Below are 82470 nucleotides of genomic sequence, written 5' to 3'. Positions count from 1 at the left end.
ACGCCCCCCCCCCCCCCCCCCCCCCCCCACCCCCCCCCCCCCCCCCCCCCCCCCCCCCACCCCCCCCCCCCCCCCCCGACCCGTGGTTCGGCGGGGTTTCAGTACTGCGAGTCTCGTATGATCGGCGCATGCGGGCTCGCAACCAGGAACGGAAACAAGGCGGTCGACCGCGGGACGGGCGGGTGGACGACGCCATCCGGACGGCGGTCCAGGAGCTGTTGGCCGAGGTCGGATACGCGCGGCTGTCGGTGGATCAGGTGGCGGCGAGGGCCGGGGTTGGGAAGGCCGCGATCTACCGGCGGCATGCCAGCAAACAGGAGATGATCTTCGACGTCCTGCTGCCGAACCAGTTCCTCGCCGAGGCACCGGACCACGGGTCACTACGGGCCGATCTGGCCGCGGTACTGAGCGAAGTCGTCGCCGGTATGACCGCTCCGCCGCCTGGCGCCATCGCCGGGCTACTGGCCGATATCCATGCCGACGCGGCCCTCCTGGAGCGGTTCGACGGCAACTACCTCCCGTCTCAGCGCCAGACCCTCGACGAGATCCTGGACCGCGCCGAGGCCCGCGGCGAACTCGCCGTCCGCCCCGACACCGCCGCCCTCAACGCCGTCCTCGTCGGCCCCATCTTCGCCTGGCTCTTCCTGCTCTCCGAAGCCCCCGACCAGCTCCCCACCCTCACCTCAACCCTCCTGGAAACAGCCCTAACTCTCACCCGCCCCCCAAGCTGAAAGCGCCGGCTTTATCCGAGGTAGTCCGCGAAGGTGGTTGATCCCCAGGGCGGGCCGTCGACCAGCGCCGCGCCGCCCCGGTAGGCGTTGAAGCTGCGCCCAGCCAGGCGCAGCCGCAGAACCGGACGCCGCGATCCCCGGGCGGCCGCCCATTCCCGCGCGAGGTCCGCGACGGCCTTCTGCTCCGGACCGCCGACGTCCGGCACCCGCCCGTCGACCGGATGGGCAGCAAGCTCGGTCAGGCGCCGGGCAACGTCCTGGACGGCGATCGGCTGCAAGGTGACCGCGGGCGCGAGGATCGCCGGGAACTTCAGGCCGAAGATCCGGTCGAGCAGAGTGTGGAACTGCGTCGCCCGCAGGATCGTGGACGGCGCCTCGCGCGCGGCGAGCAGCCGCTCGACCTCGAGCTTCGTCCGGTAGTACGACAACGGGATCCGGTCAATGCCGACGATCGACATGAAGACGATGTGCGTCGCCGGCGCGGCGTCCAGCAAGGTCCGCGCCTGCTGGAGGTCTCGGCGTCCGAGGCCGGTCGCAAGGTGGAAGATCAGCTCGGCGCCGGCGACGGCCTTTCTGACACCCGCACCGGTCATCAGATCGCCGGTGACCACTCCGGCGCCGGTCGTGCGGCTGAGGACGCGGACCGAGTGACCGGCGGCGCGCAGGTGCTCGACGGTGGGCCGCCCGAGTGCACCGGTACCGCCGGTCACGAGAATGTTTGTCACTCGATGTCCTCTCGGGCTGGACGTCGTCCGCGGTGCAGCGCGACGATCCCGCTGCTGAGGTTGCGGTACTGCACATCGGACCAGCCGCTTCGCGTGATCAACTGCGCGAGGCGGACTTGGTCCGGCCAGTCGAGGACCGACTCCGCCAGGTAACCGTATGCCGCCGGGTCGGAGGAGGCGACCCGCCCTAGGAGCGGGAGTGCGAAGCGGACGACGCCTTGGTGGCCGGCGCGCAGTACGCGCGAGGTCGGGGTCGAGAACTCGGCGACCACCAGGCGACCTCCCGGGCGGCAGACTCGGCGCAGCTCGGTGAGGGCTAGTTCGGTGGCGCCGATGTTGCGTAGGCCGAAGGTGATCGTCACGGCGTCGAAGTGCGCGTCCGGGAATGGCAGGTCGTGGGCGCCGGCCTCGACGAACGTCAGGCCCGGATGACGGCGTCTGCCCTCGGCGACCATCCCGGACGACGGGTCCACGGCCACCACCTCTGCGCCAGCGACCAGTAGTGGTGCTGCGGACGCGCCGGTGCCGGCGGCGACGTCCAGGATGCGCTCGCCTGGTCGGGGCGCGATCGCTCTGGTCGTCGCCTGGCGCCACCGGGCCACATAGCCACCGGTCATCAGCAGGTTGAGCAGGTCGTAGCGCCGCGCCACTCGGTCGAACATCGCGGTGACGTCACCGGGCTGCTTGTCCAGCCCCGGTCGCTCACCGGGCCGGCTCATCCGCGCACCTCGGCCAACGGCCGGCCGATGTCCCGGTGCCGACGCCAGTAGTCAACCGTCACCACCAGCAGCAACGGCCCCCAGAGCACATGCGTCAGCAGACCCACCGCCGCCAGACCCTCCCACCACGGAGAGGTGAACTGCACGTGGTCCCCGCGCAGCCAACGGACGCCGTCGCTGATCCAGAGCACCGACAACGCCGTACCGCCTGCCGCGGCGACGGCGGACACCACCCGCGGCCGAACCGGGCGTCCGCCGACCAACGGCACCCACCGCGGCAACCGCTCCCCCCAGGGCTCGACCAGCCCGACAGTGAGGAACGCGAGCACCTCGACCAGGACGATCAGACCCAGCGTGTACGGCACCGCCCACCACACCCACGGCGGCGCATGCGGATCGACCATGCCCATCCCGAACCCGAAAGCGAACGGCAACCGCCACAACGCCGTCGGCAGGATCATCCACGGCACCGCCCACGCGCACCGCGTCACCCACACCCCCGCCGCCCGCGGCGGCTCCGTCCCGATCACCATACCAAACAGTATAGTCTGGACGCCGCTTCCCCACTCGTCACGGCCGGCTGCCGACAGCTCCGAGCCAGGCTTGTTCCCACTGGCGAGTCAACGACGGATAGATGATCAAGTACCGGAACGGCGCGATGGCGGCCATGTAGACGCGACCGAAAACACCGTTCGGCCTGACAAGGGCTGCCATCCGCAGCTCGTATCCGCCATCGTCCGTCGCAACCCAGCCCAGATGCATGATGTCGTGAACCGTCTTGTTGGCCAGCTCGCGAGCAGCTTCGGTTTCGAGCTGGTAGACCTCGGCGAACGGGTCGGAGCAGGGCGTGGCCCTGGCGACCGTCCGCGCCAGGTCGGACGGGAGGCGGTCACGCAGCGAGCCGACTCGCTGATCGAGCCCGGCCTCGGCGTCATCCCAGCCGAGCAGCGCCCCGAGCTTCCAGCGGACGGCGAACAGGAACCTGACCGCCATGGGATCCGTCCGGTTGTCGTACGCCGCCTTCAGCGCGTCGATCATCACGGGAAAGTCGCCGGGCCCGGCGCCTGGAGCGCGAAACGACCACACATCCTCGATCCGGAAGTCGCCCGCGAATTCGTGGATCCGCCACGGCTGCTCGGTATGAGCGGACTTCGGGATACGCATCGTCGTCCACCTCGCTCTGGGGTCACACTCTGTTTCGGAACTTCTAGTTTCAGTACCACTAGTTCCGCATCATGCCCGCTCCCCCGGCCCGACCACAAGCCCCTCGCCCGCGTGACACCGGCCACTCCGTACCACGCGGTATGGTCTGTCGTGCGGCCGCAACGGCCGGCCTACCCTGTGGTCCCGTCCGTGACGGGCCCTGATCGATCGAGGAGCGATGGCGAGCAAGCGGGACTGGCTGGACGCGGGATTGACGATCCTCGCCGAGGAGGGCGCGCCGGCGCTGACGATCGAGCGTCTCGTCGGCATGCTCGGCCTGAGCAAGGGGTCCTTCTACCATCACTTCGGCAGCATGCCGGGCTACAAGACGGCGCTGCTGGATCTGTACGAGCAGGAGTTCACCAGCCGTTTCGTCGAGGCGGTGGACGACGCCCAGGCCACCCCGCGGGCCCGGCTGGACGCCCTGGTGGCCCTGGTCCTGAACGATCGCAGAACCGATCCCGAGGTCGCCGTCCGCGCCTGGGCCATGCAGGACGCCGAGGCCGGCGAGGTCCAGCGCCGGATCGACAACACCCGCATGAAGTACCTGCGGGATCAATGGCAGCAGCACACCGGAGACGCGGCCGAGGCCAAGCTGATGAGCCAGCTGCTCTACCTGTCCCTCATCGGCGCCTTCCACGTGGTGCCGCCGATCAAGGGACGGGCCCTGCGCCAGCTGTTCGAGTTCGCGATGAACGAGATCCCCGCCCGGTCGCCGAAGACTCCCTGACCGGCTCGACCGGCAAGGCGAACAGGATCAGGCCGCCGAGAAGGATCTGGGCGTAGCCGCCGCCGTCGGGCTCCAGCAGGGTGTCGAAGACACCGAGCGCCAGCATCCACCAGCCAACGTGCGCGGGAATGCGTCCGATGTGCCGGACGAACCAGCGCATGACCGATCCGATCATCAGCAGCACCAGACCGCCGATGAAGAACCAGGTCGCGAAGTCGCGCGAGTCGGTGTTCGACGCGCCGACGACGCCGTCCTCGAGCATCCCGACGACCTCATCAGGCAGATCAGCGACCACCCAGATCAGGTGGACGACGCCCAGCGCCGTGGTGAGCATCGGCAACCAGCGCGTGAGGCGGCGCCTCATGAGGACAGGCTCCGAGGGTCGGCGAGTTCGGCAAGCACGGCGGCGTGATCGGACGCCCAGACGCCGTTCACCGGATCGTCGGCCAGTACACGCACTGCTTGGACTGCGCCCGCTCCAGTTGCCGTCGGCAACCCGACATGCACGTAGTCAATCCGGGCGTCCGGCTCCAGACTCGCCGCCACATGGGGGTTCTTCCGCTGCCACGTGATTCCAGTCTGAGTATCGTCGGCGTACCGCCAGGCATCGACCAGCACGAGCCCTGGGACGGTCGGCGCCGTGTGATGCCCACCCAGCAAGCGGATCTCATCGGACTGCGGCTCGGCGTTCAGATCACCCGTGAGGACCGCCGGGAAGTCGTAGCCGGCCGAACGATCGGCGATCAGCCGGCACAACTCCGCGACCTGACCGCAGCGTGCCGCCGACGCTCCCACCGTCGAGGTGAGCTGGGTGGTGAAGAAGGGAATGTCACCGCGCGGAGATCTGACCCGCGCCAGCAGCGCCGTCCGTCCATCGTCGCCCGGGAGCCCGACAGCCGCACTCTCGACAAGCGGCCACCGGCTGAGGATCGCGTTGCCGATACCGATCGTCCGGTCGCCGATCCGCCGCTGCCACGCCTCCGGCGCCGGGCATGGCGCATAAGTCCAGTGGTACCCAAGCTCCCCCGCCAGCCACGCGGCCAGATTCTCGGCACCGTCGTCCCACACCTCCTGCAAGCCGCAAACATCCGGATCGGCCTGTTCAACCACCTCCCGAATCGCCTCCCGGCGCCTCCCCCACGCACCGAACCGCCACCAGACATTCCACGTCAGCACCCGAACCACGACCGCTCCCCTCTCCAGGCTCCAGACCATACCGCATGGTCTGGAGCCTGGGAGTGCGGAGCCGGCTAGTCGACGGCGAACGAGCGGGAGACTGCGCGACGGATCCGCGCCGGGCGGTCCGGGACGAACAGATCGGTGACTGCGAGCAGCGGGCCCTGCGTTACCAGCGTCCAATCCTGCGGGTCGTCGAATCCGCCGTTGCGCAGGGCGAGACCGATTGTCTCCACGTTGTCCACGCCGACGTCGACGTACGACAGCGAGGTGTCGCGCAGCGCGCGGAGCCGGAAGCTGACCTGCACCCGGTCTCGTCCGCGCGTTGCGCGGGTGACGTCGACCGGGCCCATCAGGCCGTCGCCTTGCGTCCACACCGCCCACGGTTGTTCGGCGATGTCGATCCCCCAGAACACCTCATCGTCGATCAACAGCTCGAGCCTGTAAGTGTCCGGCTGAACACCTCGGGCGTGGAACCAGCGGTGGTACCAAAAGGAAATCTCCTGGCGCGCTGTGGCCGGATCGACAGCGACCACTTGGCTCGCCGTTGCCGTCGCGCCGGCGGGGACCGGCACGCGCGGCGCGATCAGGGCCAGTCGCCCGGTCCCGTACATGGCCTTGTTGTCGGACGCCGGTGTCGGTGCGTCGTCCAGCTGAGTTCCGTACGCGATGGTGCCGCCCGTCCGCCCATCAGCTGCGTACTGCGCCGCGACGTCCAGCGTCGCTGCGACGTAGTCCTCGGTGGGTGCGAGTGGAGCATCGAGGAAGCGACCGGCGTAGATGAGCGGAATCAACTCCAGGTTTCGCGGCCGGGTGTATTCGAGGACGGTATCGAGACACTGGGCGAGCGATCCGGCGACCGTCGTGTTCTCGTGGTGACCGTCGAGGAACGGATAGATGAGCCCGTCGACGTACGGGCCGTACTTGTCGAGGAAGCGCTCACTCGTGGCCGCGCCGTAGTACGCACAGGTGTAGAAGCGGAGCTCGGGATTCACCGCGGCCGCGGCGTCCACGATGGCCTGCATGTACTGCGGGGTGAACAGCTCGGCGTTGAGCTCGAACTCGAAGTCGTCGATGGCCCAGGCGACCAGGTTCTTGTACTGGGTGGAGAGCTCGGCGAGCTCCTTCGCCCAGGTGACGAAATCGAGGAGGAAGGGGCGGGACGCACGGCCGTTCTCGCTGGTCTCGCTGGGGGGCACGAGATACGGGACGACGGCGATCCCGGCCGCTTCGGCCGCCGGCAGGAACTCCAGCCGCAGATCGTCGAAATCGGTCGGCGAGTCCCAGATCCCGTACAGGTAGGTATTGACCGACAGCTCACGCAGCTTGCGGATCAGCGCCGGCGTGTCGAGGTGCCGGTAGTCGTCCGGGCGCGGCTCGCGTTCGCGCACCGCCGCGCCGACGGTGTTGCCGCCGACCAGGACGGCCTTGAGACCGCCGGGCGGGAAGGGTGACGGACCACGGGAAGCCATTCAGAACCAACTCCTAGAAGATTCGGTACACGAAGACACAACACTCATCACGCTTTCAGTGCGCCGGCGAGAACTCCCCGGATGAAGTACCGCTGGAAGGCCAGGAACAACACCGCCATCGGCAGCAGACTCAGGACGGCGACCGCCGTCGTCCCGCCGATGTTCTGGGTGAACTGGGTGTTCGTCGTCGCGATCCCCACCGTGATCGTGCGCATCTCGGGCGACTGGGCGATCAGCAGCGGCCACAGGAACCCGTTCCAGCTCCCCACGAAGGTGAAGATCGCGAGGACCGCCATCGGCTGCCGGCACAGCGGCAGGATGACGTTCGCGAAGATCCGCAGCTCCGACGCGCCGTCGATCCGGGCCGATTCGAGCAGCGAGTCCGGGATGCCGCGTATGAACTGCCGTAACAAGAAGACCCCGAACGGCGCCGCCAGCGCCGGAACGACCATGCCCTGATAGGTGTCGACCATGCCGAGTTTCGCCACGATCAGATAGACGGGGACGAGCGTGGCCGAGAACGGCAGCATCATCGTCGCGAGCAGCAGTGCGAAGATTTTGTCCCGGCCGGCGAAGCGCAACTTCGCGAACGCGTAAGCAGCCAGCAGGTCGACCAGCACCGTCAGCGCCGTCACCGCACCGCCGACGATGAAGCTGTTGGCGACGTACCGCGGGAACAAGGGGTCGCCGAGGACCTCGCGGTAGTTGCGCAGCGTCCAGTCCTGTGGCGCCCAGGAGAAGTCGAGGAAGGTCGAGGACTTCAGGGACGCCACGACGACGACGATCACCGGCGCCGCGAACAGCAGGCTGGTGATCACCGCAGTGGCGTGCATGGCCACACTCACGGGCCATCGACGGCTAGGCATCGGCATCCGCTCCCGTCCGGCGTGCCAGGAACAGCGCGGAGATAAGCGCCGTCAGAATCAGGAGCATGACGCTCATGGTCGCGGCGTAAGCCACCGAACCGCCGTTGAACGCGTTCTGGTAGACGTACCACATCGCTGTGTACGTAGCGGTTCCCGGACCGCCGTTGGTGAGCACGAAGACGAGGTCGAAGACCTGGACGCAGTTGATGGTCAGCAGCGCCAGAACGACCTGCGCCACCGGCTGGATCAGCGGCAGCTTGATCCGGGTCAGGATCTGCCACGGCCCGGCGCCGTCGATCCGCGCGGCTTCGAGCAGTTCGCCGTCGATCCCGTTGAACGCGGCCATGAAGACCAGGCCGTAGAAGCCGCAGGTGCTCCAGGCGGTGATGAAGGCGAGCAGGACGATGGCGACGGTCCCGTTGGTGAGCCAGGGGATGTCGAGCCCGAAGCCGCGCAACATCAACAGGTGCAGCGGCCCCTGTTCGGGATCCAGGAGCACCTTCCAGATCAGCCCTGTCGCCACGACGGACAGCAGCGACGGCAGATAGATCAACGCACGATGCACGGCCATGCCACGCAGACTCGACGACAGCAACAGGCCGACTGCCGCCGAGACGACCAGCGTCACCGGAGTGCAGACGAGCATGAACAGCAGCGTGTTCTTCAGTGCGTCCCGGAACAGCGTGTCGGTGACGACCGTTCGGTAGTTGCTCAGGCCGCCCCAGCGCATCCCCGTGAGCAGGCTGCCGCGCTGGAAGGTCAGGACGAACGTGTAGACGAAGGGAACCAGGATGAACAGGCCGAAGACCAGGCCCTTCGCGGTCAGGAAGGGCCCGGCGACAGCTGTCTCCCGGAGACGGCGACTGATCATGCGGCCGCGGCGGCCATCTGCTTGATCTGCTTGCTGGCGTCCTTGATCATCGCGTCCAGCGACTGGCGCCCGGTCAGGAAGTCGTTGATCTTGCCCAGCAGGTACTCGTTGGGCTGGTACTTCAACGCCGGCGGGATGCGCTGGAACTGCGTCGACTTGGCGGCCTCGTTCATGAACTCGTTCATCCGCGGATCCGGCAGATCGGTGTAGAACGCCCCCTTGCTGCCCTGGATCGGCACCCCGAGGATCATCCGGGTGTACTGCTCCTTGGGCGCCGCCGACAAGATGTACTTCGCGAGCTGGTACGCGTTGTCGACGTTCTTGCTCTTCGCCGAGACGGCGATGAAACCGCACCCGCCGACCAGGAACTGGTCGCCTTGCGGGCCCTTCGGCGGCTGCAGGACCAGCAGCCGGGCCTTCGGGAACGCCTTGGCCTGATCCGCCGTCAGGGCGTGCGTCCACTGCATCGCCGACTTCCCCGACACCAGCGCGTTGGTCCACTTCGACTCGTCGGTGTACAGGCCCGCGGGGGTGGCGGCCCCGGAGTCGACCATCGCCTTCATGTTCTCCAGCGCCGCGCGGCCCGGCTCGTTGTCGAAACCGACGTCCTTGCCGTCGGCCGAGATGTACTCCGTCCCGAACGACCAGAAGTAGTGCCAGATGTAGTTCTCCTGGATGGAGGGCACCAGCGGCCAGGTCATCCCGTAGTGGGCGACCTTGCTCTTGTCGAACCCGGCTTCGCCGAGCCGCCGGCCGCTGGTGTCCATCGTGGTCGCTTTCGCGAACTCGAGCATCTCGGCGTACGTCGTGGGCAGTTTCGGCTTACCGGCCTTCTCCCAGATCTCGGCGTTCACCGTGAGGTTGTGGCCGGTGTCGGTGACGTACGGGACCGCGAACAGCTCGCCGTTCGGGCCCTTGGCGACGTCGACGTGCCGCGGATTCACCCCCGCGAGCATCGCGTCAAGATCCTCTTTCGGCGCGATTTTGTTGAAGTCGGCAAGGACGTTCGTCTGCCGCCACTTGTTCATCCAGGGAATGATCTGGTAGGTCACGTCCGGCGGGTTGCCGCCGGAGAAGGCCGCCGTGTACTTCGTCAGCGAGTCCTCCCACGGCACCAGGAGCGTCTTGGCCGTCCGGTCCGGATTGGCCTTCGCGAAACCCTTCTCGATGTCGCTCAGGAACGCCGCCATCGCCTTCTGCTCGGCGTTCGGCTGCGTCCAGTACGTCGGCACCGTCGAAGCTCCGGACTTCGAACCGCTGTCACTGCAGCCGGCCAGAGCGAGGGCGCTGGTCGCGGCCGTCAGCCGGAGCAGCGTCCGGCGGCTGATCGGACCGGTGCTCGAGGTGGTGCTGGTCATGTCGATCTCCTTCAGGGGTGGAGCCGTAGCCATCCGGTACGGAAGTGCCAGGGCCGGCCGGATTCGATGTGGTCGGCGACGGCGCGTTGGAGGGTCGTCGACCGAGGCAGGTCCCGCAGTTGCGCCAAGGGGCGTTTGAAGAGGAACTCGACGACGGTCGCGGCATCGTCGGTCGAACCGGCCGGGCGCAGCGTGAAGCGGCGCTGGAAGCGCATGATGTTCGTGTCGGCGCCGAGATAGCCGTCGAGTTGCGGATCGAGCACCCAGGAGGTGCAGACGGCGTACCGGTACGCCTCCTCGGGGAAATGCGTGCCGAAGAAGCTCGTTGCCGCCGACAACGCGGCGTCCACCGACTCCGGCGTGAGGCGGCCCTCCGGAATGTGGAGCCCCAGCACCGCGTCACCGGTGTTGGGGCCGCCATCGCCGGCGACCGATCCAGGTGGGATCACCAGACGCTCGAAGTGCAAGCGCCCGAGCGAGTAGATGGCGCCCCGGAAATGGTGCGTCACCCAGTTCTGGGTGTGCAGGCCGCCGGCGCCGAAGAGGGCACGGCGGTTGGCCATCTGATCGGCGATGACGCGGAGGATCTCCCGCGAGGCCTCCGGGGAGATCCCGCGTTCCTCGTGGTAGGCCCGTACTGCGGGTAGAGCCGTGAGGAACACCCACACGTAGGCGAATCGGCCGACCGGACCGTACCCGGACAGGTCAGGCCAGTCGCTGAGCGGACCCGTACTGCCCATCGTCTCCCGCAGTTGCCGGCTGCACCGTTCGACGATCGACCAGACCGCTTCGTCGTCCGGGCTCGGCCGTGCGCTCAGGACGTCGGCGCGGTCAGCGGGATCGATATCCAGCCACCGCATCGCACGCATTGCCTCGGCGTCCTCAGGCAGCTCGAACGAGTCACTCATCGCCTCTCTCCTGGCCTGTCCGAGGTCAGCTGACCGGCACGTTGTCGAACTGGGCGGACTCGTCGAAGGTGCGGACGCCGGCCAGACCGGTGGCGAAGGTCGCATCGGTGACGGTCAGCGTCGCCAGTGCCGCACCGCCGCCAGGTGGCGTGACCGTTGCCGTGAGCGACGAACCCGAACCGCCGAGGGAGACCCGATAGAAGGTGTTGGCGGTGACCCCGCCGGAGATGGGCGTGATGCCCAGCGTGGTGTAGTTGTGGTTCTGCCTGCCGATGAACAGATTTCCGCCGGCGGAGATCCCGGCGTAGTACCCGCGGACGGCGTCCGTTCCGACCCCGAGATCCGAGGCCCGGAAGAGCACTCCGGCGTCACCGGTGGCGCCGCCGACCGAGACGTCGGCGCGGGTGGTGTAGTTCGACCAGGTGGTCCGGCCGATCACCGACTTCGCTTCGCCGGTGGCGCTCGACTGCCGGTAGGTGCCGCCGGAGACCTGCCAGCTCCCGCCGTACGGGATCCAGCCGGCCTCGTCAGTACCGAAGGTGGCACTCGCGGGCAGGTTCGGCGCGGCGATCGCATCGACCGTGAAGTTGTCGAACGCGGCCGCGGTGTCGAGGTTGCGGATCCCCACCTGGCCGGTGAGGAAGGACGAGTCGTTGACGGTCAGCGTGGTGACCGGAGTCGCCGCCCCGGCCGGGCGGACCGTCGCCGTGAGCTGCGAGCCCTTCGCGGTCACCGTGACCCGGTACGGCGTACCGGTCGTCACGCCGCCGGTCACGGGCGTCGTGCCCAACGTCGTGTAGTTGTAGTCCTGCTTGCCGATGAAGAGCGTGCCGCCGACCCCGATCCCGGCGTAGTACCCGCGGTGCGCGTCGGTACCGATGTTCGGGTTCGTGACCCGGAACAGGACGCCCGCATCCCCACCTGAGCTGGACTGCGTGACGTCGGCCGCGACCGTGTAGTTAGTCCACCCGGTGGATCCGGTCAGCGACTTGGTCCCGCTGCCGCCACCCGAGGTCTCCCGGTAGGCACCGGACGAGACACCCCACGTCCCGCCGTAGTTGATCCAGCCGGGCCCGTTACCGGATCCGAACGTGTCCGAGCGCGGGATGGTCCCGACATTCGCGGCCTGCGTCCAGGCGTTGCACTGCATACTTCCGGCACGCGGCCCCGACGTCATCCAGCGGATCGAGGAACCGTCGGCCGAGGGCAGCAGTGTTCCGCTCCAGTTCGTCCCGTCCGGTTCGGCGCAGGGGCCCTTGATGGGATAGGTGCCCGCCGGCCGGAACGGCGTCGGCATCCGGTGCCAGGTCGCGCCGAGGTCGTAGCTGACGAACAAGGTCTGGTAGTTCTCCGGCCCGAAGATCTGGTTGTCCACCGTGCGCCAGGTACCGGCTCCGGACACGATGAGCTGGCCCTGCGGTGTGTCACCGGGCGCCCAGGTGACGTACGGACCACTCGTCAGAAAGCGGCCGTCGGCCTCGGGCCGGGTCCCGTAGTCGGTGGGTGATCCCCAGTTCACGCCATCGGCTGACGACTTGATGCGCACCTGGCACCCCGGCGTACCGACCCCACACACCTCGAAGACCATGCGATAGCTGTTGTCGGGAAGCTTGGTGACGACCGCCATCCCCGGCCGGTCGACGCCGTTGCCGTTGGCCAGGACGTTCTGCGCCGCGGACCAGGTCGTACCGCCGTCCGCGCTGGTGATCCGGACGACCTTCTGGTTGAAGGTCGGATGCTGACGCTCGTCCGCGAAGACGACCACGACCTTGCCGGTGCCGTCGATGTAGAGGAACGGCTCGTAGAACTTGCCGCCGTTCTGGATCACGCCGCCGTACGTCCAGTTCACGCCCTGGTTCGTGCTGCGCCACAGCTGCAACTCGGCCTGCCCGGTGAAGGGGTTCCAGACCAGCCCAACCATCAGCAGCGTTCCGGCGGGATAGCCGCCGGCGGCCGCGGGCAGCTCCAGCAACGTCGGCGTCCATTTCACCGGCCATGGCCGCCCGGCGCCGGTCTCGCCGTCCTCGAGGGTCGCGATCGTCGACCAGGTCGCACCGTCGTCGGTACTGCGTTTGATCAGGTAGGGAACCGTCGGGAAGCCGTTCGGGATCCAGTGCTCGAAGGTGGAGATCAGCGTGCCGTTCTGCGCACCGGCGTGCTGGAGCCGGATCACGCGCGCCGCGAGACCGCGTTCGTCCGGATTGGCGAACGTGTGCAGCTGGTAGCCGGGATCGTTGGCCTGCGCGACCACCGAGGTCGACAGCGAAAGGACGATGGCGAGGACGCCGACGAGTAATCGGCGCGACCACTGGGGCAGACGCATGGCTGGTTCTCCTCCTGCGAGCGCGGGCATGGCGGACACATTTATTCGATATTTCGAAGGTGAACCCCGTAAGCCGAAGCGTAGGAGAATCCCCCTGGAGGCGGCAAGGGATTGTCATCGAGATTTCGGGTTCATATTCTGAATAAGGATTCTATTTCCGATAATTCGAAGATTGAGGTGAACGGTGACCATGTCATCGAGACGCGGCCAACGGCGACGGGCGGCCCACCCACGAGTTCGCCGGCCCGGACGAGAAGGGGCTGGCGATCCGCACGATCCGGCTCCAGCACGCCGGCCGCGAAAATGGAACCCTGATCAGCACCTTCGAACATTGGAAGCCCGATTCCGCTGAATCGGTGCCCTACCTGATCAAGCGGAGCACGAATGACGGCCGCAGCTGGAAGACCATCGCAACGGTCGAGGACGGCGAGACCGGCGAGGGCCGTCCGTCACCGGTGAAGTGGACGCCATCCCTGCTCGAACTCCCCCAGCGAATCGGCAAGTACCCGGCCGGCACCATCCTGCTGGCCGGGCTGGTCTGGAACCCTGCCAAGGCGCTGGCCGAGGTTCAGGTCTGGCGCAGCCTCGATCACGGCCGGACCTGGAAGTACGCAGGCGTGGCACAGCAGAGCAGCGCGGACAAGCGGCCGATCTGGGAGCCGTTCCTGTACGTCGCGGCCAACGGCAAGGTGGTGATGCAATTCTCCGACGAGCGGGATCCCGCGCACTCCCAGAAGCTCAGCCAGATCGTCTCGCCGAATGGCGGCGACAGCTGGGGCCCGGTGACCGAGGTCGTCGCAGCGCCGCCGCAGCACCTGCGACCAGGGATGCCGATCGTGACCAGGCTGCCCAACGGTCACTTCGTGCTCAGCTACGAACTCGTCGGCGCGCCGATCGCCGCCGACGCGATGATCAAGGAATCCACCGACGGCATCAACTGGGGCGACCCGGCCGACCTCGGCCGACGACCGCAGACGGCCGATCACCGCTACCTGGCGAGCTACCCGTACATCGTCTGGTCCCCCGGCGGCGGGCCGCGCGGACAGCTGATCCTCAGCGCCGGATACAGCATCGACGGCCGCGAACCGAAGCAGACTCCCGAGCAGCTGCAGTCCGCCCTGGTGAGCTACGACCTCGGCAAGACCTGGTTCCGGATGCACCTACCCTTCAAACCGAAGGCATGCGACGGCACGCTCTGGGGTGCGTCACTCCTACCTTCGAAAGACGGCCGCCAGCTCCGTCTCGACTCACCCGCCGGTCGCCCGGGAAGCACCCACTGCGGCGTGTTCGCCGGCCAGGCCAACGTAGGAACGCTGCCATACCGTGCCGACTTCAGCGCCGGCGACGATCCCGGATGGGCCCGCTACAGCGGAACCTGGTCGGTGAACGCCGGAAAGACGTACGTCCAATCATCCGATGAAGGCGGCAAGAGCCTCGTCGGCTCGACCGGCTGGCGTGACTACCGCGCGACCACCGACGTCACAGTAAACGCCGCGACGACGTCCGCAGGCTTGCTGTTCCGCGTCACCGACCCAGACCTCGCTCCGACCTCGCACGACGGCTACTTCGCCGCCATCGGTGCCGACGGCAAGCTCACCCTCGGACGCAACACCCACCAAGGCTCCCCCGTCACACTCGCCACCGCCGCCGTCCGCGGCGGAGTAAGCGTCGGCACCAAGTACCGCCTGACAATCACCGCCCGCGGCCCCCACCTCACCGCAGACCTCCGCCCGGCCACCTCAGAGCGAGTCCTGGCCTCCGTCCGCGCCCACGACTCCTCCTTCCCCAACGGCAACACCGGTCTCATCGCAACCGCCCCCGCCACCTTCAGCAACCTCACCATCCAGCGCTAACCCAGCGAGGGCGCAGGCCCGGCGCGCGAGGGGTGTGTCGCGCGCCGGACCGGCGGTCAGTTGGCGCGGCTGGTGTTGATCTCGCCGTTCACGCCGGCGGGGAAGAAGCCGCCCTTGGTGGCCTTCTTCGGCGTCAGGTAGACGACGTTGAGGACCTGGTCGGCGCCGCGGCTGTACGCGATGCCGTTGGGGTCGGCCGGGACGATGTTGGTCCGGCCGCGGTACTTCGTGCCCTGGTCGAGGTCGGTCTTGCCGTCCAGGCTGTCCCGGGCGTCGGAGATCGCGACCGACGGCGCCTCGAGCCCGCGCGAGACGAGCGTCGTCCGGATGTTCGCCGCGTGGTACGCCTCGACCGCGAGGATGCCCGCGGCCGCCTCCAGGTAGGTCTTGTTGGAGACCAGCGGCGCGGCGCCCTTGTAGGCCGTGACGCCGACGTCCTCGAAGACGTAGGCGGCGAGCAGGAAGTTGTTCTCGTTGGCGTAGGCGTCGAACTTCTGGCCCGGCTTGATCAGCCCGGCCGCGATCGCCGCCGCGGTGAACGCCGCGTCGATGTCGATCGCCGGGCGCGCGACCGCCGCCTTGCCCAGCGCCTTGCGCAGGAACTTCACGTGCGCCAGCTCGTCGGCCGCGATCTCCTCGGCGTACGCCCGCACCACCTTCGACTGGAACTTCACCTTGCGCCCGCCGCGCACCCCGCCCGGCTTGCCCTTGCCCAGGACATCGGTCACCGGCAGGCCGTGGCCGCGCACCGCGCGCAGGTAGAACTCCGCCTCCAGGTACTCCAGGTTGAGCGCGAAGTTCAGCACCGCGCCGTCACTCGGCTTGCCCTGCTCCTTGCCGTGACCGCCCAGCTCGAGGTCCAGCCCGATCCCGTTGCTGTCGGCAGCGGCCGGACTGAGAGCACCACCGGCCAGCACTCCCGCACCGGCCAGGCCCGCCCCGGCGCCGACCGCGCCGGCCGCCCGCAAGAACTTGCGCCGGTCAACGTTGTTCTCGGCACTGCGATCGATCGCGTTCCGGATGAACAATTTGTCGAACATGCTTACCTACTCCATCAATGAGAGGTCCGGCGCGACCGTCCGGCCACGCCGGTTGCTGCCGGCCACGCCGTCACGCGCACTCGGGCATGGCCATCCGTGAACCACCGACCGGCGGGCCGGCCCATGCCAGCGGTTCTCGGATCGTTCGGCGCGAACCTCCGGGCGGATGGGTCACACCCGTCAGTAATCTCGAAGTCGTCAACTAACCGCCGGAGCGTCCGGACCGATCCATGCCGGACGCCGTCGGCGCGGCGACCGCGGGCTCGTGTCGAACCCGCGGCCGCCGCCGGACACGAGACCACCGGAGCGTCTTGCACCTGGCCCGTCCGGTGTTCTCGCTCCAGCCCTACCTTCGGAGCAGCTCGCCCTCCGGATGGCGTCCGGCTCAGTTGAAGATGTTCAGCAGGCTGTGGCCCCAGTGCCCGTGGCCGCTCCAGCGCGAGCTGACCTCGACGTACAGACCGATGACGATGTTCAGGCCCGAGTGGTAGTCCATGATGGTTCTCCTTCAAGGAAGTGAATCGCCATCGGGTCCGCTTGGCGGGTCTGGACTCGAGAGTCGTGATCGGCGACGAGAGCAACCGTTGCCCTCAGCCACCACTTCGGCACCGCCCGCCATCCGGATGGGTCTTCGCCCAACGCCTGCCGTTCGCCGTCCCCCAAGTTTCGGCCGGACGCGCGCGGGCACCGGTCGGCATTGCCGACGAGAGGAGTGATCGCCATGTCCGTACTCGAGCGGTTCAAGCGCTGGCGCGAGTCGCACAAGCTGAACGAAGCCGACGCTCCCGCCGACCCGACGACCGCAATGACCCGAGCCGAAGGCGGCGATCCCGCAGGCAACACCCCAGCCACCACCGGAACCGGCGAGAGCGGCGAGTTCGTCGGACGAGTCGCCGGCGACGAATCCGACACCGGCATCACCGGCGCCGAAAAGCGCTCCGGCGTCCCAGACACCCCGGACACCGACTCCACGCGGCCATGAGCCAACTCCCACCCGAGCTCCAGCGCCCAGACGGTGTCGGCGCCTAGGTGCCGTACGGCGGGCGGTTGCGGGGTAGCAGGGTGATGCGGGCGGCTGCCGCCTTCGCCTCGATCGCGGCTTCGGGGCGGCCGAGCCGCAGGCCGATCACACAGATCGGGAGGTTGTCGGCGGCCAGCTTCTGGAGCTTGGCGACCTCGGCGTCGGCCCAGGGCTCGTTCGCGTTCCGGACGGACTGCTGCACTGCCATCGATCCCACTTCTTCCTTCCATCTTTTCGGCCCGGTGCCCAGGCCCGCCCCGATGATGCACAGGTGACCACCGGGGTACCGCAGGGGTATGACGAAGTCTGTGTGGCTGATGACCGCAGAAATGCCGTCCTACGAGCGGCTCGGTTCGGACGTCCGGGCCGAGGTCGCCGTCGTGGGCGGTGGGGTGATCGGGTTGACGACGGCTCTGGAGCTGCAACTGGCCGGCGCGGACGTCGTCCTCCTGGAGGCCGGTCGCATCGGCGGCCGGACCAGCGGCAACACGACCGGCAAGGTGACCTCGCAGCACGGCGCGATCTACGCCGACCTGGTCGACAGGCATGGCACTGAGACCGCGAGCCGGTACGCCGCCGCGAACCAGGCTGGGGTGGAACGCGTCGCGGAGCTGATCGATCGGTTCGCCATCGATTGCGAGTTCATCCGGACGCCGGCGTTCCTGTACACGACCGACGACACCGATCTGCGGCGTGAGGCGGAGGTCGCGGCTGCGCTTGGCCTGCCTTCGTCGTACGCCGATCCTGCTGAGCTGGGGCTGCCGGTCGGGGCCACTGGTGTGGTGCGGTTCGACGATCAGGTGCAGCTGCATCCGGCGCGCTATCTGGCGGGGCTAGCACAGGCCTTCACCGCGGCCGGCGGGCGAATCTTCGAGCGATCCCGCGTCACCGCGCTGACGGCCGATGGGTCGGGCGCGGAGACCGAGCCAGGCCACGTCGTCAGCGCCGGGCAGATCGTCGTGGCGACGCTGCTGCCGTTCGGCGTACTGGGCGGGTATTTCGCCCGGACGCGGCCCGTACAGTCCCACGGCATCGCCGTCCGTCTGCCCTGCTCGGCACCGGCTGGGATGGCGATCTCGGCCGGCGGTCCGACCAGATCCACGCGGCCCTGGCCAGGTGGCGGTCCGAACGGGCTGATCGTCGTGGGCAGTGACCACGAGGTCGGCGAGCCGGACGACGCGGCATACGACAAGCTGGCCGACTGGGTCGGCTCGCTGTGGAACCATCGCCTCGAACCCGAGTACCGCTGGTCTGCCCACGACTACAGCACGCCCGACCAGCTTCCCTATGTCGGCAAGGCGCCCGGCTCTCCCGCATTGGTTGCCACCGGCATGCACAAATGGGGGCTCAGCAACGGAACAGTTGCCGCAGGCATCTTGCGTGACCTGACACTCGACGTCGCCAATCCGCACAGCACCCTGTACGACGCCGGCCGGATCGGCGACGCACGGGCCGTGGCCGGCCTGGTGAAAGACAACCTGAAGGTCGGCAAGGAGTTCGCCACCGGCCACCTCCGCCGCCTGCTCGGCAGCGGCCTGGACCACCTCGAACCAGGTGAGGGCGGCCGGTACGACGTCCACGGAAAAACCGTCGGCGCCTACCGGGACCAGGACGGCCACCTCCACACCGTCGTCCCGATCTGCACCCACCTCGGTTGCCCACTTCGCTGGAACCAGAGCGACACCACCTGGGACTGCAACTGCCATGGCTCCCGCTTCACCCCCGACGGCACGGTCCTCGACGGCCCCGCCACCGCTCCCCTGCCCGACCCCGAAGGCTGACCCGGTCGTCAACACCCCGCTGGTGTCTCAGGCTGTGGCAGCAGTTCGAGAATGCGGCGATCTCCGTGGCGAGTTGGAGAAGGGCACGGTCGACTTCGACAAGGTCGATCACGACGAGGGCGAGCGCGGCCCCGGCCCGGTGCCGCACGAGGGACGCCGTCCGCCGCGGGACGAGGACGTCACCTCGGGCAGCGAGGGCCGTCCGGTGGAGCCGCCGGACTGACTAGGGGTGCGGGGTCGCCAGGTCTTTGAGGCCTGCGGCCATGAGCAGTGCGACCGTGGGCACCGGCAGACGGAACAGGTCGGCGACGTCGCCCAGTGTGTGGTCGCCGCATCGAACCAGCGCGATCGCGGATCGCTGACGGCGCGCCGACGCGAACAGGTCGGCCATGCGCGCAGTCGCCGTACCGGCTGTCGCCGGTTCAGCCACGTCGAACCGGCGCATGGCGGTCAGGTAGGTGAGTCGGGCCAGCTCGCGGCGAAGGCTTCCGGGCGCGGCCGCCGTACCGGTGGAGTCCTGACAGGCTCGTGCAACGACTTCGACCACCACCTCCTCCGCGGCCGCTGGGTGGCCGAGGACAGCACGGGCCAGCTCGACCAAGGCCGCACCGTGCCGGTCACACAACTGACCGACGGCCGCCGGATCGCCGCTCCCGGCGGCCGCAAGCAACGCGGCTCGGTCCGCCGGCTGACGATTGAGCTTCTCCAGGGCAGATGTTCGAGCCACTGGGACCTCCTGGCGAGAAACCGGACTACCGCGCGGTACCCGGGCCGAACCGCTGGAAACCACGATCGACGGGTTCGGGTTTGGGTACCGCGCGGGTATGAGTCGGGCGGACGGCGGGTTGAAGCGGGATGTGACGACTGGGCTGTTGTATTTGTTCATCCTCGGCGACACGCTGGGCGCCGGTGTGTACGTACTGGTTGGGCAGGTGGCTGCGGAGTCGGGTGGCGCGGTTTGGCTGCCATTGGTCGTTGCGTTGTGCTTGGCTGTGTTGACGGCGACGTCGTACGCCGAGCTTGCGACGAAGTACCCGCGGGCCGGCGGGTCGGCGCATTACGTGCATCAGGCGTTCGGCCCGTTCGCCGGGTTCGTGATCGGGTTCTGCATGCTGGCGGCTGGGATCGTGTCGGTCGGCGCGCTGGCCCGCGCCTTCGGCGGTGAGTATCTGACCGAGTTCGTCACCGCGCCGGTCGTGCTCGTGGCGTTCGTCTTCCTGGCGGCGCTGGCCGCACTCAACGCCTACGGCATCAAGGACTCGCTCCGCGCGAATGTCGTCGCGACGCTGATCGAGGTCTCCGGCCTGCTGCTCATCGTCGGTCTCGGCATCTGGGTGGTGTCCCGCGGCGACGGCGACCTGTCACGGCTGTCGGACGTCGGCCGCCCGGACACCGGAGCCGTCTCCGCAGCACTCGGCGGCGCAGTCCTGGCCTTCTACTCGTTCGTCGGCTTCGAGACCTCGGTCAACATCGCCGAAGAGACGAAGAACCCCCGCCGTTCGTATCCGCGCGCACTGTTCGGCGCCCTCGCCACCGCGGCCGTGGTCTACCTGCTGGTCGGGCTGGTTGCGAGCGCCGTCGTACCGACCGATCAGCTCGCGGCCTCCTCCGGCCCCCTACTCGAAGTGGTACGCGCGGCCGGCGGCGTACCGGAATGGATCTTCAGCCTGGTCGCCCTGGTCGCGGTCGCCAACGGCGCCCTGCTGACCGGCATCATGTCCTCACGCCTCACCTACGGCATGGCACGCGACGGCCTACTCCCCTCCGTCTTCACCCGCCTACTGCCGAACCGCGGCACCCCCTGGGTCGCGATCGCCGTCACCAGCGCCCTATCGCTCATCCTGGCCCTGACCGGCGAAACCGCCGAACTCGCCGCAACCCTCGTCCTCCTGCTCCTCATCGTCTTCACCGCCGTCAACCTCGCCGTCCTCGTCCTGCGCCGCGACCACACCCCCAAAGACCACTTCCGCGCACCAACCGCCGTCCCGATCCTCGGCATCGCCTCCTGCCTACTCCTCTTCACCCAAATCGACCCGCAAGTCTGGACACGCGGCCTCCTCCTCCTCCTGGCCGTCGCCCTCCTCCTCGGCACCCTCGCCGCCCACCGCCGCAGCTGAACGACGGGGGCGGCTGGGCCGGCTTGGTGGGATGATGAGGGACTGACGAATCGGCTGGGGGCGGATCGTGGTTGTGGAGACGCGCGTTCAGGGTGTGGGGGCGTTGACGGTCGAGGTTCTGGGACCGGTGATGGTGAGAGTGGACGGGCGGTCGGTCGCGTTGTCGGGGCGGCTGCGGACGGTCGCGGCGGTGCTGGCGATCTCGGGCGGACGGCCGGTCGGCGTCGAGCGGCTGGGGCTGGCGATCTGGGGTGACGATCCGCCGGAGAACACTCGCGGCGCCGTCCAGGTCCTTCTGACCCGGTTGCGCCGCGCGCTGGGCGCCGACCTGGTGCGGACCGAGGTTGCCGGTTACGGGCTGAACATCTCGCTGGACGCCGTCGACTCGCTCCGGTTCGAGCGGCTGCTCGACGAGGCCGCCGCCATACCTGAGGAGTCTGCACGTCGAAAGCAGCTCGCGGCGGCGCTGGCGCTGTGGCGGGGTTCGCCGTTCGAGGGCATTTCGTCGACCTGGCTGGACGAGGTGGAGGCGCCGCGGTTGGTCGAGCGTCGGCTGAGTGCCATCGAGGACCGGATAGAGCTGGATCTTCGGGCTGGGTTGGGCAACGAGCTGGTCGGGGAGCTCCGGCAGCTCACGACGCAGCACGGATTGCGCGAGGCGTTCTGGTGCCAGCTGATGCTCGCCCTGTACTGGTCGGATCGCCAGGCAGACGCTCTCGATACCTATCGGCAGTTACGTCGATTGCTCGCTGACGAGCTCGGGATCGAGCCGGGATCCGCCGCCAGGACGCTGCACCAGCGCATCCTCGAATCCGATCCGGCGCTCCGCCCGGATACGGCGTCCGTTGTCGTGCAGGTACCCCGGCAGCTTCCGGGCGCCGTCGGCGGGTTCGTTGGACGAGCTTCGGAGCTCGCCCGTCTCGATGCCTTGACACCAACCGGCGCAGCCGAAGCGCCAACGGTTGTGGCGGTCGTCGGCTCCGCCGGTATTGGCAAGACCACATTGGCTCTGCACTGGGCACACCGCACGGCCGACCGGTTTCCGGACGGCCAGTTGTACGTCAACCTCCGTGGCTTCGATCCGAACGAACAGGTGCTGGAACCGACGGAAGCGCTCCGGAGTTTCCTCGATGCCCTGGACGTACCACCCCAGCGCATCCCTGCCGGCGTGGAGGCCCAGGCGGGGATGTATCGCAGTCTGCTTGCCGGCAAGCGAATGCTGGTACTACTGGACAACGCTCGCGACGCCGAGCAGGTTCGTCCGTTGCTTCCTGGCGCACCTGGATGCATGGTGCTCGTCACGAGCCGCAAACAGCTCTCCGGCCTCATTGCCGCCCACGCTGCGCAGGCGATCTCCGTCGACCTGATGAGCTCGGCGGAGGCGCGGCAGTTGCTAGCGAGCCGCCTCGGTACGGAGCGGGTCGCGGCCGAACCCGTCGCCGCGGCAAGCATCATCGCGAGGTGCGCCCGGCTCCCGCTCGCGCTGAGCATCGTCGCGGCTCGCGCCGCCATCTACCCGGACTTCGCACTGGAAGATCTGGCCGGGGAACTGCACGGAGCTCACGGGCGCCTGGAGGCGCTGTCAGGTGAGGATGCGGTAACGGATCTGCAGGCGGCATTCTCGTGGTCATATCGAGGCCTGCCGCCGCGGATCGGTCGTCTGTTCCGGCTACTCGGCCTGCATCCTGGCCCTGATATTTCAGCGCCGGCCGCGGCCAGCCTCGCCGGTGATTCGCTGCCCGATGTCCAGGCCATGCTGCGCGAGCTGACCCGCGCCAACCTGATCAGCGAGCACCGACCTGGCCGATATCTGCTCCACGACCTGCTTCGCGCGTACGCCGCCGAGCTCGCACAGCAGCTCGACACACCGGACGATCGTCGCGCGGCTCTCACCAGGACGCTCGACCACTATCTCCACACTGCCTTCAGCTGCGCGCGATTGGTGTATCCCCTGCAGATGCCTGTGATCGCGATCGGCACGATGCAGCCAGGCGTCGTACCAGAAACCGTCCCCGATCTTGAGCAAGCGCTGAGCTGGTTCGACGCCGAGTACGCCGTCCTCATGTCAGCTGTCTCGGCAGCCCACACGGCGGGGCAACACGCTCATACCTGGCAACTCGCCTGGACTCTTCTCGGTTACCAGGATCGCCGGTGCTACTGGCAGGACTGGGTCGGCGTTTCGCGCGCCGCCGTGGCTGCCGGCCAAGAGCTGGCGGACGCGTCCGTACAAGCCGCTAGCCACCGGTCGCTGTCACGCGCGCTCTTCCTCAGCGATCAGCCAACGGAGGCGGAGCGGCAGCTCTTACACGCTCTCGAACTATGTCGCAGTGTCGGCGACACCGCCGGTCAGGCCCACACCCACTACGTTCTCGCCAGTTTCGCCGGGCGCCTCGGTCAGGACGCCGAAGCGCTGCAGCACGCGCGGAACGCGCTCGCGGCCTACCGAGCAGCCGGTCAGCCCGATGGCGAGGCAGCCGCGCTCAACGCGCTGGGCTGGTACCACACCAAGCTCGGCGAGTACGTGGAAGCCCGCAGCTACTGCGAAGAATCGCTGGCCATGTTCGAGAAGATCGGCGACCGGCAAGGACAGTCATTCACCTGGGACAGCCTCGGCGTCGTCCACCACCAGCTCGGCGACTACCCCCAGGCTCTCGAGTGCTTCCAGCGCTCCATCGAGCTGTGCGCGGCCGGCGGCCTGCGGTTCGAGGCCGAGACCAGGCTGAACCTGGGCGACACCCACCACGCGCTCGGAGCCGACGAGTCCGCTGAAGCCGAGTGGCGGGCGGCCCTCGCCATCTTCGAGCGCCTTCAGCACCCGGACGCCGCGCAGGCTCGCTCCCGACTCGATCAACTCCGTCCGACCGCCTGAACGCACGGCCGGCTCGTCGAGTAGCGGCCGGAAGGTGGCCGCTATTGGTCGGAGGATGGTCGTATCGGCTCTCGAGGAAGGGAACGGCCATGTTGCGAGGGGTTTGCACTGTCGGGTTCTTCGCTGACGATCTGAAGGGCGCTGCGAGCTGGTACGGCGAGTTGCTGGGTGTCGCGCCGTACTTCCGTGCGTACTTGTGCGAGGTCTGCCAGCAGCGTGGTTTCGGCGACGACCGCTGCCCGACCTGCGGTGTTGCCATGGAGCTGGCTTACATCGAGTTCCATGTCGGCGACGATCAGGTGGAGCTCGGCTTCCTGGACCGGCGTTACGCGCCGACCCCATACGCGAGCACCAGTGCCGTCGCCTGGCATGTTGACGATGTGAGTACTGCGATGACGCGGCTGGTCGCGATGGGTGCGACTGAGCACGAGCCGATCACCGAGCAAGGCGGCGCCGGCTCGGGCTATCTCACCGCCTCGGTCGTCGACCCGTTCGGCAACGTCCTCGGCATCTACCAGAACCCGCACTACCTCGAGATGCTCGCCGCCCGATCCGCGCCAGTGCACTGAGGACGGAGTGAGCGGAATTTGGCAAGAGATTGAGTTTTCAACTAGCACGTCTCGCTGTCGAGACTGGGGGTGCAGTTCAGGAAGCCGCCTAGACAGTGAGGTACTTGATGATGAAGAAGGCTTTGATGGCAGCTGTTGCGATTGTCGGTGCGTTTGGGGCCGTGGTGGCGCCTGCGGCGCAGGCACAGCCGCCGGGATTGGCGCCGGCGGTTGCGGAGCAGGGGCAGGAGTTGACCGCGGCGCAGCAGAAGAGTGCTGTCGTGCGGTTGCTGGCGGCTTACGGGTCGAACGATCCGGCGGCGTTCAATGCCATCAATCCGCAGCGGTTCGTGCAGCATCATCCTGAGATCGCCGATGGAGTGAGTGGGCTCAAGGCGTGGCTCGCTGCGATTCCGGCGGGGAAGATCTCGGTGACGCCGGTGCGGGTTCTGAGCGACGGGCCGTATGTGATGGTGCATTCGCTGACCAAGCTGCCCGACGGCGACTACGCGGCGTGGGATGTGTTCCGGTTCGAGAATCGACAGATCGTCGAGCAGTGGCACGCGCAGCAGCGTGACACTCCGCCGAACGGGGCCGGCCACACGCAGTTCGACGGACCGACCACCGTCGAGGATCGACACCTGACCCAACAGAACAAAGCACAAGCTTGGACGGTCCTCACGAAGGTCTTCCGGGACGGCGACTTCACACTGCTCGACGAGCCACTGTGGAACGCCCGCGAATACGTGCAGCACAGCCACCTCGTCGACGAGGACGGCGCAGCCGCCAGCCGGGAAGCTTTCCGGCAGGCATTCGAGTCAGGAGCGATGAACTACACGAAGGTGGTGAAGATCCTCGGCGAAGGGAACTTCGTCCTGACGATCGGCGAGCTCGAGCTCAACGGACAGCCGGCGTCCGCGTTCAACCTGATCCGATTCAAAGCGGGCAAGGTCATCGAACACTGGGAGATCCTCCCGCTGGCCGGACCGGCGTCCGCGGCGAAGAACCGCAACGGCCTCTACAACTTCCCGCAGGATTCCCTGGTCCCGGGCACCTTCTGACACGAACGACGGGGCCCGGCCGATCAGCCGGGCCCCGTTCCATAGCTGGACGCCGAGTCAGCGCACGGCGAGCACCTTCGGACCGGAGGCGCTCGCCGGAGGCTTGCGGGCGCCGGTGGAGTCGATCCGGTACCAGTCCCCCGGCTGGGACGTCGGCACGTTGGCGCCCTTGACCGCAATCGCCTTCAGATCGGCGCCGGCGAAGAAGACATCGACGCCGCCCTTGTACCAGATGTCGCGACTGGGCCGGCCGCACCAGAAGAGTCCGAAATCCTGCTGCCGGACCGAGAAGGAGCCCGTGCGGACGTAACGACCTTGATGGTTGTAACCCATGACCTCCGCGTTGAGGTATTTGACGCCTTCGGAGTCCTTGATGACGCAGACCTCGACGTGCTGGCCGTTCTTACCGGCCGAGGCGGTGTTCATCCCGGCCAGGGCCGGGACCAGCAACGCGGCAAGGACGAGCGCGCTACGGCTGACGAGCTTCCGCATAGGGGTGTCCGTTCTCTCGATGCACTGTGGGCAGGCCCGGCCGGGGCACTCGGGGTCCACTACAGCTACCCCGGCCGGGCTCGTGACACCCGCTACCTCTCCCCGCCCGGGCTTCGGCAGCGGGTTGACGTGTCACGCCGAGAAGAGTGCGGGACGACGATGTTCAGGCTCCAGGCCAATCAGTGCTCACCGGGTGCTCAGGGGGTGGTCGCGCCGTAGAGCTCGCGGCTCCAGAGGATCTCGGTGATCTCGTCGATACCGCGGGAGAGGTGGCGGCGGTAGGTGCTCATGGGCAGGTGCAACCGTTGCGCCGCGAGCTCCTGGCTGGGGACGCCGCGCAGGTAGGTGGTGGCGACGGCGCGGTGCAGGTGTTCGGTTCGCGCGTCGCGCTCGAGGGTCTTCACCGCTTCGCTGACGGCCTGCCGGACGGCGGCAACGGGGTCGGTTCCGGCCTGGTCGGCGGCGAGGCGGCTGCGGGTGAGTGGGTTGGCTGCGAGGTGGTCGGTCCGGCGCCACGCTCGCAGTACCTTGCGGACCGACTTGTCGAACTCGTCGCGGGACAAGACAGCCAACGCGCCCACCTCCTTGGTTTCGGACTCCGCACCGAGGAGCTCCCGGCTGACGAACTGGTCGAGCCAGCTCTCGACCGGCGCGGATCGCCAGTCGTGCGCGAACAGCCCGAACGACATTTCCGCCGACCGTGCGCACTCGCTGACCCGGATGTGGTCGAAGTACTCCATCTGCGGGCTCCAGAAGGCCGAGTCGTCCGCGACGAAGTAGGACCAGGCCAGCTGGCTCGCCTGCACCCACTCCAGCAGCACGCGCAGCTGAAGCAGGTCGTACGCCGGTGACGGCGGCCGCCCGCCGGCGCTGACGACGAACCGGGCGATCGCCAGATGCTCTCCCCCACGGACCGGGCCGACGGCACGACTGTGCTGCCAGACCGCATCGACGACGGGATCGGTCGCGATCTCGTCGGCGCGCGGCTCAGTCAGCTGGAGCCAGGTCGTGAATCCAATCGGCTCAGCGCTACCGGGCACCCTGTACACGCGGAAAGCGCCCGGCTGCCGCTCCAGCCAGAAGTCGACCAGCCGGCCGGATTCGTCGCCCAGCTCGCGCGCGGCCAGGTCGCGGATCACTTGCCGATCCGCGGGCGTGACCCGCTCCTCGACGATCGCGCCGCCCCTTTCCCAGCTGAAGAACCGCGGCGAGGCCGAGGAGCGCCGGTGCAAGAAGGTCAGCGCCCGGAGGCTCTCGAGCGCGGCCGTCCCATGAAGCGCGCGGGTCTTTCCGAGCAAGTAATCGTTGACGCGGCGGTGGACCGACTCATACCCCTTCGGGTCACGCCAGCGCAGATCGGCCTCCAAGGCATCACGGACGACGTCGTGCGGGAAGACGCCGCCCGGCCCGGAGGCGATGTAGGGCTGCCGCCGCAACCAGTCGAAGGCGGCCTCGGCGTCCGCACCGGGATCGAGGACGGCGCGCAACAGCTCCTCGGTCGTGTCGTACGCATGCGCCGCGATCTGCAGGGTCAGCCGGTGCGTTGCCGAGCTGATCGTGCCGACGATCGCGCTCAGCAGTGTCTGGACGACGTCCTGCCCCGGGGACCAGGCGCCGACCTGCTCCGAATCGCCGACGACATCGACGGCCAGGGCGAGCGCGAGCGGGTGGCCGCTGGCGAATTCGAGCACCTGTGGGACGACGCCGTCCCGCAGACCGCGCGCCTTCAGCAGCGTCGCGGCCTCGTCGGACGACAAGTTGCTCACGGCAATGACCTTGAGGAGGTCCACCCAGGCCGGATCGGCGCGCCAGGCGGCATCCGGCGCGCGCTGCCCGGTCGCGACGACCAGGACGTCGTCCGGTAGGCCGGGCAGGAACTCCTGCCGGAGCCAGCTCTCCAGTCCCCCGGTCCACTCGACGTTGTCGATCAGCAGCACCGACCGCCCCTGGGCGTTGACTTCCCGCCCGGCGCGATCGAACAGGGACGGCATCGGCGCCTGCCCACGGCCGTCCACGGTGATCACCGCACGGGCCTCGCCGCGCGCCAGATCAGCGAACTGTTCGAGCAGCGCGGTCTTGCCGATACCTGGCGGGCCGTGCAGCCATACCAGCGCGAGCCCGTGCCCGGGCGCGGCCCGAAGGGCTCCGGTGAACAGCTCCAGCTCGGCCGCCCGACCGGCGAAATGCCGGCGCCGGGAGGTTTCGAGGCGGCTCTGCAGCGATACTCGCGTGCGGTCGTTCGATGTGTTCATGAGGTCCTTTGCTGGCAGCGACGGCGGCGTCACCATCAGATACATGATATGTCACGCATCAAGATCACTCGGTGAGCGGCGATCGAGCGGCGAATGACCTGGCGGCCGGACGGCGGCGTCCTCAGCATCGTCGCTATGACGAGTCGCTCCCTTGCCCAGCTCGCCGAAGAGGCTCAGGCCGGCCTGACGGCGTCGGTCCTGTCCGTGCCGCCGTCGTTACGGCAGGCGCTCGGCATCACCGGTCGCCGCATCGATCGCGGCGTCGCGCTGTCGATCGCCGAGGATCCCGTCGGCATGGGTTCGGCCGTCATCGGGATCGGCTTCGATCGGCCGGTCGACGCCGGGCTCATCGCGGACCTTCTGGACTTCTACCGCGCGGCCGGCAGCCCCGGCGCCAGCTTCACTTTCGCGCCACAAGCCCTGCCGGACGACTGGGACGAGATCGCTACGAAGTTCGCGCTGGTCCGCAAGCCGACGTACACCGCCCTCGTCCGCGAGACCGCCCGGCCACTGACCTCCACCGCGACCCATCGGGCCCGCCGGCTGAATTCCGAGCACCTGAGCAGCTGGTCGACGCTCGTCCAGCAGTCCTTCGGCCTGAAACCCGCCATCAGCGACCTGCTCGCGGCAACGTTGGCAGCCCCCGGAATGGCCGCGTACGGCGTTTTCGCGGACGACGCCCTCGTGGGGACCGGGATCATCCGGCTCGACGGAGAATCCGCCCAACTCGCCGTCGACGCCGTCCACCCGGACTACCGCGACCAAGGCATTCACCGCGCGCTGATCGCCGCCCGCATCGAGCACGCGCGGGACGCCGGCGTCCGCTGGCTCTTCACCGCCGTGAGTACGCCGCAGTCCGGCATCCCGGGCACGTCGCACCGCAACTTCCACAGCGCCGGTTTCGTGGACCTCTACCCCCGATCGACCTGGATGAAGGACCTCACCGTCGGTGAGCGGGGATTGGGCCGCGATTGACCTGGGCTCTGGGCGGAGATCTTGGCGACCGTGGAAGGAATGACCACAAGGGCAGGTCATAGGGCCCCGGCTCGGATAGCCGGGGCCCGATGCCCGTTCAGGTCAGAGCTGCTCGCGACCCGGGGCGTAGCTGCCGTCGGGGTGCCCCAGCAGGACGCGCACGTGATAGCGAACCTGGGTGGAGTTACGCACCGGGCCGATCCCGCGGACGTTCACCGCCGCCGGTCGCCGGCCAGCCTCGTAGGCGTGGAAGAAGCTCGACAGGCGGCCCCAGCTGTTCTCCAGCTCCTCCAGATCCCGCGGCAATCCGGTGCGGACGACGTGGTCCGGGCCGAGCGCGTCGCGGTAGACGCCCTCGACTCCGTTGAACCGCGCGGCCTCGGCGAGCATCTGGATCATTGTCATCATCGACCGCGCGGTGTTGCGGTTCTCCGCGCCCGGAAGCGGACGGTGCCCGTTGATGCGGCTCAGCTGAACGATGGCGCCGATCACGGCGTCATGCGAGATCGGCGTCTCCCCGCGGCCACGGCCGGCCAGACGCGACAGCGAGTCGTAGTTGCCGCCGAACGGCAACGTGCGCTGGGGCAGCGCCCGGCCCGCGCTGTCCGTCGGCAGCCGGGGGAAGTTCACGTCGTTGAAGTGGAACACCGCCGACGAGTCCTCGGGCGAGAACCCGATGATGTAGAGATTCCGCGGCTCGATCCACACCCGGACACCGATTCCGCCGCCCTCACCCGCCCCCGACGGATCGAACACCAGCCGGGCCTCGATCAGCCCGTTGTCGTCGTCCGTCTGAGTCTGCTGGCCGCCGTCCCGCGATCGGACCGAGGCCGCCTCCCGCAACTGCGCCAGGAATGTCGAGTACGCGATCCGATTCTGGCCGTGCTGGCCGTCCGACAGATTCAGCGTCACGACGCGCGTCCGATGCGACGTGCTCGCCCCGGCGGACGTCCCCTGCAACAGGATGACGAAGCTCAGCAGAATCAACCCGAACATCAACAGCAGCCGTTGGATCTTCCGTACCACCATCTCTTTCCTCCAGTGTCAGCCAGGGCAGGCCGTACGTCGAGGATAGCCGCCCGGCCCCCTCCGCAGCCGGTGGGAATTCTCACCGCCCGCAATGCCAACTAATTTGCCGTCGGCAACGTCCCCACCGTGTTCGGCAGCCGCACTGCGCTGACCAGCTGGGGCCGTCTAGGATCGGGTCATGAACCGCGATGCGAAGGCCACCCGCGCCGCCTTGCTGACGGCGGCCACCGACGAGTTCGCGCAGCACGGGATCGCCGGCGCGCGAGTGGACCGGATCGCGGCCGCGGCGGGCTACAACAAGAACATGCTGTACGTGTACTTCGGCAACAAGGACGCCTTGTTCGACACGGTGTTCGAGGCCGCGGTGGCCGAGATCGTCGACGCGGTCCCGTTCACCGCCGACGACCTCCCGGGCTACGCGGGCGCGCTCTTCGACTTCCACCACCGGCACCCGCAGCTGATGCGGCTCGCCCGCTGGCACAGTCTCGAACGCGGCGTCGCCAACGCGGATATCGCCGCGATCGCCAAAGCCAACACGGCGAAGGTCAAAGCGCTGACCCCGCTCTTGCCCGCGAACGCCGTACCACCCGGCCTGCTGATCACTTTGGTTGTCTCGATGGCGACCGCCTGGTCCGAAGGCACGCCCGAGCCCGCGACCACCGCAAGCCGCTCGGCCGTCGCCGCGCGCCGGCGAGCGGTCGTCCAGGCCGTCGAGCAGCTGACGCACGCAGGCGCACCGGCCTGAGCGGGCCGGCCCTCAGATCCGGACCAGCGCGGCGTACCCCTTCCCGGCGATTAACCAGTTAGTTAGACCTTGGCGTGTCACATTTCTGGCCTGTGCGTGGACGTAGGGGGTGAGGCGGTCGGCAGGCGGCTGACCGTCCACCGCACAGAAGTGGGTAGATCGATGAGGATTTGGCTGGACAGAGAAGGGCGCCGGCGTCCGGGGCGGGTACTCGCGCTGCTGGTGACCGGCGCGGCGCTGGCGCTGGCTGCGTTCAACCCGGCACAGAGTGTGGCGGGCCAGCAGCGGACGCCGAAGCCGACCATCGTGCTCGTGCACGGGGCCTGGGCGGATGCGTCGAGCTGGAACCGGGTCACCGAGCGACTGCAGGACGACGGCTACACGGTGCGTGCGATTCCGAACAACCTGCGATCGGTTGCCGGTGACGCGGCGTCGGTGCGGGCCTTCGTGCAGTCGGTGCCGGGGCCGGTGGTACTGGTCGGGCATTCGTACGGCGGTTTCGTGATCACCAACGCGGCGACCGGGCTGACCAACGTCAAGGCGCTCGTCTACATCAACGCGTTCGCCCCGGACGCCGGGGAGACGCCGTTCCAGCTCGTCGGGCCGGACTCGGCGCTGGCGGTCGATCCCGCGACCGTGTTCGACCTGGTGCCACCGACACTGCCGCCGTCCCCGGCGACGGATGTGTTCCTGAAGCGCTCGACGGTCTTCAACTCGTTCGCGACCGGGCTGAACGGGCACGACAAGGATCTCGTGTTCGCGACCCAGCGGCCGGGCACGCTGGGCGCGCTCAACGAGCCGTCTGCGGCGCCGGCCTGGAAGACGATCAAGTCGTGGAGCGCGATCGGCACCACCGACAAGATCATCCCGGCCGCCGCGCAGCGGGCTATGTCGAAGCGGGCCGGCGCCGTCGTCACGGAGTACGGCGCGGGTCACCTCGGCCTGCTGTCCGACCCGAGGACCGTCAGCCGCGTGATCGAGCGCGCCGCCCGCGGCTGAGCTGGAAGGACAAGCACCATGAGCAAGCACGTTCTGGAACAGGCCGCACAGGGCATCGCGGACGCGACCGCACAGCCGCCGTACCTCTACCAGCTGTCGAAGGAGGACGCCCGCAAGGTCCTGGACGACATCCAGGCGGCGCCGATCCTGGGCAAGCAGCGCGGGGACGTCGCCTTCGTGCACCAGTCGCTGTACTACCCGGTCACCGACGCCGCGCAGAACACCGACAGCTACCGCGAGTTCGCCGACGGCCCGTTCCTGACCGCCAACGGAATGGCCTGGTTCTGGGACGCCTACCTGCCCGACCACACCCGCCGGGGCGACGTCTAGTAGTCAGACGGCAGCGTCGATCAGGCTCGTACCGGGCTGCCTGCGCGGCGTGAACAGCTGGCTGCCGATCTCGTGGTCCATGGACCCGTCGGCGGCCAGCTGCGCGGCTAGCGCTTCTTGCGCGGTTGGAGGGTCGAGGCCGAGGGCCTTCAGGATGTAGGCGCCTTCGGCGAGCTGCTGGCGCGCTCGTTTGTGATCGCCGAGCGCACGGGCGGCAAGCCCCAGAGCGAGATGGCAATAGCCCTGCGACAGCCAGTCGCCGCGCCGCAGCGCGGAGGCCAGCATCAGCTCCTCCGCGGCTCGGACAGCAGCCCAGTCGACGACCGCGGGCACACCCAGGTCGTTGTCGGCGACAACGACCTCCAGAACACTGAATGACACGCTCCAGGATAGGCCGCTCGATGTCCCGGCAAGATCACAGCCACGCCCCGAAATCCGCCCCCGCCGGCTGCTTCGTGGGAGAATGAGGGTGCTTCGACGCAGGCTGGGGAGGCTGAGGCGATGCCAGGTCATCGGGACGCCGGCGTCCGCCGATTCATCGCGAACCGGGAGCGCGTCCGCGACTGGACGGCGCGCTGGCACTGCCCCGAAGTCAGCTGGCCCGCGTTTCGGGAGATTCCGCTGCCGTGGGTCGTCCACCCTCGCGAGCAGCAGCGATGGATCGACCGCCAGGCCCCGAGCCTGGTGAACTACGAATGGCTTCTGGAGGCCGTTCCGACAGCGGGGACCGGCGTGAGCCGCGTCGGCGGCCACTGGCAGTTCGGTCCCGGCCACGCCTTCCGGCAACTCGACATCGAGATCCAGTGCTGGGCGGATCCGCCGTACCTGGCCGAGCGACTCACCCAGGGCGTGCAGGCTGCCGCCCTGGACGACTGGCGTGACAGCGACGTCCAGGGGCTGTTCGGCTGGCTTCTCGAAGGGCTGGACACCAGGCCGATCGGCGACCTGGTGCAGGGCCGGCGCCGGGTCGGGCCGACCCTTTTCGAGCTCAGACGTTCACCGGCGCCGCGGGCGACCGACACGATCACCGGACGGCTGTCACTCCGGCCCACCGGCACCAGGCTCGACGGGCGCCCGCTCACCGCTGACGACAGGTAGCGGCGTTGGGCGGTGACCGGCCAGGAGGTTGGTGCCTCCTGGCCGGAGGGACGCCGTCCTTACTGCTGGTAGAAGCAGCAGGTGCCGGTGGCGCCGGTGTTGAGGTTGATGACGGCGCCGTCGGGGTTCTCGGTGCCGCGGACGTAGTAGCCGCCGAGGCCGTCGTGGGCCAGGAAGGCGCCCCAGGTGAGTAGCCAGTTCTCGGTGCCGTCGTCGGTGGGGAAGGTTTCCGGGAGGGGTTGGATGCGGCGTTGCAGGACCCAGGGCTGGTCCACGGCCGCGGTGAGCTGAGTGGTCCAGGTTTCGGGGTCGGTCTGCCAGCCCAGGAGGACGCCTTCGCCGCCGTGGAGCGCGGCCGGTTTGAGGACCAGCTCGGACTGGTTCTCGGTGGCGTAGCCGACCAGGTCGGCGCGGACCATCCGGGTCCACGGCACCAGGCGGTCGATCGCCGCTTGTTCCTCGGGACGGAAGTGGGAGCGGTTGGCGTCGTCCGACAAGATCGCGAGCGCGCTCTTGCTGCCGTAGAGCTCGGCGTCCAGCGGGGTGAAGATCGCCACGTGCCCGCGCTCGCTGGCCCGCAGGACCGGCTCCAGCAGCTCGACCGCGCCGGGTTTCAGCAGGTCTTCGATCATGAACAGCCGGAACACGATGTCGATCGCGCGATCGCCGTGCCAGATCCGGTCGTCGCGGTACTCGAGCTCGTCGACCGGGCAGGCCAGCGCATCGATGCCGAGCGGGGCCAGCGCGGCCGCGCTGCGATGCAGCTGCGGAGCGAGGTCCGGATAGCTGTCCGGGAAGTCGGCGATCGCCATCACCGGCCGGACGCCGGTCGGGATCTTGGCCTCGATCAGGATGGTCCGCACCACCTGGGCCATCGTCTCGGTGTAGGTCAGCTCGTTGTCCCGGACGAAGTCCGCGATGAACGGGTGCTCGAGCATCGCCTCGTTCAGGACGGCGTTGTCGACGCCGCCGGCGGTGCTGCCGAGGTTGAGCTCGAGCAGCCAGAAGCCGTGTTCGTCGCGGTACAGGTCGGCGCGCCCGAAGCGGCTCGGCGCCGGGCCGCGCCCCCGGCTGACCGCGACCGCCTGGGCCTCGGCCAGGCCGGCGGCCTGGGCGAACCGGACGATGTCGCCGTCGAAGAGACGGTCCGGGATGCTGGTCAGCGCCTGGTGGACCAGCCCCAGGTCCTCGGTGAGCCGCCGGTGTTCGGCGGCTTCCAGGAAGACGGGCCGGGTCAGGCAGCGCCCGCCGTACCCGGTGGCGTCCAGGCGGGGCTCGGCGGCCGCGCGCAGTTCACTCGGTTTGGGCCCGTGGCCGGCTGCGGCCGCGAGATAACTATCGGTCAACGACATAGGAGTACTCCTCCCCAACGGCCGCCTTGGACGTCCCGCGCCGCGAAGTAGTCAACGGGATCTGGGCAACCGTGGCCCGCAGGGTAAGCAGGTTCCGGTGGTGGCCGGAAGAGCACAGCCGTTTATCGGCAGGCGAACGACGGGCTCGGGCGGTAGCTTGTGCTCGTGGACGTGGATCCGGTGGGACACAACCGTGCGGCGTGGGATCGGATGGTCGAGAGGGGGAACGAGTGGTCGCGACCGGTGGACGCCGAGGCCGTTGCCCGGGCGCGGGCCGGTGACTGGTCCGTCGTCCTGATCGGGTACGAGCCGGTCGACCGGGCCTGGTTCCCCGCGGAGCTGACCGGCGTGGACATTCTCTGCCTCGCCTCGGGTGGTGGGCAGCAAGGGCCGACACTCGCCGCGGCCGGGGCCCGGGTCACGGTCTTCGACAACTCGCCGGGGCAGCTCGCGCAGGACCGGATGGTCGCGGAGCGCGACGGTCTGGAGCTGCGGACGGAGCTCGGCGACATGCGGGACCTCTCGGTGTTCGGCGACGCCTCGTTCGACGTCGTCCTCAATCCGGTCTCGAACTTGTTCGTCCCCGAGCTCGCGCCCGTCTGGCGCGAGTGCTTCCGCGTCCTGCGGCCGGGCGGCTCACTGCTGTGCGGCTTCCTCAACCCGGACGTGTACCTGTTCGACGCCGAGGCCATGGAGTCGCGCGGCGAGCTCGTCGTCCGGCATCGCCTGCCGTACAGCGATCTGACGCACGTCCCGGCCGAGGAGCGCGAGCGGCTCTGGGGAGCCGACGCGCCGCTGGAGTACAGCCACTCGATGGCCGAGCAGCTCGGCGGCCAGCTCGCCGCCGGCTTCGTCATCACCGGCTTCGACGAGGCCCCGCACCACGCCGACGCCACCGCGGGCTGGCTACCCGGCTACTACGCCACCCGCGCCCGCAAACCCTGACCCCGAGCTGACGTGCGCCGCGATGTCGTCGGCGGTGGTCAGCCAGACGTCGGGCTGAGCGGCGAGGTACTCCAGCGCCAGGTCGAGATACTTGGCGCGGAACGCCTGGCCGATCACGAACGGGTGCAGGGCCAGCGGCAGGACCCGTCCGCCTTCGGCGCGGAGTACCTCGTACTGGTCCTTGACGATCTGGAGGAACTCGGGGCCGGTGATGCCGCGCGGGAACAGGATGAGGTCGTTGAGCTCGACCGAGTAAGGCACGCTGAGCATGCCGGGGACGTTCAGCGGGTAAGGCTGGTCGTCGTTGGTCCAGTCGAGGACGTAGCTCACTCCCAGCTCGGCCAGGAGCGCCGGAGTGCTGGCGGTCTCGGTGAGGCCGGGGCCCATCCAGCCGCGCGGACGCCGTCCGGTCGCACGCTCGATGGCGCCGACGATCTCGGCGAGCTCACGGCGTTCGTCGTCCGGAGCGAGGTTCGTGTGCAGGGCGGAGTTCGTGCGGCCGTGGGCCAGCCAGGCCCAGTCGCGCTCGACGCCGGCGGCGATGATCTGCGGGTTGTGCTCGGCGACCAGTGAGTTGACCAGCGCGCTGGCCCGGACGCCGTGCCGGTCGAGGATGTCGATCACGCGCCAGATGCCGACCCGGGCGCCGTAGTCCCGCCAGCCGTGGTTCAGCGGGTCAGGGTCCAGGTCGAGCGGCCAGATGCTCGTCGACGGCACGCCGGGCAGAAAGGTCTCGACATTCAGGCCGACATAGCAGGCGACGCGTTTACCGCCGGGCCAGACGAGCGGCGGGCGTTCGGTGATCGGGCTGTAGCTGAACAGGTCCATACCTGGAGGGTAAAATCTGACATCAGTGTCAGAATCAAGCCCGGAGGTCGCAATGCGCATCGGCGAGCTCGCCCGGCGAACGAGCGTCAGCGAGCGCTCCCTGCGCTACTACGAACAACAAGGCCTCCTCGCCTCCGACCGCACCCCCGGCGGTCACCGCGAGTACCCCGACACCGCCGTCGACCGCGTCATCCTCATCCAGGAGCTCCTCGCCGCCGGCCTGCACACCAAGAAGATCGCCGAACTCCTCCCCTGCATGCGCGCCCCCGACGGCACCCCCAACGAACTCGCCACCCCCACCCTCACCCGCGAACTGATCGCCGAACGCGCCCGCATCAACCAACTCATCACCGACCTCACCACCTCCCGCACCATCCTCGACGAAGTCATCACAGCCGCCCTCCACGCATCCCAACCCCGCTGACTCACCTGGTGCGGCCGTTGCCGAGGAAGTTCTCGCGCCAGGCGAAGGTGAGCCAGTGCAAGCCGGTCACCGGCTGCTCGTCCAGCCGGGCCCGCCAGGCCGTCTCGACGTTGACGCACAAGCGCGTCGCGTCGTACTCGATCGCGTTGCCCTCCGGGATCAGGCTCACCGGGACCGTCAGCTTGCCCTTGACCATGTAGGTGCTGCCGTCGAGGCGGCGGCAGACCATGTACTCGAAGTTCGCGCGATCGAGCGGCGTCGGCGCGGATTCGCTCCACAGGCCGCAGTCCTCGAGCGCGCCCTGGAGCGCCTCGAAGGGCAGGAGCCATCCCCCGTCGGGGCTCGACTGCCGCCAGGAGAACCAGAGCGGCCGCCGGTTCCGGCCGCCGCTCGTCGCGATCTCCATGACAGGCCCGGCGAACACCTGATAGTCCCCGGCCCGCTCGATGAGCCGGCTGTGCGGCGTCGTGGCCGGGTTCGCCGGATCGCCGTCCGGACTGTCGGCCGCACGCAGGTCGTCGCCCATCGCGCGGACGACGCGCTGCAGCCGATCGAAGATGCCGCCGTCGTACCGATCCGGGTCACCCAGCGCCTCGGTCGGATCGGAGACCTTGTCGGAGGTCAGCTGCAGATGCACGAACGCCATGTCGTCCAGCGCGGTGATCGCGCAGCCGGCGATGCCGAGCTGCGGGCAGCCGCGGAGCACCGACAAGATCGCGTCGGTGGACCCGACTCTGGCCGGACCGACCAGAGTCACCGGCATGACGTGCCCGATCGCACTGCCGGACCGGCGCAACTCCGGCTGCCGGTCGACGAACTGCCGGGCGGCCCGCGCGTCGTGGGCCAGGACGCGAAACCAGTTCCCCTGGGCATGCCCCGGTCTGAGGTCGCCGAGCCACAAGCCGTAGCCACGCTCACCGCAGAAGTCGGACAGCCGGTTCGCCATCTTCGTCCGGCGCCGGCTGGTCGGGTTCTGCAAGGCGAACGCCACCCGCACCGCGATCGCGGTCGGGGGCTTCCAGATGTCCTTCCGGTCCTCGACCCTCGTCCCGTTCGAGCGATCCGTCGGTAGCTGGACCGGGCACTGCAACGACATGATCGGCGCCGAGCCCTCGTCCGCGGCACAGCGCGCGACCTCGGCGACGAGCCGCAGCAGCGCCCGGGCATGCGACTGCCGCAGCGCGCACTCGTCGACTTCCAGCGCGATCAGCGCCTCGAAACGCGCCGCCGCCTCGTAGATGAAGCTCGGATTGGGCATCGCCGCGCCGACGACCTGCAACCGGTCGGGTTCCGCGTCGATTTTCGCGCGGACCGGCGTCGAACTGCCCTGCTGACGAACGCGCATGTCCTGGGCCAGTGCGCCGCGATTCGAACCGACCGCCAGGATCACGCCGTTCAGGTTCGAGATCAGCACCTCGGTGGAATTCCGCAACAATGTCGGCGCGCCGCCGAGTTGCGACTTGATGTAGCCCGGCCGGTCCGGGACGTGGTGCACATGGAAATTCACCTGGACGCCGGGCTGATCGGCGATGACACCTGCTCCCCTGGCCAGATCCGCCAGCGAGCGCACGGAACGGTCGCTGAAATCCTCAGAATTCATGTTCGGCCCCGGAAACAGTCAGCGACGCGTCGACCGGAGCGAGCCCGATGTCCGCACGCGCCCGGGCCCGGACCGCCCAGCGCGGGATGTGCCGGTGCCCGAACTCGTGGTCGCCGGACCGGATCCCGAAGAGCCACAAGAAGGCGAGCAGCGTGAGCAGGAGCGCCTGCCCCACGCCGAACCCCAGGCTCAGAACGGCGTCCGAGGAGGCGGCGGCGACCACGACGGCCTGGACGACGATCACCGCCATCGTGACATGGGCGGCCCAGCGGACGCTCCTCCGGACGCGGGCAGCCACCGAGTTCCGCGGCGGTAGATCCAGCCGGGCATAGAGAAACCCCGGAACGAGCAGCAGCACGACGACGACCGCGTCGCTGCGTCCGCCGAGCCCGAACGACGACGTCGCCCCGAACGGCAACGGCGACCCGGCGAGCAGCGCGGCCGCCAGGTAGGAGATGACGAGCACCGCGGCGACGTACAGCATCACGGTGCGGATCCCGGTCCGGGTGGCATCGCTGATCGAGATCGCCGCGCGGACGACGATCCGCGGCGACGGGGACTGCGTCGGCGCGTACCGCCGCCAGTACACGTGGGCCCGGTGCGTGGGCGCGTCCTCGGCGCGCTTACGGAAGAAGTCCCGGCCGAGATCGAGCGCGCGCACCTCGCGCGCGGCGGTCTCCAGACTCGCGCCGCTGACACTCGGATGATTCAGCAAGGTGGTCGCGGACAGCTGCTGCTCGGCCGGGACCTCGCCGGACAGACTGGCTCTGGTCAGGGTGCCGACGGCGGTCTCGTCCCCGCCCATCCAGATCGCGCCGGCCTCCTCCGCCTCCCACTGCCGCCGCAGGACGAGCTCGCTCAGATCGCCGATGACGGTGCGCAGCTCGAGCTCGACGATCTTTCCCATCGCCCGGTCCCGCGCGGAGCCCAGCTCGTCGGAGACGAAGCGGGCCAGGAAGCCGAGGTCCTCGGCCACCGAGTCGCTCAAGCGCGCGTCGGCGTCCGAGGTGATGTGCATGCTGTCGATCTTGAGCGTCGGGTCGGTCTCGGCGACCAGGTGATACGACCGCAGACTCGACGGCACGTGCGTCTCGTACTCGACCTCGTACCGTCCGCGGACCCGCTGCCGGAACGCCTGCGCCACTCTCCCGCGATGTTTCGGCGCCTCGGCGAGCAGCGGCATCTCGTAGGTGAGGAGATGGTGCTCGCGCGGCTGCGACAGGCCGACGATCAGCAGATAGTCGTTCAGGGCGACGTCCAGGAGGTTGTAGAACGGGACGAGCGCGTCGTCGTAGGCGTCCAGCACCTCGGCGAGGAATTCGCGGTAGCGGTAGCTGCTGCCGTGCCTCGTCCCCGGAGTGCTCGGCGCGGAGGCGAACTCCGAGGGCTCGGATCGGCTGATGAACAAGGCCTGTAACGCGGACTGCAGCAGCCAGCGCGAGTTGTCGACGCGGTGCAGGAACTTCCCCAGACGGTTCGTGCTCTGCGCGTCCGGGATGCTGCCGAGCGTCCCGCGGAGCAGATGGTAGAGACCGCTCGCCAGCGGCATCGCCACCTCGAGCTGGGTGAGCCGCGGCAGCCGCGCACCGGTCGAGTCGCGTACGTCGATCGGCGCGACGGCCCGCCGCGGAAGCCTGGCCACCGGTGTCCAGATGACATTGTCCGGACCGAGGTCCGCGCCCTGCGGAGCAGCCGCGCCGATGACGCTGCGCTGCCGGGTCTGCTCGAAATCCCGGCAGACCTTGCGCTGCTCCTGATTCAGGAGATTCAGGCTGATCTCGATCTCCGCGGTGCAGACCGGGGCGAGATGTTCGGTGAGCTGGAGCCGCTCGGTGATCCGCCGGACATGATTCTGCCGGAGCGCCATATCCAGGAACCCCAGCCCGATGGCGGCTTCGTCCGAAGACATTCGCGGTGGTGAACCCGGAATCGGCGTCGACTCTATTGCAACCTCGAGTGCCTTTCTGGAATCCATTCAACCTCCAGGCCGGTAGCCGAGCAGACTATCGAGGTTAGCCGACCGTGGATGAAGTTGACAGGTTTGAGAACGTCCCCGGGCAATCGCTGAAACAAACGCAGGAATCGGCGACTTCGGTGTTCGGAAATCCTTGGCTGCCGGGGATTTCGGCGCGGCCGGCTAGCCGGGGAGGTAGGTGGTGCGGGATTGCCAGGTGCCGTGTTCGGCGAGGGGGCGGAAGCGGAGGGTGGCGAATTCGTGGTGGAAGTCGCGGCGGCGGCGCTCGGTCATGGCGGTGGCGTGGCGGGTGGGGTCGGGGACGGGGCTGTGGCCGTGGACCATGGCTTCCATTTGTTGGACGGAGGTCCAGATGGAGAAGGTCGAGATGGTTCGGGGTGGGCGCATCGCGGCGAGGGCGAGGGTGGTGGCGGGGTGGTCGCGGACGAGGCGTTCGACGGGTTTGCCCCATTTGAGGAAGCGGGGGACTTCGGGGAGGCGCATGCGGGCGAGGGTGACGGCGACGACGGGTTCGGTGGGGTCCCAGTCGTCGGCTCGGGCGGGGAGGGCGGCTAGGCGGGACCAGCGGCGGAGGAATTGCATGCGGACGTGCCAGCCGGTGGCGAGGCCGGCGCCGAGGGGGTGATCGGCCAGGAAGGTGTCGAGGGCCGTTTCGTCGTCCCAGCGCGCGAACATCGCCATTCGGCGCAGCTGCATCCGGGACGGCGAGATGGTCGGGGCGCCGAGTTGCATCAGCGCCAGGCACTCGGCGTACCGCAGCCCGGGGCTGGACGGCGCCTTCCACAAGGCCCGGGCCGTGGTGGCCGGAGGCAGCTCGGCGAGGTGGAACGTGAAGATGGTCATCGTCGGGCAACTGTGCCACGAAGAGCGGGTTCAGCCGTCGTACGGCGTGGTGGCGCGGGCGGTCCGCAGGGCGCTCCCCCACCAGGTGAGTTGCCGCAGGAGGGTCGCGGCGGCGGAGTTCGGGCGGGCCGGCTCGCGGAGGTTGCCGTCGTCGTCGAACTGGTCCCAGACGTACTGCAGGCTGACCTGCGCCTGCATCGTGACCGCGTGCAGCTCGGCGAAGACGCTGCGGAGCTGTTCGACGGCGCGTAGACCGCCGGACAGGCCGCCGTACGACACGAAGCCGACCGGCGTCGCGCGCCACTCCCGCTTGGCCGTGTCGATCGCGGTCTTCAGCGCGCCCGGGTAGCCGCGGTTGTATTCGGGTGTCACGACGCAGACGGCGTCCGCCCAGTCGAGGCGCTTCGTGAACAGCTCGGTGTCACCGCCGCCGCCGAGGTCGTCGGGCAGGTCGAGCTCCGTGAGGTCGATGACGTCGACCTCGCCGAACGCGCTGCCCTGGACGGCGCCCAGGAACCAGTCGGCGACCTGCGGGCCGATCCGGTCCTTGCGAACACTCGCGACCACGACGGCGAGACGCAAGGCGCTCATCGGTCCGCTCCCGCAGTTGCCAGGGCCGGCAGCGCGCCCGCGAGCGTGCTGAGCTCGTCCGGCGTCAGCGCCAGCCCGAACTCACCGACGAGGACGTCGGCCAGCTCGGCGTCGGCGATCAGCCGCTCCTGCTTCGGCTCGCCGGGCCGCTCGACGCTGTAGGTGCGGCCGATCAGGCTGCGGATGTCGGTCTCGCTCTTCTGGACGACGATCAATCGCTGCGTGAACGGCGACTTCGGATTGGTCGCGGTGTTGTAGTTCGCGGCCTCGACGTCCACGAAGAACTGCGGCTCGTCGGTGAACGCCATCCGGGTCGACCAGTCCGCGCCGTCCTGCTCCTGCAGCCGCCACATCTCCATACCGCCCTTGACGACCCGATACACCCACGCGCCCTGCGGGTGCGGCTCGGCGCCGCCGAACGGCAGCGGTGCCAGCAGACCGGAGCCGAAGCCGACGTCGGCCAGCCAGCGATCCGCACCGACGCCGACGCTGAGCACCATGTGCGAGCGCGGCCGCGGGTGCTCGTCCGGGTCACCGACCCGGGCCAGCAGCCGGTCGACCTGGAAGCCGATCCGATCGAGGACGGCGCCGAACAGCGTGCCGTGCTCGTAGCAGTAGCCACCCCGCCCGCGCGTCACGAGCTTGGCCTGGACGTCGGTCAGCTCCACCGAGATCCCCCGACCGAGGATCACGTCCAGGTTCTCGAATGGGATCGCAGCCACATGAGCGCGGTGCAAGGCCTGTAGCGTCGCGAGGTCGGGCGCGACCGGAGCGGTGTGCCCGATCCGGCGCAGGTAGGCGTCGAGGTCGAGCCGGTCGAGCTGCCATTGGTCGTCAAGCATCAGAGTTCCTCCCAGAGGTTCGAATCAGCGGACGGACGCCGGGCCCGTGCTCGACCGCAGGACCAACTCGGTCGGCAGGATCACCTGGCGTTCGGTGAAGTCAGGGTCGATCAACATGCGCGCCATCAGCCGCCCGCGCTCGCGCACGGGCTGCCGGACAGTGGTCAGACCAGCGGACTCCGCGAACGGCGCGTCGTCGAAACCGGTGACGGAGATGCCGGCGCCCGGTTCGAGGCCGCGCTCGCGCAGTGCCTCCAGTACACCGCCCGCGAGGACGTCGCTGTCGGCAGCGATCGCCGTCGGACGCCGATCCCCGGCGAGCACCCGGGCGACGGCGACCCGCCCCGACTCGTGGGCGTTCCGGCCGCCGGTGACCACCCGGACCCTGGCGCCGCGGCCGAGCCCTTCGCGGATCCCGGCCAGCCGCTGCCTGGAGTACGAGTACAGCGTCGCCTCGTCGACAGACGCAGCGAGCACTCCGATCGGCTGCGGCGTCGCGACCACGACAGCGACCTCTCGGTGGCCGAGGCCGGCCAGATGCGCACCCACCGCCACCCCAGCCGCATGGTCGTCGACGCGAACACTCAGCCCCGAGGAGTCCGGAGTCGAGCGCACCAGCGGGATGTTGCGGGCGGCAAGCGCCTGGACGGCGGGGTGGTCGTCGGCCAGACCATCCGCGATCGCTCCGTCGATCACCGCCTGATGCACAGCCGCCAGCCCCTCGCGGAGGGCGTCCTCGTCGAGCCCGTCGCCGAGATCGAACGGGATCAGCACCAGACTCGTCCGGGCCGGCTCGGCCACCTCGGTGACGCCGCCGAGCATCGCCAACGCGTACGGATCCGAGAAGGCATACCGCAGGCCGACCGTGAAGATCACCCCGATCGCGCCCGCCCGCCGGGTGCGCAACGTCCGGCCGGCGGCGTCCGGCCCGGCGTAGCCCAGCTCCAGCGCCACGCCGAGGATGTGCTCACGCAGCGAGTCGGATAGGCGACCAGGCCGGTTGAACGCGTACGACACCGCCGCGGTCGAAACCCCGGCTGCCGCCGCAACGGATTTCAAGGTGGGCCGCCCTGCCATCACGCCTCCTTCTGTTAATCGATTAACAGAAGGCTAGCGCCTACTTCCCACCGAGTCCAGCCGTCCGTCAGGGGTAGCGATACCGGGCGAGTTCGCCTTCCAGGCGGCGGTAGCGCTCTTCCAGATCGGCACGCTTCGACTGGGACCGCGCCGGCTGCTTGGCGATCGGCCGGATCGACCGCTCGGCCAGCCGGGCGAGCTCAGGCAGATCACCGAAGCGCGGGATCTGTTGCGAGGTCGCGAACATCGCCAGCGCCCGGCGCTCCCACCCGCCGTTCGACGGTGGGAAGCGGATGAGGTGATGCAGCACGTCCTCCCACGCCAGCCGGCGATCGGTCTTCGGTACGGCGACCTGCTCGAGCAGGATCGTGAAGACAGCGGACGACGCCACACTGGCCAGCACCCGCGCGTCGTCGAAGAACGGCACCGACGTGAGGGTGTCCTTCGACATCAGCGAGTGCGATCCGACGATCTCGCTGAAGGCGCCGTTGTCGGAGTCGACCTTGAACACCGATCCGGCGTCCTGATCCAGCGCGGCCGATTTCGCTGTGCCCTCGTTGAGCAGCTTCTGCAGATCCGCGACCGCGAACTGCATCAGGAAGCCGCCCGCTCCGGGCGCCTCGGTCGGAAGCTGCTCGGCCTTGCGATCGATCGCGAAGGCGGCCAGCAGCGCAACGCGGCCCTTGTCGTTCAGACGGCCGCTGTCGGCCAGGTAGCGAACGAAATGGTCATAGTTGCTTTCGGTCCGGCCGTCGCGTTGCAATCGCGGTTCGAGCGCCGCGGCATGCCGTTTGAGTTGTAGGTCGAGTTCGGTCGCCTCGGTCGTGCGCTTCGGCACCGTCGCACCAGGTTGCAGCGGCCAATGCTCCGGTGCGACATTCGCCGCCAGGCGCTGGCGTTCGTCCGCGCTCAGCAGCGTGAGCACGAGCGGAATCGACTCCCGCAGCTTCGGCGTCGCGGCCGCGGCGGCGATCGGTCCGGCCAATGGGCCAAGGGCTTCCAGGTTGTACTGCGCGAGCGCGTCCGCCGCCCAGGGCGGCACTCCCCCGGGCTCGCCGGTCAGTTTGTGCTCGAGATTCTCCAGCGCGTGCAGCAGCGTGTGCGCGGTGTCTTGAGCCGAGGGGAACGCCGGATAGGCATGTCGCAGACTCGGCGTCGACATCCGGCTCTTACTCAGTACGCCGGCGCTCTGCGTCTTGCCACCCGCGTCGTACGCCGGGTACCGCAACCGCCGGAACAGCTTACGTTTAAGGCGATTCAGCTCAGCCGGCTGCGCCGCGACGAATTCCGGACGCCGTTTCGCGACGTCGTTCACGAACCGCTGCAGGAACGCGTCGTCACTCTCCCCCTCGACCTGCGCCGGCCGGAAGCCGCGCAGCTCCAGCAACTCGACCACGTTCGAGTGGAAGAACCAGTCCTCGACGCCGTGCAGCAGCTTGCCGGCCCGGACCAGCAGCCGTTGCCGACCGGCCCGGTCCTCGCGTTTCAGCGCCCACCACTCGTCCTCGATCCCGGCGAGCCCCTCGGCCAGGTAGGAGATGTAGTGCGCGTCCACCGCGTTCATCACGCCGACTTCGCCGTCCGCCAGGCTCGTCTGCCGCCGGCTGGGCTGGTACAGCTTGTTCGCGGGCCGCTTGCTCGCGTCCCACACGTACGGCGGCTGGTCGGTGTGCTCATGCGGGAAGTACTGCGTGAAGAAGTCGCCGTACAGCTCCTCGACCCGGTTCGCGGGGATCGGGGTCAGCGATCCCCACGGGCCGTCAAGCCGCTTCGGCACGTCCTGCGCGAACAGCAGGTGGGTGGTTCCTTCGATGAACAGCCGGAAGAACTCCCCCAGGTGGCCGTAGTGCAGCAGATCGTTGCGGGCCGCGCCGGGCGTGCGCTCGATCGGCGTCCCGAGCAGCGCGTCGATCCAGTTGTCGGCGCCGCTCAGATCGGCGTACGTGTCCGACGGCAGGACGGCGAGGATGCCGCCGATCGCGGCCAGCCCGGCGCCGGAGCCTTCGATGACGTCGGCCGCCGTCCCCGAGGTCAAGGTCTTCAGGTACTGCGACGCCGCCAGGGCAGCGCCCGCTCCGAGCGCGGACAGGCCGCGCAACAGCTGCGTCTTGTCCTGCACCTTCGGGATGACGAACTCCCGCCAGATCCGTTGTTTGGCGAAGATGTAGGTGACCGGGTCGCGGAACTGCGAGACGTCGGTCAAGTAGTTGCCGAGCTCGAGGTAGGTCAGATCGCCGGCCGTCAGCTTGGCGTTGTCGAGGAAGGCGACCGGGACGGTCTCCCTGGTGAACAGGAAGATGTCCCGGTGCCTGGAGATGTCGCCCATCAGCTCACGCCTCGACCCACTCGCCGTCCTCGTTCTGCGCCCAGACCGGCAGCGCGTCGTCGGCGCGCAGTTTCACCAGGCTGGTCGGAACGCGGACGGTCCACGGCTCCCCCTGCGGTACTTCGGCGCCCGGACGATCGAGCCGCTCAGCCAGCTCGTCCGCGATCGGCAGGTAGAGCGGGCTGGCGATGGTCGGCAGCGGCCCGCCGTTCCAGATCTCGCCGAAGGTCAGGAAGTGGTCGACCGCGCCCTCGAACCCCGGCCGGACCGGCACCGTCGTCCGGCAGTAGCCGGCCTGCAGGAAGTCCACGAACGCCGGGTCCGGATCGTCGTACCCGAGGCGCTCGTCCCACTGGTCCTTACTGCCCCAGAAGTACGGATAGGTGACCCAGGACATGTGCTCCCACTCGAAGGCCTGCTCGAAGAAGCGGACGTACGCGCCCTCCGCGGCCGCCTCCCGGACGTCGATCTGCGGCAGCCCGTTGGCGGGCGACGTGACGACGGCGTCGAACAGGTCGAAGTGCTGATCGGTCAGGATGCTCAGGCAGTTCTTCTGCAGCTCCCGGCGGATCGTGATCTGGTTCGCGCCCGGGTTGCGGCCGCGGATCGCGACACCGGCCTGCAGTTTGAGCTGGGCCAGCTTCTCCTCGTAGTCGGCGACCTGCGCCTTGTGCGCGGCCAGCAGCTTGGCGTGGGTCTCGAGCCGCCACTTGTCCAGCGCGCGGTCGGTCCGCTGGCATTTCACCTCGATCGCGATCGCGACCTGGGAGGCGTGCCAGGTGTCGAGCGCGAACGGGATCGAGTCGCGCTCGTCGTCCAGCGTCGTCGTCCACAACCACTGGCTGCCCGTCATCCGCTGTGTGCGGCGGCCGAGGACGACGTCCACGCTCGCGTCGGTCTCCCAGACGTTCCAGACCCGGCCGACGCTGCCGAACACCGCGCGGTAGCCGTCGTCGATGGTGATCTGCGCGGAGTGGTTGTAGTTGGTCTTGCTGTCCCCGCCGCCGCCTTTGAAGTCGGCAGACTTGGTCCGGAACAGCTCGGGCGGCGGCGCGACGTCCGTGGCCCCGCAGATCTTCACCCAGTAGGCGTAGTTGCTCTCGCTGAGCTGCGCGGGCGTCAGTGTGAAGTCCGGCGGCTTGGTCAGCGTGAGCGCGCTGTTGCGGGCCTGGTTCATGGCGGCCACCAGGAACGCCGCGGGCTCGGGGATCATGAAGTCGAACATCATCCGCAGGCCGTAGTTGTACATCTGGGCCCGGTAGACCTTGTTCACCCACTGGTACACGCCGGAGATGTGCCCGGAGCCGGTGGTGTTGTCGAGCGCGTGGACGTTCTTCTCGATCGTCTCGGTCAGCACGCGGGTCGTCGTCCGCTGCAGCACCCGCTCGGAGATCTTGCGCGACGTCCGTTCGGTGACATCCTGGGAGAACGTCGACGCGGACTTGGTCGCCTCGGTCTTCGAGCGGCTGAACGATCCTTCGGCGCTCGCCGCGAACTCGACCGTCGGGCCGTAGCTGCCGGAGATCGTCAGGCCGGCCTTCAGCGCGACGTCCTCCTTGATCGTCTCGCTCGCCTCCCGGCTCATCTCGAACCGGTCGGTCGACTCCAGCTCGTGCTCCTCCGACGAGCTGGTCTCGGTCTCGACGAAGGTGATCGTCTCGCTCTCCTCGCGCCGCGTGTGCTCGCGCGACTTCAGCTCCCCCTTGAGCACGTTCTCGATATGCGCGACGTCGACGGCCTCGTAGCCGGTCAGCTGCTGCTTGACCAGCAGCAGGTCGGCGATCCCGGCCGGCGCGACGCTCCCCTTCGTCTCCGGCACGCTGCCCGGCATCGGGATGTACGGGACGCCGAGGAGACCGCCGGTCCCCAGAGCGCCCCAACCGGTGGTCAGCGGCGTCTTCACCGAGATCAGCGCGTCGCCGAACCGGACGAACGAGTGCTTCTCCGGATGCCCCGCGACGACCTCCAGCTGCTCGACCGTCGTGGCCAGATCGGTTTGGAGCCGTTGGGTCACCTTGTCGAGCGGCGTAGTCCCGAGATCGATACCGCGTTGTTTCAGGACGGTTTGCGTCTTCTGGGACAGCCGATCGGTGATGCCGGCCTTCAGGACGAACCCGACCTCGGCCAAGGCGACCGGCGTGAACCCGGCGCGGACCGGCAGCACCACATCGGGCGCCTGGACGAGCGTCTGCGCGAGTTCGGCGTACGGCGAGCTGAGCTGGAGCGCCTCGGCGCGTTCTTCGTCCTCACGACGCGGCACGCCCTTGATGTGCTGCTCGCGGAGGATCTCGGTGTAACTGGCCGCGCTGCTGATCGCATGCGTCAGCACTGTCACGTCGGGCGCTCTGGTCGGCTCGCTGGCGACCAGCTCGGTGGCGCGGAAATGGATGGACTCGACCCCGGCCAGCTCGGTGATCGCGCTGCGCAGGACGTCGTGCTCGGCCAGCAACGCGTCGACGCGCTTCCGGCGTTCGTCGAGCAGCTTCTGCCGCTGCGCCTCCAGCTCCGCGCGCGCGTCCCGGGTGGACAGCCGGGACTTCAGTTCGAGCTCGACCGGCAATTCGAGCGAGCGGCGGCGCCGGCGTCCGGTGTCGCCCGCGGAGTGGCCGGCGGCGACGTCCGCGATCAGCTCGGCGGTGCGGAGCTGGCGGGTCAAGCGTTCGATCGGCAAGCTGTGCAGCTGTTGCAGGACCTTGATCGCGATCAGGCTGTCGCGCAGCCGCCGTACCGTCTCCTGATAGGCGTCACCGCCGACGACATCGCCCGCGGGACTACCGAACACCTCCTCGACCGCGTTGGCCACCTCCGACCACGGCACCTCCCCGGCCGCCTCGAGGGTGTCAACGCTGTCCGCCACTTCGTCCAGCTCAGCTCCCAGCGGAGTGTCCAGCACTCCGGACACGAACTCCGCGGACGCCGCGTACTCGGCCGACGCCGCCTCGATCCCCGGCCGGCCGCCACCCGAAACCACGGCGGCCCGCAAGGCATCTTGATACCCGGACTCCTGCTCGAGCCCGATCGACAGTTGCTCCGGAGCCTGCTCGATCGCAGGCCGCAGGAGCATCAAGCGAAACAGATTCTCCATAGCTGTCGGAGTCCGGCGAGCCACCGGTAATACAGCCGGGCCGATCAGCCGCGGGGTTTGACGCGCTTGGTCGGGGTCGCGGTCAGAGGGTCTTCGGGCCAGGGGTGGCGGGGGTAGCGGGCCCGGAGGTCCGAGCGGACTTGGGGATATCCCTGGCGCCAGAAGGAGGTCAGATCGCTGGTGATGGCTACTGGACGCCGGGCCGGCGAGAGGAGATGCAGGACGACGGGAACCCGGCCGTCGGCGACGGTCGGAGTCGTCGTCCAGCCGAAGGTCTCCTGGAGCTTCACGGCGAGGATTGGCGGTTCGGTGCCGTTGTAGGTGAGGCGGACTTCGGAGCCGGAGGGGACCTGGAGCCGCTCGGGGGCGAGCTCGTTGAAGCGGGTCGCGGCGGGCCAGGGCAGGAGGCGGCGGAGCGCTGAGGTCAGGTCGAGGCGGGCCAGGTCGCGGCTGGCGCGGATCGAGGTGAGGTCGGGGCCGAGCCAGTCGTCGAGAGCGGCCAGGAGGGCGTCGTCGTCCATGGCGGGCCAGGGATCGCCGAGGTGGGCGTGGCAGAAGGCGAGCCGTTCGCGGAGCGCGCGGGCGGACTCCGACCAGTGCAGTACGGCGAGGCCGCTGCGCCGGATCCCGTCGCGGACGGCGGCCTGGACGCGGATCGGGTCGGGGTTGGCCAACGGGCTGTCGTTGAGGACGATCGCGCCGAGCGTCTCGACGCGGCGGGTGACGATCCGGCCGTCGTCCCAGCGGATCTGGTCGGTGGTCGCGAGGAGGTCGCCTGCGAGATCGCGGGCGGTGGGCTCGTCGATCGGGGCCGCGGAGCGGATCCGGGCGTCGGCGCGGCCGGGGGCCCGGTCGGCGACGGCGATCGCCAGCCAGGGCGTCGTCCGCAGTGGTGATTGCGGCTCCAGCGCGGCGCCGGTGCCGCCGGACATCTGGTACGTCGTCGAGTCGGCGGCCCGGGCGCGCGCGATCCGGTCCGGATAGGCGAGGCCGACGACGATGCCGGCGGCCAGGTCGTCCGGGACGTGATCGGCCCGACCGGACCCGCGGCCGAGCCGCTTGGTCTCCTCGCGCCAGCGGGCGGTCGCGGCGCGGTCAGTCCCTCGGCGGAGGGCTCGCCAGCGAGCCGGGAGGTCATCGCCGAAGTCGCGCCCGGCGTCGTCCGAGAGCATGGCGACGATCTCCCGGGCTCGCTCGGCGCCGACCCGCGGTGTGCCGTCGAGCAGCGCCCGAGCCAGCCGGGGGTGCGCGCCGATCGCGGCCATCCGGCGTCCGCGCTCGGTGATCCGGCCGTCGCCGTCCAGCGCGTCGAGGCGGTGCAGCAGCTCGGTCGCCGCGGTCATCGCGACCGCCGGCGGCGGATCGAGCAGGGTCAGGCCGTCGCCGGACGGCGCGCCCCAGGCCGCGAGGTCGAGCGCGAAGCCGGCCAGGTCGGCGATCGCGATCTCCGGCGCCGGGTGGTCTTCGAGGTGGGCGTGGTCGGTCGCCGACCAGCATCGGTAGACGCGGCCCGGGGCCTCGCGGCCGGCCCGGCCGGCGCGCTGCTCGGCCGACGACTTCGAGACCCGGCAGGTGACCAGCGCGCCGAGGCCGCGGGACTGATCGGTCCGCGGCTCCCGGGCCAGCCCCGAGTCGACCACGACGCGGACGCCGGGCACGGTCAACGAGCTCTCCGCGACCGACGTCGTGACGACGATCCGGCGCGTACCGGACGCCGTCAGCGCGCGATCCTGCTCAGCCCTGGACTGCCGGCCGAACAGCGCCAGCACGTTCTGCCCGGCCAGCCGGCGGGTGACGCCGTTGATCTCGGCCTCCCCCGGAACGAACACAAGGATGTCGCCCTCGTTCTCGGCGAGCGCCCGCCGGACGACGTCCGCGACATGATCGAGCAGCCGCGGATCGACCCGGCCGCCGGGCAGCAGCGGCACCGGGACCGGCGGCGGCGCCCACTCGACGCCGACGTCGAACAGCGCCGCCGACGCGGTGATCACCTCGGCCTCCAGAGCGCGGCTCAGCCGGGCCGTGTCCGGGGTCGCCGAAGTCGCGACGAGCGCCAGCTCCGGGCGCAGATTCGCCCGGACGTCGATGCCGAAGGCGAGCAGCAGATCGGCGTCCAGATGCCGCTCGTGGCACTCGTCGATCACGATCGCGGCAACACCCGGCAGCTCCGGATCCTGCTGCAGACGCCGGACCAGGAGCCCGGTCGTCACCACCTCGACGCGAACGCCCTCGCCGCCGCTGCGCTCGCCACGCATCGCGTACCCGATCCGCTGACCGAGCGGCTCGCCGACGAGCGTCGCCAGCCGGGCCGCAGCCGCGCGGGTCGCCATCCGGCGCGGCTCAGCGACGACGATCGTGCCCTCGAGCGCGTCGGCCAGGGCCAGCGGCAGCAGCGACGTCTTCCCCGAGCCGGGCGGCGCGACGAGCACCGCCGTACCGCTGGAACGCACCGCGTCGACGGTGGCGGGCAGCACCGCGCGAACCGGCAGATCCGCGCCCGGCGCCGATGAATCAGGCAGCAACACACCCCGACGCTAACGGACCGCTCCGACAACCATGCAACCAACCAAACGCCCGCAGGCGTGTCTAACCCGGTACCAAGGATCGGGGAGGACAGATGAGTTCAGAGGACGCCGCGTTCGAGGCGTACTTCGCAGCGCGTTCCGATGCCATGCGCGGGACGGCGTACTTACTGTGCGGCGACTGGCATCGCGCTGAGGATCTGGTGCAGCAGACGTTCACGAAGATCTTTCTGGCGTGGCACCGGATCCAGCGGCACGAGTCTATGGACAGCTACACCCGGCAGACGCTCGTACGGACGTTCCTGTCCGAACGGCGGCGGGGGTGGTTCCGGTTCGAGTCGGTCGGCGCCTCGCCGTCGGATCGGCCGGCTCCGGCGTCCGGGCTCGCCGAAGACCGGCTGGTCCTGCTCGACGCGCTCCAGCAGGTTCCACCGCGGCAACGCGCCGTACTGGTCCTGCGGTACTGGGAGGACGCGTCCGTCGAGCAGACGGCCGAGGTCCTCGATTGTTCGACCGGAAATATCAAAAGCCAGGCCGCGCGTGGGCTCCAGACGCTGCGCGGTCTGCTCCAGGAGGAGAAGGTTCGATGACCGAAGACGATCTCAACCGCGCACTGCGCGAAACGATGGCTCGCAGCACGCCACCGCCGTCGATGGACTCTTCGCACGCGCTCGGGCTCGCCCGCGCGGCGCGGCGGCGACGTCGGCTGACCTGGTCCGCGTTCGCCGTCGTACCGGCGGTGGCCGGTATCGCCGCCGCTCCCCTGGTGATCTCGAACCTGACCGGCGGCGGCCCGGCCGGCGAGCTGCCCGCGGCCGGGAGCGTCTCGACCCCGACGGCCAGCCCGTCGACGGCGACGTCCAAGGGTCCGGCGTCCGTCAAGCCCTCGACGCCGCCGGGTGCGCGGAAGTCGCAGGATCCGTGGCCGGAAGGGCAGACGGATCGGACGGCGTCCGCCGGGCCGCGGGTGGTTCGGGTGACGAAGCTGATGGACGACCTGAGCGCGTCGGTGCCCGCGGGTTTCAGCACGCCTGACCTGAAGGGCTCGGACGGCGATCCGCTGCGCCACCCGCAAGCGCAGTACGCATCCCAGGACGGCGAGCCGCACTACTGGGAGTACGCCGCGACCATCCCGGTCGAGCGCGACGGCAAGGTGGGCGAGCTCCGCGCACAGTCGACGACGCCCAACGGCAAGGCAGCGATCGAGCCGTGCAAGCTGGCCAAGCAGTTCTGGGGCGGCGCCGGCAGCTGTGCCGTGGTGGATGTCGGCGGCAAGAAGGTCGGTGTGGTGACGACGAAGGGTCAGGGCTCCTACGATCAGTGGGCGAGCTACCGCCACGACGACGGCACGGTCGTGATTCTGGCGCAGGCCAAGAAGTTCGACCGGCAGCCGAAGCCGCCGCTGACGCAACCGGTCTTCACCAGCAAGCAGCTGGCCGAGCTGGTCACGTCAGCGACGCTCAAGGTCAGCGAGTGATCAACCGGTGTAACCGGCGAAGATCTTGCTGAACTCGTACGGCGCCTGCGGAACGTTGGTGCAGTTGACGAGCGTTCCGTTACAGGCATTGCGATCCCGGGTCATCTCCCAGAACGACAACATGCCGAGATGCTTGCCGCGGGCAAAGTTCACCAGCTGGGCGGAGTGCGCCTGGCTGAAGGTCCCGCCGTCGTCGTTGCGCCCGAGCATCGGCGTCACACCGACCTTGAGCCAGGCCTGGGCGTCGGTGAGGGCCGGCCACAGCGACTTGATCTGGCCGAAGGTGCTCTGCGCGGCCTGGACGGCGAAGTCGCCGTAGTTGCCGGCGGCCCGGTTGTAGTCCATCGCCATGACGTTCACGACATCGAGGGCGATCCCGTGGTCGCGCGCGGACTTCAGGACGGCGAACCCGTTCGGGTCCAGGCCTTCGGGCAGCACCGGCAGCGTCAGCGAGATCCTCAGCGCGGGCCGGTTGCGCTGCAGGATCGACAACGCCTCGGAGCGGCGGGCGATCGAGACCGGATCCGCCACCGCTCCGCCCTCGATGTCCAGGTCGAGGTAGCGCAGCTGGTACGCGTCGACGACCGCCTGGTACTCCGCCGCGGTCGCCTGCGCCGACGGGCAGACCTGTGCCAGCTCGCTACCGGCCGCGCCGCCGAAGGAGATCTTGACGTCGCCGCCGCGGGCCCGGATCGCGTCGATCTGGTCCTTGCCCCACGCCGTCCGCGGATCGTAGGCGCCGAACCAGCTCGCCTTGCAGCCGCCGGAGCCGGTGATGAAACCGAGGGTGAACGACCGCAGATTGCCGGCGCTCGCCATCGCGGTCAGCGACGGCGTCGGCCACGCGCCCATGTCGACGTACGGCGCCACTGGGACCAGTGAGCCGGCCGGACCGGAGACGGTCGTCGCCGTGACGGCGTTGCCGGCCGGCGACGAGTTGCCGGCGGCGTCCCGCGCGCGAACCGTGAAGGAGTAGGTGGTTCCAGGGGTCAGACCGCCGACCGTTCCGGTGGTCGCGTCCGTCGTGATCACTTGGGTTCCGCCGGAGTACACGTCGTACCCGGTGACGCCGATGTTGTCGGACGACGCGTTCCAGGCCAGCGAAACCGTGCTCGTACTGGTCGCGGTGACGCGTAGATTGCCGGGCGCGGTCGGCGCGCTGGTGTCGCCCGCTCCCCCTTCGCACAGCCCGCCGTTGACGCGGCAGTTCGCCGGCCTCGCCGGGCCGCGCGCGATGAACCCGAACGTCACCGACTGCCCGGCGGCCAGCGGCGCGTTCCAGCTCGCGTTCGCCGCGACGACACGATTCCCGGTCCGGGTGACGACGGCGTCCCAGGAGCTGGTCAGGTTCGTCCCGGCCGCGAGATCGAATTCGACTCGCCAGCTGCTGATGGTCGCCGACGTCCCGTTGGTGACGGTGTAGGCGGCCTGGAAGTTGCCGTCCCATTCGCCGACCAGGGCGTAGGTCGCGGTCACCGATCCGGCCGCGGACGCCGGGGACGCGAACGGGACCAGCAGGGTGAGGAGGGCGAGAACGGCGAGCAGAACACGTGATCTGGGGCGGATCATGGATGCCTCCGAGCAGCTGTTCAGATATTAGAAAGCAAGTTTCTGTAAATATCCCCACCAGTCAAGGGCTCAACCGGAGTTCCCCGCACCCCGCTCCCAGGCATCAGTCACTGCTCACCGCAGCGCACTGCCGACCGGTGGTTCCGAGCTCTTGCCGGGGCGCGAAGTGCGGTCTAACCTCGCTGTCCATCCGTTAAGAAACTTTACTAACAGTTCGCTCTGATGTTCGGGAAAGCGCTTCTCTCCCCCCGCCCCAACCTCAGGAGGCCCCTGTAATGGTGTTCATCGACTATCGACGGCGGCTCGCCGCGATCGGCGCGGTCGCGCTGGTCGGCGGGCTGCTGACCAGCGTGACAGCGGCCGGTCCGGCGCAGGCCCTACCGGCCGGTCCGGAGGCCGCGGCCGCGATCCCGGATCTGACGAGTGCGAATCGGCGAGCGCCGGTCGCGGGCCTGCCGGACTGGAGCAAGGCGGGTTACCGGGGCGGCGCGGCGCTGCCCGGGCCGGCCGACATCAATCCCGACGCGACCTGTCAGGTGACCGCGGCCGAGCTGGCGTCGCAGTACGGCGTCCGTGCGGACGGCAGCGACGCGACGAATGGGTTGCAGGCGGCGATCGACGCGATCCGGACGCAGTGCACGCCGTCCGCCGGGTACAACAAGCTGTCCCAGATCACCTTGCCCGAAGGCCGGATCACGGTCACCCGGCAGCTCGGGCTCGACGCCAGCTACCTGCTGATCAAGGGCGCCGGGCAGGGCCGGACGACGCTGGTCTTCCGGCCGGACGTCAACACCCGGTACGACAAGCTGACCCCGGACGGCAGCGACTGGGACGAGGACGGGATGACGCACGGCGCGTCCGGCAAGGGCGGCTGGACGTGGCCCGGGCGCGGGTTGCTCCGGGTGCAGACCCGTGAGGTCGCGCCGCGGTACGCCGCCGACTACGCCTCGGCGCCCGCGAACCGCAAGGACATCTTCGAGGGCAGCATCAACCAGCACTGGGCCAGCGGCGTCCCGCTGCGCGAGGCATCGGCGATCGGGACGACGCAGATCAAGCTGGCCGCCAACGCGAACATGGCGCTGTTCAAGGCCGGCAACTACCTGTGGGTCGGCGCGGCGAACACGGCGAAGTTCTACCAGCAGCAGACCGTCAACGACGCGACGAAGTACCAGAACCTGCACATGCGCCAGCAGATCTTCCAGATCAGCGCGGTCGACACCGCCGGGCGCAACCTGACCATCGACAAACCGCTCGAGTACGACCTGCCGCTGAACTCCACGTCGGACGGTTCGGCCGCGATCGGCGGCACCGTGTACCCGAGCCGGGTGACACCGCTGAAGCCGGTCGTCGGCGTCGGCATCGAGGACCTGAGCATCACCCAGGACATGACCGGGATGCCGAAGCTGGCCGGCGGCACCTACAACCTGAACAAGGCCGACGCCGTCCACAACTACGGCAACATGGCGCCGGAGTACGAGATGCACGGCATCGTGCTGAAGTGGGCCGTGAACAGCTGGGTCCGCCGGGTCGGCACAGAGATGACCGGCTCGCACCCGATCGTCACCGAGAGCGCCAAGAACATCCAGGTCCAGGAGTCGTCCCTGGACGGCTCCTGGAACAAGGGCAAGGGCGGCAACGGCTACCTGCGCGGCTCCCGGGTCTGGGACTCGCTCTACGCCTACAACACGACCCGGAACCTGCGGCACTTCACCTTCCAGTGGTCGGCCTCGAACAACGTGGCCATCGGCAACGACTTCGACTCCGACCTGAACGTGCACGGCGGCTGGGAGCGGCGCAACCTGTTCGAGAACAACACCGTCCGGATCCCGTTCGAGCACGCGTCGAAGAACTGCCAGAGCAACTGCGGCGACGAGGGCGGCGGCGGCCCGGACGACTCGACCTGGTGGCCGATCTGGTGGGCCGCCGGACCGAAGGCGGTCAAGTGGTCCGGATCCAGCGGACCGCAGAACGTCGTCTACAACAACGCGCTCAGCAAGCAGACCACCGAGAACGGCGCGTACCAGAGCTACTACCCGGACCGGCAGCGCGTCTACCAGTTCGGCAGCAGCTCGGCCGACGCGACGAAGTTCCAGCACCTCGCGGCGAACGGTGCGCCGATCCCGGACTGGGCCAGCCGCGAGACCGTCGACTACACCGTGCCGAACGGCGGCGTGAACGCGTCGCGGACGGACGCCTCGGGCTCGTTGTTCCTCCGCAGCACCGGCGGCGGCACCGAGGACGGCACCGCACCTAGCACGCCGGGAAACCTGCGCGCGACCGCGACGACGTCCAGCAGCGCGACACTGGCCTGGAACGCGTCGACGGACAACGTCGGCGTGACCGGGTACGACGTCCTCCGGAATGGGACCGTGGTCGGCAGCAGCTCCGGCGCGAGTTATACCGACAACGGGCTGAGTGCGGCGACGACGTACAGCTACACCGTTCGGGCGAAGGATGCCGCTGGCAACCAGTCGGCCGCGAGCAACGCGGCGACCGCCACGACTCAGCCCGGCGGCGGTACGTCGGAGACGCTGCTGTCCCGCGGCAAGCCGGCGACGGCGTCGTCCACCGAGGGCGCCGGTTTCGAGGCCGGGCTCGCCGTCGACGCGAGCGCGACGACGCGCTGGGCCTCGCGGGAGGGCACCGACCCGGAGTGGATCCAGGTCGACCTCGGCTCGGCCGCGAACCTGACTCGGGTGAAGCTGAACTGGGAGGCGGCGTACGGGAAGTCGTACCAGGTCCAGCTCTCGACCAACGGGACGTCGTGGACCAACGCCTACTCGACGACTTCTGGGGACGGCGGCACTGACGAGATCCCGGTGACCGGGACGGCGCGGTACGTCCGGATCAACGGGACAGCGCGCGGGACGGCGTACGGGTACTCGCTGTTCGACTTCGAGGTCTGGGGGACGAGCGGCGGTGGTGGTGACACCAGTGCGCCGAGCGTGCCGGGTGGGTTGCGCAGCACTGGGACGACGTCGTCCAGCGCGTCTCTTGCCTGGAACGCGTCTACGGACAACGTCGGGGTTACCGGCTACGTGATCCATCGGAATGGAGAGCCGGTCAGTACTGTCACCGGCACGAGCCACACCGACAGCGGACTCTCGCCGTCGACGAGCTACTCGTACGCCGTCCACGCTCGTGATGCCGCTGGCAACCAGTCGGGGCCGAGCGGCACGCTCAACGTGACCACCTCTAGCGGTGGCGGCGGGACGACGGTCGACGTGTCAACGGCTGCGCAGCTGCAGACGGCGCTGGCCAACGCGCAGCCTGGGCAGACCATCCGGCTCGCGGCCGGGCAGTACCGCGGCGCCTTCCTGACCCAGCGGGCCGGCACGGCGTCCGCGCCAATCACGCTGACCGGGCCGCGGTCCGCCGTCCTGATCAACGATGGCCCGACCGGGACGGCGCCGTCCTGCCCGGCGCCGACGTCCGGCTGGGACTCCGGGTACGGGTTGTGGCTGTTCGGTGCGCCGTACTGGAAGCTGACCGGGTTCACAGTGCAGGACTCCAAGAAGGGCATCGTGCTGGACAACTCCCACCACGTGACCATCGACGGCGTCTCGGTCCATCACACCGATGAGGAGGGTGTGCACTTCCGCCGGTCTTCGGCCGACGGGGTCATCAAGAACTCCGTTATCACCGACGCCGGCCTGGTGCAGAAGGGTTACGGCGAGGGCGTCTACATCGGCTCGGCCGGCTCCAACTGGGGCTGCCACGGCAACTCCGGCGGGGTCGACAAGTCCGACCGGGTGCAGGTGCTCGACAACCGGCTGGGCCCGAACATCGCGGCCGAGGCCATCGACGTCAAGGAGGGCACGACCGGCGGCGTCATCCGCGGCAACACCTTCGACGGCCGCGGGATCTCCGGCGACAACTCGGCCGACTCCTGGGTCGACGTCAAGGGGTTCGACTACCTGATCGAGAACAACACCGGGACCTTCTCCTCCCCCGGCACCTTCGCCAACGGCTACGAGACGCACAACCCGTCCACCACGCCGTCCTTCCTGAACGGCTGCGGCAACGTCTGGCGCAACAACTCGTCGAACCTCGGCGGCGCCGGCAAGTACGCCATCTTCATCTCCTCCACCTCCAAGTGCACCGCCGACCCGAACGTCGTCCACAGCTCCAACACCGTCCAGAACGCCCAGACCGGCCTCACCAACATCCCCACCACCCCCTGACCAACGCCGCTGCCGGGCTCAGCGCCCGGCAGCGGCCGGCCAGATCGAGCGCAGGTCGTGCAGCTTCACGGCGACCTGCGCCGGTGCGGTCGCTGTCAGGGTGATGCCGCGGTCGGTGGGCAGGTAGCAGCGGGAGATCGAGAGCTCGCCGTCATTGGCGAAGACCTCGAGCGAGGTGCGGTCGATCAGGACCCGGAGATTGCGGAGCGGGCCGGACAGCCGTTGCGGCTCATTGCCCGCGGCAACTGTTGTCCGTGTGAGTTGGATCGGGGCGCCGGAGACGTCGACGGTCAGGGCAACTCCGGCGGGGAGGTCGGTCTCCAGTTCGAGGTCGAGCTCGGCGGGGGCCGTGGTGAGCGAGCGCGACTCGGCGACCTGGCCGGACCAGTGGGTGGTCTTCGATCGCAACGACGTCAGCTCGGCGATCGGGTTCCGGAACAGGCGCGGGACGCCGTCCACCGGGCGTAGGGTGAGCTCGCAGGGGAAGGTGACCTGCTGGTTGAAGGGCATGTCCGGGTAGACGCCGTCCCGCATCCAGGCCGCCTGGATGCGGCGACCGTCACCGGTCTCGGTGTTGTTCCAGGTCTGGGTCGCGTAGAAGTTGGCGCCGGAGTCGGACAGCAGCTGTTCGGTCTCCTCGGTGAACTGCCGGCCGTCGAAGGTCCCGATGGAGTAGCGGCCGTCGCCGCGGACCAGCACCCACTTCGCGCCGTCGGCCGATGGGAGCTCGAAGAAGTCGGGGCATTCGAAGCTGTTCGGGATGACGTTGCCGGTGTCGGTCCAGTGCAGCAGATCGGTCGACGTCAGGATGTAGTACTGCTGGTCGCCGTACAGGAACATCACCCAGTGGTCGCCCGGGTGGTAGCGGAAGACCTTCGGGTCGCGCTCTGGTTTGACCATGATCGGGTTGCCTGGGTAGTGCTGCCAGCTGCGGCCGCGGTCGAGGCTGTACGACAGGCATTGGCTCTGGTTGTCGTTGCGGGACCAGAAGGCGACCATCGCGGGATTGGCCGGATCGTCGGACAGGCCGGAGGTGTTGCCGTAGTCGATGACGACCGAGCCGGACTGGACGCCGACGTCCAGCGCCTCCTCGAAGAACGCCGGGGGCAGCTCCTCCCAGTGCACCAGATCGTTGCTGACGGCATGGATCCAGCACTTGTTCCAGCGCTGCGCGAACAGGTGGTACTCGCCCTGGTAATAGACGAGGCCGTTCAGGTCGTTCAGCCAGCCCTCCTGGCGCATCCCCGGATTCAGCCGCTGCATCGCGAACTGCCGCGCGGTGAAATGGAACTGGGGCCGCCACCGCTCCCCGTACGGCGTCACCTCCCGCACCGGCCGCACTTCGGGCGCATCGGTCTGGACGGCGTATTCGACGTCCACCTCGAGAGCTTGCAGCCGCGCCGTCCGGCCGCGGAACTCGGTGACATCCCAGCTGCCTGGCACCGGAGTCTCGCTACCCAGCCCGGTCGCCGAGCGGACGACGACGCCGTCCACCAGTAGGTTCAGGCACGTCACGTACTCGTAGTCACCACCGCCAACGGCGTACGCGACGAAGTCCCGCTCGATCCGGACCTCGCCATCCAACGGCAGTTCGTTCATCAACCCTCCCGGGGGGTGCGACGGCAGGCCCAGAGCGTAGCGGCGGGGTGGATATCAGGGTTGCTTTATATAAGTGACGACAGATACGCTCTGCCCGTGGCCGGCTGCCGAGGGGACCTGACGTGAACGACGTCCTGGACGAGCTCGCGGCCGCGCGCCGGGCGATGGGCAAGGGCGAGCTGAGCGCCGGCGAGGCGTACACCATCGAGATACGGCGGCGTTATCGGGCGCCGATCGAGGATGTTTGGGACGCCTTGACCGTGCCCGATCGGCTGCGGCGCTGGCTGCGGCCGGTCACCGGCGAGCTGCGCCCCGGCGGACGGTTCGAGCTCGACAGCGGCGAGCGCGGCGAGATCCTGCACTGCGAGCCGCCGCGGCTGCTCAAGGTGTCGTGGCTTTACGGTGCGGACGCGCGGCCCGGCACGAGCGAAGTCGAGGTACGGCTGGCGCCTGGGCCGACCGATGACACCGAGTTCGAGCTGATCCACGCGGCTGTCGTCGATGAGCCGCTCTTCCCGACATACGGCCCGGGCGCCGGCGGTGTCGGCTGGGATCTGGCTCTGCTGGCCCTCGCTCAACTACTCGCCGGCATCGAGAGCGACGACCATGAGCTCCGCGAGTTCATCCGTCGGAGCGCCGCAGCCTGGGGCCAAGCTCATTTGGCCGCCGGCGGCGAACCGCCTGACGTCGCGGCCGCCGTCCGAGCCACCACCGCCTTTTACGCACCCGACCCAACCTGAAGGATCCCGCCGTGAAGTACACGAACTCGATCGAGATCGCCCTCCCCCGCCAGCAGGTGGCCCAGATGCTGGCCGACCCGGAGCACGTTCGGAGCTGGCTGCGCGACCTGGTTCTGCACGAGCCACTCGAAGGGGTCCACGGCGAGCCGGGGTCCAAGTCCCGCGTCGTGTTCCAGTCGGGCAAGCGGCAGATGGAATGTACCGAGGTCATCACCCGCCGCGAGCCGGCAGACCTCGACGACATACCCAGCGGCGCCGTCGTCCACTTCGAGCGCGAGATCACCGCCCCCGGCATGTGGAGCGCCGCGCGCGACCGCCTGACCGAACGCACCCCGCAGACCACGCTCTGGGAGAGCGACAGCGAGTTCCGCTTCACCACCGTTTCGATGCGCCTGGTCGGTCTGCTCTTCCCGGGCATGTTCCGCAAGCAGTCCCAGCGGCACATGGAGGATTTCAAGGCCTTCGCCGAGCACGGCACCGACGTCCGCGAGGTCCAGTGAGCTTGGAGATCCCTGATCAGGTTCGCCGGACGCTGGCGGCCGAGGGGAACGAGGGGTGGCTGCGCGAGGTGCCAGCGATCGTCGCGGCGCTGGCGCGGGAGTGGGGGCTGACGATTGGGGCCGGCCTGGCGGGCGGGCATGTCGCGCTGGTTGTTGAGGTACGGCGGGTTGACGGCAGTCGGGCGGTCCTCAAGCTCGGGCTGCCGGGGCATGAGGTTGCGGCGGAGGCTACGGCGCTGCGCCTCGCGGACGGGCGAGGGTGCGCCAAGCTGTTGGCCGCGGACCTGAGTCGACAGGCTCTTCTGCTGGAGCGTCTTGGGGCTCCGATGAGTGACGTCGTCCCCGATCCTGTCAGGCGGTTCGACCTGTTGTGCGACGTTGCTGCTCGGCTGTGGCGCCCGATCGATCCTGACGTCGAGCTGCCAACTGGCGCGCAGCTGGCCGAGCAGTACGCCGAGCGCCTGCCGCAGCTGTGGGAGGAGGCCGGGCGGCCCTGCTCGTCGGCCACCATCGCCGACGCGCTGGACTGTATGGACCGGCGCCGCCGCGCCCACGACGACCGGACCGCGGTCCTGGTGCACGGCGACGTCCACGAGCTCAATGCCCTGCAAGCGGCCGATGGCAGCTACAAACTCATCGACCCTGTCGGCCTCCGGGCCGAGCCCGCCTGCGACCTCGGCACCATCGTCCGCTGTACGCCGTCCCTCGGCGACGACCTCCACGCCCGCGCCAACCGCCTCGCCGCCCGGACCGGCGTCGACCCGACGGCCATCTGGGAATGGGGAACCATCCACCGAGTGGTCAGCGGCCTTCATGCCCACATCGTCGACTTCCAGCCTTTCGCTCGCCTCCTCCTCACCGAAGCCGACCGCCTCACCGCGTAGTACGGATGAACTGTGTGATGGCGTCGGCCAGGTAGGCGAACAGCTGCGGCGGCAGGTCGTGCGCCATACCGGGGACGACGAGGAGTTCGGCGCCGGGGATGCTGGCTGCGGTGTCACGTCCGCCCGCGACGGGCATCAGCGGGTCGTCCTGGCCGTGAATGACCAAGGTCGGCACGGTGATCTGGGCCAGCAGCGGGCGGCGGTCCGGGGCGGTCAGGACGGCGGCGACGTGGCGCGTGAAGCCGGCCGGGTAGTAGCTGCGGCGATGGTCGGCGACGAACTGTTGGCGCAGGGCGGCGTCCGGCTGCGGGTACGCCGGTGACTGGGTCAGCCGTGACTGCGCGGTGAGATGGTCGAAGTAGGCGTCGGGATCTTTGGTGGGGTCGGGGGCCGGTTTCAGCATGGCGCTGATCAACGCCGGGTCTGGGCCGGGCAGCTGCGGGTTGCCGGTGGTCGACATGATCGAGGTCAGCGTGCGGACGCGCTCGGGGTGCTGTGCGGCGACGAGTTGCGCGACCATGCCGCCCATCGAGCCGCCGATGAGGTGGGCCGCGGGGATGTCGAGCGCGCCGAGCAGGCCCGCGGCGTCGGCCGCCATGTCGTCGAGGCTGTACGGGACGTCGGCGTCCTCGAGTGCGGTCAGATCCGGGACGGGCGCGTCGTCCAGCTTGTCGGAGAGGCCGACGTCGCGAGCGTCGTACCGGATCACTCGGAAGCCCTGGCCGACCAGGAGGTCGATCAGGCCGAGTGGCCACATGGTCAGCTGACCGGCCGTGCCCATGATCAGCAGGATGACGTCGGCGCCGTCCGGACCGAACGATTCGTACTCCAGGTGCAGCCCGCCGACGTCAGCGCGCGCCATGGCCTTCGGCTTCCTGCTGGGCCCACTCGGCGAAGCTGGTCAGCTCGATGCCCAAGGCAATGGCATCCGCCGGATCCGTCGTCGCGACCCGATCGTTCATGAGCACCTGATTGTCGACGAGCTCGGCGATCATGCCGCGGGCCTTGGCTTCGGCGGCGCCGACGAACTCGACCCGCGCGGCCTGCCCGGCGGCGGTTAGCGCCGCGGCCATCTCCGACAGGCTGCGGACGTCGCCGGCCAGCTCCAGCCGGATCTCGTGGAACCGCGCCGGATCCTGGAACGCGGCCAGCGCCGCCGTCCCGACGTCCTGGACGGCGATCATCGGCAACCGCAGCGCCGGATCGAGCGCGGTCAGGATCGTCTCGCCGGTCCCGCCCTCGAACCAGATCGACGGGCGGCGCAGGTTCTCCATGAAGAACTCGGGCCGCAGCTCGGTCCAGGACTCGAAACCCGCGTCCGGCAGCCGCTGCCCGACCGCGGCCTTGCTCACCCAGTAATGCCGAGCCAGCTCGGCCTCCCCCGCCGCGAACTTCGCCAGCATCGGGTCGATCCCGGCCACCGACGAGTGCACGAACTGCGCGACCCCGGCGCGCCGCGCCGCCTCGACCAGCGTCAGGCCCTGGATCCGCTCGGTGTCCGACCCCAGATCGGCCAGCTCCGGCGTCTGCACCGAGAACACCGCCCGCACTCCCTCAACCGCGGGCAACAGCGACCGGAAGTCGGTCAGATCCCCTGCCACCAGCTCAGCCCCGGCGTCCGCGATCGCCTGCGCTTTGGCGGACTCCGGCGTCCGCACCAATGCTCGAACCGGCACCCCGGCCCCCAGCAACGCCCTGGCCACCGCACCCCCCTGCTGCCCGGTCGCTCCCGTCACCAGCACGACATCCGACATCCCGAACCTCCACACTCATTAAATGGGGCCTCACCCCACTTCCTGCTTGCTAAGATACGGGGTGTCACCCCATTTCACCAGCGGGAGCCTGAGTGAAGACCCTGCGCGCCGACGCGCAACGCAGCCGCGACCAGATCGTCCGCGCCGCCACCGCCGCCTTCGCCGAACACGGCCCCGACGCCTCCCTCGAAGCCATCGCCAAGGACGCCGGCGTCGGCTCCGCCACCCTCCACCGCCACTTCCGCTCCCGCCGCCAGCTCCTCGACGCCGTCTTCGCCGAACGCACCAGAGCCCTCTGCGCCGAAGCCACCCACCTGGCCGCCACCCAGCCCCCCGGCCCAGCCCTCTACCACTGGCTCCAAGCCGTCCTCACCCACGCCGTAACCAACCGCGGCCTGGCCCTAACCCTCCTCCCCACCCCCACCCAAGACCCCCAAAACCCCGGCTGCTACCCCGCCCTAACCACCGCCGCCACCCCCCTCCTCACCGCCGCCCAATCCTCCGGCGACGTCCGCCCCGACCTAACCACCCACGAACTCCTAGCCCTCGTCAACGCCATCTCCCTCCTAGCCGACCACCACCCCCATTCCCCCCACCCCACCCCCCACCGCCTCCTCGCCCTAGCCATAACCGGCCTAGCCCCACCCCACTGCCCCTGACAGACCACAGCGAAAGGACCAGCTCTGCCATGACCTACCAATGGCCCGACAACTGGGACCGCCTGATCTCAGGAGCAGACTGCGACTTCTGCAAGAACATGGGCCAGGACCGCAACCGCTGGGGAGCCCGCATCCACCGCGGCCAGTACACCGACGCCTACCTGCAGAGCGCAGACATCCAGCCGGGCTACACCCTGGTGATCTGGAAAGGCCGGCACACCGTCGAACCAACCGAACTCGCCCCCGACGAATCAGCCGGCTTCTGGCTCGAAACCATGCACGTAGCCCGAGCCCTCATCACCTACTACCAACCCCTGAAAATGAACTACGAAACCCTGGGCAACACCAGCCCGCACCTCCACACCCACCTACTCCCCCGCTACCCCAAAGACCCCCGCCCAGGCCACCCCTTCCCCCTCATCCCGCGGGTTGCCGGTACGCCGGCGCTCACACCTCGCGCAGGTGGTGGAGAAGCATCAGCGCAGAGACAGTGTTGGCCGCCTTGATCTCGCCTCGACGAACCAGATCAGGCACCAGCTTGAGCGGAACCCACTCCCGGCGAGACGACTCGAAATCATCCACCGGGTGACTCACGTACTCGGCCCCATCGGCCCAGAAGATGTGATGCAGAGCATCGGACAGCCCGTTAGCCGGTTCAACGGTAATCAGAAGCTCGAGCGGCCCGGCCCGCCATCCGGTCTCCTCCAACATCTCGCGCGCCGCCGCCTCGACCAGACTCTCCCCGTCGTCAACAACACCGGCCGGCAGCTCCCACCCCCACGTCCCAGTGATGAACCGGTGCCGCCACAGCAGAAGAACCTCATTCTTCTCATTGACCGCCGCAGTCAACGCCACCGGGCGCTGGCGAATCACAAAGTGGTCGAGGTGACGCCCGTCGGGCAGCTCGACATCAGCGAGATTCACGCGGAACCAAGGGTTCTCGTACACGTCGTCTTCGCCGAGATTCTTCCACTCCATCGAATGTCTTTCCTTCAGCTCGTTCCAGCGCTCGGCGGGCCACCGAACATGCCTGATCAAGTACGGCAGGTGAGATACCAGGCTGACGGCGTAAGCCACCCTGGTTGACGGCCCTCAACTACAGGTCGATCGTCCAGCGACCGTCCGGGCTGGTGACGCTGGTTGTCTCCGGGGTGAACTCAACCGCCAGTTCGTGGAGAGGGAACCTGCCAGCGGCCTCCCACCTGGTCCTCACCTTCTCCAGGTCGTCCCACAGCCGGCGCGGCCCGGTTTGGTGGACCCGACCCGTAGTCTTCTCGGCGCGCGCCCACGAGCCGTCGGCTGCCAGCAACCAGACAATCTGCTTGCCGTCCTCATCAGTCGCCGATCGGTTCTCGATGTCGGCGCTGTCCAGCTCGTAGAGCGCCCGCAACTCCCAGTCGGTCCAGAGGTTCGGAACCGGTCCGCGCAGACTCCGCACGTCCTCCCCATCGGCGTCCCGTGCGGCCGCGTAGACGGCATCCAGTCTGGCCGGATAATTGGCGCCACTGCGGGTCCTCATGAAACTCGCCGGATCGGGTTGGACCTTTCCCCGCGCGACCAGACCGCGCTCCAACTTCGCAGAGATCAGCAGGGAAGTCTGCGCGATCGTGGTAACGATCTCCCCTCCGGGCCGCAACGCGGCGAGCCACGACCGCGGGATCGGTCGCACAGAAACGGTGGCGATCATCCGGTCGTATTCACCATCGGGCAGCTCACCAGTAGCGTCGGCAACCTCGATCCGCGGACGGCGTCCAAAGCCCTCCAAGCGTTCCCGAGCGACCTCGACCAACTAGGGATCCACGTCGATACTCGTCACGAGGTCATCCCCGAGCCGATGTCCAAGCAGCGCCGCCGAGTACCCCGAGCCCGTGCCGACATCCAGAACACGTTGCCCCGGCGCGGGGTCGAGCAGATGAAGCATCTGGACAATCAACCCCGGCAGGGTCGACGACGAGGTAGGCGCACCGAACGCGCGCTCATCCGGTTTGGCCCGATCGGCGTGCAGCGCACCAACCCGGGTAACGAGAGTCTCGTCCGAGTAAGTCTTACCCCACGGGTCGGCCTCGTCCGGCGTGATCAGCTCCCACTCAAAGGTCGGACTGTTCCTGAGGCGATCCCACCACTTGGGCACCAGCTCATGACGAGGCGTAGCGCACACCGCATCTCGCCACTCCGGGGCCTCCGAGGTGACCTGCGCAGCGAGCTTGCGAGCGGCATCAGTCCAGTCGGTCACGCCTACTGGTCCTTTCCTTGCAGGGCGTCAGCCATAGCCTCCACCAGTGGAACACCAGCTAGGCCTCACGCACCGACCGCCCGCCGACTGCAAGCGGGCGGTTTCGGAGTTTCGAGGTTGGCGTCGCGCGCTTTGTCAGTCGACCCGCGGGGCGAAGTAGTCGCCCAGCATCTCCGTCGACCACGCGCCCTGACGTACGTCGCCGCGAGGGCCGAACTCGGCAAACCATGGCTTGATGTCGAGGACGGGTGTTCCATCAACCGCGTCCAGATCCTCAACGTGCAGGTCGAGGCCGTCGACCTTCAACAACTTGCACCGCGAGACGCCAAGCCAGTTGACTCGTCGCATGTTGCGATGACCAAAGGTGCCCACGGACGGCCACTCGGGGTTGTCTCGCGCCCGACGTGAGCCAAGGTTCAGATCGGATTGGTCGGTCAGGTGGAAATGAAAAACGATCTCCAGGTGCGAGAAGTCCTCAAGGCCCTCGACCGCGGCGGGAGTGAACCGCTGGCCGTCAATCCGGATGATCGCTTGCGTGCCGCCCCAGAAGTCGTCCGTAGGCTCCTTGCGGCCTCCGATGACCGTTGCTACGGGTACGACGGTTATCTGCTCGGATGTCATCTCGGTTCCTTACTAGGGCTATCGAGCGAGGTTGGCGAGGTATCTGGCGGCCCGCTGGTCAAGTTCGTTCACTGCGCGGAGGCCCTTGGCGCGGTAGCTGGAGAGTCCGGAGCGCATGTCACGCACCGTCTGGAGCGTTCGGCCCGAATTTATTCCGTCCATCACGTCCAGCGCGTTGGACCACGTCGAGCACGCTTCCTCTATCGCGCCGGAGCGCGCCTGAACGGTACCCATGTAGCCGAGCGTGACGGCATGGGTTCTGGTGAATGTTGAGGCCTTCCGGGTCCTGACACTGCGAGTGAACTGCTTGATCGATCCCTGAGCGTCGCCGAGATCCCTCAGGGTGCACGCCGTTTCGTGTGCAAGGCTCGCCTCGCCGAAAAAGAACACCCTGCCGGGTTCGTCGTCAGCAGGTGAGGCTGAGCGGAGATCGTCCTCAGCGAGGATGAGGGCCTTTGCCGCCTCAGTCTTCTGCCCGTCGACCGCAAGGGCTCGCGCGTGTACGACCCCTAGGAGTGACCGCTCTCGTGGGCTCGCCTGTGCGTATCGGCTGCCGGCTATGGAGGCCTCAGCTAGGTCAACAGCTTGCCGATGGTGACCAAGGTCGACCGCCTGATGCGCCATGGCTCGGAGGATGTGCCCGGCCAAGGCAGGGTCCGAGGCCTCGGCGGCAAGCTTCACCCCCACAGTGAAGTACCGCTGCGCGATCGCATGCTCGCTGTTGTCGAATGCCATCCAGCCGACCAGATAGGCAAGCTCACCGGCCGTGGAGAACATCGCGCGCCGGGTGGCCTCGTCACTATAGGTTCCGCTCAGGTAGCCGGTGACGTCCGACGTCAGGTATTGCACGACAGCGGCTCTCGCGTGACCGCCACCCCGCCGCTGGTCGATTCGCGTAAACAGTTGGACCGTCTCACGAACGGCTTCCAGATCTCCGGCGCCTACCAGCCGTGTACCGGCGCCGGGGATTGGCCGATGGGCCGCCTTCTCCCACCATGCCAGGTCGGGCAGTGCGAGTGCGGCGACCGAATAGCCGGCGGCTCGAAGAAGCGACCTGCGCTCCACGTCCAAGGTGCCTCTCCCGAGATCGACCAGCGCCGACAGCGTATCGGCATTCCAGTCGATTCCTTGCGGTGAAGACACCGCTGTGAGCCCAATCTCATCAGGCGTGACGGTTCTACGAAGCTGGCGCGTAAACATCTCGGCGAGGATGCCGGGAGCCGTCCCCGACGGTGCGTAGCCGGCGACCCACTTCGAGACGTGGGATCGTCCGATACTGCCGAACTCTGTCGCGCCCCGCTCCTGAGCGACCCGGCCGAAGGCGATCGCGGCTTGGGCGTGTGTCCAGTTCGCCTCCTGCATCAGCGCGGCCAGCTTCAGGTCGCGCTCTCGCTCTTTCACTCGTCCGCCCTCCCCTGCAGAACCGGCCCCGTGTTCACCACTTTCACCACACCCACCCATTCGACCCGATGCCAACTCACCGTAGCGGATGGTTCGCTCAATGTGTCAGATCCGGTGAGCGTTCTGGCATCTATCAAGAACTGACCCTGGATGGGGAGATCAATGAGCCAGAACCTTCGGCATCGCACCACGGCCCACCAGAGCAGCCACGGGAAATGACTGAACACGAGATAGCTCAGCTGGTGGCTCGCTGCCCAGCAGCTCAGCAACAGCTCTTTGAAGGCTGGCTTCGCGGCACGCACCACCTGGACGGCGAGCTGATCGATACGGGAGACAGCGGTGACGGGGACGACGACTGAGAGGGCATCTGAATGGCGAGTCAGGCTTTGGTTCAACGGGTACGCAATCGCGGACTCAACCGTGGAGCGGGATATGGCGCTCAGACTGGTGCTGCACTACTGGTCCCGCTTCGCCAAACTGCATGTGACCGTCGCACCGAGCACCCAGCGCAAGCAGTGATCGAGCAACAGTGGTGGCGCGTGATGGTCGTCCGAGGCAACCGAACCGTTGACTGGCGGGATGCTCCCACGGATCACGCGTCGGCATACACCGATGTCCTCCGTCTGCGCTACCCCCATACGCACCCATCACCATCCGGCCGGCCTTCAAAGACCAGCGGGCGGGCGCCCTGCCACGAGGCGGTCGCCCGCCGCTGGTCCAGTGCCCTGAACGGGCGACCAGGTGAAACGACGACGCAACCGCGTCAGAAAGTGAAGAGGAATCAACATGACCATGACCATTGACCTGGACACCGAGCGAGTCCCGATGGGACCGGCGATCGGTGCCGGTAAAGGAGAGGCAGTCACGGCGTTCGGGATCTTGGCTGCCCGCTGGCAAGCGCACTTCCGCCACGACCGCGACGCGGTCACCCTCGACCCGGATACCCAGATCGGGTACGTCGGTGACCAGCCGCTCAAGGAACTGGTGACGGCGGCGACGTCGTGCTCAATCGAAAGTGACGGCAAGGACGTCCTGGCCGTCGACTGGGTAACGGACGACAAGTGAGGCCACGCAGCGGTCCGAGCCCGCGCGTCTTGGTGCTGACCGAGACCTGCGACCCGACAGCAGACTTCGTGCTGGAGCACCTGAATCAGCGAGGCGTCGGGTTCTGGCGTCTGGACCCCGGCGACTTCCCGGACTCCATCGATCTGGCTGCCCTATTTGACCGGTCGTGGTTCGGGGAAGTGCTCGGGCCGCTGCGCTTTGTCGAGCTGGCCGAAATACGAGCGATCTACTACCGCCGGCCGTCCGGCTTCAAGGTCCCGGAAGGGACGCCTGATTCCGAAGCCAAGTTCGTCCGTTCACAGGCCCGGCACGCGCTGTTCGGCACCCTGGCCGGACTGCCGGACGTGACCTGGCTGAACAACCCCGGCCGGATGGCAGACGCTCGGGTCAAGCCGTACCAGCTGGCGGTCGCTGCTCGGGTCGGACTCACGGTGCCCAAGACGCTGTTGACGAACCAGCCTGACCATGTGGTGTCGTTCGGCAACAAGGTGGGCCGCATCGTCACCAAGTCACTTTCGACGATCATCTATGAGGACGCGGCCGAAGGTACTGGGCTGCTCTACACGTCCGAGGTTGCCGAAGCTGACTGGGGGCACCCTGGCATCGCGGCCACAGCCCACCTGTTCCAAGAGGTCATCGACCGGGACTACGAAGTGCGCCTGACCTACGTCGACGGGCAGTGCTTCGCCGCGGCGATCACGCCGGACGACCCGGATGGCGCGGTGGACATCCGGGCACACAAGCGCGCTGTCACCTACCGGGAGACACGCGTGCCCGACGAGGTCCAGAAGGCAGTGAACGAGATGATGAAGCAGCTCGGGTTGCTGTTCGGCGCATTCGACTTCATCGTCAAGCCGGACGGGACCTGGGTGTTCATCGAAGTCAACCCCAACGGCCAATGGGCCTGGATCGAGCAAGCGACCGGCCTGCCGATCAGTGCAGCGCTGGCAGACATTCTGGAGAAAGGTGCGATTGGGTGACCGGGGATCTGTGGGAGCCGACAGCGGCGAAGCTCCGCAGCCGGCTGGTCGACCAGTTGGTGTCGGACGGTGCCGTCACCGACGAGCCCTGGCGGGCAGCCTTCAACGCCGTACCTCGCCACGTCTTCGTTCCGGTCTTCTACCGCCAAGGACCTACCAGCCCACCGGTCGTGGACGAAGCCTCACCCGACGAATGGCTGGAAAGTGTCTACAGTGATCAGTTGCTGGTCATCTCGGCCGATGTGAAGTCGTCCAGCACAGTCCCGAGCCTGATGGCGACGATGCTGGAAGCACTCGCCCCGTCGGATGGAGACCGGGTCCTCGAGATCGGTACCGGAAGCGGCTACAACGCGGCCCTCCTCTGCCATCGACTGGGCGACCGCAACGTGGTGAGCGTCGACATCGCGGGCGATCTGATCACCGCGGCGAATCAGCGCCTGACATCGATCGGCTACCGGCCGACTCTGGGTGTCGGGGACGGCGCGGACGGCTGGGCGGAAGCGGCGCCGTACGACGAAATCATCGCTACCTGCGCACCAAACCGCATCCCGGACGCCTGGCTTGACCAGACCCGGCCCGGAGGCCGGATCGTGACGCCGATCGCGACCGGCGTAGCCGTAGTTGACGTACAGCCGAACCGGAGTGGGCAGGGCCGGTTCTTGCCCGGAGCGGCCTTCTTCATGCCGTTGCGGCCGACCGCACAGCCCGTCCACGCCGGAAGCCAGATCGCCGACATCACGGCGGCCACCGCACCGACGAGGCCTACCGATCTCGACGAGAAGATCTGGTTCGACGGCGACTTCCGTTTCATGCTGGCAGCGTGCCTACCGGGCCTGCGATTCCTCAGCAGGCTGGACACTGGCGTCGCGATCTTCACCCACCTGGACGGCTCGTGGGCCAGGCTCGACAACGGCGCAGTCGCACAAGCCGGACCACAGCAGCTCTGGAACGCCGTCGAAGCGGCACACGCGCAGTGGAACGACCTCGGCCGACCACCCCGGGACCAGTTCAGCATCTCCATCACTCCCGAGGCCCAGCACATCCGGCTTGCCGAGCACGGAGTCGAGTGGGCCCTCCCCCGATTGCCCTGACCAGCACACCGCCGAGCGCCGGCCGACGGACTCCGGCAACGCCCTTCCACGCCTTCTGGCCCGCCTAGTTTTCAACACAGCCGTAGCTCCTCGCCAGGAAGCTGTTCTTGTCGTTCTTGTCGTTCGTTTTAGGCTTCGGGGTCGGGGTGGTTTCGGCGGGCGTCTCGGTCGAAGATCAGGAGGAGGTCGCAGGGGGTTGAGGTGGCGCCTATGGCGTGGGGGAGCATGGTGGGGAATTCGGCGGCGTGGTTTTTTTCGATGCGGTAGCGGCGGTGGGCCAGGTGGAGGATGGCGGTGCCGGAGAGGACTACGAACCATTCGCGGCCGGGGTGGGCGCGGAGGGTCGTGGGGTCGTCGGTGAGGCGGTCGGTGAGGCGGCGGCGCATGACGGTGATGGTGGGGTCGGCTTTCATGGGCCAGCTGAGGCGGTGGGGGCCGTGGGTCATGGGGCTGATGACTACGTCTTCGGCGGCGTTCTCGACTAGCTGGTCGAGGGTGGTGTCTAAGGCGCGGGCCAGGGTGACTAGTTGATCTAGGGCTAGGCGGCGTTGGCCGTTTTCGATGCGGCTGAGGGTGGACTGGCTGACGTGGGCGCGGCCGGCCAGCTCTTCGAGGGAGAGGCCCTGGGCTACGCGGAGGGCTTTGATGCGCTTGCGTACCAGGCTGTCCAGCGCGCCATCTTCTTGCGTCATACGCAAGAGTCTATGCCATTCACGCCAGAGAATCCTACTGTCGAAAGGGAGAGACAACGTCGAGAGAGGGTTCCATGAGTACGACGAACGCACCGGACGCGCGCCGGTTGCGCAACATCCTGATCGCGGTGTCGGTCGCGTTGATGGCCGTGATCGCGTCCGTGACCGGCCTGAATGTCGCCCAGACGCATCTGGCCGTCGAGTTCGCGGCGTCCCAGAACACGGTCCTGTGGATCATCAACGTCTACACGCTGACGCTGGCCGCGCTACTGCTGCCGCTCGGCGCGATCGGCGACCGGCTGGGACGACGGCCGATGCTCGCGGCTGGGCTGGCGATCTTCGGGGTGGCGAACGCCGCCGCGGCGCTCGCGCCGAACGCGGAGGTGATGATCGGGGCCCGGGTCGCGGGTGGGATCGGGGCCGCGATGATCATGCCGATCACGCTCGCCGTCATCACCTCCACTTTCCCCGAGGCGCAACGCGGTAAGGCGATCGGCGTCTGGACCGGCATCGCCGGCGGTGGCGGCATCCTGGGGATGTTCCTGTCCGCGCTCCTCGTCGACGTCGCGGATTGGCGCTGGCTGTTCGCGCTGCCGGTGGTGCTGACCGTGGCGGGCCTGGCGACGACGCTCGCTTGGGTGCCGAACTCGCGCGAGCGCGCGACGCACCCCTTCGACACCATCGGCGCGCTGTTGTCGATCGTCAGCGTGACCGGCCTCATCTTCGCGCTGCAAGAAGGCCCCGAGCGCGGCTGGACGTCGGCGGTCGCCCTGATCAGCCTCGGAATCGGGCTCGCCGCCGCGGCCGCCTTCGTCGCCTGGGAGCGCCGCCGCCGCGAGGCCGCCCTACTCGACGTACGGTTGTTCGCCGAGCGCGGCCTGAGCGGCGGCTCGATCACACTGCTGGTCGTCTTCGGCGTCCAGGCAGGTATCGCGGTCGTCCTGTTCCCCTTCTTCCAAGGCGTCCTCGGCTGGTCGGGCCTGCTCTCCACCGTCGCGCTGATGCCGATGGCCATCACGATGATGGTCGCCTCCCCCCTCGCCCCGCAGCTGGCCGCACGCACCGGCGCCCGGCCCACCATGTCCATCGGCATCGCACTGACCGCCGCCGGCCTCGCCCTGATGGCCCTGTTCGTCTCGGTCGACGGCGGCTACCTGACCATCCTCCCCGGCATGGTTGCCATGGGCATCGGCATGGGCCTGAGCATGACGCCGTCCACCGAAGCCATCACCAGCTCCCTGCCACCCGCGAAACAAGGCGTCGCCTCCGCCCTCAACGACATCACCCGCGAGTTCGGCACCGCGCTCGGCGTCGCCCTCCTCGGCGCGCTCGTCTCGGCCGGCTACCGCGCCACCATCGCCGACCGCCTCCACAACCTCCCCGAATCAGCCGCCCGCCCCGCCCGCGAAGGCATCGCCACCGCCCTCGAAACCACCGGCCCCTACGCCCCCCAAATCATCGAAGCCGCCCGCCACTCCTTCATCACCGGCTGGCAACAAGCCCTCTGGGTAGGCGCAGCCCTCACCACCACCCTGCTCATCTACATAACCCTCCGCCGCCCGAAACCCCCCACCCGATCGCAGCACACGAGTCAGACTCAGACCTCACGCATTTGATCAAGAAGCAACAACGCAGCAACGGTATCGGCCGACCTGATCTCGCCCCGACGGATCAGGTCGGGCACGAGCTTGAGCGGAACCCACTCCCGCCGCTCCGACTCGAAGTCGTCCTCCGGCTCGCCGACATACTCAGCGCCATCAGCCCAATAGACATGGTGGAGCGCATCAGAAAGTCCATTGGCCGGCTCAACACTTGACGTAAGGCTGCTGGCAAGGTTGCTCCTGTCGCAGTCAGCCGGCCACGTCCGCCCTGATCGCGTTCCGAAGCGACCGCATGGCCGCTTTGTAGGCATCCATAGCCGCCTGCTCCTCGGCAGACCCGGTAGCAACACCAGCGATCAAGCAGTCGCGGTACTCACGGACCCTGTCGACCGCCAGGTCAGCCGTCGAAATCACCTCGACGGGCGCCAGGATCATGACTTGCTCGCGGTACGAGTAGAGGCCCGAGCGGTGGATCTCGCTGCGTACGACCTCCTCAAGACGTCGGCCGTCCTGGCGGTCGCCCAGACCGACAACCCACAGCGACTCGGTTGCTTCGTTGAGCGCAGTCAGGAACTGCGCATACAGCAGCCGCCTGCCTTCCTTGACCTGCCTCCGGGTCTCGCGGCGCCAGCGGACCCGGTCGGCAAGCAAGGTCGACGCGACACCGATCACAGCACCAACCAGCGTGGAAAGCAGCGTCCCCCAGTCCATCGCACAACTACACCACACTCTGTGCAGACCGCCGTGCCGCCAGAACAGACGTCCGCGTCGCAGGTATCTCGCGCTCGGCTGCCTCAATGCTCCTGCACTCCACATTGGTGACTCGGGTGGCAGCAAGCTGCCGGTGAGCCATGAGCGGGGCGGCGGGTGGTTAGCGTGCTGAGGTGGGTGGAGAGCAGCGGTCCGGGCGATGGGGTGTGGCGATTCGACGGCTGGCGGCGAGGGTTGGGCTGCGTCCTCGGACTGACGAGGCGGCGGCGCGGCGGAGGCTGGTGGAAGCGGCTCGGCTGGCTGAGGAGGGCGGGGAGGCGCTTCGGGCGCATCAGCTGTTTCGAGAGGCGGGGCAGTTCGGTGAGTCGGTTCGAGTCCTGCGGGACGACGACACTCCCCAGGCGCTTGCGGCTCGGGCGGCGGCTTCGGCGGCGGGAGGCGACCACGCCGGTGCGGCCCGGCTCTACGAACGGATCGATCGGCTGGAGGACGCCGTCACGTCGTACCTGGAGGCTGGTCACTACGCCGCGGCAGCTGACTGCCTGGTCCGGTGGTTGGGTGGGGCGGCGGCGGACGACGTGCGGCTGGCTGAGTGTCTGCGCCGCACTGGCGACTACGACCAGCTGGTGAATCGGTGTCTGGCCGCGATGGCTGCGCACGGTTCGGCGTCCCGGGCGGTGGAAAGCTTGCGGCAGTTGGCTGCGGACGGACTGGTCCCGCTGGACCGCGCAGCTGAGGTTGACGGCGCACTGGGCCAGCTGGACGCGCTGGAGCGTCGGCAGTTCGACGAGCGGGCGCAGGCGTGGGTGGCGCGGGCGCGCGCCGAGGTGGACCGGCGGTTCAGCGACATCTGGGGTTTCGATCTGGGGACGACGACGTGCGCAGCGGCCATCTACGACACTCGGACGCGGCAGCCGGTGTTCTGCCCGTGGAAAGGACAGGTGCACTTCGCGTCGACCATGAGCCTGGACCGGGACGGCAACGAGTTGGTCGGGCTGAGCGGCGAGGAGACGCTGATGCCCTGGCTGGTTGGGCACATCGGTGCGACGAAGCGGCGGATGGGGCGCGGCACGGTCTACAAGATCCGCGACCACGACTACCGGCCTGAGGAGGTGGCTGCGCGGTTGATCCGGCATGCGCGCGGGCTGGTCGAGAGCTTCCTGGCGGCGCAGGTCCGCGACCGCATCATTGAGCTGGCTCGGGGCGAGCTGGGAGTGGTCCGGGACGAGTGGCTCGGCCCGGAGCACGACCTGCGGATCCCGCGGCCGCGGGTCGTTGTGACGATCCCGGCGTACTTCACGAACAACCAGAAGGCGGCCACGCGGTCGGCCTGCCGGATCGCCGAGGTCACGCTCGTCCGGCTCGTCCACGAGCCCACCGCCGCCTGTATCACCGCCGCCCGCGAGCGCCGGCTGACCGATGCGATCGCGGTCGTCGACCTGGGCGCGGGCACGCTCGACATCAGCCTGGTGGACGTCGGCGACAACGTGTACGAGGCACAGCAGGTCAGCGGCGACGCGCAGTTCGGCGGCAAGGATCTGGACGCGGCCATCACCAAAGCGCTGGTGGCGCGGCTGGGTATCGACGTGCCCGCGCGCGGCACGATGCGGCGCCGGATCGAGATCGCCGCGGAGAGCCTCAAGATCGACCTGTCCACACAAGAGCACGCGACGTACGAGCTACGCGGCGCCGACCTGCGGCTCGAGCTCAGCCGGACCGAGCTCGCGACCATCCTGGCCGAGCAGCTGACCAGACTGCACACCGTCTGCGCCGACTTCCGCGCAGCGGCCCGGACGACGCCCAAGCACCTGGTGCTGATCGGACGGCCGATGCTGTCGCCGCTGATCCGGGAGACCGTGGAATCCGCGTTCGGGATGACCCGAACGGTGGTCTCCGATCCGCGGACCGCGGTGGCCAGCGGCGCCGCCCTGCTGGCGGCGATGCGCGCCGGATCGCTGGACGACGTCCTGCTCATCGACGTCACTCCGCTGTCGCTCGGGATCCGGACGCACGACGAGCACGACCAGGAACACCTGTCCGAGCTGATCGCCCGGAACACGACCATCCCGATGAAAGCGACGAAGATCTTCAGCACGCACTCCGACCGGCAGACCGTCGTCCGGGTCGAGATCTTCAACGGCGCGCTCGATCGGCAGTCCAAGATCGGCCAGTTCCTGCTGACCGGCATCCCGCCGGCCGAGGCCGGGGTGCCGCAGATCGAGGTGACGTTCGAGATCGACAGCGACTGCGTGCTCGCCGTCACCGCACGCGATCAGGGCACCGGGCAGTCCAGCTCGATCCGGATCGCCGACACGACGCTGCTGTCCCCCGCCGAGATCGCCGACCTGACCCGCCGCTACGACCGGCAGTGCGCGACCGAGCAGCGCCAGCTCGGCGCGACGACGGCCCGCGAGCGGCTGCGGTCGGCAGCCGAGGCCACCATGGACGACGACAGCAGCGCCGCCTGGCAGGAGTTCCAGCACCGCCGCGAGACCCATCGCACCGCGACCGGCCCGCAGGACGCCGAGACCCAGCGGCTGCTCGTCGAGCTCTTCAGCGACTCCGGCCGGACCGAGCTCGACCTCGAGCGCGCCCGGCACGCCGTCCGCACGTCAGCTCTCGCCGCCCTCGACCACGTCGAGCGGCCCGGCACCGACCTTGCGGCCGACCTCTCGACGACGACGCGCCTGACCGATGAGCTGGCGGCTCGCACGGCCGACCTCCGCGCGCTGGTCACGAAAGTCGCCCGCTGGAACGCGCTGCTGGTGCGCGAAGCCCTGAACGAACCAGACCCGCTGCAACGGTTCCGCATCCACTACGACGCCGGCGACCACCGCCAAGCGCTCGCCGCCCACCCGGAACCGCCGGACTCCCCGCCGACCTTCGCCGCTACGCCCACTGCTTGGCCGAGACCGGCGACCAGGAGCGCTACCGCGCGCTTCGGCGGGCGACACCGGCGCCGCCGATCACAGTGGCGCGGGTGCTCGACGTCTCCGGCTTTCTGGTCCACCCACGCCTGCTGGTCACCACCGCCCACCAGGGTGAGGCGGTCGTGGAACTGGCGGGCGAAACCCGCCAGGCAGTCCCGATCCAAACCGACGGCATCCTCACCGTCCTCGAGCTGGCCGAGCCGATGGACGCCGTACCGGTGCGCCTCGGCTACGCCGGTCTGGTCAGCATCGGCGACCCGATCCGGGCCGGCGACGCCGTCGGCCTGATCGAGCGCTTCGGGACGACGTCCTTCGTGACCAGCTTGCGCGTGCCGCCCACCGCGCTCGGACGGCCCGTGAGCAACGACCTCGACGAGGTGATCGGCGTCATCACCGCAGTGACCGAGGACGGCGCCCACGTCGTACCGATCGACGCCGTCGACCCACTCCTCCGGGCTGCCGGCTTCGACCGCCACCGCTGACCCGAGCGGCGTCAGCGGGACGTCGGTGGGAAGTCAAGGGGGCGCTGGAAACTGCGGTGGACCAAATTTCCTGACGCCCATGGGGAGATGAGATGACTTCTGTCAGTCGCCGGACGTTTGTTGGGGGTGCTGTGGCTGTTGTGTTGAGCGGAGGGGCCGCGGGGCGCGCGAATGCGAGCCCAGCGCGGGCTGCCGCGCCTGACTATGCGGCGGTGCGGAATGCGATCCGGCGGTTGAGCGGGGTGGATCCGGGGCGGTTCGCGTTGAGCGGGCTGACGGCGGGGGCCGGGGAGACGGATGCGTTCCAGATCAGCCGGGCCGGGGATCAGGTGGGGCTGGCGGGCAGTAGCACGGTCGCACTGTTGTCGGGGTTCAACTGGTGGCTGAAGTACGTCGCGCGCGGGCATCTGTCCGCGAACGGCGACCAGGTGCCGACGGCGCTGCCGACGCCGGCCGCGCCGATCCGGATGAGCACCGAGCTGGCTGAGCGGTACGCGTATAACTTCACGTTCTTCGGTTACACCAGCCCGTACTGGCAGTGGGCGGAATGGGAGCGCGAGCTTGACTTCCTGGCGATCAACGGGACCAACCGGGCGCTGGCGCTGATCGGGCAGGAGATCGTCTGGTACGACACGTTCCAGGACTTCGGGATGACCGAGCTCGAAGTACGCCAGTGGATCTCGATGCCTGCGCATCAGCCGTGGCAGTGGTACGGCGAGACGACCGGATACGACCTGGACGCGTCCGGGTACAGCGGGCCGGTCTCGGTCGGGTTCCTGCACAAACGCCGGGACCTGGGCCGGCGGATCGTGGACCGGATGCGGGAGCTCGGGATCACGCCGGTCTTCCCGGCGTTCGTCGGCCACGTACCGGACGACGTGTTCGCGTCGCGCCACCCCGGGACGCACATCCCGGCCCAGAAGGACTACGCCGGCCACCCGCGCCCGTACTGGCTCGACACCACCGAGGCGCTCTACCCCGAGGTCGCCCGCCGCTTCTACGCCGCGCAGGAGGAGCACTTCGGCAAGACCACCCACTACTCGAACGACCTGTTCCACGAGGTCGGCGACGACCTGCCGGACTATCTGGACGGCGCGAACCTCGGCGACGCCGCGGTCGCCGTCCAGGACGCGTTGGAGGAGGCCTCCCCCGGCGCGATCTGGCTGATCCAGGGCTGGCAGTCGAACCCGCGGCTGGAGATCCTGAACGCGGTCGACGAGAACCGGATCATCGTCCTCGACCTGGACTCCGACGACGACCGCAAGTGGGAGGACACCGAGGCGTACTGGGGCGTGCCGTGGTGCTGGGGCAGCATCCAGAACTTCGGCGGCCGGCTCGGCATGTTCGGCAACCTCGGTGAGCCGGGCCAGACCTTCCCCCGGGTCCGCACCCGGGCGGACCGCAAGCGGCTGGTCGGCTGTGCCTGGGTCCAGGAGGGCCTGCACCAGAACCCGATCGTCCCCGATCTGCTCGGCGAGATGATGTGGCGCCGGACGGCGGTCGACCTGTCCACCTGGGTCCGGGACTTCGCCGTCCGCCGGTACGGCAGCGACGACGCGAACGCCGTCCGGGCGTGGGACATCTTGCGGCGGACGGCGTACTCGTACGTCTCGACCAACCACACCACCGGCGAGGGACCGTTCGAATCCGCCTTCGGCGCGATGCCGGACCTGAACCTGCGCAGTGTCTCGATGTTCGGGCCGGACGAGTTCCGCTACCTCCCGGAGGAGTTCGAGCCGGCGTTGGCCGCGCTGCTGGCCGTCGCGCCGGCGCTGCGCGGCAAGGCGACGTACAAGTACGACGTCGTCGACGTGACCAGGCAGGTGCTGGCCAACCGGGGCCGGCTGTTACTCGACAAGATCCGCGAGGCGTACGAAGCGAAGGACGGCGCCGGGCTGCGGCGGCACAGCGACCGCTTCCTGAAGACCATCGACCAGACCGAGCGGATCCTCGGGACGCATCCGCAGTGGATGCTCGGGCCCTGGCTGGAGCAGGCGAAAGCCTGGGGGACGACTGCCGACGAGAAGCAGCTGATCGAGTGGAACGCCCGCTCGATGATCACGATCTGGACCGAAGAGGCGTTCGGCACCCTGCGCGAGTACGCGAACCGCGAGTGGCACGGCCTGCTCAGCTCCTATTACAAGCCACGCTGGCAGCGCTTCCTCGCCGATCTGCCCGGAACAATGGCCAGCGGCCAGCAACCCCAGTACGGCGATTGGCTCGCTCGCGGCGACGCCTGGAGTCAGCAGACCGAGCTGCACCGGACGACGCCGTCCGCGGACCCGTACACCGTCGCCGCCCAGATCGCCGCCGAACTGGCCGCCGACCCGGTCTGACCCGAAGGAGCCGAGATGCCCCGCTTCCGGAAGAACGCAGGCCAGCTGTCGGTGGCCGTGAACACGCTGAACATGACTCCGAAACACCCGCCGTGGCCGAGCCTGTGGATGGGCGGCTACGGCTGGGACCCGCGCGGCGGCGACGGCACGTACGCCCGCAAGCTCCGCGCGCACTGTCTGGTCCTGGACGACAACGGATCGCCCAACGTGCTGCTCCGCATCGATGTGGTGAGCCTGCCCCGCGAGGTCCATCAGGAGCTGCGCCGCCGCGTCGTCCAGGTCGAGAACCTGGTCGCCGACTCGGACTTCCTGATCGCGAGCAGCCACACCCACAGCGGGCCGATGATCGGTAAGAGTCATCCGCACCCCAACATCCTGATGAATCTGCAGCCGGCCGACATCGCGGCGGTCGACCAGTCGACAACGCTGTTCGTCGACCTGATGGTCGACCTGGTCAAACGCACCGTCCAGGCGCCGCGCGTCCCGGCGACGCTGCAGTACGCCGAGGGCTCGGTCCGGGTCGGGCACAACCGGGTCGGCGTCGTCGAGACGGTGCTCCCGCAGGTCCCGGTCCTGCTGGTCCGGAACGCGACGACGAGTGAACCGGTGGCCGTCCTGTTCGGTTACGCGTGCCACCCGGTCTGCCGCGGCAACGACACGATCTTCGACTCCGACTACGTGGGTGTGGTGATCGAGTCGATCGAACGCCGGCTCGGCCTGCCCGCCCTGTTCTTCCAGGGGCCGGCCGGTGACATCAACCCGAACGCGGGCGGCCCGCTGGTGGTCGGAGAGAAGCTCGCGGACGCCGTCGTCGACGTCATCGCGCGGGACGAGTTCACGCCGGTGGCGGGGCCGATCCTGACGCGACTGACCGAGATCCAGCTGCCGTTCGCGGTCGACACCGGGAACGCGGCGGTCCAGGCCGGGCTGCGGCGTACGTTCGAGGGCCGGCTCAACGGTCACCTCGGCCCGGCCGAGGTGCGGCACGCGCGGCTGATGCTCGACCAGCTCCGGACCGGAACCCTCGCCCGCTCGATCCCGATGCCGGTCCAGTGCTGGAAGCTCGGCGGGCTGACGATCCTCGCGCTGTCGCACGAGGTGCTGGCCGGGTACGACGCCCTGATCCGCGCTGTCGCCACCCGGCTCGGGATCGGCCGCCTGTGGATCATGGCTTACGCGAACGAGACCCAGTGCTACGTGCCGACCGATGAGACCGCTTGGCATCCGGGGTACGAATCCAGCTGGCGCGAAGGCGATCC

74 protein-coding genes (1 of these 74 running past the window's edge) are annotated in these 82470 nt (G+C 68.7%); 33 read left to right on the top strand and 41 right to left on the bottom strand.

All coding sequences use genetic code 11. From position 1 onward, the window contains the following. Positions 1–128 precede the first annotated feature (128 nt). Positions 129–731: a TetR/AcrR family transcriptional regulator gene (locus ACZ6ZD_RS26675; protein ID WP_465676641.1), complete on the top strand. Its 603-nt coding sequence runs from the start codon at positions 129–131 to the stop codon at positions 729–731. Positions 732–742: 11 nt separating this feature from the next. Here ACZ6ZD_RS26675 and ACZ6ZD_RS26670 read toward each other — a convergent pair whose 3' ends face one another. Genes ACZ6ZD_RS26670 through ACZ6ZD_RS26655 form a run of 4 tightly spaced genes read right to left on the bottom strand, consistent with a single transcriptional unit; the run spans position 743 to position 3339 of the window. Then, entirely contained in the window at positions 743–1456 is a 714-nt protein-coding gene (locus tag ACZ6ZD_RS26670; protein ID WP_465676640.1) for an SDR family oxidoreductase, read from the bottom strand. Continuing rightward, entirely contained in the window at positions 1453–2175 is a 723-nt protein-coding gene (locus ACZ6ZD_RS26665; RefSeq protein WP_465676639.1) for a ubiquinone/menaquinone biosynthesis methyltransferase, read from the bottom strand. The genes ACZ6ZD_RS26670 and ACZ6ZD_RS26665 overlap by 4 nt, the downstream gene beginning before the upstream one ends. Then, positions 2172–2708 (bottom strand): hypothetical protein, encoded by a 537-nt coding sequence (locus tag ACZ6ZD_RS26660; RefSeq protein WP_465676638.1) that lies wholly within the window; start codon positions 2706–2708, stop codon positions 2172–2174. Before ACZ6ZD_RS26660 ends, ACZ6ZD_RS26665 begins: the two co-directional genes overlap by 4 nt. 37 nt (positions 2709–2745) lie before the next feature. Further along, a complete protein-coding gene (locus ACZ6ZD_RS26655) occupies positions 2746–3339 on the bottom strand; it encodes a DUF2867 domain-containing protein (RefSeq protein WP_465676637.1) in 594 nt (197 codons plus the stop codon). 217 nt (positions 3340–3556) lie between these two features. Here ACZ6ZD_RS26655 and ACZ6ZD_RS26650 point away from each other — a divergent pair, with 217 nt between their 5' ends. Next, the gene (locus ACZ6ZD_RS26650) at positions 3557–4108 is read left to right on the top strand and encodes a TetR/AcrR family transcriptional regulator (RefSeq protein ID WP_465676636.1); all 552 of its coding nucleotides are present in this window, start codon (positions 3557–3559) and stop codon (positions 4106–4108) included. Here the strand turns inward: ACZ6ZD_RS26650 and ACZ6ZD_RS26645 are convergent. The 8 genes from ACZ6ZD_RS26645 to ACZ6ZD_RS26610 form a co-directional block, all read right to left on the bottom strand. Further along, entirely contained in the window at positions 4032–4472 is a 441-nt protein-coding gene (locus tag ACZ6ZD_RS26645) for a DUF6463 family protein (protein WP_465676635.1), read from the bottom strand. The genes ACZ6ZD_RS26650 and ACZ6ZD_RS26645 overlap by 77 nt on opposite strands. Next, entirely contained in the window at positions 4469–5293 is an 825-nt protein-coding gene (locus ACZ6ZD_RS26640) for an endonuclease/exonuclease/phosphatase family protein (RefSeq protein WP_465676634.1), read from the bottom strand. Before ACZ6ZD_RS26640 ends, ACZ6ZD_RS26645 begins: the two co-directional genes overlap by 4 nt. A gap of 65 nt (positions 5294–5358) precedes the next feature. Continuing rightward, complete coding sequence (locus ACZ6ZD_RS26635) at positions 5359–6756, bottom strand: hypothetical protein (RefSeq protein ID WP_465676633.1); 1398 nt, start codon at positions 6754–6756, stop codon at positions 5359–5361. A gap of 47 nt (positions 6757–6803) precedes the next feature. Next, positions 6804–7589, bottom strand: a complete 786-nt coding sequence (locus ACZ6ZD_RS26630) for a carbohydrate ABC transporter permease (protein WP_465676632.1) — start codon at positions 7587–7589, stop codon at positions 6804–6806. 25 nt (positions 7590–7614) lie between these two features. Then, positions 7615–8493, bottom strand: coding sequence for a carbohydrate ABC transporter permease (locus ACZ6ZD_RS26625; RefSeq protein WP_465676631.1), 879 nt, complete (start codon positions 8491–8493; stop codon positions 7615–7617). Continuing rightward, a complete protein-coding gene (locus tag ACZ6ZD_RS26620) occupies positions 8490–9851 on the bottom strand; it encodes an ABC transporter substrate-binding protein (protein WP_465676630.1) in 1362 nt (453 codons plus the stop codon). The genes ACZ6ZD_RS26625 and ACZ6ZD_RS26620 overlap by 4 nt, the downstream gene beginning before the upstream one ends. An 11-nt stretch (positions 9852–9862) precedes the next feature. Beyond that, on the bottom strand, positions 9863–10759 hold the full coding sequence (locus tag ACZ6ZD_RS26615; protein ID WP_465676629.1) for an acyltransferase domain-containing protein: 897 nt from the start codon (positions 10757–10759) through the stop codon (positions 9863–9865). Between the two features lie 25 nt (positions 10760–10784). Then, positions 10785–13082 carry an exo-alpha-sialidase gene (locus tag ACZ6ZD_RS26610; RefSeq protein WP_465676628.1) on the bottom strand — a complete coding sequence of 766 codons (2298 nt, stop codon included), beginning with the start codon at positions 13080–13082 and terminating at the stop codon, positions 10785–10787. Positions 13083–13438: 356 nt separating this feature from the next. On the opposite strand from ACZ6ZD_RS26610, the gene ACZ6ZD_RS26605 reads away from it, so the two are divergent. Next, positions 13439–14935, top strand: a complete 1497-nt coding sequence (locus ACZ6ZD_RS26605) for a sialidase family protein (protein ID WP_465676627.1) — start codon at positions 13439–13441, stop codon at positions 14933–14935. A 56-nt stretch (positions 14936–14991) separates the two neighbouring features. Here the strand turns inward: ACZ6ZD_RS26605 and ACZ6ZD_RS26600 are convergent, their stop codons facing one another. Then, complete coding sequence (locus tag ACZ6ZD_RS26600; RefSeq protein WP_465676626.1) at positions 14992–15975, bottom strand: ferritin-like domain-containing protein; 984 nt, start codon at positions 15973–15975, stop codon at positions 14992–14994. Between the two features lie 721 nt (positions 15976–16696). On the opposite strand from ACZ6ZD_RS26600, the gene ACZ6ZD_RS26595 reads away from it, so the two are divergent. Next, entirely contained in the window at positions 16697–16957 is a 261-nt protein-coding gene (locus ACZ6ZD_RS26595; protein ID WP_465676625.1) for a hypothetical protein, read from the top strand. Between the two features lie 43 nt (positions 16958–17000). Here the strand turns inward: ACZ6ZD_RS26595 and ACZ6ZD_RS26590 are convergent, their stop codons facing one another. Beyond that, positions 17001–17204, bottom strand: a complete 204-nt coding sequence (locus ACZ6ZD_RS26590; RefSeq protein ID WP_465676624.1) for a hypothetical protein — start codon at positions 17202–17204, stop codon at positions 17001–17003. A gap of 88 nt (positions 17205–17292) precedes the next feature. Here ACZ6ZD_RS26590 and ACZ6ZD_RS26585 point away from each other — a divergent pair, with 88 nt between their 5' ends. Beyond that, complete coding sequence (locus ACZ6ZD_RS26585; protein WP_465676623.1) at positions 17293–18777, top strand: FAD-dependent oxidoreductase; 1485 nt, start codon at positions 17293–17295, stop codon at positions 18775–18777. A 34-nt stretch (positions 18778–18811) separates the two neighbouring features. Continuing rightward, on the top strand, positions 18812–19000 hold the full coding sequence (locus tag ACZ6ZD_RS26580; RefSeq protein WP_465676622.1) for a hypothetical protein: 189 nt from the start codon (positions 18812–18814) through the stop codon (positions 18998–19000). On the opposite strand, the gene ACZ6ZD_RS26575 is transcribed toward ACZ6ZD_RS26580, so the two are convergent. Continuing rightward, positions 19001–19504 (bottom strand): hypothetical protein, encoded by a 504-nt coding sequence (locus ACZ6ZD_RS26575; protein ID WP_465676621.1) that lies wholly within the window; start codon positions 19502–19504, stop codon positions 19001–19003. 97 nt (positions 19505–19601) lie between these two features. Here ACZ6ZD_RS26575 and ACZ6ZD_RS26570 point away from each other — a divergent pair, with 97 nt between their 5' ends. The 4 genes from ACZ6ZD_RS26570 to ACZ6ZD_RS26555 all read left to right on the top strand — a co-directional run bounded on the left by ACZ6ZD_RS26570 (position 19602) and on the right by ACZ6ZD_RS26555 (position 25372). Beyond that, the gene (locus ACZ6ZD_RS26570; RefSeq protein ID WP_465676620.1) at positions 19602–20894 is read left to right on the top strand and encodes an APC family permease; all 1293 of its coding nucleotides are present in this window, start codon (positions 19602–19604) and stop codon (positions 20892–20894) included. A gap of 130 nt (positions 20895–21024) precedes the next feature. Next, positions 21025–23763, top strand: a complete 2739-nt coding sequence (locus tag ACZ6ZD_RS26565) for an AfsR/SARP family transcriptional regulator (RefSeq protein ID WP_465676619.1) — start codon at positions 21025–21027, stop codon at positions 23761–23763. An 89-nt stretch (positions 23764–23852) separates the two neighbouring features. Next, the gene (locus ACZ6ZD_RS26560) at positions 23853–24332 is read left to right on the top strand and encodes a VOC family protein (RefSeq protein ID WP_465676618.1); all 480 of its coding nucleotides are present in this window, start codon (positions 23853–23855) and stop codon (positions 24330–24332) included. Between the two features lie 125 nt (positions 24333–24457). Further along, on the top strand, positions 24458–25372 hold the full coding sequence (locus ACZ6ZD_RS26555) for a nuclear transport factor 2 family protein (protein ID WP_465676617.1): 915 nt from the start codon (positions 24458–24460) through the stop codon (positions 25370–25372). Between the two features lie 57 nt (positions 25373–25429). Here the strand turns inward: ACZ6ZD_RS26555 and ACZ6ZD_RS26550 are convergent, their stop codons facing one another. Together ACZ6ZD_RS26550 and ACZ6ZD_RS26545 are read right to left on the bottom strand one after the other, a co-directional pair. Next, the gene (locus ACZ6ZD_RS26550; RefSeq protein WP_465676616.1) at positions 25430–25864 is read right to left on the bottom strand and encodes a hypothetical protein; all 435 of its coding nucleotides are present in this window, start codon (positions 25862–25864) and stop codon (positions 25430–25432) included. Positions 25865–26061: 197 nt separating this feature from the next. Continuing rightward, positions 26062–28116, bottom strand: coding sequence for an ATP-binding protein (locus ACZ6ZD_RS26545; protein ID WP_465676615.1), 2055 nt, complete (start codon positions 28114–28116; stop codon positions 26062–26064). 93 nt (positions 28117–28209) lie between these two features. On the opposite strand from ACZ6ZD_RS26545, the gene ACZ6ZD_RS26540 reads away from it, so the two are divergent. After that, on the top strand, positions 28210–29091 hold the full coding sequence (locus ACZ6ZD_RS26540) for a GNAT family N-acetyltransferase (RefSeq protein ID WP_465676614.1): 882 nt from the start codon (positions 28210–28212) through the stop codon (positions 29089–29091). Positions 29092–29193: 102 nt separating this feature from the next. Here the strand turns inward: ACZ6ZD_RS26540 and ACZ6ZD_RS26535 are convergent, their stop codons facing one another. Beyond that, positions 29194–30120, bottom strand: a complete 927-nt coding sequence (locus tag ACZ6ZD_RS26535; protein ID WP_465676613.1) for a ribosome-inactivating family protein — start codon at positions 30118–30120, stop codon at positions 29194–29196. Between the two features lie 178 nt (positions 30121–30298). Between ACZ6ZD_RS26535 and ACZ6ZD_RS26530 the strand changes: the two genes are divergently transcribed. The 3 genes from ACZ6ZD_RS26530 to ACZ6ZD_RS26520 all read left to right on the top strand — a co-directional run bounded on the left by ACZ6ZD_RS26530 (position 30299) and on the right by ACZ6ZD_RS26520 (position 32194). Then, positions 30299–30865: a TetR/AcrR family transcriptional regulator gene (locus tag ACZ6ZD_RS26530; RefSeq protein WP_465676612.1), complete on the top strand. Its 567-nt coding sequence runs from the start codon at positions 30299–30301 to the stop codon at positions 30863–30865. Positions 30866–31027: 162 nt separating this feature from the next. After that, complete coding sequence (locus tag ACZ6ZD_RS26525) at positions 31028–31864, top strand: alpha/beta fold hydrolase (RefSeq protein ID WP_465676611.1); 837 nt, start codon at positions 31028–31030, stop codon at positions 31862–31864. Positions 31865–31882: 18 nt separating this feature from the next. After that, entirely contained in the window at positions 31883–32194 is a 312-nt protein-coding gene (locus tag ACZ6ZD_RS26520; protein WP_465676610.1) for an alpha/beta hydrolase fold domain-containing protein, read from the top strand. 3 nt (positions 32195–32197) lie between these two features. Here ACZ6ZD_RS26520 and ACZ6ZD_RS26515 read toward each other — a convergent pair whose 3' ends face one another. Further along, positions 32198–32575, bottom strand: coding sequence for a hypothetical protein (locus ACZ6ZD_RS26515; protein ID WP_465676609.1), 378 nt, complete (start codon positions 32573–32575; stop codon positions 32198–32200). Between the two features lie 120 nt (positions 32576–32695). Here ACZ6ZD_RS26515 and ACZ6ZD_RS26510 point away from each other — a divergent pair, with 120 nt between their 5' ends. After that, a complete protein-coding gene (locus ACZ6ZD_RS26510; protein ID WP_465676608.1) occupies positions 32696–33292 on the top strand; it encodes a hypothetical protein in 597 nt (198 codons plus the stop codon). Between the two features lie 59 nt (positions 33293–33351). On the opposite strand, the gene ACZ6ZD_RS26505 is transcribed toward ACZ6ZD_RS26510, so the two are convergent. After that, positions 33352–34644, bottom strand: a complete 1293-nt coding sequence (locus ACZ6ZD_RS26505; RefSeq protein ID WP_465676607.1) for a hypothetical protein — start codon at positions 34642–34644, stop codon at positions 33352–33354. A 210-nt stretch (positions 34645–34854) separates the two neighbouring features. Between ACZ6ZD_RS26505 and ACZ6ZD_RS26500 the strand changes: the two genes are divergently transcribed. After that, positions 34855–35589, top strand: a complete 735-nt coding sequence (locus tag ACZ6ZD_RS26500) for a class I SAM-dependent methyltransferase (RefSeq protein ID WP_465676606.1) — start codon at positions 34855–34857, stop codon at positions 35587–35589. Here ACZ6ZD_RS26500 and ACZ6ZD_RS26495 read toward each other — a convergent pair. Next, on the bottom strand, positions 35551–36417 hold the full coding sequence (locus ACZ6ZD_RS26495) for a polysaccharide deacetylase family protein (RefSeq protein ID WP_465676605.1): 867 nt from the start codon (positions 36415–36417) through the stop codon (positions 35551–35553). The genes ACZ6ZD_RS26500 and ACZ6ZD_RS26495 overlap by 39 nt on opposite strands. A 52-nt stretch (positions 36418–36469) precedes the next feature. On the opposite strand from ACZ6ZD_RS26495, the gene ACZ6ZD_RS26490 reads away from it, so the two are divergent. Further along, on the top strand, positions 36470–36841 hold the full coding sequence (locus ACZ6ZD_RS26490; RefSeq protein ID WP_465676604.1) for a MerR family transcriptional regulator: 372 nt from the start codon (positions 36470–36472) through the stop codon (positions 36839–36841). Position 36842: 1 nt separating this feature from the next. Here ACZ6ZD_RS26490 and ACZ6ZD_RS26485 read toward each other — a convergent pair whose 3' ends face one another. The 9 genes from ACZ6ZD_RS26485 to hrpB all read right to left on the bottom strand — a co-directional run bounded on the left by ACZ6ZD_RS26485 (position 36843) and on the right by hrpB (position 51705). After that, positions 36843–38441 carry a hypothetical protein gene (locus ACZ6ZD_RS26485; protein ID WP_465676603.1) on the bottom strand — a complete coding sequence of 533 codons (1599 nt, stop codon included), beginning with the start codon at positions 38439–38441 and terminating at the stop codon, positions 36843–36845. Continuing rightward, on the bottom strand, positions 38431–40350 hold the full coding sequence (locus tag ACZ6ZD_RS26480; protein ID WP_465676602.1) for a hypothetical protein: 1920 nt from the start codon (positions 40348–40350) through the stop codon (positions 38431–38433). Before ACZ6ZD_RS26480 ends, ACZ6ZD_RS26485 begins: the two co-directional genes overlap by 11 nt. A gap of 228 nt (positions 40351–40578) precedes the next feature. Further along, entirely contained in the window at positions 40579–41259 is a 681-nt protein-coding gene (locus ACZ6ZD_RS26475) for a hypothetical protein (protein WP_465676601.1), read from the bottom strand. A 30-nt stretch (positions 41260–41289) separates the two neighbouring features. Next, on the bottom strand, positions 41290–41850 hold the full coding sequence (locus tag ACZ6ZD_RS26470; protein ID WP_465676600.1) for an NADPH-dependent FMN reductase: 561 nt from the start codon (positions 41848–41850) through the stop codon (positions 41290–41292). Next, positions 41847–42692 carry an arylamine N-acetyltransferase family protein gene (locus ACZ6ZD_RS26465; protein ID WP_465676599.1) on the bottom strand — a complete coding sequence of 282 codons (846 nt, stop codon included), beginning with the start codon at positions 42690–42692 and terminating at the stop codon, positions 41847–41849. Before ACZ6ZD_RS26465 ends, ACZ6ZD_RS26470 begins: the two co-directional genes overlap by 4 nt. Before the next feature lie 24 nt (positions 42693–42716). Further along, complete coding sequence (locus tag ACZ6ZD_RS26460; protein ID WP_465676598.1) at positions 42717–43769, bottom strand: LacI family DNA-binding transcriptional regulator; 1053 nt, start codon at positions 43767–43769, stop codon at positions 42717–42719. A 67-nt stretch (positions 43770–43836) separates the two neighbouring features. Next, positions 43837–46095, bottom strand: a complete 2259-nt coding sequence (locus ACZ6ZD_RS26455) for a hypothetical protein (protein WP_465676597.1) — start codon at positions 46093–46095, stop codon at positions 43837–43839. A gap of 4 nt (positions 46096–46099) precedes the next feature. Further along, positions 46100–49159, bottom strand: a complete 3060-nt coding sequence (locus ACZ6ZD_RS26450) for a hypothetical protein (protein ID WP_465676596.1) — start codon at positions 49157–49159, stop codon at positions 46100–46102. A 65-nt stretch (positions 49160–49224) separates the two neighbouring features. Further along, on the bottom strand, positions 49225–51705 hold the full coding sequence (gene hrpB, locus ACZ6ZD_RS26445; RefSeq protein WP_465676595.1) for an ATP-dependent helicase HrpB: 2481 nt from the start codon (positions 51703–51705) through the stop codon (positions 49225–49227). Between the two features lie 92 nt (positions 51706–51797). Here hrpB and ACZ6ZD_RS26440 point away from each other — a divergent pair, with 92 nt between their 5' ends. Together ACZ6ZD_RS26440 and ACZ6ZD_RS26435 are read left to right on the top strand one after the other, a co-directional pair. Continuing rightward, positions 51798–52292, top strand: coding sequence for a SigE family RNA polymerase sigma factor (locus tag ACZ6ZD_RS26440; protein WP_465676594.1), 495 nt, complete (start codon positions 51798–51800; stop codon positions 52290–52292). Continuing rightward, entirely contained in the window at positions 52289–53179 is an 891-nt protein-coding gene (locus tag ACZ6ZD_RS26435; RefSeq protein ID WP_465676593.1) for a hypothetical protein, read from the top strand. The genes ACZ6ZD_RS26440 and ACZ6ZD_RS26435 overlap by 4 nt, the downstream gene beginning before the upstream one ends. Here the strand turns inward: ACZ6ZD_RS26435 and ACZ6ZD_RS26430 are convergent, their stop codons facing one another. Next, positions 53180–54748, bottom strand: a complete 1569-nt coding sequence (locus ACZ6ZD_RS26430) for a cellulose binding domain-containing protein (RefSeq protein WP_465676592.1) — start codon at positions 54746–54748, stop codon at positions 53180–53182. Between the two features lie 275 nt (positions 54749–55023). On the opposite strand from ACZ6ZD_RS26430, the gene ACZ6ZD_RS26425 reads away from it, so the two are divergent. After that, positions 55024–58932 (top strand): discoidin domain-containing protein, encoded by a 3909-nt coding sequence (locus ACZ6ZD_RS26425; protein WP_465676591.1) that lies wholly within the window; start codon positions 55024–55026, stop codon positions 58930–58932. Between the two features lie 18 nt (positions 58933–58950). Here the strand turns inward: ACZ6ZD_RS26425 and ACZ6ZD_RS26420 are convergent, their stop codons facing one another. Further along, a complete protein-coding gene (locus ACZ6ZD_RS26420) occupies positions 58951–60531 on the bottom strand; it encodes a glycoside hydrolase family 32 protein (RefSeq protein WP_465676590.1) in 1581 nt (526 codons plus the stop codon). Positions 60532–60653: 122 nt separating this feature from the next. Here ACZ6ZD_RS26420 and ACZ6ZD_RS26415 point away from each other — a divergent pair, with 122 nt between their 5' ends. From ACZ6ZD_RS26415 to ACZ6ZD_RS26405, 3 genes are read left to right on the top strand one after another with little or no spacing between them, the layout of a single operon-like run. Next, positions 60654–61271 (top strand): SRPBCC domain-containing protein, encoded by a 618-nt coding sequence (locus ACZ6ZD_RS26415; protein ID WP_465676589.1) that lies wholly within the window; start codon positions 60654–60656, stop codon positions 61269–61271. An 11-nt stretch (positions 61272–61282) separates the two neighbouring features. Further along, complete coding sequence (locus ACZ6ZD_RS26410) at positions 61283–61771, top strand: SRPBCC family protein (RefSeq protein ID WP_465676588.1); 489 nt, start codon at positions 61283–61285, stop codon at positions 61769–61771. Then, positions 61768–62655, top strand: a complete 888-nt coding sequence (locus tag ACZ6ZD_RS26405; protein WP_465676587.1) for an aminoglycoside phosphotransferase family protein — start codon at positions 61768–61770, stop codon at positions 62653–62655. The genes ACZ6ZD_RS26410 and ACZ6ZD_RS26405 overlap by 4 nt, the downstream gene beginning before the upstream one ends. Here ACZ6ZD_RS26405 and ACZ6ZD_RS26400 read toward each other — a convergent pair. Continuing rightward, on the bottom strand, positions 62645–63517 hold the full coding sequence (locus ACZ6ZD_RS26400) for an alpha/beta fold hydrolase (protein WP_465676586.1): 873 nt from the start codon (positions 63515–63517) through the stop codon (positions 62645–62647). The genes ACZ6ZD_RS26405 and ACZ6ZD_RS26400 overlap by 11 nt on opposite strands. Next, positions 63504–64409 (bottom strand): NmrA family NAD(P)-binding protein, encoded by a 906-nt coding sequence (locus tag ACZ6ZD_RS26395; RefSeq protein ID WP_465676585.1) that lies wholly within the window; start codon positions 64407–64409, stop codon positions 63504–63506. The genes ACZ6ZD_RS26400 and ACZ6ZD_RS26395 overlap by 14 nt, the downstream gene beginning before the upstream one ends. A gap of 92 nt (positions 64410–64501) precedes the next feature. Here ACZ6ZD_RS26395 and ACZ6ZD_RS26390 point away from each other — a divergent pair, with 92 nt between their 5' ends. Together ACZ6ZD_RS26390 and ACZ6ZD_RS26385 are read left to right on the top strand one after the other, a co-directional pair. Continuing rightward, positions 64502–65068 carry a TetR/AcrR family transcriptional regulator gene (locus ACZ6ZD_RS26390; protein WP_465676584.1) on the top strand — a complete coding sequence of 189 codons (567 nt, stop codon included), beginning with the start codon at positions 64502–64504 and terminating at the stop codon, positions 65066–65068. A 29-nt stretch (positions 65069–65097) separates the two neighbouring features. Continuing rightward, on the top strand, positions 65098–65574 hold the full coding sequence (locus ACZ6ZD_RS26385; RefSeq protein ID WP_465676583.1) for an HIT family protein: 477 nt from the start codon (positions 65098–65100) through the stop codon (positions 65572–65574). On the opposite strand, the gene ACZ6ZD_RS26380 is transcribed toward ACZ6ZD_RS26385, so the two are convergent. From ACZ6ZD_RS26380 to ACZ6ZD_RS26360, 5 genes are all read right to left on the bottom strand, one after another. Next, positions 65516–66046: an NUDIX hydrolase gene (locus tag ACZ6ZD_RS26380; RefSeq protein ID WP_465676582.1), complete on the bottom strand. Its 531-nt coding sequence runs from the start codon at positions 66044–66046 to the stop codon at positions 65516–65518. The two genes, ACZ6ZD_RS26385 and ACZ6ZD_RS26380, sit on opposite strands and share 59 nt — an antisense overlap. A gap of 118 nt (positions 66047–66164) precedes the next feature. After that, positions 66165–66857 carry a methyltransferase domain-containing protein gene (locus ACZ6ZD_RS26375; RefSeq protein ID WP_465676581.1) on the bottom strand — a complete coding sequence of 231 codons (693 nt, stop codon included), beginning with the start codon at positions 66855–66857 and terminating at the stop codon, positions 66165–66167. Beyond that, complete coding sequence (locus tag ACZ6ZD_RS26370; RefSeq protein ID WP_465676580.1) at positions 66858–67301, bottom strand: methyltransferase domain-containing protein; 444 nt, start codon at positions 67299–67301, stop codon at positions 66858–66860. Positions 67302–67436: 135 nt separating this feature from the next. After that, the gene (locus ACZ6ZD_RS26365) at positions 67437–67922 is read right to left on the bottom strand and encodes an SAM-dependent methyltransferase (RefSeq protein WP_465676579.1); all 486 of its coding nucleotides are present in this window, start codon (positions 67920–67922) and stop codon (positions 67437–67439) included. An 18-nt stretch (positions 67923–67940) separates the two neighbouring features. Further along, a complete protein-coding gene (locus ACZ6ZD_RS26360; RefSeq protein WP_465676578.1) occupies positions 67941–69323 on the bottom strand; it encodes a hypothetical protein in 1383 nt (460 codons plus the stop codon). 786 nt (positions 69324–70109) lie between these two features. Here ACZ6ZD_RS26360 and ACZ6ZD_RS26355 point away from each other — a divergent pair. From ACZ6ZD_RS26355 to ACZ6ZD_RS26345, 3 genes are read left to right on the top strand one after another with little or no spacing between them, the layout of a single operon-like run. Beyond that, on the top strand, positions 70110–70388 hold the full coding sequence (locus tag ACZ6ZD_RS26355; protein WP_465676577.1) for a hypothetical protein: 279 nt from the start codon (positions 70110–70112) through the stop codon (positions 70386–70388). Between the two features lie 32 nt (positions 70389–70420). Then, on the top strand, positions 70421–71368 hold the full coding sequence (locus ACZ6ZD_RS26350) for an MvdC/MvdD family ATP grasp protein (protein WP_465677475.1): 948 nt from the start codon (positions 70421–70423) through the stop codon (positions 71366–71368). Further along, on the top strand, positions 71365–72459 hold the full coding sequence (locus tag ACZ6ZD_RS26345; protein ID WP_465676576.1) for a methyltransferase domain-containing protein: 1095 nt from the start codon (positions 71365–71367) through the stop codon (positions 72457–72459). The genes ACZ6ZD_RS26350 and ACZ6ZD_RS26345 overlap by 4 nt, the downstream gene beginning before the upstream one ends. Before the next feature lie 128 nt (positions 72460–72587). Here ACZ6ZD_RS26345 and ACZ6ZD_RS26340 read toward each other — a convergent pair whose 3' ends face one another. Further along, complete coding sequence (locus tag ACZ6ZD_RS26340; RefSeq protein ID WP_465676575.1) at positions 72588–73151, bottom strand: helix-turn-helix domain-containing protein; 564 nt, start codon at positions 73149–73151, stop codon at positions 72588–72590. 74 nt (positions 73152–73225) lie between these two features. On the opposite strand from ACZ6ZD_RS26340, the gene ACZ6ZD_RS26335 reads away from it, so the two are divergent. Next, the gene (locus ACZ6ZD_RS26335; protein WP_465676574.1) at positions 73226–74767 is read left to right on the top strand and encodes an MFS transporter; all 1542 of its coding nucleotides are present in this window, start codon (positions 73226–73228) and stop codon (positions 74765–74767) included. Positions 74768–75001: 234 nt separating this feature from the next. Here ACZ6ZD_RS26335 and ACZ6ZD_RS26330 read toward each other — a convergent pair whose 3' ends face one another. Then, entirely contained in the window at positions 75002–75463 is a 462-nt protein-coding gene (locus tag ACZ6ZD_RS26330) for a hypothetical protein (protein ID WP_465676573.1), read from the bottom strand. Positions 75464–75744: 281 nt separating this feature from the next. Between ACZ6ZD_RS26330 and ACZ6ZD_RS26325 the strand changes: the two genes are divergently transcribed. The 4 genes from ACZ6ZD_RS26325 to ACZ6ZD_RS26310 all read left to right on the top strand — a co-directional run. Then, the gene (locus ACZ6ZD_RS26325; RefSeq protein WP_465676572.1) at positions 75745–78681 is read left to right on the top strand and encodes an Hsp70 family protein; all 2937 of its coding nucleotides are present in this window, start codon (positions 75745–75747) and stop codon (positions 78679–78681) included. Then, positions 78597–78875 carry a hypothetical protein gene (locus ACZ6ZD_RS26320; protein WP_465676571.1) on the top strand — a complete coding sequence of 93 codons (279 nt, stop codon included), beginning with the start codon at positions 78597–78599 and terminating at the stop codon, positions 78873–78875. Before ACZ6ZD_RS26325 ends, ACZ6ZD_RS26320 begins: the two co-directional genes overlap by 85 nt. A gap of 212 nt (positions 78876–79087) precedes the next feature. Then, on the top strand, positions 79088–81211 hold the full coding sequence (locus ACZ6ZD_RS26315; protein WP_465676570.1) for an alpha-N-acetylglucosaminidase: 2124 nt from the start codon (positions 79088–79090) through the stop codon (positions 81209–81211). A 15-nt stretch (positions 81212–81226) separates the two neighbouring features. Next, positions 81227–82470, top strand: partial view of a hypothetical protein gene (locus ACZ6ZD_RS26310; RefSeq protein WP_465676569.1) — the 5' portion only. The gene runs 142 nt beyond the window's last position; the window shows 1244 of its 1386 coding nt (coding positions 1–1244); it begins with the start codon at positions 81227–81229; its stop codon lies off the right edge, out of view.

It is taken from the genome of Kribbella sp. NPDC104218, assembly GCF_055584105.1.
Note: the sequence above shows the minus strand (reverse complement) of the source record. Positions and strands in the feature narration are given on the sequence as shown.

Excerpts from the sequence above, each read along its gene's own strand:
- ACZ6ZD_RS26425 (WP_465676591.1), top strand. The coding sequence starts at position 55,024 with ATGGTGTTCATCGACTATCGACGGCGGCTCGCCGCGATCGGCGCGGTC.
- ACZ6ZD_RS26395 (WP_465676585.1), bottom strand. The coding sequence starts at position 64,409 with ATGTCGGATGTCGTGCTGGTGACGGGAGCGACCGGGCAGCAGGGGGGT.
- ACZ6ZD_RS26620 (WP_465676630.1), bottom strand. The coding sequence starts at position 9,851 with ATGACCAGCACCACCTCGAGCACCGGTCCGATCAGCCGCCGGACGCTG.
- ACZ6ZD_RS26675 (WP_465676641.1), top strand. The coding sequence starts at position 129 with ATGCGGGCTCGCAACCAGGAACGGAAACAAGGCGGTCGACCGCGGGAC.
- ACZ6ZD_RS26590 (WP_465676624.1), bottom strand. The coding sequence starts at position 17,204 with ATGGCAGTGCAGCAGTCCGTCCGGAACGCGAACGAGCCCTGGGCCGAC.
- ACZ6ZD_RS26365 (WP_465676579.1), bottom strand. The coding sequence starts at position 67,922 with ATGACATCCGAGCAGATAACCGTCGTACCCGTAGCAACGGTCATCGGA.
- ACZ6ZD_RS26520 (WP_465676610.1), top strand. The coding sequence starts at position 31,883 with ATGAGCAAGCACGTTCTGGAACAGGCCGCACAGGGCATCGCGGACGCG.
- ACZ6ZD_RS26500 (WP_465676606.1), top strand. The coding sequence starts at position 34,855 with ATGGTCGAGAGGGGGAACGAGTGGTCGCGACCGGTGGACGCCGAGGCC.
- ACZ6ZD_RS26400 (WP_465676586.1), bottom strand. The coding sequence starts at position 63,517 with ATGGCGCGCGCTGACGTCGGCGGGCTGCACCTGGAGTACGAATCGTTC.
- ACZ6ZD_RS26505 (WP_465676607.1), bottom strand. The coding sequence starts at position 34,644 with ATGTCGTTGACCGATAGTTATCTCGCGGCCGCAGCCGGCCACGGGCCC.
- ACZ6ZD_RS26565 (WP_465676619.1), top strand. The coding sequence starts at position 21,025 with ATGGTGAGAGTGGACGGGCGGTCGGTCGCGTTGTCGGGGCGGCTGCGG.
- ACZ6ZD_RS26630 (WP_465676632.1), bottom strand. The coding sequence starts at position 7,589 with ATGCACGCCACTGCGGTGATCACCAGCCTGCTGTTCGCGGCGCCGGTG.
- ACZ6ZD_RS26585 (WP_465676623.1), top strand. The coding sequence starts at position 17,293 with ATGACGAAGTCTGTGTGGCTGATGACCGCAGAAATGCCGTCCTACGAG.
- ACZ6ZD_RS26525 (WP_465676611.1), top strand. The coding sequence starts at position 31,028 with ATGAGGATTTGGCTGGACAGAGAAGGGCGCCGGCGTCCGGGGCGGGTA.
- ACZ6ZD_RS26510 (WP_465676608.1), top strand. The coding sequence starts at position 32,696 with ATGCCAGGTCATCGGGACGCCGGCGTCCGCCGATTCATCGCGAACCGG.
- ACZ6ZD_RS26540 (WP_465676614.1), top strand. The coding sequence starts at position 28,210 with ATGACCTGGCGGCCGGACGGCGGCGTCCTCAGCATCGTCGCTATGACG.
- ACZ6ZD_RS26420 (WP_465676590.1), bottom strand. The coding sequence starts at position 60,531 with ATGAACGAACTGCCGTTGGATGGCGAGGTCCGGATCGAGCGGGACTTC.
- ACZ6ZD_RS26665 (WP_465676639.1), bottom strand. The coding sequence starts at position 2,175 with ATGAGCCGGCCCGGTGAGCGACCGGGGCTGGACAAGCAGCCCGGTGAC.
- ACZ6ZD_RS26355 (WP_465676577.1), top strand. The coding sequence starts at position 70,110 with ATGACCATGACCATTGACCTGGACACCGAGCGAGTCCCGATGGGACCG.
- ACZ6ZD_RS26335 (WP_465676574.1), top strand. The coding sequence starts at position 73,226 with ATGAGTACGACGAACGCACCGGACGCGCGCCGGTTGCGCAACATCCTG.
- ACZ6ZD_RS26455 (WP_465676597.1), bottom strand. The coding sequence starts at position 46,095 with ATGGGCGACATCTCCAGGCACCGGGACATCTTCCTGTTCACCAGGGAG.
- ACZ6ZD_RS26650 (WP_465676636.1), top strand. The coding sequence starts at position 3,557 with ATGGCGAGCAAGCGGGACTGGCTGGACGCGGGATTGACGATCCTCGCC.
- ACZ6ZD_RS26570 (WP_465676620.1), top strand. The coding sequence starts at position 19,602 with ATGAGTCGGGCGGACGGCGGGTTGAAGCGGGATGTGACGACTGGGCTG.
- ACZ6ZD_RS26610 (WP_465676628.1), bottom strand. The coding sequence starts at position 13,082 with ATGCGTCTGCCCCAGTGGTCGCGCCGATTACTCGTCGGCGTCCTCGCC.
- ACZ6ZD_RS26435 (WP_465676593.1), top strand. The coding sequence starts at position 52,289 with ATGACCGAAGACGATCTCAACCGCGCACTGCGCGAAACGATGGCTCGC.
- ACZ6ZD_RS26535 (WP_465676613.1), bottom strand. The coding sequence starts at position 30,120 with ATGGTGGTACGGAAGATCCAACGGCTGCTGTTGATGTTCGGGTTGATT.
- ACZ6ZD_RS26655 (WP_465676637.1), bottom strand. The coding sequence starts at position 3,339 with ATGCGTATCCCGAAGTCCGCTCATACCGAGCAGCCGTGGCGGATCCAC.
- ACZ6ZD_RS26550 (WP_465676616.1), bottom strand. The coding sequence starts at position 25,864 with ATGCGGAAGCTCGTCAGCCGTAGCGCGCTCGTCCTTGCCGCGTTGCTG.
- ACZ6ZD_RS26475 (WP_465676601.1), bottom strand. The coding sequence starts at position 41,259 with ATGACCATCTTCACGTTCCACCTCGCCGAGCTGCCTCCGGCCACCACG.
- ACZ6ZD_RS26530 (WP_465676612.1), top strand. The coding sequence starts at position 30,299 with ATGAACCGCGATGCGAAGGCCACCCGCGCCGCCTTGCTGACGGCGGCC.
- ACZ6ZD_RS26430 (WP_465676592.1), bottom strand. The coding sequence starts at position 54,748 with ATGATCCGCCCCAGATCACGTGTTCTGCTCGCCGTTCTCGCCCTCCTC.
- ACZ6ZD_RS26465 (WP_465676599.1), bottom strand. The coding sequence starts at position 42,692 with ATGCTTGACGACCAATGGCAGCTCGACCGGCTCGACCTCGACGCCTAC.
- ACZ6ZD_RS26660 (WP_465676638.1), bottom strand. The coding sequence starts at position 2,708 with ATGGTGATCGGGACGGAGCCGCCGCGGGCGGCGGGGGTGTGGGTGACG.
- ACZ6ZD_RS26600 (WP_465676626.1), bottom strand. The coding sequence starts at position 15,975 with ATGTTCGACAAATTGTTCATCCGGAACGCGATCGATCGCAGTGCCGAG.
- ACZ6ZD_RS26340 (WP_465676575.1), bottom strand. The coding sequence starts at position 73,151 with ATGACGCAAGAAGATGGCGCGCTGGACAGCCTGGTACGCAAGCGCATC.
- ACZ6ZD_RS26495 (WP_465676605.1), bottom strand. The coding sequence starts at position 36,417 with ATGGACCTGTTCAGCTACAGCCCGATCACCGAACGCCCGCCGCTCGTC.
- ACZ6ZD_RS26615 (WP_465676629.1), bottom strand. The coding sequence starts at position 10,759 with ATGAGTGACTCGTTCGAGCTGCCTGAGGACGCCGAGGCAATGCGTGCG.
- ACZ6ZD_RS26545 (WP_465676615.1), bottom strand. The coding sequence starts at position 28,116 with ATGAACACATCGAACGACCGCACGCGAGTATCGCTGCAGAGCCGCCTC.
- ACZ6ZD_RS26385 (WP_465676583.1), top strand. The coding sequence starts at position 65,098 with ATGACCTACCAATGGCCCGACAACTGGGACCGCCTGATCTCAGGAGCA.
- ACZ6ZD_RS26480 (WP_465676602.1), bottom strand. The coding sequence starts at position 40,350 with ATGTCTTCGGACGAAGCCGCCATCGGGCTGGGGTTCCTGGATATGGCG.
- ACZ6ZD_RS26485 (WP_465676603.1), bottom strand. The coding sequence starts at position 38,441 with ATGAATTCTGAGGATTTCAGCGACCGTTCCGTGCGCTCGCTGGCGGAT.
- ACZ6ZD_RS26560 (WP_465676618.1), top strand. The coding sequence starts at position 23,853 with ATGTTGCGAGGGGTTTGCACTGTCGGGTTCTTCGCTGACGATCTGAAG.
- ACZ6ZD_RS26440 (WP_465676594.1), top strand. The coding sequence starts at position 51,798 with ATGAGTTCAGAGGACGCCGCGTTCGAGGCGTACTTCGCAGCGCGTTCC.
- ACZ6ZD_RS26625 (WP_465676631.1), bottom strand. The coding sequence starts at position 8,493 with ATGATCAGTCGCCGTCTCCGGGAGACAGCTGTCGCCGGGCCCTTCCTG.
- ACZ6ZD_RS26645 (WP_465676635.1), bottom strand. The coding sequence starts at position 4,472 with ATGAGGCGCCGCCTCACGCGCTGGTTGCCGATGCTCACCACGGCGCTG.
- ACZ6ZD_RS26470 (WP_465676600.1), bottom strand. The coding sequence starts at position 41,850 with ATGAGCGCCTTGCGTCTCGCCGTCGTGGTCGCGAGTGTTCGCAAGGAC.
- ACZ6ZD_RS26380 (WP_465676582.1), bottom strand. The coding sequence starts at position 66,046 with ATGGAGTGGAAGAATCTCGGCGAAGACGACGTGTACGAGAACCCTTGG.
- ACZ6ZD_RS26320 (WP_465676571.1), top strand. The coding sequence starts at position 78,597 with ATGGACGCCGTACCGGTGCGCCTCGGCTACGCCGGTCTGGTCAGCATC.
- ACZ6ZD_RS26555 (WP_465676617.1), top strand. The coding sequence starts at position 24,458 with ATGGCAGCTGTTGCGATTGTCGGTGCGTTTGGGGCCGTGGTGGCGCCT.
- ACZ6ZD_RS26490 (WP_465676604.1), top strand. The coding sequence starts at position 36,470 with ATGCGCATCGGCGAGCTCGCCCGGCGAACGAGCGTCAGCGAGCGCTCC.
- ACZ6ZD_RS26330 (WP_465676573.1), bottom strand. The coding sequence starts at position 75,463 with ATGGACTGGGGGACGCTGCTTTCCACGCTGGTTGGTGCTGTGATCGGT.
- ACZ6ZD_RS26460 (WP_465676598.1), bottom strand. The coding sequence starts at position 43,769 with ATGGCAGGGCGGCCCACCTTGAAATCCGTTGCGGCGGCAGCCGGGGTT.
- ACZ6ZD_RS26635 (WP_465676633.1), bottom strand. The coding sequence starts at position 6,756 with ATGGCTTCCCGTGGTCCGTCACCCTTCCCGCCCGGCGGTCTCAAGGCC.
- ACZ6ZD_RS26595 (WP_465676625.1), top strand. The coding sequence starts at position 16,697 with ATGTCCGTACTCGAGCGGTTCAAGCGCTGGCGCGAGTCGCACAAGCTG.
- ACZ6ZD_RS26450 (WP_465676596.1), bottom strand. The coding sequence starts at position 49,159 with ATGCTCCTGCGGCCTGCGATCGAGCAGGCTCCGGAGCAACTGTCGATC.